This is a genomic window from Pseudomonas sp. Eqa60, assembly GCF_018326405.1.
Lineage (GTDB): Bacteria > Pseudomonadota > Gammaproteobacteria > Pseudomonadales > Pseudomonadaceae > Aquipseudomonas > Aquipseudomonas protegens.
This window is the reverse complement of record NZ_AP024342.1, coordinates 4,268,098-4,383,149: the sequence shown is the minus strand read 5'-3', so window position 1 is coordinate 4,383,149 and position 115,052 is coordinate 4,268,098. Positions and strand designations below refer to the sequence as shown.

The following is a 115,052-nucleotide window of genomic DNA, read 5'->3' as shown; positions in this document are numbered from 1 at the left end:
TCACCCAGGGCGCGGTCAGCCAACAGATCCGCCAGCTGGAAAGCCACCTCGGGGTGGCGCTGTTCAAGCGCCTGCCCCGCGGCCTGGACCTGACCGAGGAGGGCCGCTCCTACCTGCCGGTGGTGCAGGACGCGATCACCCGGTTGGCGGTGGGCACCAACGAAATTTTCGGCCAGCACAAGCGCCGGCCGATCAAGGTGCGCGGCAGCCTGGCGTTTTTCGTCCACTGGCTGGCGCCCAAGCTGGCGGATTTTCAGCACAGGCACCCGCTGGTGGATATCCGCTACATCAGCAATATCTGGGTCAAGGAGCTGGACGGCGAAGACGACCTGGAAATTCGTTGGGGCCACGGCCACTGGCCGGGGCTGGTGGCCCAGCGCCTGACTTGGGACACGCTGTTCCCGGTGTGCGCCCCGGCCTTGCTGGACAAGGCGCCGCTAGAGGTGCCGGCGGACCTGGCCCGGCACCCGCTGCTGCATGTGCTGGGCTACGAAGAGGGCTGGGGCTACTGGCTGCAGCGGGCCGGCGCCGAGCAAGTGGATTCGTCCCGGGGGATGCAGTTCGACACCCTGATTTCCACCTTGCGCATGGCCGAACTGGGCCTGGGCGTGGCTCTGGCCCGTTCCTCCATGGTCGACCAGATGCTCGCCGACGGGCGCTTGCTGGAGCCTTTCAGTCAGCGCATCGAGGCCAGCGAATCCTTTTACCTGGTGCGTGGCGCCGGGGCCGATCCACACCCCGATGCGCTGGAATTTTCCACCTGGCTGGTGGAGCAGGCCCATCGCCATAAATGACTGGCCGGAGCCAAACATGCGTTATGTGAGTACCCGCAGTACCGCCGAGCAGGTGGATTTCGAAAGCGTGGTGTTATCCGGCGTGGCCGCCGATGGCGGGCTGTACGTGCCTGCCGAGCTGCCACGCTTCAGCCCCCAGGAAATCGCCAATTGGTCGACCCTGGATTACCCCGAACTGGCCTTCCGGGTGCTCAGCCCCTTTGTCGGCGACTGCCTGCCCGAGGCGGACTTCAAGGCCTTGCTCAGCCGCGCCTACAGTGGCTTTGGCCACCGCGCGGTGGCGCCCCTGCGACAGATCGACCGCAATGAATGGGTGCTGGAACTGTTCCATGGGCCCACAGGCTCGGCCAAGGATTTTGCCGCGCGGTTGCAGGCGCAACTGGTGGGCTATTTCCTCCAGCGCCGGCAGCGCCACGGGGTGCTGGTGGGGGCCAGCAACGGCGATACCGCGCTGGCGGCCATCGACGCCTTCAAGGACTGCCCGCAGACCCAGGTGCTGGTGTTCTATCCGCAGCACGGCGTGCCCGAGCAGCAAGGGCAGCAGTTGCAGGCGGCACACAACCCCGGGCTGTGGCGCTTTGCCGTGCAGGGCAGCTTCGACGACTGCCAGACCCTGGTGGCCCGCCTGCTGCGCCAATGGCCCCTGGCCGAGCGCGAGGTGATCGGCTTCAACTCCAGCAATTGGGTCGGGGTCATGGCCCAGCTGGTGCTGTATTTCCATGCCGTGCTGCAACTGGGGGGCGGCCAGCGGCCCATCGGTTTCAGCGTGCCGGCGGCCAGCTTCGCCGAGGTCTATGCCGGCTATATCGTGCAGAAGATGGGCCTGCCCATCACCCAGATGATTGTCGCCACCAACCGCAACGACGCCCTGCACCAGCTGTTCCTGAAGAACCGCTATTGTCGCGCCGAGGCCAGCCAGAGCCTGTCGCCGGCCATGGACCTGTCGCTGTTCGCCAACCTGGAGCGCTTTGTCTGGGAGCTCTATGGCCAGGACCCGCATGCGGTGGCGGGCCTGATGCAGCGCTTTGAAGGCAGTGGCGAGATGACCCTGGGCAACGAGTTCTGGCTGCAGGCGCGGATGATCATCGACTCCTACTCGGTGAGCGATGAAGAGACCGGCAAGGAGATCAGCAGCCTCTATCGGGACACCGGCTACATCATCGACCCCCATGCTGCCATCGGTGTCCTGGCGGCGCGCCTGTACCGCCGCAGCCTGGTGGCGCCCATGGTCACCCTGGGGGAGATCGCGCCGGCCAAGTCGGCTCGGTTGCTGGGCTCGCTGGGTATTCCCGGGCTGGCACCGCAGCCACTCGCGGCGCCTTCCACGGCGCAGTGGCAGGCACTGGCGGCGGATGATTTTGCCGCCGTACTGCACTGCCTGAAGGCACTGTGATGGGCACCGCGAAGGAGGCTTCATGAAGCGGATCCTGGATCCACTGGACGAATGCATCATCGCCGAGCTGACCCGCAATGCCCGGGCGGCTCATGCCGAGCTGGCGGCCAAGGTCAACCTGTCGCGCAACGCGGTGCGCCAGCGCATCGAACGCCTGGAGCGCGACGGAGCGATCCAGGGCTACACCATTCGCCTGGGCGAAGGGCGTGGGGCGGATACCCGGATCAACGCGCTGATCTTCGTCTACCGCTACGACCGCATGCGCGGGGCCGATGTATTGCAGGCGCTGCGCGCGATGCCGGAGATCATCCAGTGCGAAGTGCTCAGCGGCGAGTTCGATGTGCTGGTGCGGGTCAGCGCAGCCAGCGTAGAGCGGGTGCACCGGGTGTGGAATGACATCGCCGCCTTGCCCGGGGTGGAAAACACCGTGACGTCCTTTGTCTTGTCCTCTGTGGCCTGAGCGCAGAGCCGGATCTTCTGGCCTTCTGTAGCCGCTGCCGAGCCTTTGGCGAGGCTGCGAAAAGGGCCGAAGGACCTTCCTGCGCGGTCAATCAGCATGTTGCGATGAATGGAACCCTGTGTGGTGTCCTGTTGGACCGCACCGCCAGGGTTAGCGTCTCCTGCGGAGCCGGGTGCAGCCTTCGGCAGCGGCTACAGGGGCAGTCTTGGTTGCGGGTTTTGCGTAGCCAGCGCCTGTGAGCGCAGCCTTCGGCAGTGGTCACCGGCGCTGGGCAAAATGCTCAGCAAATACAGCAAAACGGCATATTTCACTGCCCGGTCCCGACCCCTAACCTTGTGTCCATCAGCTTCTCAACCCGGATGGAACACAACAAAAATGACTGAATACAACATCGCCCTGGTGGGCTTCGGCGGGGTCAACCGGGCCCTGGCGCAACTGATTGCCGAGCGCAATCAGACGTGGAAAAAACAACTGGGTTTCAGCTTGAAGATCGTTGGCATCAGCGATCTGTTCCTGGGCTCCATCGTCGCTCCCCAGGGGCTGGATGCCGGTCTGCTGAGCAAGCTGCCGGCAACCAAGGGCGCCTTGGCGCAACTGCCGGGCGGCCAGGTGGAGGCGCTCAACGAACAGGTGATCAAGGACTCCGGCGCCGACATCATTGCCGAGGCCACTTTCACCAACCCGGTGGACGGCGAGCCAGCGAGTACCTTCTGCCGTTGGGCCCTGGAGCAGGGCAAGCACGTGGTGACCACCAACAAGGGCCCCATTGCCCTGCACAGCGCCGAGCTCAAGGCCCTGGCCCAGCGCAATCTGGCGGCCTTCGAATACGAAGGCGCGGTGATGAGCGGCACCCCGGTGATCCGCATGGCCAAGCAGTCCCTGGCCGGCAGTGGGCTACTGGGGTTCGAGGGCATTCTCAATGGCACCTCCAACTTTGTGCTGACCCGCATGGAGGCCGGCCTGGGCTTTGCCGAAGCGGTGGCCGAGGCCCAGGCCCTGGGGTATGCCGAGGCCGATCCGAGCGCGGATGTCGAAGGCTTTGACGTGCGTTTGAAGGTGGTGATCCTGGCCAACGAATTGCTCGACGCGCAGTTGACCGTCAGTGATGTCAGTTGCCGGGGTATCTCCGGCCTGACGGCCAAGGACCTGGAGCAGGCCCGTGCCGAGGGCGCGCGCTGGAAGCTGATCGGTTCGGCCCAACGCCTGGCCGATGGCTCGCTGCAAGCCAGTGTCGAGCCGCGCCTGTTGCCCCTGGCCCATCCGCTGGCGGGCATTGGCGGGGCGATCAACGCGGTGTCGTTCAACACCGAACTGCTGGGCGCGGTGACGGTGTCCGGGCCGGGCGCTGGGCGCATCGAGACCGCCTTTGCCTTGCTCTCGGACATCATTCACATCCACCAGTCGCGCTTGGCCCGCTAGGAGCATGCCCATGAACCTGTCACGTCTGGCGCTGGCCGCCGATTCGATTGATGTCTGCAGCCCCTTCGATGGTCGGCTGATCGGGACAGTGCCACGCCTTGAGGCCTGTGCCGTGCCCTACCTGTTGCAGCAAGCCCGCCAGGGTGTCAGCGACTGCGCGGCGCTGCCGCGCTATCAGCGGGCACGGATTCTGGAGCGGGCGGCCCTGAACATCGAGCGCGACGCCGAACATTTCGCCCGGTTGATCGTCGATGAAGCGGGCAAGACCCTGAAACAGGCGCAGAAAGAGGTCAAGCGCTGCATCAACACCCTCAAGCTGTCGGCCGAAGAGGCCAAGCGCAATGCCGGCGAGGTGCTGCCGTTTGATGCCTATGAAGGTTCGGAAAACCGCCAGGGCTGGTTTTCGCGCGAGCCCTTGGGGCTGATCCTGGCGATCACGCCTTACAACGATCCGTTGAACCTGGTGGCGCACAAGCTGGGCCCGGCCATCGCCGGGGGCAACGGGGTGATTCTCAAGCCCTCGGAGCTGGCGCCGCTGTCGGCGATCAAGCTGGTGGACTACTTGCGCGATGCCGGCCTGCCGACCTCGGTGGTGACCCTGGCCACCGGTGGTGCGGACCTGGGCAAGGCCCTGGTGGAAGCCCGTGAGGTGCGCATGGTGTCGTTCACCGGCGGCTTTGTCACCGGCGAGCAGATCGCCCGCAGCGCCGGGTTGAAAAAGCTGGCCATGGACCTGGGAGGCAATGCGCCGGTGATCGTGATGACCGACTGCGACCTGGCGGCGACGGTGGAAAGCTGCGTGTCCGGGGCCTTCTGGGCGGCGGGGCAGAACTGCATCGGCACCCAGCGCCTGCTGGTCCAGGCCTCGATCTATGAGGCGTTTCGAGAGGCTTTTGTGCGCCTGGCTCGGGAGCAGGTCAGTGGCGACCCGCTGGCCAGCAGCACGGACATCGGGCCGATGATCAGCCTGCAGGCGGCGCAGAACGCGCAGAAGGTCGTGGATGAAGCGCTGCAACAGGGCGCGCGTTTGCTCTGTGGGCATCAGCGCCGGGGTTCCTGTTACGCCGCCACGGTGCTGGAGAATGTCGACCACGGCAGTCGCCTGTGGCAGGACGAGGTCTTTGCGCCAGTGGTGGTCTTGCAACCGTTCGACGATCTGGATCAGGCCATCGCTTTGGCCAATCAGCCCGAATACAGCCTGCATGCAGGGATCTTCACCAATGACCTGCGTATCGCTATGGACGCTGCGCGGCGGATCGAGGCGGGTGGGGTGATGATCAACGACTCTTCCGATTACCGTTTCGATGCCATGCCCTTTGGCGGCTTCAAGTACGGCAGCCTGGGCCGAGAAGGGGTGCGTTTCGCCTATGAGGAAATGACCCAGCCCAAGGTGGTGTGCCTCAACCGCCTGGGCTGAGGCTGATTGCAGCAACACGACAGGTCGCCGGGCACCGGGCAGGTTTGGTCACCTGCCCGGTGTTTTTTTGCTGGCGGTGAGGTGCGGTGAATCGGTCGCGGTACGGGCAGTGGTAAAGTTCGCCGCTTCAGGATGAACGATGCGGGAAGCGGGCCGATGATCAAGGTGTGGTTGCAACAAGGGCGTGGCCTGTGGCTGGCGCTGTTTCTCGGGCTGCTGTCGCCGGCCCTGGTGCACGCCGAGGAGGCGCCGCCGGGGCTGGTGAAGGTGCCCCTGGACCGGCGGGTGATCGACCTGACCGCGACCCTGGATAGCGCCACCCAGGAGCGGATGGTGCACAAGCTGGAGGCGCTGGAGCAGCGCCGCGGCGCGCAGATCGCGGTGATGCTGGTGCCCAACCTGGGCCAGCAGAGCATCGAGGCCCTGAGCAACCAGTTGTTTCGCGCCTGGAAGCTGGGGCGCAAGGGGGTAGACGACGGCATCCTGCTGCTGGTGGCGAAGAACGACCACAAGGTGCGGATCGAGGTCGGTTATGGCCTGGAACCGGTGGTCACCGACCTGCTGGCCGGGCAGATCATCGCCCAGGACCTGACCCCGGCCTTTCGTCAGGGCGACTTTGCCGGCGGTATCGACCGTGCCCTGGATGACTTGATCCTGCTGGTGGACGGGGGCTCGTTGCCCGAGCCTGCGGGGCAGGCGGTGCCGCTCGAAGCCTATGCCTTGCTGCTGGCGTTCGTTTTCGGCTCGGTGGCGGGGGTGATGCTGGCCGCCGGCTGGAACTGGCGCCGGGTGCTGGGGGCGCAGTGGTGCTGATGGCGGTGCTGGTGGGAGCCGTGGGCGGCCATGAGTGGCTGGCGCAGTTGTTCCTGGTGCCGCTGTGCATGTTGATCGGCGGTGCGACCTTCGCCGGGCTGTGGCAGGCGCGGCGGGTGTTCTACGGGGTGCTGGGGCTGCTGCTGTACATCGGCCTGCTGACCCTGGTCAGCCAGTATCTGGGCCGTTTGACTTTCCTTTACGGCCTGGCCTGGCCGGCGGGGGTGCTGCTGGTGCTGGGCGGCCATTGGCTGCTGTACTGGATGATGCGCAACAGCTGGCGCAAGAGCCCCCGGGGCTTTTTATGGCGCTTTGCCGTGTTGCTGACGCTGGTTCTACTGATGGGCCTGGGTGTGGATGCCTGGCAGGCGGCTCAGCGTTGGCTGAGGGTCGTGCCGTTCGCCTATTTCCTGAGTTTCATACTGTTTGCCGGCGGCAGTGGCTTTCGCTGGAGCAGTGGCGGTGGCAGCAGCAGTGGCGGCCGCTCAAGCTCGGGTGGCGGTTTCTCCGGGGGCGGCGGTTCCAGTGGCGGCGGCGGGGCGTCGGGCAGTTGGTGAGGCTGGGCGCGGTAATGATCACGCAGCCGTCCTGCTCTCCCAAGCCTGCGGGGCCGGGCAACGGGCCGATGGCGGCGCAGAGAATCGTTGAGCGGTCAGGGTGGCGGAAATTGATGGTTGATAATAATTCTCATTGGTGAATATGATATGTTATTACATTAATTTCAGTCCCAAGGAAGCGTTGCCATGAAAGTCCTGTCGTCCCTCAAAGAAGCCAAGAATCGTCACCGCGACTGCCAGATCGTCAAGCGTCGCGGTCGCATCTATGTGATTTGCAAATCCAATCCGCGCTTCAAGGCTCGCCAGGGCGGGGCGAAGAACCGGAACAAGGGGTGAGAGCGGGGGCGGTCGGGAGTGACAAGGCGCTGCTGGAGCGAGCCACTCTCGACAGCACCCAGGCATGGGGGGCAGGTTTTTCAGTCGTGCAGCAGGGTCGAGCCGTACTCGTTGAAGCTGTTGCCCAATGCGCTGTTGCCGTTGAGATTCAGATTGCTCACGCCACCGCCAAGCCGGCACTTGTCCGAATAGCAGGGGTGGGTGGTCGCACTGGAGCAGGCGCCCAGTAGAAGGGTGGCGCCGATCAGCAACACCTTGAGGCAGTTCAACTTCATTTTCAGCATCTCCAGAGCAGGGTCAGGGATAGAGCGAACCGGAGCCTCATCCTACGCCGTTACATGTCGATACACATTGCCAATCAGGCGGGCCCGGAAAAAATATCTGCCGTGCTTGCAGGATGCCGCCTTGGCACGGGGCTGCTCAGCGCCGCGGGGGCAATTGTGTCCTCGGGCCAGACCCGGTAGAAAGGCGCAACGCATTCAGAAAACAGATACCAGCATGAGCGACATTGAGAAACCCAATAGCCGCCTGTTCGACCTCGACTTGCTGCGGGCCATTGTCACGGTGGCCGACTGCGGCAGTTTCACCACGGCCGCCACCCGCCTGCATTCCACCCAATCCACCATCAGCCAGAAGATCCGCCGCCTGGAGGAGATGGTCGGGCAGCGCCTGCTTGAGCGCGGCAATCGCGATGTGTTGCCCACCGATGCCGGCGAGACCCTGCTGGGATATGCCCGGCGCCTGCTGGCACTGAACGATGAAATGTTCGAGGCGCTGTCCGGGGCCACGGTGGTGCTGACGGTGCGTATCGGCGTGCCGGACGACTTCGCTGCCGGCCGCACCACCGAGCAACTGGCTGCGTTCAACCGGCGCTATCCCCAGGTCAAGCTGGAGGTCACCAGCGGCATGAGTCGCGACCTCAACGCCAGTTATGACCGTGGCGAACTGGACCTGGTGGTGCTCAAGCAACTGCGCAACAGCCGCGAGGCACTGGCCTGCTGGCCGGAGAAGACCCGATGGGTGGATAGCGCGAAAAACCCCTGCATCGATCTCGACCCGCTGCCTATCGTTACCTTCCCGCCGCGCGGGGTGTACCGCGATGCCATGATCAATGCCCTGGAGGCGGTGGGCCGGCGCTGGCATATCAGCTTCACCAGCTCCAGCCTCAGCGGCCTGCAGTCGGCCATTGCCGATGGCATGGGCATAGGCCTGCTGCCATTGCGTGCGGTCACGGCGGGCCACCAGGTCCTGTCCAAAGGCACCGGGCTGCCCTCGGTGGACGTGTTCGAGGTGGCGTTGCTGCACCGCCCGGCGGCAGATCCCATGGTCAAGGAGCTGGCGCGAGTCTTGTCGCGGGTGCTGGCCCAGGACACTCAGGGCTGAAGTCGCGAGGCATTCGATAAATGAATACGGCGGATTCCAGTATTTAATTTGTGCATGTGCGTAACGCTGGATATCGTGGTGGCCAGCAGCGGTCCGCGCCGCTTCCCTGGCGCGTCGACCCGCAGGTTTGTTCACCCTGGCGGCGTTGCCGCGCGGGGCAGCAAAACAACAATGAGGAGAGTCTCCATGTCCAAAACCACCTATTACGCGCCTCACGGCGGGCACCCGGCACAGACCGAACTGCTCACCGACCGCGCAATGTTTACCGAAGCCTACGCCGTGATCCCCAAGGGCGTGATGCGCGACATCGTCACCAGCCACCTGCCGCACTGGGACAACATGCGCATGTGGGTCATCGCTCGTCCACTGTCGGGTTTCGCCGAAACCTTTTCCCAGTACATCGTTGAAGTCGGCGCCAATGGCGGTAGCGACAAGCCCGAGCAGGACCCCAACGCCGAAGCGGTACTGTTCGTCGTCGAAGGCGAGGTCAACCTGACCCTGCAAGGCCAGGTGCATGTCCTCAAACCCGGCGGCTATGCCTTTATCCCACCGGCTGCCGACTGGAAGCTGCGCAACACCAGCGGCACCGAGGCGCGTTTCCACTGGATCCGCAAGCACTACCAGAAAGTCGATGGCGTGCCATACCCGGACGCTTTCGTCACCAACGAGCAGGACATCGAGCCGCGGGTCATGCCCGATACCGAAGGCCGCTGGAGCACCACGCGTTTTGTCGACATGAGCGACATGCGCCATGACATGCACGTCAACATCGTCAACTTCGAGCCGGGCGGCGTGATTCCGTTCGCCGAGACCCACGTCATGGAGCACGGCCTGTACGTCCTGGAAGGCAAGGCGGTGTATCGCCTGAACCAGGATTGGGTCGAGGTCGAGGCCGGTGACTTCATGTGGCTGCGCGCCTTCTGCCCACAGGCCTGCTACTCCGGCGGCCCGGGTCGTTTCCGCTACCTGCTGTACAAGGATGTGAACCGCCAGATGCGCCTGACCCTCAACGCAGCGCATTGATCCGACGGCAGTGCAGAGGCCGTTCTGGCCTCCGCACTGCTGAACGGCGAGTGACAGGAGCCGGCGATCATTCGCCGGTTTTCTTTTGTCTGAGGGGCAGGGTTGCTGCCTATGCCTAGGACTCTCGCTGACCGAGCCGCGCGATCAAACCTTCAAGGGCCGGACGCTTGTCCTGCCACTCCTGGCGAGTAATGCCTAGCAGCACTACGTCGATTCGCTCGCCGTCTTTCAGAATGTTCTGGCGCCGCAGGCCTTCCTGTACGAATCCAAATTTCAGGTGCAGCCTGATCACCGCTGTGTTGCTTGCGAGCACCTCGCAGTTGAGTTTGTCCAGAGCGGCTTGATTGAAGGCATAGTCGAGCAACCAGAACTCCATGAGACTGCCCAGGCCTTTGCCTTGAAGCTCGGCGTCCAGGTAGAACGCCCAGTCGGCAGTTTTCTGCAGGGCATTGATGGCGTTCAGGGACACGACCCCCAAGGCTTGCCCGGCATCGACCGCGACAAACACCTCCTGACGCGGGTTGCCTTGAAGGCTGCTCAGCCAGTTTGCATGCTCCTGTTCGCTGATTTCATGGGAGGTGTACATGTATTTGCGCACCTCCTGCTGGTTGCGCAGCGCGCGCACTTGGGCTTGAACGGTGGGGCTGCTAGCAAGCAAAGGAATGAGCTGCATGGGAGGGTCCTGGATTGGAGGCGAGCCTGAGGTGCGATCTTCAGGCGCGAAGATTCTTTCAGACTAGAGATTATTCGGCCAGCAAGCTTGCTGCAGGTGTCGGGAGATGCTGGAGGTTCGCTTCAAGCGAGGTGGGATCGGCCTGGGCGGCCAGTGCCGGTTTATGTGAGGGCTGGGTGTAATCAGGGAGGGAGCGCTGTTGCGCTGCCCTCACATCTCGATGGTTGGAATGGTGGTCTTGCCGCAGCTTATAAGTTGCCCTGCGGTTACCTGGAGCCCATTGCTGGGCTTGATGCTGTAGCCGATAAGGACGCCTGCCATTACCAAGGCCATGTATAGAGCCGTTTTTCTCAAGATCATGCCGGTGCCCACTGAATGATTGATCGGAAAGCGTGCAGCACTGATTGCCATTCTGGAAAAAGGTTCCTGCTACAGGTGAGCAACGGATACAGCGTGTGGCATTGGCCAGGGTTGTCTATTGGCTCGCCTTATCGGTAAAGTCCCAGCGCGTCGTCAGCGTGCTTGTCAGTCGTCCTAATCCACCTGCGGACACAGTCCATGGTTCATTCAGACCACCTTGCCAGCTACGTCAGTGCAAGCCTGGGAGTTGCATCGCCTCGCACCGCGCTACTTGACAACGCGAGTCAGGAAAGCCGGCTCGATCAGGGGGACACCGTCACCGCCGACGATGACAGGGCACTCATCAAGCGGCTAGCAGAGCAGGGCGGTTTCCCAGCGATGCAGCCTGCGTCGAAGGCTGGATCTGCCATGAAGGGGTTCGCCAACCTCTCGACAAAATCATCCGCCCTGCTCACATCAGCTTCACCAATGAATGCCGGGATGCTTATTGGCTCAAGTACTTCTCTGCTTAGCCGCCGATTCTCTATAGCGCCGAGATATCTGCTCGAGTCGTTTCGCCGACGCTGCAGGATCAGTACTTCCATGGAGCCACGAAATGCTTGAAGAGCCGTTTTTTCCTTACCAGAGCCTGGCGTCCGACTTGCTCGCTTTCCTGCCTGAGGACAGCACGGACGGCTCTCACGATCTTTCTCATATTCATCGGGTCTGGATGAATGTTCGGCGCCTGCAGGACAAGGAAGGTGGGGACCTGGAGGCGTTGCTTGCCGCAACCCTCTTGCACGATTGCGTGGCCGTCGAGAAAAACTCGCCATTGCGGTCGCAGGCATCCACTCTTTCGGCCAATAAAGCAGCGTCTATTCTGCAGCGCATGGGCTGGCCTGCCCCGCGTATTGAGCTTGTTGCCCACGCGGTCCAGGCTCATAGCTTCTCCGCGGGCGTCGAACCCCTCACCCTGGAAGCCAGGATCCTTCAGGACAGCGACCGCCTGGACGCCATCGGCATGATCGGAGTCGCCCGTTGTTTCTACATCGCTGGGCGAATGGGCTCCGCGCTGTACGACATCACAAACCCCACCGCCATCGGCAGGCCCTATCAAGACAAGCGTTTTACCATTGAGCACTTCCACACCAAGCTACTCTCCCTTGCCTCCGGATTTCAGACGGTCGAAGGGGCGCGGTTGGCGGCAGTCAGGCATGCGCGCCTGAAGGATTTCCTGGACGGATTCATGGAGGAGATCGGAGCTCCCGATTAATCGTCAGGCCGTAGGCCTGACGCGGAAGGCCAGGAACACCGGGCCGAATGGGAAAGTACTGACTTCCAGCTCATCCAGGGGATTGAGCGTGCGCGTGCGGCCCCCTGCGTTGCTGTAGATCATGTGGCTGCTCGATACCGCGATGTTGATCTTGCCTGCCGCAGCCTGGATCAGAGTGGCCTTGAACCCTTCAGTCACATCGTCACCTATCGTGAGCGTGACGTCGGTGTCGCTAATGACCAGGATCGACTTGCCTGAATCCGCCATGGTCAGGGGCCTGCTGCCGGTGATCGAGACATTGGGGTGCACATGGCCCCCAGCGTGGTAGCTGACCATCCTGGGGTCGGCGAAGACGCGGGCGAAGGAGCCGACATAATTGACACTGGCGCGCATGTCATCGAATTGTTCGACCACATAGGTACCGATGCTGCCCGAGACTTCGCCGTTGGGGTCCATGACCCATTTGCGTCCGACCATCAGCCCGATCTGGGTGTTGGCTCGTACACCGGCACGCATCTCCTCGAGAAACAGCTGGCTGATCTGGCCGCCGCCTTTGCCCTGGACATAGGTAAAGCGTGCTATGGAGTGGCTGTCCCCGGTAGGGCTGCCTTGGGCTGTATCGACTCGGTAGTCGACAAAGTCCGCTGATACGGTGGTGGTCGTGGTGTTGGCGTTAGGTGCCCAGGTGAAATCCAAGACCCTTCCGGTTTTCACCTGCTCCAGCGATGTGGTGGTCTGCGAGGTCGTAGTAGAGCCTGACTGCTTCAAATCATCGTTCATGCTGCTCATCCTTAAGTGAAGTGCGTGCTTGAGTGCGGGCCGAAATGGCCCGAGGCATATGACCGCCGCCATATCGCCACTTTTCCTGAAAAGCCGTGCTGTCTCGCTTGATACGTATGGAGTTCCTGCCGCGCTCCAGGGGCGTGAGGGGAAGCAGACAATCGGCTGTTGCGGTGCCTCCAGTGTGTGCGGTGCTGACTCGAGTTGGCTGCTGTATATATATACAGTATTCGAAACTTGAGCACGGCGCGATTTGCGCCGACGAACTGTAGGGGGGGCTGGGTCGGCAGAACGCCGGAGGCGGGTTACAGCAGTACCCGTTCAATCCACAGCTGTAACTGAAGCGTCCGAATGCGCCCGCCCTGAGCGGGTTTTTTATTGCCTGGAGAAAATTAAATGCCGATCACCGAGCAGCAGTTGCTGCAGATCCTCCCGAACGCCCGCCCTGTTGCGGGCTTTTTTGTGCCTGGAGTTTGACAATGACCATTCAGAACGCCCTCGGTGTCCGCAACCGCAACCCTGGAAACATAGACTGCAACCCACGCAACCAGTGGGAGGGCCAACTCGGCAAGGAGCCGAACGGCCGCTTCGCCATCTTCGATACCGCCGAGAACGGCATCCGTGCCCTGGGCAAGCTGCTGCTCAACTATCGCGGCAAGGACGGCATGCCCGGCGTGGGCAAGCCCGGTATCGACACGCCCCTGGAGTTCATCAGCCGATGGGCGCCCAGCAACGAGAACAACACCCAGGCATACGCTGCAGCGATTGCCAAGCGCCTGGGCGTCGGCGTACGCGATTCGATCAACATGGCCGACCTCAAGACGCTGCGCGAGACCGTGCTGGGCATCATCGTGCACGAAAACGGTGGCAACCCTTACCCGGCTGCTGTGGTTGAGGAAGGCCTGCGCAGGGCCCTGAAGTGAGCGCCGGCGCCTGGCGGGTGGCTGGCGTCCTACTGACCGCTGTCCTGGTGCTGTTCGCCGGCGCTGCTCTGGGGGCATGGATGGCCTCCAAGCATTACCGGCCGCTGCTCGACACTGCCCTGGGCGACTTGGCCACGGCAAAGGCCGGTCGCGACAACCTGGAAGCCCTGGCGGGTGAGCAGGGCCGGAAACTGGGTGACCTGGTGCTGGCAGGTCAGGAGCGTGAGCGCCACGCTGCCCAGGCCCAGGCTGACGCCCGGGAGCTGGCCAAACATGACTACTCCGCGGCGAATCGTCTCCTGCAGGAACGTACCGGCGGTGACCCGGCGCCGGCGGCGGAATCGATCATTGATCAGGAGCTGGGGTTATGAGCGTGCAGGACCAGCAAAAAGGCGCAGGTAGTGCAGGACCTGCGAAAAAGTGCAGGTGGTACCCCGGCGGCCACCTGGGCCTAAACCCGGGTGAAATTGGGGTTTTTAAAGTCCACAGGCCGCTATTTACAAGGCTTACAGCCTGGGTTGGCCGTGGGCCTGGCCTGGCGGGCATTTGCGCTTTTGCGTTGGTGCTGACGGGGTGCGCAGCCCGGGAGCCCGAGGTGCGCACGGTGCGGGTGGAGGTGCCAGTGCAGGTGCCGTGCAGGGCGCCTGTGGTGCCTGTGCCAGCCTGGGCCACGGGCAGCCTCAAGAAGACCGATAGCTTGGAACTGAAGGTGCGGGCGCTGCTGGCGGAGCGCCGGCAGCGGGTCGGATATGAGCGAGTTCTGGTTGCCGCGGTGGAGGCTTGCCAGTGATCAGCCGTTGTTTACCGCATCGCCGCCGGCGGGCTTGGTAGTGGGCTCGATCAGTTCCGGGCCGTGATTCCTGACGTTGCCGACTGCGGTGCTTACCCTGAACCATTCGAAGGCGCTGGCGGGCTCACCCTGGTGCAGGGCCATCTGCTCGGCGCGTTCCTTCGGCGTTGCCGGATCGAGCCATTCCCGGGCCAGGTCTGGTGCAAGGACCACAGGCCGGCGGTCGTGGATGTCGACCATTCCCCCTTCGCTATCCGCTGTGATGATCACAAAGCCTTCGTGCTCGCTTCGGTCCTGGCCAGGCAACTGTCCGATTGAGGCGCAGAGGATGGGGGAGCCGTTGCGGTGCTTGATCAAGTAGGGCTGTTTCTTAGGTCCGCCTTCGTCCACCCATTCAAACCAGTTGTCGATCGGGCAGATAGCGCGGTGTGGCCAGATTTGCCGGAAGAACGGGCCGTGGGCCACGTTCTCGGCCCTGGCATTGATCGGTGGGGCTCGATCCTTGGCCCAGTGCGGCTTCCAGCCCCAGCGCACCGGGTCGGCGTAAAGCCTGCCAGCGGTGACATGGAACAGGGCCAGTTGCATGCTCGGTGCGCCGTTGTAGTGTCCCAGAGGCTGCTCGCCCAGGTTGTCGACCAGGGCCCCGGGCATGCTCAAGGCCGCCACGAAATCATGAATGCCACGGTACTGGGAAAGGCGCCCGCACATGGTCATGTCCTCAATGCCTGCTTCAACTGTAGATCAGGCACCGGACGCTTTCCTTGGCGGGGCAGCTCTACTGGGGTGTGTCTCCCAACAGCGCCGCTACGAAACGGTTGTGGAACACACCCTGTGGATCGCAGCTTCTGCGGTAGGAATCGAAGGCCTTGATTCTGGCACCGCGCCGCGTCGCCAGATCCTTGAGGAACGCCGGGTTGAACGGTGGCGAAAATGTTCCAGCGGGGCGACTCGGGTCGTAGAAACCGAACATCTTGCCGGTGTGCGGCATTCCTCCCAGGGCCACCCAGGCGCGCTCGATGTCGGCGAAGAAGTGCAGCAGGAGCTGGGGGTATTCAGCCCCCGCGACGGCCGGTACGTAACCGATCAGGTCCAGATTGACGAAGGTCGCGTTGGGGGTTTCGGTGTAGGTTCCGGCCAGTACGCTGTCGCCGCCACGGACGAAGCGGAACTCCATGGGGGCAACCAGCAGGAAGTCGCTGGAACGCTTGAGGCGCTCCATGACCGCGTCAAGACCCTGCCAGGCCTTGCCCAGCCCTGAGTCATCGAGTGCCGGGAGTTCGATGAAATAAGACATGAAGATCACCCGCGACGCCCGGGTCAGCCACAAGTCGGAGTAGACAGCCGCAGCCTGATCGAAGAGCGTTTCGATGGTGAGGTAGCCCGCATCGATGATCGCGTTGGCCGCCGTTTTGTTTCCAAGATACTGCGCCGCAATCAGGGGCGGTTCGAGGATCGGCTCCATCGGTATCAAATAGGGCGCGCCGAAGATGTTTTCTTGCGCCAGGGCGCAGGCATCGGGAACGCTTGCCTTCAGGTTCGGAATCTTCGTCGTTGGGGACGAAACCAGGTCCCACCACAGGATGAGGAAGTTGTGGGTGTACGGATTGACGAAGGACTCAACGCGGTCATGGCTCGCGAGCAGGGTCTTGAATTGGGCAATGAACGCCTGCTGATCGTTACAGGTGATGTTGCCCTCCTTGCCCGATTTCAAGGTCGTGGCCCAGGGGCGTGGCATCAACTCAACGGTGACCGAGGTGACGATTCCCAGGGCCCCCAGAGAGACGCGGGCGAACTGCAGGGGCGACCAGCCATCCACCGCTGGGGTCTGTGTGTCGAGGGTCCTTACCTGGCCATCCGGGCCCATGATGCTGAACGCCGAGACCGTTTCCGCGAAGATCGGCGCGTTGATGGTGGCACCGTGCACGTCCACCGCGGTCATCCCGCCAAGGCTGAAAAAACCGCCGGCGGTCACGGTCTTGAGCATCATGTCGTGGCCCGTCAGAAACGCATCCAGTGCATCCTCGCGTACACCCGTGTTCACCGTGACCTTGGTTTCGGAGGGGTGCAGCACGATGGACTGATTGCCCTCGGGCCCCAGGTCCTTGTAGCAGGAGAGGTCGATCAGCCAGCGCGCCGGGTTCGGCGCGAGGCGATTGTCTTCGGCCACCAGGGCCGGCTGCGCGTGCCGCTGGCCGGAAACGCGGACAGTCGCGCCAGCCAGTACGGCTTGACTGACGATGGCCTGGAGTTCAACCAGGTTCGTCGGCGAGAAGTAATATTCCCCATCGATCGACATTGTATGAACGATGTTCTGAGCCCAGTTCCTCCACGGCAGAGGCTGGACCTTGAAGTCCAGGGTCGTTCCTGTCACTTCGTAAGCTGCCAGCCGGCCGTTATCTGCCGACTGCACCAGGGGCGTCCCTCGACTACTTGTTCCAAGCACTGCACAAACATAAGGGGCCACCCCGATCGCATCGGCTGGAACTCCGAGCGACGAAAGTGCCGGGCTTACCTTGTACAGGCCGTTGTTGAAGTTGCCGCTGTTCCAGGCTGAGGTATGCCAGCTTCCCTTCGAATCAAACCACTGAATCGAAAAGTTCATGATGAAGATGCCATTGTTAAGGCAGCCAATGCGCTCGACTTTTCTCATGGTGATGTCCAGTTGGGTGGTGGCGGCATGAAACATGCGGTCGATTAAATGCGCTGGCGCCAACCCTCCATGGAGCATTGGCGCCAGGCATCATCGGGACAAGGGTTGCGGTCTACTCGATCAAGTTGATTGCAAAGCCAATGAACGTGGTACCGACAGCGTCATAGGTGGCGATCTGACCGTTAGCCGCGAACGCGACAAACGGCGTTCCCTGACCGGAAGTCCCGGCTACTGCGTGTCCATAGACCGTGACCGCCAGCGCATTGGCCGGAACCCCAATGGTGTTCAGATCGGGAGTTGTCCGCGAGGTCGCCACGGGATAGTTGCCGCTATTCCATTCGGAAGTCACCCACCTGCCGTCGCTGCCCAGCCATTGGACCGAGAAGTTGAATACGTAGCCGCCTTTGTTGTTAACGGTGATTTTCTGGACCGGTCTCATAGTAATCTCCTGTTAGGGGAAAAGTTTTCAATCAAGATAATTCGATATCCACCATTGGCGGGTGGATGCCTTGTTTCTTGTTCGACAAGTGTTGAACTAGGGATGTATAAAGCAATTATTCTTGTCTGCTTTCCTTAGTGCTGTTGAATGGCATGTGGGTTGTGTGGCATACCAATCGATGCTGCTTGATGCTGGTTCTGCTTTGGTGGGTTGGGGTGAAGCTTGTTGAAACAATTGCAACAGCTGTCGCGGGCCAAATATCACAGCAGGAACGAGCGTTGTTGCCGATAGGGTGATTCAATTTTATGTAAAGGTTTAATGGCGGTTGCTGCGCTTTGGCTACTTACACTGTAGCAAGCATATTTTTAATGTGGGTGTAGTTTTGAGTTGGGTTTAATAGTTGTCCCTATTAAACGGGGCATTCGGGAATACGATAAAAACAGGATGTTTTTAGCAATCAAGCTGTTGATGGTTATAGAGGGTGGGCCTCTCTACTGCTAGACGTCTTGCGGGGCGTAACTACCTGGCGGTGATCAATTCGGCATGCACTATCCCCGAGCAGAAGGATGGCTGGCGGGGCAGAGCGCGAACCTGCACCTGAAGCAGCGGGCGCGACAGGCTTGCAGCGCGTCAGTGCGCCGTTGCACGGCTGATGCAGATGCACCACCTGCAGGATAGGGACCGCAAGCACGGCATCGAGGGTGGATGCGGGCGCGAGATCCGGGGTGCTGATTGGCGGCACAAAAGGGTAAAGCCGGGCTCACTGCTGAACCGGGGCCTGGTTCGTGCCGCAGGGGATTGGCCGAGGAGAATCGGCCCGTTATTGCGGAGGTGCAGAGCCGCCAATGAATTTTTCAGTACCAGGCTGGTGGGCACCGTATTCGACGACGTACCACCCACCAAGACGTCTAGCCTGCGCTTCGGCGGTAGGTTTATCTGCGTAGATATCGATGAATTGCCATGATCCGGGAACGTCCCTCATCACTGCCCAGCCGAGTACCCAGCCGTTGTTGTCTGGGTCAGCGGGAAGGTTTTTCCTGAGGCTTCTGATTGACATCACCGCTCCTTGTCTATGAGAGGGGCAACACGTTACTGCTGATGCCGGGCAAGGTGGTAGTGGCATTGGTCTTGATATTGCCAATATCGATGCCGAGCTCCAGGGGGGGATACGGCAGAAGCCGGTGGGACACCTGCCTTCAGCGCTCGCTCAGCGTGCTCTCTCAATTCCTTCTGGTAAGAAGGGATAACTGAAGAGAGTTAGTTGCCCCTGGAAATGCTGGCGGGCAGTGAAATAGGTTCAGGTTGCAGGTGTCCGGTTTTATTAGGCCACTACAGTGGACGCTGCGATTGCTACCTTGCTAATTTCTCTGACCGGTCTAAGGTCTATCTCAGTTCTTACTTCAGCGTGCCAGGAGGCATTCAGTGCAGGGTAGGAATCGGCCACTTTTCACAGTTATATCTAGCAAATTCCCATTGGGAGGGATACCAATGAAAAAACTACCAGCCTGTTTGATTCCACTTGTCTCGGCGCTGAGTCTATCTGTTCTTTCTAGTTGTGCTCTAGCGGATGTATACCTTTGTACATCCGATCCTTGTAATACTTGGGAGCCGACTCCACTCACAGAAGATCAACGTAATATAAAGTCTCCAGATATTAATAAAACCACTATTAAGGCGACCCTGGAGAATTCAGTAAGGACAGAAATTTCCAGTGCTTACAAGACTAAGGATCCGAAAGGTAAAAATCTCTACCTCAAGAAAGACCTATGGCATAAAGGGGGTTCAGTTCCTTTTTCGGAGGATGTGCATGTGACTGTTTATATTTATGATAAACCCACCAGCGCGAGGCCCTCTAAGTCATGCCACGCTTTCTCATATAAGAAGCAGGGCAACAAGAACTACTTCGGTACCTGTCAATAGACGTAGTTATCTCGAAGCCGGAGCGCTCAGCAGATTCCGGTCCTGGGGAAGTGTTGTCGCCCGCAACGCTTGCTTGGCGCCTATGGCTGATCTTGGCAGTGTTGCTAGTGGCAACCGTGGAGCGTTAATCGAATTCATCCACTACCTCTACTACCTCGGCTGCTCAGTAGTTGCTGTAGGCTGCTCAGCGCCGATCCGCTCGAGCAACGCCCTCTCCTTGGCGCGTTTCTGCTGTTGCAATTCCGCGTTGGTCTTGGCCATGGCCTAGCTCTTCGATGCCGCTGGCCGGTATCGTCGACCAGGTTTGTCGGTGACTCGGATGTGAGTTCGACGCCGGCGTTGAGTGAAGGCTCAACCGGCGCGCGACAGATCGCTATGCAGTAGGTCTGACACGGAAGGCCAGGTACACCGGGCCGAATGGGAAGGTGCTGACTTCCAATTCATCCAGGGGGTTGAGCGTGCGCGTGCGGCCCCCTGCGTTGGGGTGCACATGGCCCCCAGCGTGGTAGCTGACCATCCTGGGGTCGTCGAAGACGCGGGCGAAGGAGCCGACATAATTGACACTGGCGCGCATGTCATCGAATTGTTCGACCACATAGGTGCCGATGCTGCCCGAGACCTCGCCGTTGGGGTCCAGAACCCACTTGCGTCCGACCATCAGCCCAATCTGGGTGTTGGCTCGTACACCGGCACGCATCTCCTCGAGAAACAGCTGGCTGATCTGGCCGCCGCCTTTGCCCTGGACATAGGTAAAGCGTGCTATGGAGTGGCTGTTCCCCGTAGGGCTGCCTTGGGCTGTATCGACCCGGTAGTCGACAAAGTCCGCTGATACGGTGGTGGTCGTGGTGTTGGCGTTAGGTACCCAGGTGAAATCCAAGACCCTTCCGGTTTTCACCTGCTCCAGCGAGGTGGTGGTCTGAGAGGTTGTAGTAGAGCCTGACTGCTTCAAATCATCGTTCATGATGCTCATCCTTAAGTGAAGTGCGTGCTTGAGTGCGGGCTGAACTGGCCCGACGCCTAAGCTTGTAGAGCATGACTCATGCGGTGCTCGTCAGTAATGGGTTTCCATTGCATCGAAATATGCTCAACCTCCTTTGTGTCATTGCGCAAGTACGCCATCGTCACCCGGCTGCGTATCGCGGCGTTTATCGCCCAGATCGGCCACGAGTCAGGCCAGTTGCAGTGGGTTCGCGAGCTGGGCAGCGACCAGTACTTGAGCAAGTACGACACCGGGACCTTGGCCAAGCACCTGGGCAACACTCCCGAAGCGGATGGCGACGGCCAGAAGTATCGGGGCAGGGGGCTAATTCAGGTCACCGGCCGGGCCAACTATGCGGCTTGCAGCGAGGCTCTGTTTGGTGATGCGCGATTGCTCAACACCCCGGAGTTGCTTGAGCACCCGGTGTGTGCCTCGATGTCGGCCGGTTGGTATTGGCAGCGGGCAGGCCTCAATACCCTGGCCGACCAGGGTGACTTTCTCACTATCACTCGCCGTATCAACGGCGGCACCAATGGCTTGTCCGACCGCGAGGCGCTGTATAAGCGTGTGCTGAAGGTGCTGCCGTGAGCGCGCTGGGTGCACGTGGACTGATTGGCGCCCTGGTACTGGGGCTTGCCCTCGGCGCCTGGGCTGCTTGGGCCTGGCAAGCCAACCGCTACGGCGAGCAACTGGCCGCCCAGGCCGAGGCGAATCAGCGCTCTCGCGAGCAGGCGGCGGTGGCGGTGATCGATTGGCAGGAACGCCAGCAGGTTGAGCGCCGAGCGCTGGAGGATCGGCTGCAGGTGAATGACGAAACCCACTACAAGGAACTGCGAAATGCTCAAACCGAGCAGGCTCGCCTGCGTGACCGGCTGGCTACTGCTGATGTGCGGCTGTCAGTCCTACTCGCCGCCCCGGGTGGTGGCGGTGGGCTGCCAGCCGACACCGGCGGCGCCGGCGTGGATCATGGAGAAGCGCGAGCCGAACTTGACCCAGCGCATGCTCAACGAATTATCGCCATCGCCGGAGACGGTGACCAGGGACTGATCGCGTTGGCTGCGTGTCAGGAGTATGTGCGGGGGCTGCAAGCGAGCAAAGAGTAGTCAGAATGAAGAGGCCCGGCGATAGTCCGGGCTTATTATTGTTTACGTCTAAAATTAACCTAGGCAACGAGTTTGGAGGATCCTGGATTTTTCTTGAGTGCCTTCATCAGCAGCATTTGTTCATTCAACTCTTCAGCCCAAGGAGCAAAGCAAGGGAGGCATGAGTCGTTGACCCAACGTCAATAAACTGAAAATGTTGCAGTTGTCGGGTCTTGGTGTTTTCGTTTCAAAACTGGGCAAAACTTTGGAGCGTCCCTTCAGACCATTATTAGGATTAGGAAAAAATCCGAGGGTGTAATACTAGGCGGTCTGAGGGACTGTTTCGAAAAAATAACTGCCGTGAATCCCCTAATCAGTTATCCCTTCAGTACTTATAGAAGATGCTAAAAGCCTGGGGGAATATAACCGGGAACATAAGGAATATTTTGGCACTTGCCATGAAATACTTCTCCATTCTGAATTTTGAAAAGCACTATTTTTTTTGCTTTGTTCACCGTTGCTTCAATCTTGCAGTCGGAGCTATGACCGACGTTCTCGTAATACTCGGTATGGGTCAAACCATTACTGCCTTGTGTCATGGATGTTCCGGCTGCCTCAGTTGTCGACCACTGAGAGGATTTGTACCACGTCATTACGACAAGTGTACCTGCATCAGGATCTTGAGTTGCTTTCATCGTATCGGGCCTGCCAAACAGATTCAGCGCCTCTTGGGCATCGCGACCTTCCCAACGACTTTGAGCAATTAAGGAACAGCCGCTGCTTACCATTATGCCTGACACTGCTAGCATTAAAGAAAACGTTTTCATCCATTGATATATCATGGAGTTTACCTTACCTGGACTTTTCAGGGTTTTTGTTGTTTAACATTTCATCCAGCTCTTCCATTGGGCTCTTCGGCGGTGCTTGTACCTCCGTGATGATCCCGAGCATTTTCATCTGATCAAATTTACCCAGTGACAACATGCCGTTGAAGACTCGATCTTGGGGATTACATACAAAGGCAAATGTATATAAAAGCGCCTTGTCATCCAACGTATGCCACTCATTGGAGACTTTCAAATCCCGGCGTGCGTAGCTCGTTCGTTCTATTGATGTTCCTTTAAGAAAGCGGGCTCTGTGCTTGGAGCACTGGACTTCAACTGAATAGACATCCGCCAATGGCTTGGATGGGTCAGCGAAGACTTGGTTTACGTCTACTGACTGAAGCCCACCCGCCGCTTGACTCCGTGGCGTCATGGACGTGAGATCAGCGACAAACACTATGTTGTTTTTGCCCGTGCCTATGCTATAGACACGCCACCAATCGCCAATGGGGTTCGCTTTGTCAGCTATCGCTGAAGTGGAGGCAGCAAGTAGTAAAGTAATTGGTATGACGTATTTATTTAATTTCAAAAACTCTGGCATGCTGTGTCGTGCCTCCTTGAATATGAATTTGTTATCCATTTACATTAAATTAATCAAGCCAAACAAGCACGCTAAAAAATAGAATTTCTCAACTGAGTATCTCGAGTCAGTGATATTTGCTGGCCAGCACACGCTGCCATGCTCGTAGCGTCTGGCGACTAAATTAAGAAGCAAATTAGCTTCGTTGCAATCAAAAAGTAAATAACACATTTCATCGATTATCATCAACTTCGAGCGTTAAACTACCCAGCCAAACGTCCCTTGTGATACTGCGCGACTAGTCGAAATGTCCGATTGACTGAAATCTCAGAATGGCAGCACTAGTCGGGACTATGATCCCCGTAGGAGGGGGGAGTCAACTAGCACAAATGTACTAGTTCGAGCGCTTGAAGAAACCCTGGAAAGGACTTCAAGGTTTGGTGAAACACCCACCACGCACAAACGGAGCAGATGAGTTCCGTTGGAAGAGATGTCCCTGTTGATCAACCTTGGCAAAGAGGGTTATTGCGAACAAGGGTTGATTAGGCGAAGGCCAGCCGAGGTGGGACTGGCCTGCTCGTCTAGGGGATGTTGGTTTCGACGGTTCAAAAAAAGGCCCCTCACCTGGCAGGGATGTGGGCCTTTTTAGTGGTCGTGGTAACCATGCCCCCTACATTTGGCTACTGGTATCGGTCGTGCTGGTAAGCGTATAAGTAGCGCTTAATTTGGGGGATTGGGGCATGCCAGGCATCAGCGTATTAACGATTAGCGATCAGCCCGGTTTGCCGAGCGCAGAGTCCAAACAGCCTGGCTTTTGCGGTTGAACTCAGTACATAAATCGAGCGACTGGGCTTCTGGTGTTCGCGCCTACCATAATGCAATCGGCTACACGCAGGCCCTGCGAGACGCTGAACTTATTACGAATGATACAGAGTTGGCCATGACAGCCTCTCGGGCCGAAGTATGGCAGACGGCTTCGGACCGCTTGAGTGGAAATATGGTGGCGAAAGGCGCATGGGTGACGCGTTCCCACAAAACGGGATCAGCCTGCCGGATTTGATCCACACCGAGTGGCTGATCACTTGGCACACCTCGGACGCGTTATCCTCGCTACCCTGGTTTGCAGATGCCGAACAGGTTGTTGGCTCGAAGCGCAGATGATCTTAGGGCATTTTTAGGGCATAGCGGATACCGCTTTAGGCCTATATAGGCCTTAACTCAGGTGCTACATACTCTAATTTCGTGGCCTTGAGCGGACTGCGGTTGATTATGGTCGAGTTCGAATCCCTATCCTTATGGCTGTTTATGTCGGAGGAAAACTTGAGAGCATTGTGTAAGCGGAAATTGCTCTTTCAAGGAGATCGTCGAATGTGAGGAACTCATCGATGTTGTATTGGTCTATCATCAGTCCCATGTATTCGCGTGCATCTGACACGTTCTTAAAATTTTGCTGAGTAAATCGACTCATGATTACGGACGTTTTGCATTTCGATTGAATACCTGGATAGCGTGAAGCGACTAACGAATAGTGGGTTTTTATATAGTGCTTCCATTCAGCTGTTTGGAATACGGCTTGACTGACTTCTGCTCGTGGTTGTCCCTGCGTTGTGGCTAGTTTTTTTGCGGGGCGTTCGATTTCAATTAATTTGTAAGATTGGTCGGGGTATTTAATGATGAAGTCTGGCTGAAGTTTTGTTTTACCGATGGGTGAAGTCTGACCATTTGGATAGATTAGTTCGGGCTTGCTTTCGCATGAGCCGTAAACATCTAGCAGTACTGGATGTTTCTCTAAGATAGCGTGAAATATAGACTCAATGCCGTCTGGCTGAAACCTTAAAGCCTCTCCTAAGGTAGAAATGGCAATCTTTAATGAGTCAAGGCGATTATTGTAAGAATCAAGCCATTCCGGTTCGCTACCGAACGATATAGAACCTCCTAGAGGCTCACGCCCGTATGTGGCTAAGGCTGAGCCGATATCTCGGCGGATATCTTGCTGGACGCGTAGGGTTATCAGTCGCTTGTCCCACGCTGCCTCATCGGCATGACTAACTACCTCGATATACTCAAAAAATCTTCTATTGTTTAGGTCTGCCGGGAAAAATCCTAAATTCTTAGTGATGTGAGACCTGCCAAAATCAGCGGCATCATCAAATTTTGGATCAAGCACCGAGCCATATGCACCAAATGTCAGTGTGTTGACTAGTTTTTTATATGGTAAATTTATTTGTTTTAGGGATAGTGTTAGTTCAAGTTCAGGGTCTGAGATTTGCAGCTCTCTCTCTATGCCCTGTACTCGGCTGCGCCATATACAGGAGGCTAGGGGAGTTTTCGATACTATTCTATAAATGCCGATGTCCTTCCCTTGTAGTTGGTTGTCGGCTAAGAATTGGGTGACATCTTTGGGAGTTCTGGTTGGCTCATAATCCACTTTAAGCGCAGGACCGCCAGCAATGTACCACTGGTGTGGTGGTTCGTTTTCAATGGAAATCACAACGCCGTCTTGAGCAACGTAGACCTGAAGTTTTTTGGCGTCTAGATAAGGGGACTGAACTAGATTCGGATATCCAGGACCATCTGGTAGAGGTGTGGTGGCTCTGCGGTACTCGTTACGATACCGCCGTGTGTAGGCGAACATGAATTCCGCAACCATCTCAACGGTGACTGACATGCACTGTGACCTCCCAAATGGCGTTCTCTTACCTATAAGACTCCTGCAACAGCTTTATAGAGTAGGTGGGTGGATTGTTGTAGTTTTTTGGCAGTGAAAGTGGAAGGTTCTACGCCGACTGATCGAATAGAGCTGCGCCTCAAGTGGCGAGGATGATCAAAAGGGTGTGGTACAAAATTGGTACCGAAACTTAGTCTGCCGTTTTGAAGCCTTGATGCTATAGGCTTTCAGGGAACGTCCCCCAATCCATCACGGATTTGGGGGCTAATTTCTGCATCCCTGGCAGCAGTCGAGCAAAGCAGACGCAGATCTGAGGGGGTAGACTCTTGGGTGACCCATTGGAATTGCGCGAGGCCCAAGTGTGGACGGAGTGGTAAAAATCCGCAGAGCATGTGTAGACGATGCTGAGGTGTTAGGAGTGATTGGTCCTGCTGCTTATGCAGCGTCCTATCATTACCTATGGAATGACTGCGTAGCTTTAGCCAATCAACTGGATACCTTTAGTACATCAGCATTTTTGATGCTGCTGCGACAAGCTGAATCAAGGCTTTGGGTAGCCGAGGTTGCTGGGGTTGCGGTTGGATTCTTAACCATGATGGTTGACTCTCGAAACCCGATCACGCACGAATGTGGGGGAGCGGAGATTTCTAGGATCTATCTTCTACCGGGCAGTCAGAAGTCGGGGTTAGGGTTTCGACTTGTGTCTGCAGCAATCGAGCACGCGAAAGAGTTAGGGCTGACGCACGTATGGCTGGATGTAATGGCGTCTGCAGTAAATGCAAGAAACGCCTATCTCAAGTGGGGCTTTTCAGAGATAGGAAGTAAGAATTTTTCTCGTCAAGTCAAAGCCGAGTATTCACAAATGGTTGTCCTGAGGATGGACCTCCGTACCACCGTCTCGTAGTGGCGCCTGTTCTCAAATTTTAGTCGCACCTTTCACTGTCGATCTCTGAACGAAAAGTGGCAGGTGACAGCTTAGAGCTACCAGGTGAAGTGGTAAAAAATTGGTACACAGTCTGATGTTGATCAACGGAGGTCTTTAAAATTAAGGCTTACAGCGTTTGTGTGTCCAATCCATCATCGGGGCGATGCAGCAATTACTCCCGTCCAGTAACTGCAGGCCATGGTGTGTGGCAAGAATCGGTCATCCTGAGGTTAGGAAAATACAGGACAGCATCCAGGTCGGGCCACAGGTTTTGGCATTCTGTCGGCAAGGTGCCGTAGGGGGGTAGTTGCGGAAACTAAAGAAATGATGCGGAAACGGTCAGATGGTGACGGTAAGCGCCCGTGAGCAGCAGAAACAAAAAAGCCCTGAAAAATCAGGGCTTTCTCGTTGAGATTTGGCGGAGGCGTAGAGATTCGAACTCTAGGACCTGTTACAGTCGGCGGTTTTCAAGACCGCTGCCTTAAACCACTCGGCCACACCTCCAGATCGCATTGCGGGCGCCATAATACCCGAATGAAACACACTGTCAAACTCTCTGCGTCGCGAGTTACAGAGCCTCTGTTATCATCCATGCCACTAAATGTTTCCCCCAACAGGAGTGTCGCCATGCGCGAACAGGATTACGCAGTTAACAACGGCGTGCAGGCCGAGCAGCTAGAGGTTAGCCGCGTCCTGCGCAACACTTACGGCCTGCTGGCCCTGACCCTCGCGTTCAGTGGGGTGATGGCCTATGTGGCACAGCAGATGCGTGTCGGTTATCCGAACATCTTCGTGGTGCTGATCGGCTTCTACGGTCTGTTCTTCCTCACCAACAAACTCCGTGACTCGGCCTGGGGCCTGGTGTCGGCTTTCGCCTTGACCGGTTTCATGGGCTTTCTGCTCGGCCCGATTCTCAACCGCTACCTGGGCATGCAGGGCGGCGCCGAAGTGGTCAGTTCGGCCTTTGCCATGACGGCACTGGTATTCGGCGGTCTGTCGGCCTATGTGCTGATCACCCGCAAGGACATGAGCTTCCTCGGCGGCTTCATCACCGCCGGTTTCTTCGTCCTGATGGGCGCCGTGCTGGCCAGCCTGCTCTTTCAGATCAGCGGCCTGCAACTGGCGATCAGCGCCGGCTTCGTGCTGTTCTCCTCGGTGTGCATCCTGTTCCAGACCAGCGCCATCATCCACGGCGGCGAACGTAACTACATCATGGCCACCATCAGCCTGTATGTATCGATCTACAACCTGTTCGTCAGCCTGCTGCAACTGTTCGGCATCATGGGTCGCGATGACTGATCACAGGTGCTGAGCCATTGAAAAAAGCCCGCTTCGGCGGGCTTTTTGTTGCCCAGGTTTTCTTTGGCTGTCCAGCTTTTCGACGCGCTCATACCTGTAGCTGTGCGGTGGTCAGCAGATGGGAGATAGCCAGTGCGCTGAACAGTGCTGGCCGCAGGGTTCGCTGTTCGCGTTCCGTCCGGCGCTGCCAAGGCGCCGGGGCGCAGAAGGGCGTTTTTTCGGACCTGGAAAGCGGTCCGGACCGCTGCCTATTCCAGAGGCGGCAGGCGCCGTTTGATCGGCGATTTCTTGACAATCGCGGTGTTGGTTTCGGCGTAGTGATTGAGGTGGTCCAGCAGGCTGTCCAGTTGTTCCATGGAGCGCACCTGGAGACGGGCAATGAAGCAGTCGTCGCCGGTGACCTTGTCGCATTCGGTGAACTCGGCAATCGCCAGGATCTGCCGTTCGACCTCCTGCAACTTGCCCGGCAAGGGGCGGATGCGGACGATGGCCTGCAACTGGTAACCGAGAAACCTGGGGTCGATCTCCAGGGTATAGGCGCTGATCACGCCGCGTTCTTCCAGCCGGCGCAAGCGCTCCGAGACGCTGGGAGCGGACAGCCCGCTGATCTGCGCCAGGGCTTTGAGGGAGCGTCGCGAGTCTTGCATCAGGGCGCTGATCAGGGTTTGGTCGATGGCATCCAGCATGGCGATCTCGTTAGGTGAATGGGCTCTTTGGCCTTGATAAAAAAGGTCTGAATCGATTCTAGCCCAGGTTTTGATCTGGCGATGGGCTCTGCTGGCTGGGCATAATTTGCCCACTTGCAAAGGAGCCTGATGATGGATGCACAAACCCGACGCGGATCATTGGAAATGACCGCTGCCATGCTGATTTCCGGAACCATTGGCTGGTTCGTCCTGGTGTCCGGGCAACCGGTGCTGGATGTGGTGTTCTGGAGGTGCCTGTTCGGCGCCGGGACCTTGCTGCTGATTTGTGGAGCTTTCGGCTTTTTGCGTAAGAACATTCTGAGCAAGCGCGCCTTGATCCTCGCGGTGCTCAGTGGCGTGGCCATTGTCGGCAACTGGGTGCTGCTGTTCGGTTCCTACTCCCGGGCTTCGATCGCCATCGGCACCGCGGTGTACAACGTTCAGCCGTTCATCCTGGTGGCCCTCGGGGCGTTGTTCCTGGGAGAAAAGATCACCCCGCAGAAGCTGTTCTGGCTGGGCCTGTCGTTCGCCGGAATGCTGGCCATCGTCAGTGCCCACGGCAGCCAGGGCGAGGAGGGTGGCGACTACCTGTTGGGCATTGCCCTGGCCCTGGGCGCGGCGGCGCTGTACGCCTTCGCCGCGCTGCTGATCAAGCGCCTGAGCAGCACGCCGCCGCACCTGATCGCCCTGATCCAGGTCTGCACCGGGGTGCTGTTGCTGGCGCCCTGGGCCAACCTCGGCGCGCCACCCCAGCAGGCCAGCGCCTGGGCCAGCCTGCTGACCCTGGGCATTCTCCATACCGGGGTGATGTACGTGCTGCTGTACGGGGCGATCCAGAAACTGCCGACGGCCCTGACCGGCGCCTTGTCGTTCATCTACCCGATTGCGGCGATCCTGGTCGACTGGGTGGCCTTCGGGCACCGCCTGGGGCTGCTGCAATGGGTGGGCGTGGGGGCGATCCTGCTGGCCGCGGCCGGCATGCAGCAGGGCTGGACCCTCAAGCGCCGGCGCAGCGTTTTGCAGTAGGCGCTACAGGTTCTGGCGGGGGCCTGCAATAGGCTCCCTCGGGCCTGGCCGGGGCCCTGGCATGGGCCCTGTACCGGTCGGCGCCTGGCCTTGACAGGCCAACCCGCAGGGCTAGATTTTACCCTGCGCTGAGGCTTTTCCAGCGCGCTTGCCCCTTGATCCAGGCCCCTGGGCATCCTGCCCTGGCGCGCCTCGGTCACCCGCAACCACCGGTTCGCGTCGTGCAGCGCCGGGCCGGCCCTGGAGCGCTCATGAGTACTCGACGCAAGGTTCCCGGAATCCGCAACTACGATGGTCCCGCCGGTGGCTGGGGCGCGCTCAAGGCCACTGCGACCGCGGTGCGCGAGCAGATGGACACCCTCAAGGCGCCGCTGACCCTGATGCGCACCAACCAGCCCGACGGCTTCGACTGCCCGGGCTGCGCCTGGCCGGACAAGGAGCACAAGTCGACCTTCCAGTTCTGTGAAAACGGCGCCAAGGCGGTGACCTGGGAGGCCACCAACAAGCGGGTAACCCCGGCGTTCTTCGCCCAGCATCCGGTGACCTCATTGCTGCAGCGTTCGGACTACGAACTCGAAGACCTCGGGCGCCTGACCGAGCCCCTGGTCTACGACCGCGCCAGCGACACCTTCAAGCCTGTGGCATGGCAGGACGCCTTTGCCCGCATCGGCGAGATCCTGCGCAGCCTGCAGCCCGAGCAGGTGGAGTTCTACACCTCCGGGCGCGCGTCCAACGAAGCGGCCTACCTGTACCAGCTGTTCGCCCGGGAATACGGCTGCAACAACTTTCCCGACTGCTCGAACATGTGCCACGAGCCCACCAGCGTCGGCCTGCCGCGGTCCATTGGCATCGGCAAGGGCACGGTGTCGCTGGAGGACTTCGACCTCTGCGAGCTGATCATCTCCATCGGCCACAACCCCGGCACCAACCACCCGCGGATGATGGGCACCCTGCATGAAGCTTCGCGGCGCAAGGTGCCGATCATGGTCTTCAACCCTTTGCGCGAGCGCGCCCTGGAGCGGTTCGCCGACCCGCAGAACATGGTGGAGATGGCCACCTACGGTTCCACCCGCATCGCCTCGTCGTACTTCCAGGTCAAGGCCGGCGGCGACGCGGCGGCGATCAAGGGCATCATGAAGGCGCTGCTGGCCCTGGAGGACAGCCTGGGGCAAGTCCTGGACCAGGCATTCATCGCCGAGCACACCCAGGGCTTCGAGGCCCTGGCGGCGGACCTGCATGCCACCGCCTGGGCAGACATCGAGCAGGCCAGCGGCCTGCACCAGGCGGACCTGGAAATGGTCGCCGCGGCCTATGCCAAGTCCAACGCCACCATCGTCACCTACGGCATGGGCATCACCCAGCACAACGAAGGCACGGCCAATGTCCGGCTGATCTGCGACCTGCTGATGCTGCGGGGCAACCTGGGCAAGCCGGGGGCGGGGATCTGCCCGTTGCGCGGCCACTCCAACGTGCAGGGCAACCGCACCGTGGGCATTACCGAGAAGCCTTCCCCGGCCTTTCTCGACAAGCTGCAGCAGACCTTCGGCTTCACCCCGCCGGCGCATCACGGTCACGATGCGGTGCAAGCCATGCAGGCGATGATCGCCGGCAGCGCCAAGGCCCTGCTGTGTCTGGGGGGCAACTTTGCCGTGGCCCTGCCGGACCCGGGCCAGTGCTTCCCGGCCATGGGCAAGCTGGACCTGAGCGTGCACATCGCCACCAAGCTCAACCGCAGCCACCTGCTGGTGGCCCGGGAAACCTTCCTCTTTCCCTGCCTGGGCCGTACCGAGCTGGATATGCAGGACGGCCTGCGTCAGGCGATCACCGTCGAAGACTCGATGTCCATGGTGCATGCCTCGGCCGGCAAGCTGGCGCCGGCCTCCGAGTTTTTGCTGTCGGAACCGGCGATCGTCGCCGGCATGGCCCGGGCCACCCTGCCGGGCAGCCGCGTGCCCTGGCTGGAGCTGGTGGCCGACTACGACAAGATCCGCGACCTGATCGAACAGACCGTGCCCGGCTTTGACGACTACAACGCCCGCATTCGCGTGCCGGGTGGTTTCCGCATGCCCCTGGCGGCAGCCGAGCGGCAGTGGCTGACGCCCTCGGGCAAGGCCGAATTCTTCGTCTTTCCCGGGCTGCATGAGGACAAGGAAGTGGACGGCGCCGATGTGCTGCGGCTGATCACCCTGCGCAGCCACGACCAGTACAACACCACCATCTACGCCCTGGACGACCGCTATCGCGGGGTGTTCGGCCGCCGCGACGTACTGTTCATCAGCCCGGCGGACCTGGCCGCCCGGGGCCTGGCCCATGGCGACCTGGTGGACATCGAAACGGTGATCGGCGGGCGCCGGCTGCGCTACGAGAAGATCACCGCCATCGAATACAAGATCGCCAATGGCACGGTGGGCGCCTACTACCCCGAAGCCAACCGCCTGGTGCCCCTGGACTACCTGGACGTGGACAGCGGCACGCCGTCCTACAAATCGGTGCCGGTGCGAGTGTTGCGCTCAAGCCCCGCTTGAGCGGAGCCACAGCGCCTCGCGACTCGTGCAGCCGCTGCCGCAGGCTGCGCACGGTCGCGTAGCGGCCGCGGCGATCCGGAAAACGCTGATGCCCGGCGGTAGATCGCCAAGCAAGGCCCTGCGGTCCTTTGCGCAGCCTCGCAGCCTGCGGCAGCGGCTACAGGGTCGTGCGCTGTGGGAGGCCAGAGATGCTTGATGGCCCGGGGATTCGGTGAATGGGAGGGCGGCACCTTCCAGGGGGAGCAATCTCCCTTGCCACGGTCACAATCTGCTATTTTCCTGTCGGTGATTTTTCCGACCGCAGCCTGTGGAACCCATAATGACCCAGCCGTCCTCCCTGGCCGAGCGCAAGCCCGAGCCCCAAGCCATCTGCAATCCCATCACCCGTAGCGCGATCTTCATCGTCGCCACCCTGGCGCCCGGCGCCGCTGCCGCGCAAACCGTGCGCGACTGGTGCGCCGATATCGCCGCCTTAACCCGTTCGGTGGGCAAGCGCGTCCCGGGGGGCAATCTGTCCTGTGTCTGCGGTTTTGGCTCCAGCGCCTGGGACCGTCTGTTCGGTGGCCCGCGCCCGGCGTCGCTGCACCCGTTCATCGAGGTGGGCGTGGAGGGGCGCCGCGCGCCATCGACTCCCGGCGACCTGCTGCTGCACATCCGTGCCGAACAGATGGACCTGTGCTTCGAGTTGGCCACGCAGTTGCTCAAGCCCCTGGGGGATTCGATCAAGGTGGTGGACGAGGTCCAGGGCTTCCGCTATTTCGACATGCGCAGCATGGTCGGCTTCGTCGACGGCACCGAGAACCCGGAAGGCCGCGAGGCGGTGGATTTCACCCTGGTGGGGGACGAGGACCCGCAGTTCTGCAATGGCAGCTACGTGCTGGTGCAGAAGTACCTGCACAACATGACCGCCTGGAACGAACTGACGGTGGAGGCCCAGGAGCGCATCATCGGCCGCACCAAACTGTCGGATATCGAACTCGACGATGCAGTGAAACCCAGCTGCTCACACAGCTCCCTGACCACCCTGGAAGAGAACGGCGAGGAGGTGAAGATCCTGCGCGACAACATGCCGTTCGGCCGCCCGGGCGCCGGGGAATTCGGCACCTATTTCATCGGCTACGCCCGCTCGCCACGGCCGGTGGAGCAGATGCTGGAGAACATGTTCGTCGGCCGCCCTGCAGGCAACTACGATCGCCTGCTGGACTTCAGCACCGCGGTCACCGGCGGGCTGTTCTTCGTGCCCTCCGCCGACCTGCTGGAAGACCTGGCCGAGCGCGCGCCCACCGGCCTGTAGGCGCAAAAAAAACCGGCCCGCTATTGCGGGCCGGGGTTGCAGGCGTTATCGCCCCTGCTCAGTGGCTGTGCATGCCGGCGGCTTGCATCAGCAGCCGCAACACGCCGGCCACCAGCCCCAGGCCCACCACACTGGCCAGCCAGATACCCCCCATCCACAGCAACCGCTGCCAGGTGGATGCCGGCCGCGTCGATAGCCTATCCATGCGCCAGCTCCAGCATCAGTGCGCCGCTGCAGGCGAGCATCAGCAGTGCGCCGATGAACAGCAGGCTCAGTTGCGCCACAGCCTTGTGCCAGGGCAGGGGTGTAGCTCGATCAATGGTAGCCATCGCCAATCCTCACTTTGCCGCGGAACACGTAGTAGCTCCAGCAGGTGTACATCAGGATGACCGGCAGGATGAACAGGGTGCCGATCAGGATGAACAGCTGGCTGGACAGCGGTGAAGCCGCCTCCCACAGGCTGATGGACGGCGGCACTATGTTCGGCCAGATGCTGAACGCCAGGCCGATGTAGCCGAGGAACACCAGCACCAGGGTGAACACGAACGGCCAGTGGGAATGGTGCTGGCGCAAAGTGCCCAGGAGCCCGCACAGTGCCGCCAGCCCCAGCACTAGCAGCGCACCGAAGATCACGATATGGGCATGGCTGAACCAGCGGTTGGCGATCTCCGGGTGCAGCAGCGCGGTCCACACGCAGAGCACCGCCACCACCGCGGTCAGCGCGAACGCCAGGGGCCGGGTGTAGTGGCGCATGCGCGCTTCGAGCATGCCTTCGGTCTTGACCAGTAGCCAGGTGCTGCCCAGCAGCGCATAGGCCACGATCAGCCCCAGGCCGCAGAACAGCGGGAAGGGCGCCAGCCAGTCCAGGGTGCCGCCGGCGAACTGCCGATCGACCACCGGGATGCCGCTGATATAGGTGCCGATCACGATGCCCTGGCACAGGGTCGCCAGCAGTGAGCCGCCGATGAACGCCCAATCCCAGATGTGCCGTTTCTCGGGGCTGGCCTTGAAGCGGAACTCGAAGGCCACGCCGCGGAAGATCAGCCCTGCGAGCATGAAGATCAGCGGCAGGTACAGGGCCTCCAGGATCACCGAATAGGCCAGGGGAAAGGCGCCGTACAGCGCCGCGCCACCGAGGATCAGCCAGGTCTCGTTACCGTCCCACACCGGGGCCACGGTGTTCATCATCACGTCCCGCTCCCGGGCATCGGGGATCAGCGGAAAGAGGATCCCCAGCCCCAGGTCGAAGCCGTCCATGATCACGTACATCATCACCCCGAAGGCGATGATCACGCCCCAGATCAATGACAGGTCTATGCCTTGAATCGTCATGTTGGTTGCCCTTGTTTCAGAGGTGGTGGTCGCCGGTGGCGAAGGTCTCGGGGATGGCCGACAGCGGCCGGCGCGGAGTCGGCTCCTGGCCGGGCGCAGTGCTGGGCGGATGCTCGTGGTGGGGCTGCGGGCCCTTGCGCACCAGCTTCATCATGTAGCCGATGCCCACGGCGAACACCGAGAAGTAGATCACCACGAACAGCGCCAGGGAGATGCTCAGTTGCGCCACGCTGTGGTTGGAGGCGGCGTCGCTGGTGCGCAGCAGGCCGTACACCACCCAGGGCTGGCGCCCGACTTCGGTGGTGATCCAGCCCGCCAGCATGGCGATCAGGCCGGTGGGGCCCATCCACAGCACCAGGCGCAGGAACAGGCGGTTGCGGTACAGCGCGCCGTTGCGTCGCAGCAGCAGGCCCAGCAACCCGGTGAGGATCATCAACATGCCCAGGCCGGCCATGATGCGGAAGCTGAAGAACACGATGGCCGAGTTGGGACGGTCTTCCTTGGGGAAGCTCTTGAGCGCCGGGATCTGCTTATCCAGGCTGTGGGTCAGGATCAGGCTGCCCAGGTAGGGCACTTCCACGGCGTAGTCGGTTTTCTCGCCGTCCATGTTGGGAATGCCGAACAGCACCAGGGGCGAGGGTTCGCTGCCGTGGTTTTCCCAGTGGCCTTCGATGGCAGCGATCTTCGCCGGCTGGTGCTCCAGGGTGTTCAGGCCATGGGCGTCACCGACCACCGCCTGGATCGGTGCCACGATCAGCGCCATCCACAGCGCCATCGACAGCATCTTGCGCACCGGCGGCGTGTCGTTGCCCCGCAGCAGGTGCCAGGCGGCGCTCGATCCGACGAAGAACGCCGTGGCGACGAATGCGGCAATCGCCATGTGCATCAGGCGGAAGGGGAAGGACGGGTTGAAGACGATCGCCAGCCAGTCCATGGGCATGATCCGCCCATCGACGATGGAGAAGCCCTGGGGCGTCTGCATCCAGCTGTTGGAGGCGAGGATCCAGAAGGTCGAGATCAGGGTGCCGATGGCCACCATCACCGTGGCGAAAAAGTGCAGCCCGCGACCCACCCGGTTCCAGCCGAACAGCATGACCCCGAGAAAGCCCGCTTCGAGGAAGAACGCGGTCAGCACTTCATAGGTCAGCAGAGGGCCGGTGATACTCCCGGCGAAGTCCGAGAAGCGGCTCCAGTTGGTGCCGAACTCGTAGGCCATGACCAGCCCGGAAACCACGCCCATGCCGAAGTTGACGGCGAAAATCTTCGACCAGAAGTGGTACAGGTCCTTGTAGGTGCTGTTGTGGGTCTTGAGCCACAAGCCTTCGAGCACCGCCAGGAAACTGGCCAGGCCGATGGTGATGGCGGGAAAGATGATGTGGAACGAGACCGTGAACGCGAACTGGATGCGCGCCAGGTCGAGTGCCTGTAGATGAAACATGACGAAACCCTCGTAATGGCTGGGGGCCCGCGCAGGCGCCTTCCGGCCGCCGTGAACCCGGGTTCGCGGCGTACGGCAAAAGGCTGCGCGGGGTAGGCTGGAGCGGCGCCTTGGCCGCTCCGGCCGGGTCAAACGCCGACGGACTGGATCAGGTTGCTGGCCGCCGCCGGCTCCAGGCGGATGGCGATGAACTTGGAGGTCGGCGTGTAGGTGCGGTCGCCGTAGCTTTCCAGGGGCACCAGGGGGTTGGTCTCCGGGTAGTAGGCGGCCGACTGGCCGGCGGGAATGTCGTAGGCGATCAGGGTGAAACCGCTGACCCGGCGTTCCCGGCCGTCATCCCACAGCGACACGATGTCGACCTTCTGCCCCGGCTCGTAGCCCAGCCGGCGGATGTCGTCCTCGTTGGCGAACAGCACCTCGCGCATGCCGTAGACCCCGCGATAGCGGTCGTCCAGGCCATACAGGGTGGTGTTGTACTGGTCGTGGGAACGCATGGTCTGCAGGATCAGGTCGGGCTTGACCTTGAGCTTGCGCACCCCGGCGCTGACCAGGTGTTCCGGCAGCTCGCTGGGGATGAACCGCGCCTTGCCGGTGGCGGTGTTCCAGCGCCGTTGGCTGGCGTCGTTGCCCAGGTGGAAGCCGCCGGGGTTGAGCAGCTTGAGGTTGAAGTCGGAAAAACCGGGGATGGTGTCGGCGATCAGGTCGCGGATGCGCCCGTAGTCTTCGATCGCCCACAGCCAGTCGATGGGGTGCTGGCCCAGGGTGGCGTTGGCGATGCCGGCGATGATCGCCGGTTCCGAACGCAGGTGCGGCGACTTGGGTTTGAGCTGGCCGTGGGAGATATGCACCATGCTGAAGGTGTCTTCCACGGTGATGCCTTGCGGGCCGTTGGCCTGGATGTCGATATCGGTGCGGCCCAGGCACGGCAGGATCAGCGCCTCGCGCCCGGTCACCAGGTGGCTGCGGTTGAGCTTGGTGGCGATGTGCACGGTGAGCTCGCAGTTGCGCAGGGCAGCGTGGGTGCGCGGGGTGTCCGGGGTGGCCTGGGCAAAGTTGCCCCCCAGGCCGATGAACACCTTGGCCCGGCCCTGTTCCATGGCCGAGATCGCCATCACCGTGTTGTGCCCGTGCTCCCGGGGCGGCTTGAAGCCGAAGCGCGCCTCAAGGGCATCCAGCAGCTCGGTGGGCGCCAGTTCGTTGATGCCCATGGTGCGATCGCCCTGCACGTTGCTGTGGCCGCGCACCGGCGACAGGCCGGCGCCGGGACGGCCGATATTGCCCCGCAGCAACAGCACGTTGATCACTTCCTGGATGGTTGGCACCGAGTGGGTGTGCTGGGTCAGGCCCATGGCCCAGCACATGATCGCGCGCTTGGCCTTGCGGTACATGCGCGCGGCCAGCTCGATGTCGGCCAGGCTCAGGCCGGACTGCTCGACGATGTGGTTCCAGGACGTGGCATCGACTTCGGCCAGGTAGCTGTCCAGGCCCGAGGTGTGTTCGGCGATGAAGGCCCGGTCGAACACCGCTTCGCCATTGTTGGCCAGGGCTTCGCGCTCCCAGCGCAGGAGGAACTTGGCTATGCCGCGAAAGGCCGCCATGTCGCCGCCCAGGGCCGGGCGGAAGTAGGCCGAGGAGGTGGGCTCGGAGCCGTTGGTGAGCATCTCCAGCGGGTGCTGCGGATGCTGGAAACGCTCCAGGCCACGTTCCTTGAGCGGGTTGAAGCAGATCACCTGGGCACCGCGTTTCACCGCCTCGCGCAGTGGCTCGAGCATCCGCGGGTGGTTGGTGCCGGGGTTCTGGCCGATGACGAAGATCGCGTCGGCCTGTTCCAGGTCATGGAACACCACCGTGCCCTTGCCCACGCCGACGCTTTCGAACATACCCACGGCACTGGCCTCGTGGCACATGTTGGAGCAGTCGGGGAAGTTGTTGGTGCCATAGGCGCGCACGAACAGTTGGTACAGGTAGGCCGCCTCGTTGCTGGCCCGGCCGGAGGTGTAGAACTCCGCCTGGTTGGGCGAGTCCAGGCCCTTGAGGTGGCTGGCAATCAGGTCGAAGGCTTCGTCCCAGGTGGTTTCCACATAGCGGTCCTGGGTGGCGTCATAGCGCATGGGGTGGGTCAGGCGGCCCTGGTACTCGAGCCAGTAGTCGCTCTGCGCGGCCAGGGCCGAGACCGTGTATTTGTTGAAAAAGGCCGGGTTCACCAGGCGCCCGGTGGCTTCCCAGTTGACCGCCTTGGCGCCGTTCTCGCAGAACTTGACCATGCCGTTTTCCGGCGACTCGCCCCAGGCGCAGCCGGGGCAGTCGAAGCCGCCGTTCTGGTTGGTCTTGAGCATGGCGCGGATGTTCTTGAAGGCATTCTCGCTGCCCAGCCAGTTCTTGGTCACTGCGATCAGCGCCCCCCAACCGGCAGCGGCGCCCTTGTAGGGTTTGTATCGATCAACTTCGCTCATGATATTTCTCCAATACAGCGCACGCAGGCAACCGGCCGACATTGAATCGATGTCAGTGATTGTTTGACTGCACAGGCTAAATGCGGTTGTTGTGAACTTGTTTGAGTTCGGTATTGCTTATTGGCGTGGAGTAACTTTCAGGGCTCGTTATATGGGCCACGAATAAAGCCTATTCGTCACCCGTGGCCGCTGTCTAATCGCAATTAATGACCGGCTGATCGAAAGCCTCTATCACCGTTAAAAACCTATATATATCAAATGGTTGATTGTTTGTTTCGGTCTTTGTGGGAAGCGATTTGAGGAGCGATAGATTGTATTGATCAGCCAGTTGTTAATAGCGATTGGACGGGGCTTTTAATGGCTTTTAATCTTGCCGCCAATAACACCTTCTGCATGTGCTTGTGTGGAAGAACTTCAACTAATCGCGATGGATTCCCACCGTCGAAAGAGGCTCGGATGTCAGATCAGGTATTGCTCGATGGCTTCGCTCGGCGGGTCGACTATCTGCGCATGTCGGTGACCGACCGCTGCGATTTCCGCTGTGTGTATTGCATGGCCGAGGACATGCAGTTCCTGCCGCGCCAACGCATTCTTACCCTGGAAGAGCTGTACCAGCTGGCCGAACGTTTCGTGGCCCTGGGCACCCGCAAGATCCGCCTCACTGGCGGCGAGCCGCTGATCCGCCCCGGGGTGGTCCAGCTGTGCCGGGACATTGCCCGGCTGCCCGGGCTGCGGGAGCTGTGCATGACCACCAACGGCTCGCAACTGGGCAAGCTGGCCGCGCCGCTGTTCGACGCCGGGGTCAAGCGCCTGAACATCAGCCTCGACAGCCTGGACCCGACCCTGTTTCGGCAGCTGACCCGCACCGGCGAGCTGGGCCAGGTGGTTGCCGGCATCGACGCGGCGATTGCCGCCGGCTTTGAGCGCACCAAGCTCAACTGTGTGGTGATGAAGGGGCGCAACGACCAGCAGATCAACGAACTGGTGGCCTTTGCCATCGACCGCGGCCTGGACATCTCCTTTATCGAGGAAATGCCCCTGGGCACCATCAGCGAACACAGCCGCAGCGATGCGTTCTTTTCCAGTGCCCGGGTTCGCGAGCGGATCGCCGAGCGCTACACCCTGATCGAGTCCGCCGAGTCGACCCAGGGCCCGTCGCGCTACTGGCGCCTGGCCGAGGCGCCGCACATTCGCCTGGGGTTCATCTCGCCCCACAGCCACAACTTCTGCGGCACCTGCAACCGCGTGCGCCTGACCGTCGAAGGCCGCTTGCTGCTGTGCCTGGGCAACGAGCACTCGGTGGACCTCAAGGCCGTGCTGCGCGCTCACCCCGGCGATACCGGGCGCCTGCAGCGGGCCATAGTCGAGGCGATGAAGCTCAAGCCCTACAGCCATCACTTCGAACTCAACGACGAGGTGCAGGTGGTGCGCTTCATGAACATGACCGGCGGCTGAACCGCTGCTCATCACGGCTTTTCATTGTGCAAAGGTTCTACCCCGATGATCGTCAGATCCAAACCCAACCTGATCAGCGTGCTGATTTCCCTCAAGGGGTCGATTGCCAAGCGCATCGCCCTGCGCAGCCTGCTGGTGACCCTGCTGGCCTCGGCCATCGTGCTGATCGAGACCTTGCACCCGGCGTATTTCTCCAAGGTCAATGCCACCCCGTTCACCTTGCTCGGCCTGTCGCTGTCGATCTTCATGAGCTTTCGCAACAACGCCTGCTACGACCGCTGGTACGAAGCGCGCAAGGCCCTGGGCACGGTGGTGACCGAGGTGCGCTCGATGATCCGCGAAACCCAGGTGCTTGAAGACACCCGGGCGCGCAGCGCGATCCTGCGTGACCTGTGCGGTTTCGCCCATGCCCTCAAGGCCCGGCTGCGCCGCGAAGATGAACTGAGCGCTGCCGAAACCTGGCTCAGCCAGTTGCCGCCGGCAAGCACCAGCAACCTGCCGGACAGCCTGCTGCGCCAGATCGCGCGCCAGTGTTCGGACCAGGCCCAGGCGGGGCGGCTCAGCGAATGGCGCTACCTGCTGCTGGCCAATCAACTGGCGGCCATCACCGGCGCGCAATCCACCTGCGAGCGGATCAAGGCCACGCCGCTGCCGTTTCCCTACACGTTGCTGCTGCACCGCACCAGCTACATGTTCTGCATTCTCCTGCCCTTTGCCATGGCCGAGCCCCTGGGCTGGCTGACGCCGATCTTCACCGCCATCGTCAGCTACACCTTCTTCGGCCTGGACGCCATTGGCGACGAGCTGGAAGACCCCTTCGGCCACGACGAGAACGACCTGCCGCTGAGCGCCATCGTGCGCAACATCGAGCGCGAGATTCTCGAAGCCCTGGGGCCACCGAACTGCCGCCGGCGCTGGAGCCGGTGGACTATGTCCTGAGCTGATCCACTGTTGTTATCCGAGGTTTTACATGAATGAACTCACTCACCTGGACGACCAGGGCCGGGCCAGCATGGTGGATGTCACCTGCAAGGCCGCTACCGAGCGCGAGGCCCAGGCTCGGGCCTGGGTGCGCATGCTCCCGGCCACCCTGCAACTGATCCAGGACCAGGGCCATCCCAAGGGCGATGTGTTCGCCGTGGCGCGCATCGCCGGGATCATGGCGGCAAAGAAGACCCACGAACTGATCCCCCTGTGCCACCCGTTGCTGCTCACCGGGATCCACATCGAACTACGGGCACTGCCGCCGGACCGGGTGCAGATCACCAGTTGCTGCCGGCTCAACGGCGCCACCGGGGTCGAGCTGGAAGCCATGACCGCCGCCAGCGTGGCGGCGCTGACGATCTATGACATGTGCAAGGCGGTGGACCGCGCCATGGTCATCGAAGGGCTGCACCTGCTGAAGAAGCAGGGCGGCAAGTCCGGCACCTTTATCGCAGGAGAGGCCCGATGATTCTGGTCAACTACTTTGCCCGCTACCGTGAGCAACTGGGCTGCGGTGGCGAGAAACTGCCCCTGGATGCCAGCCTGCGCACCGTCGAGGACCTGCGCCAGCGGCTGATGGCCCGGGGTGAAACCTGGGCGCAGGTGCTGGGGGAGAACAGCCTGATGTGCGCGCTGAACCAGGAGCTGTGCAAGCTTGATGCGGCCATCGAGGACTTCGATGAAATCGCCTTCTTTCCGCAAGTGACCGGAGGCTGAGCATGAGCATCCAGGTGCAGACCCAGGCGTTGAGCCTCGACCAGCTGAATGCCGGCTTGCAGGCCGGCGACGCCAGCGTCGGCGGCGTGGTGACATTTGTCGGTTATGTGCGCGATCTCAACCTGGGGGAGGCGGTGCACAGCCTGTTTCTTGAACACTACCCGGGCATGACCGAGCGCTCGCTGCAGCGCATCGTGGAGCAGGCCCAGGCGCGCTGGCCGCTGAACCGGGTGAGCCTGGTGCACCGGGTGGGGTTGCTGCAGGTGGGTGAGCCCATCGTCTTTGTCGGGGTGGCCAGCGCCCATCGCCAAGCGGCCTTCGAGGCTTGCGCCTTCATCATGGATTACCTCAAGACCCGCGCCCCGTTCTGGAAACGCGAAGTCACCCCGGCCGGCGAACGCTGGATCGACGGCCGCGAGAGCGACCGGCAGGCGGCCGAACGTTGGGGTGTAGAACGTTGAGCTTATGCCGCTGACAGAGGCTTGAGGGAAGGGGCTAACCACGCCGGATGCATGTCATCCGGCGTGGTGCATTTACACCGGGCTGTAGATCCGTGGGGCGTTGCGGTGGGGGACGTGGATCAGGTTCAGGCGATGCTTGTTGGCCCATTGCACGGTGAGTGCGGTCGGCGCCGATAGGCTGACCAGGGTGCCGAGGCGGGCGCGCACGGCCTTGTGGATCAGTTCCAGGCTGCAACGGCTGGTGACCACGGTAAAGCCCTGGCTGCCATCGATCCCGGCCTGCAGCAGCGCGCCAATCAGCTTGTCCAGGGCGTTGTGGCGGCCGATGTCTTCCTGGCACAGGCGCACCTCGCCCTGTTCGTCGAAGTACAGCGCCGCATGCAGGGCACCGCTGCTGCGGGCCATGTGCTGGGCCTGTTCGATGCGCTCGCGCAGGCCCTGCAGGTGTTCGGCAGGTGGCAGGGCCGCGGGTTCGAGGATCTGCAGTTGCGGCAGCGCCTGTTCCAGGGCCTCCACTCCGCACAGGCCACAGCCGCTGGTGCCGGCCATTTGCCGGCGATGGTCCTTGAGCGCCCAGAACGCCCGGCTGGAAATTTCCACGTCGGCCTGGCAGGCCTGGGGGAAGTGGCTGAGGCGGATGTCGTAGATTTCGCCGAGGTCATTGACGATGTCGTTGGTGATGCTGAAGCCGCGAATGAAGTCTTCCAGGTTGCCCGGAGACACCATCATCACCGCCTGGCTCAGGCCGTTGTAGGTGATCGCCAGGGCGATCTCGGCGGCCAGCGGCGCCTCGGCCATGGGGCCGTCGGCGCTGTACTCGCGATAGGACACCCGCTGCGGCGCCGGCGCCGGCGCATTGGCCTCGGGTTGTTGCTCCGTTTGTTCGATCCGGCAAACCATGACCACACCTCGTTGCATTCGATTTGCCCAGGGCCATGGGCGGCCCTGGGGCATTGATTCACTCTTTGATCGCAAACAGCTTCTTGGCTTCGGCGAAGCACTTTTCGGCAATCGCCGAGCGCGGCTCGGTCTTGCGCATCACCAGCCCCAGTGGCGCCAGCACGCTGGCATCCGGCAGTTGGATAAAGGCCAGGTTCTCGATGGGCGAATTCAGGCCGCTGTCCAGGGGCATGATCGAGCAGCAGAAGCCTTCGTGGATCGCCTGGAACAGCTGGTAGGTGGAGTCACTTTCCAGGATCGGCTGCGGGTTCAGGCCGCGGCTGCGAAAGCTCAAGTCGATGGACTTGCGATAGTGCATGCCGGTGCTGAGCATGCCCAGCGGCAGTTCGGCGGCGTCCTCCCAGCTCATCTCGGTGCCTTCGAAATGAAAGTGCCGGGTGTCGTAGAGCAGGCCGACCCGGGTCTCGCCGATCTCGAAGAAGTCCAGGTAGTTGGGGTTGACGTGGTCCAGGTAGCAGACCCCCAGGTCCAGCTGGTTGTTGCCGATGTCCTCGATGATCCGGTCGGAGCTCATGGACGACAGGCTGAACTGCAGTTCCGGGAAGCTCGACGATAGCTGTTGCACGTAGCTGATGGGGTTGAAGCCGCTCAGCGGTACCAGCCCCAGGCGCAGCTTGCCCACCAGTTGCCCGCGGCAGGCAGCGGCTTCGGCGAACAGCCCGTCATGGGCTGCCAGCAGGGTCTTGGCCCAGGCCAGCACCCGCTCGCCGGCTTCGGTGAAGCCTTCGAAGCGCTGGCCACGGGTGACCAGGATCAGGTCCAGTTCATCCTCAAGATTGCGCAGGCGCATGGACAGGGTCGGCTGGGTGATATGGCAGCGCGCGGAGGCCTGGCCAAAGTGCCGGGTCTGCTCCAGGGCGATCAGAAACTTGAGTTGCTTGATGTCCACGGTGGCACCTGTTGTGGGAAAAGTCGGGTTCAGTAATAACGCAGGTGTTGCGCCCATGAAAAGGCCTGGGGCCTTGCCCGGTCGCGCCCTTGGGCACCTCCGGCGGTGTTCAGGCCAGGGGCTTGGGGCCTGCTTCAGACAGTAGTTCAGGGGTATTGAAGTTGCTCAGCCGCGGATCGTCCGCGGCGCAGGGCAGGGGCCTCAGCCCATGGGCGGCCAGGGCCCGCAGCAGGCTGCGCTCGCCGTTGTCCCAGGCCTGGCGCAGGTCGCCCAGCAGCGCCGTGGGGATCAGGCTGAACATGGGTTGCCATTGCCCGGCCTGCTGCACCATCACCGGCCTGGCGTCGTTGCCGCGGGCATCCAGCAGGGCCTGGATCAGCGCCGCGTCGATCTGCGGCGCATCGCAGGCCAGCACCAGCAACCAGGGGTGGCGGGCCGTTGCGAGGCCGGCCAGGACTCCGGCCAGGGGCCCGGGGAAATCCTTCTGCCCGTCCTCCACCAAGCGGTCGGCATAGGCCCGGTAGCGCTCGGCGTTGCGGTTGCAGGAAATGATCAGGTCATCGCTCAAGGGCCGCACCACCGCCTGCACATGGGCAATCAGCGGCTGGCCGCGCCAGGCCACCAGGCCCTTGTCCTGGCCGCCCATGCGCGAGCCGCGGCCACCGGCCAGCAGCAGGATCGAGCAGGGCAGGGAACAGGCGGGGGCGGGCTGGGTCGGGGTCATGGCAGGACGCATATCAAGTAGGTGGCGCAAACGATGGCATTGTCCTTCGGGTACGTCCAATCGGAAGTGTTGAATGGCCGATTGACGGGCTTTATCGGCCCCCTGGCAGGGCCCGGCAGGATGATAGAGCGCATCGATAATCCGGTCAGCCAGAACGATTAGACAGCCGCGTCGGCGGGCCTTTAGCCTGGGTTCATGATTTTTAGCCTGCCGGTCGGAGAATGACATGAGCGTGAAGTCGGATGCGTTGTTTGTACCCTTGAACATGGCCGTGCTGACGGTCAGCGATACCCGGGAATATGCCACTGACACCTCCGGGCAACTGCTGGTCAGCCGCCTGCTGGAGGCCGGCCACAGCCTGGCCGAGCGCAACCTGCTCAAGGATGACCTGTACAAGATCCGCGCCCAGGTGGCGGCCTGGATCGCCGACGAGCGCATCCAGGTGGTGCTGATCACCGGTGGCACCGGCTTTACCGGCCGCGACAGCACCCCGGAAGCCGTGGGCTGCCTGCTGGACAAGCACATCGACGGTTTCGGCGAGCTGTTTCGCGCCATCTCGATTCTCGATATCGGCACCTCCACGGTGCAGAGCCGGGCCCTGGCCGGGCTGGCCAACGGCACCCTGGTGTGCTGCCTGCCGGGCTCCACCGGGGCCTGCCGCACCGCCTGGGAAGGCATCCTCGCCGAGCAGCTGGATGCCCGACACCGGCCATGCAACTTCGTGCCGCACCTCAAGCCGGTGCAGGCCTGCGAGAGCCGGGGATGAGCCAGAACCCACTGATGCCGGTGGAAGAGGCATTGGCCAGCCTGCTGGCCATGGCCGACGCCCAGCGCCTGCCGGAGAGCGAAACCCTGGCCGTGGATCAGGCTCGGCAACGGGTGCTGGCCACCGACCTGGTGGCGACCCTGGACCTGCCGCCCTGGCCCAACAGTGCCATGGACGGCTACGCCCTGAACCTGCAGCACTGGGACGGTGCACCGTTGCCGGTAGCGCAGACCGTGTTCGCCGGGCAGCCCGGTGCGCCCCTGCAACCGGGCAGCTGTGCGCGGATCTTCACCGGCGCCCCGGTGCCCGAAGGCGCCGACTGCGTCGAGATGCAAGAGAACGTCGAGCTGCTGGAAGACGGCCGGGTGCGTTTTACCCAGGCCCTGAAAACGGGACAGAACATTCGCCCCCAGGGCCAGGAGAACCGCGCCGGCGAGGTGTTGCTGCAGGCCGGCAAGCGCCTCGGCCCCTTCGAACTGGCGGTGGCCGCCGCCCAGGGCTGCACCGAGTTGCAGGTGGTGCGCCGCCCGCGCGTGGCGCTGCTGTCCACCGGCGATGAATTGCTGGAGCCGGGCACGCCCATGCGCCCCGGCTGCATCTACAACAGCAACCGTACCCTGCTCAGGCACTGGCTGGACGCCCTGGGCTGCGAGGTGATCGACGCCGGGATCCTGCCCGACCGGCCGCAGCACACCCGCCTCAGGCTGGAGCAGTTGCAGCATGGCGCGGACCTGATCCTGACCACCGGCGGCGTTTCCGCCGGGGATGCCGACTGCCTCGGGCAGGTGCTCAGGGACAGTGGCCGGCCGCTGTTCTGGAAACTCGCCATCAAGCCCGGCAAGCCCCTGACCGTGGGTTACTTCGGACAGGTGCCGGTGATCGGCCTGCCGGGCAACCCGGCCTCGGCACTGGTGACCTTCGGCCTGTTGGCCCGGGCCTACCTGCTGCGGCTGCAGGGGGTACAGGAGGTGGCGCCGCTGAGCGTCGAGGTGCCTGTGGCCTTCGCTTGGCCCAAGGCCGGCAAGCGCCGCGAGTACCTGCGAGCGCGCCTGGAGAACGGCCGCGCCGTGCTTTATCCGAACCAGAGTTCCGGGGTGTTGCTGGGGGCTTCCTGGGCCGATGGCCTGGTGGAAATCGTCGAGGGCCGGACCTTGCAGGCAGGGGATCGGGCGCCCTTCATTCCTTTCAGCGAGCTGTTCTAGATCTTCCAGTGCCGGGCGCTCTTGGCCAGGCGCTGGTGCATCTCGCCGAGGGTCGCGGCCAGTTGCCGGGTCAGCAGCCGGTAACCATCCAGGGCCGAATACACCGGGGCCTCCAGAGCGTTTTCGGGGTGGCCTTCCACGGATTTCTCCAGGCGCTGGGTGACCCCCGATTGCAGGGCCCGGGCCATGCCGATCAGTTGGACGCGGATCTGCCGGTGCTCTGCCTTGAGCGCCAGTTGCATCTGCGCCATGGCCTGCGGGTCGCTGGCATCGGGGCGGGTGTTGCCGAGGATCTCCAGGGTGCTGATGCACATGCGCAGGTTGCGCTGGATGGCGTCCAGCTCGGTCATGGAAATCCGTACTTCCTTGGACACCGAAGGCATCAGCGAACGCAGTTGCAGCATGGCGCTGTTGACCCGGCCCAGGAGCTTGAGGTGCTCGTCGTCGGTCACCGACTGGCCCTTGATGATCCGCCCGTACAACTGCGCGCAGTCGCGCAGGGCGCTGGCCAGGTTGTAGCGCCAGGAGTACACCGCATACAGCGGAATGGCGAAGGAAAACGCCAGGGCCAGGGCAATGCCGATGAGGATGTCCACCGCCCGCCACAGGCCGTCGCTGACCTGGTTGTCACCGTGGCCGGCGACGATGAACACGGTGATCGCCGCCAGCAGCGCGGTGTAGCCGCCCTTGCCGATGGCGTGATAGGAAAAGTAGCCGCACACCACCGACATGCCCAGGTAGGTCAGCCAGGGGTGGCCGAAGTAGGCCTGCTGCACCACCAGCACCAGCCCGACCCCGGCGCCCACCAGGGTGCCGATGGCCCGTTCCGCGGCCTTCTTGCCGATGTTGCCGTGGTGCTGCAGGCCACCGATCACCACCAGCATGGTCACCGAGGCCCACTCGCCATGGGGCAGGTTGAGGCCGGTGGTCAGGAGGATGGTGGCGATCAGGCCGAGGGCGACCCGCACCGCGTGGATCAGCCGGGCGTGACGGTAGCGCCGGTACGGGTCGAGCACGGGACGCAGCAGGCGGCGCAGCAAAGGTGGCAGGGTGATGCCCCGCAGGTGTTTTAACGGGCCCAGATCGGTTCCTCCGGTTGGCGGCAGGGGCCGGGCGTTCGCGCCAGGGCGAACGCTCGGGGCTCCCTCAGAAAATGTAGTCGGTGGTCAGGAAGCTCGACTCGCGATTACGGATGATGTCGCTGATCAATTGCTTGTTGCGCTCCTGGAACTTGGTCGCCACCAGGGTGCGGATCGAGAAGGTGCGCAGTGCGTCATGTACCGACAGCGTACCCTCGGCGGAGTTCTTGCGGCCGTTGAAGGGGAAGGTATCCGGGCCGCGCTGGCACTGGGCGTTGATATTGATCCGCCCGACCTGGTTGGCAAAGGCGTCCACCAGCCGGCCGATTTCGGCCGGGTCGCTGCCGAACAGGCTCAGTTGCTGGCCGAAGTCCGATTCCAGGACATAGTCGATCACGGTGTCCAGGTCGCGGTAGGGCACGATGGGCACCACCGGGCCGAACTGCTCCTCGTGGTAGACGCGCATCTGCGGGGTCACCGGGTACAGCACCGCCGGGTAGAAGAACGAAGCCCGGGCCTCGCCGCCGTGGGCGTTCACCACCTTGGCGCCGTGGGCCTGGGCGTCGGCCACCAGGGCGTGCAGGTAGTCGACCTTGGTGTTCTCCGGCAGCGGCGTCAGGGCCACCCCCGGTTCCCAGGGCATGCCCGGCTTGAGGCCTTGCAGCTTGGCGTTGAACTGCTCGATGAAGCGTTCCACCACGGCTTCGTGGACGAACAGGATCTTCAGCGCGGTGCAGCGCTGGCCGTTGAACGACAGGGAGCCGGTGAGGGCTTCGCTGACCGCGTTGTCCAGGTCGGCATCGGGCAGCACGATCCCCGGGTTCTTCGCGTCCAGGCCCAGGGCCGCGCGCAGGCGGTGGGGCTTGGGGTGGAGTTTCTTCAGGTCGCTGGCGGCCTTGTTGGTGCCGATGAAGGCAAAGATGTCGATCTTGCCGCTGGCCATCAGCGCGCTGACGGTCTCGCGGCCGCTGCCGTAGATGACGTTGATCACCCCGGCCGGGAAGCTGTCGCGGAAGGCTTCGAGCAGCGGGCGGATCAGCAGCACGCCGAGCTTGGCCGGCTTGAATACCACGGTGTTGCCCATGATCAGCGCCGGGATCAGGGTGGTGAAGGTCTCGTTCAGCGGGTAGTTGTAGGGGCCCATGCACAGGGCCACGCCCAGGGGCACGCGGCGGATCTGGCCGAGGGTGTCCTGTTCCAGTTCGAAGCGGCTGGAGCGCCGGTCCAGTTCCTTCAGCGCGCCGATGGTGTCGACGATGTAGTCGCAGGTGCGATCGAACTCTTTCTCCGAGTCCTTGAGGTTCTTGCCGATTTCCCACATCAGCAACTTGACCACCGCCGTGCGCTGCTCGCGCATGCGCGCCAGGAAGGCTTCCACGTGCTGGATGCGCTCGGCCACGCGCATCGTTGGCCAGGCGCCCTGGCCGCGATCGTAGGCGCGCACCGCGGCGTCCAGGGCGGTGAGGGCGGTGTCGGCGTCCAGCAGCGGGGTGCTGCCGAGAATCACCTGGGTATCGCCGTCGGCGCCGCTCAGGTAGATCGGGCTGCGGACCTGGGCCAGGGGGCCGTTCCAGGTGCGCAGTTCACCGTCCACCAGGTAGTCGCGCTGCTCCACCGGGTCGGGCAGGCGAAAGGCTTCGGGGATGTCGGCGGCGGCAGGAAACAGGTGGCTCAATAGATTGGCTGTGGTCATGACTCTACCCCGTGTTGGAAATGGCTCCGGCGCGGTGACAGCGACGGCATCGCTCCATGGTTTATACGCCTTAATGGCCCGGCGCTTTAGCGGTTTTTCCACCGGGCGCCCGAGCGCGACGGCCCGCGGCGCCCCTGTGCGGGCCCGCGGCGCGTCAGCGGTCGTGGTTCGAGATTAAACGTTTCAGCCGCTGCCCAGCAACTGCCGGATCAAGCTCGGGGTGCTGCCGGTCCAGCGCTTGAATGACCGGCGGAAGTTGGCCGGGTCATTGAAGTTCAGGTACTCGGCCACCGCCTCGTTGCTCCAGCCCTTGATCTGGTACAGGTACAGCGCCACGTGCTTGTGCACCCGGTCCACCTGTTGTTGGTAGCCGCTGTGGTGCTTGCTCAGCTTGCGCTTGAGGGTGGCCGGGCTCATGGCGAAATCCTGGGCCGCCTGCTCCAGGCTCGGGGTGTGGCGTACCTGGGTTTTCAGGTAGCGGTACAGGGTGTCGAGGAAACTGCTGGCAAACCCCAGTTGGCGCAGGTGCTCGCCGGCCTCCAGGCGCGCCACCTGGCCGGCGGTGGCCGAGGCCCCGGGCCAGGGCCGGGTCAGGTATTGCCGGGGGATGCGCATCAGGTCCAGGGGCCGCTGGAACTGGGTCTGTTCCCCCAGGTGCACCCAGTACTGCTCGACGTAGCGCGGCTCGCTGTGGCTGAAGCTGCATTCCCAGGGCAGGCGCTGGCCGGCCAGCCACTGACTCATGGCCACCAGCGAGGTCATGCTGGCTTCCAGGAGGAACCGCCAGTGCTCGCCGGCGCCGCAGCTGTCCAGCCAGTAGCAGTAGGCGTGGTGCTCGTCCAGCACCAGGCGCGGGCTGGCCAGGGGGCTGAGCAGCGCCTGCTGCTGCACCAGGGCGTCCAGGGCCTGGTGCAGGTTCTGCGCATGGCGCAGGGCATGGCTGGCGGCGCCGTAGTGCCCGGGCAGCAGGCGCTGGCCAAACAGGAAACTGCTGTCGTCGGCATCCAGCAGGCGCCGGCCGTTGCCGATCAGCGCCAGGAACTGCTGCGGGCTGAGGCGGGTCTGGCCGGCCAGGATGTCCTCGTGGAACAGCCCGGTGCCGCGCAGCAGGCGGTGGCTGTCGATGTCCCGGGACAGCGCCAGGTCGATCAGCGCCGCCGGTTGATAGTGCCCGGGGATAAACCGCGTATCGGCTTCGTACCAGCTGGTCTTCACGGTCATGACGGCGCCTCAGGCGGTTTTTGCCAGGGGCTGCTTGGCCCGGGCCAGGGCCAGGTTGAGGCGCTTGAGCAGCCCCTCCGGGGTTTCCTCCAGGGCCATCACCACCGCAGTGCTGGCCGCCAGGTGCAGGCGCTCGCCGTGTTGTCGGGTCTTGTGTGCCAGGCCCTGCACCGCCTGTTGCAGCTCCAGGGCCAGCAGCCGTGCCTGGCTTTCCCCGGTGTTGGGCAGCAGCACCACGAAGCGGTCGCCGGCCAGCCGGCACAGCAGGTCCTGGCGCCGCAGGTTGAGCAGCAGCACATGGCTCAGGGCCTGCAGCACCGCATCGCCTTCGGCATGGCCGTAGTCCTGGTTGATCGCCGCGAAGTGGTCCAGGTCCAGGGCCAGCAGCGACAGCGGCTGCTGCTGGCGGCGGCTGTCTTGCAGGCTGCTGGCCAGCTCGCGCTTGAGGTAGTCGGCGCCGGCCAGGGGGGTGAGCTTGTCGAACTGGCGATGCTCGCGAAACAGTCGCTCCTTCTTTTCCATCTGCGCGCTGATGGCCAGCTGTTCGCGGTGCCAGTGGTAGATGCCGATGGTCAGCAGGATCATGCCGATGGGCATCGGCCCGGACTCCAGCCAGTGGTCCCAGGTGATGCTGTCGGGCAGGCGGATGAACTCGTCGAGGCTGTCGATCCACCAGGAAAAGAAAATGCAGCTCAGGCCCAGGGCCAGGTAGTTGGTGACCCGCCCGGCGGGGCGGCTCTTGAGCACCAGCCCGAGCCAGACCAGGGCCAGGAGCGCCGAGCCGCCTTCGCCGATGATGTCCAGCCACTGCCACTCGCTGACCGATTTCAGGCTGCCGCAGGCCAGGTGCAGCAGCAGCCCGGCATTGGCCGCCAGCAACAGCGCGGCGAGTTTCCAGCGGTGGGGTTTGAGCACGGAGAACATGGCCGCGATCCTTTTTGCCAGGAGTGAGAGGGCGCCAGCACAGCAGATGTTTTTGACAGTGGGGTGACGCTGGGGAAACCCGGCGTGAGGTCGAATCAGCTCACGGCGAACGCGTTTTTTTTCGGCCCGCAGGAGCCGGCTTGCCGGCGAAGGGGCCCGCAAGACCTGCGCCCGACGGGGGATGGCTTTCGCGGGTAAGCCCGCTCCTACGGGGCGGCGGGTGCACCACGGATCTGTAGGAGCCGGCTTGCCGGCGAAGAGGCCCGCAAGACCTGCGCCCGACGGGGAATGGCGTTCGCGGGCAAGCCCGCTCCTACGGGGCGGCGGACGCACCACGGATCTGTAGGAGCCGGCTTGCCGGCGAAGAGGCCCGCAAGACCTGCGCCTGGCGGGGGATAGGGGTCAATTCAGCTCATTTGCCGGGGCGAAAGCCGGGCAATGGGGCGTTTTGGCCCGTTGCCGCCCAGGCCTGTCACAGAACCGTCATTCGCCGACCCTAGCGTGCCCTCCCAGTTGCCGGGCCTCTTGCCCGGCGTTAGCGGACTCTTGGGGGAGGACCAACATGTACAAGCGCAGCAGTCCCGGGCTTGTCAGCTTTACCTTGACCGCGCTGGCCATGGCCATCGCCAGTGAACGCTTGAGCGCTGCGGAACCTGCGGCCACCGAGCATGTGGAAGTGGTGGGCCAGGCCGCCAGCATCGACCAGGCGCTCAAGGAGCAGCGGCGCTCGGACAGCATCGAAAGCGTGGTGCACGCCGACGGCGTGGCCCAATTGCCGGACCAGAACGTCGCCGAGGCGGCGCAGCGCCTGCCGGGCATCAGCATCGAGCGCGACCAGGGCGAAGGGCGCTTTGTCAGCGTGCGCGGCCTGGGCCCGGACCTCAACAGCGTGACCATCAACGGCACCCTGGTGCCCTCGCCGGAAAGCGCCCGCCGAGCCGTGGCCCTGGATGTACTGCCCTCGGAACTGGTGCAGTCGCTGTCAGTGATCAAGACCCTGACCCCAGACATGGACGCCAACTCCCTGGGCGGCACCGTGGATGTGAAAAGCCTCTCGGCCTTCGACCACAAGGGCCTGTTCTACACCGGCAGCAGCGAGGCCAGCTACGACCAGAACACCCGCCAGACCAGCCCGAAATTCTCCGGAGCGGCGAGCAACCGCTTCAGCCTCGGCGACGGCGTCGACAACTTCGGCGTGGCCGCGGCCCTGAGCTGGCAGAAGCGCGATTTCGGCTCCGACAACGTCGAGACCGGTGGCGCCTGGGACTTCGAACAAGGCGCCAAGCTGCAGGAATTCGAGCAGCGCGACTACGCCATCAGCCGCGAGCGCGCCGGTGGCGGCCTGAACTTCGACTACAAGCCCGACGACAGCAGCAGCTACTACCTGCGCACCCTGTACAGCCGCTACAAGGACAGCGAGACCCGCAACTCCACCAGCATCGAGTTCGCCGATCCCCTGGCGGCCGGCGAGCGCGGCGACGCCGAAGCCTCGCGCAAGCTCAAGCAGCGCGAGGAAACCCAGGATATCCAGTCCTACGTGTTCGGCGGCGAGCGCCAGCTCGGCCTGTGGACCCTCAGCGGCCAGACCGGCTACAGCCGTTCCAGCGAAGACAGCCCGGCGCATATCGCCGGGGCCACCTTCAAGGGCAACAGCGATTTTTCCGACAGCGGCTTCTACGACAACGGCAAGCCGCGCCCGGTGATCGGCGCCGGTTTCTATGACCCGGCCAACTTCACCCTGGACAAGGTCGACTGGGAAAAGCAGAACACCACCGACACCGAGAAGAACCTGCGCCTGGACCTGGCCCGGGACTATGACCTGAGTGGCTACGCCGCGCAGTTCAAGTTCGGCGGCAAAGTCAGCCGGCGCAACAAGGACAACGACCTGGAAGCCTGGGTCTACAAGGACTTCGACACCCTGGGCTTTACCGACCAGCAGCTCAACCTCGGGCAGTTCCAGAAGGGCAACGTGGACTATTCCCTTGGCCGCTTCGGCCCGGGCATCAGTGGCGGCGCCATCAAGCAACTGATCGGCGGCCTGAATCAGGCGGCCTTCTACGACGAGGAAGAATCCCGGGTCAACGACTTCAAGATCCGCGAAGACATCAACGCCGGCTACTTCATGAACACCCTGGACATCGACGACTGGCGCTTCATCGCCGGCCTGCGCTACGAGGGTACCGAGTTCGAGGCCAAGGGCACCGGGGTCACCGACGGCGCCTTTACCGCCACCGACACCCAACGCCGCTACCAGCACTGGCTGCCGGGGCTGCATGCGCGCTACCAGCTGGACAAGAACACCCAGGTCCGCGCGGCCTGGACCAAGAGCGTGGTGCGCCCGACCTTCGGCCAACTGGCCCCGGGCTTTGTCATCGACGGCGACGAGGCGACCTTCGGCAACCCCGACCTCAAGCCCCTGGAGTCGAGCAACCTGGACCTGGGCATCGAGCACTACATGGGCCATGCCGGCACCGTCTCGGCCTTCGTTTTCTACAAGGACATCCAGAACTTCGTCTACAACACCGACCTGGCCGGCACCGGCGCCTGGAGCGGGTTCTCCGAGGCGCACACCTTCGCCAACGGCGACAGCGCCAAGCTGTACGGCCTGGAACTGGCCTATTCGCAGAAATTCGACTGGCTGCCGGCGCCGTGGAACGGCCTGCTGTTGGGCGCCAACAGCACCTTCAGCCGCTCCAGTGCGAGCATCGAGGGCTTCGACCAGAAGGCCGGGGTCAACCGCAAGCGCGACATCGACCTGCCCAACCAGTCGGACACCGTGGGCAACCTGATGCTCGGTTGGGAAGACGACAAGCTCAGCCTGCGCCTGTCGGCCAACTACAAATCGGCCTACCTGTTTGAGCTGGCCTCCATCAGCGACAAGGCCCACGACCTGCATGTGGATGCCCAGACCTTCGTCGATTTCAGCGCCAAGTACTCCCTGACCAAGAACCTGCAACTGAGCTTCGAGGCGCAGAACCTCACCGACCAGCCGTACTTCGTCTACACCGGCAACCGCTCTTACAACGCCCAGTACGAGGAATACGGCCCGACCTACAAGCTCGGCCTGACCTTCACCCATTTCTAAGTAGCGGGCCCTTGCCCGACCGCACACCCAAGGATTGTGATGAGCACTGTATCGACCGCAAGAAATGGCCTGCTGGCCCTGTGCATTGGCTTGACCTGTGGCGCCGCCCTGGCTGCCCCCAGCATGCCCGGCCTGAACCTCAAGCCCTGGGCCGAGCAGACCCCGGGCGTTACCGGCCTGGGTTTCGTGCCCGCCGGCACAGGCGCCGACCGGCTGCTGGCCAGCGAGCGCGAAGGCCTGTTGCTGGTGGACGAACAGGGCCGCCAGCTGGCCCGCTTCAAGGGCTCGTTCAACGGCCTGGACAGCCGCGCCGCCGGTGGGCAACTGCTGGTGGCCAGCCTCGACAACCAGCGCCAGCAGGCACTGCTGGTGAGCCTCGACCCGGCCAGCCGCACCTGGGGCCAGCCGTTGTACCTGCCCACTCGGGACTACCCGGTCAACGGCCTGTGCCTGTACCGCGACGAGGCCAGCAACCTGTTCCTGTTCCTGGTGGGCGAGGAGGGCAAGGGCGAGCAGTGGCTGGTGGGCCACGGCGCGCAACTGAGCGCCGAGCCGCAGCGGGTACGTGGCCTGCCCCTGCCGCCGGAGGCCAAGTTCTGCCAGGTGGACGACGCCGCCCAGCAACTGCTGGTCAATGAACAGAATGTCGGCTGGTGGGCCTACCCGGCCCATGCCGAAGCCGACACCGCGCGCCAGCCGGTGGCCCTGCGCGCGCCCTTTGGCGACATCAGGAAAAGCGCCGGGGCCATGGCCCTGGTGCCGGGCGGGGTGCTGGGCCTGGACCCGAAGGCCGCGCAACTGCATCTCTATCAGCAGCAGGAAAAAGGCTGGGTGGCCCAGGCCACGTTGCCCCTGGCCGGCCTCAAGGAACCGGAAAACATCGCCCTGCGCGCCAGCGACAAAGGCCTGCAGGTCTTGCTGCGCGATGACGAGGACGGGCGCCTGTACCAGGGCCAGTTGAACTGGCAGGCCACCCCGGTGGCCCTGCCGCCGGTATTGCCCACCGTACAGGCGGCGGCACAGAGCGAGCCGGTGGGGCGCCAGGGCGATGCCGCCGATGACCCGGCGATCTGGGTCCACCCGCAGCAGCCCTCCCTGAGCCGGGTGCTGGGCACCAACAAGAAGCAGGGCCTGCTGGCCTACGACCTGCAGGGCAAGCTGTTGCAGGAGCTGGCAGTGGGGCGCCTGAACAACGTCGACGTGCGGCCCAACTTCCAGCTCGGCGAGCGCCGTGTGGACCTGGCCGTGGCCAGTAACCGCGACCGCAACAGCCTCAGCCTGTTCGCCATCGACCGCGCCAGCGGCGAGCTGAGCGAGGCCGGGGAGGTGCCCACGCCGCTCAAGGAAATCTACGGCATCTGCCTGTTCCAGCCGGCCAGTGGCGAGATCTACGCCATTGCCAACGACAAGGACGGCACCTTCGTCCAGTACCGCCTGAGCGCCCCCGGCGGTACCGCCCAGGGCGAGCTGGTGCGCCGGTTCAAGGTGGCCAGCCAGCCCGAGGGCTGTGTCGCCGATGACCAGCGCCAGCGCCTGTTCCTCGGTGAAGAGGACGTTGGCGTGTGGGCGGTGGATGCCCGGCCCGAGCAGCCGGCGACCCTGCACAGCGTGATCAAGGTCGGCGGCCTGTTGCAGGCCGATGTCGAGGGCCTGGCCCTGTACCAGAGCAACGCCCGCGACTACCTGGTGATTTCCAGCCAGGGCAACGACAGCTACCTGGTGCTGGATGCCGAACCGCCGTTCGCTTCCCATGGTGCCTTCCGGGTCAGCCTCAACGCCCGCGCGGGGATCGACGGCGCCTCGGAAACCGATGGCCTGGAAGTCACCTCGGCCAACCTCGGCGGGCCCTGGAGCCAGGGCCTGCTGGTGGTCCAGGACGGGCGCAAGCGCATGCCCGAGCAGACCCAGAACTTCAAGTTCGTGCCCTGGGCCGAGGTCACCCAGGCCCTGAAGCTGCCCTGAGCCGGCGGTCATCACCTTGTCATTTGAATGTCATCGAATAGCCCCGCCAGCCCAGGCGGGCACCCGAGAAGGAGTTCCACCATGCAGGCCACACTCGAACACATGAGCATCTGGGGGCTGATCAGCGATGCCAGCCTGTTGGTCAAGGCGGTGATGCTGACCTTGCTCCTGGCGTCCTTGCTCAGCTGGTACCTGATCATCCAGCGTGGCGCCGTGCTGCGCGGTCGTGAGCTGCGCTTCCAGGCTTTCATCCAGCGTTTTCGCGCCGCCCCCGAGCTGCTGCCGCTGTACCGCGAAGTGGCCAAGGGCAGCGACGCCGAAGGCGGCGTGGAGCCGATCTTTGCCGCCGGCTACCAGGAGTTCAGCCACCTGCGCGGCCAGCCCGGCGGTGCCGGAGAAGGGGTGCTGGAGGGTGTGGAACGGGCCTTGTACGTGGCCATCAGCGAGCAGGAAACCCGCCTGGAAAAGGGCCTGCAGTTTCTCGCCACTGTGGGTTCGGTAAGCCCCTATATCGGCCTGTTCGGCACCGTGTGGGGGATCATGAATTCCTTCCTCGGCCTGTCCCAGGTGCAGCAGGCGACCCTTTCCACCGTGGCCCCGGGCATTGCCGAGGCGCTGATCGCCACCGCCATCGGCCTGTTCGCGGCCATTCCCGCGGTGATTGCCTACAACCGCTTTTCGGCCCGCAGCCAGACCCTGCTGACCCGCTACTACGCCTTTGGCAGTGAACTGCAAGTACGCCTGCATCGCACCTTGCAGGGCGCCCCGAGCCACCTGGCCGTGGCCGCCTGAGAGAAGGAGCAAGCCGATGTTGACCCGGCCGCAACGCAAGCACGGACCCAAGGCGGAAATGAACGTGGTGCCCTACATCGACGTGATGCTGGTGCTGCTGGTGATCTTCATGGTCACCGCGCCGATGCTCACCCAGGGGGTGAAGATCGAATTGCCCAAGGTCGCCAGCGAAGCCCTGGCCACCGACAGCCGCCAGCAGATCCTCACCCTGTCGGTGCAGGCCGGTGGCGGCTACTACTGGAACCTGGGCGGTGAACTGGACACCCGGAACCAGACCGACAGCGCTGTGGACCTTGAGCAGATGCGCGCCAAGGTGGCCCAGGTGATTGCCCGGCGCGGCGACACCCAGGTGTATATCCGCGCCGACCAGGACGCCGCCTATGCCAGCGTGGTGGCGGCCATGGCCGCGTTGCAGCAGGGCGGGGTACACAACCTGGGGCTGGTGACCGAGGCCCCGCAATGACGGCGATGATCATGCACAACCCCACCGCGATGCCCCTGCGGCCCGAGGCGTCCGGCTTCTGGCGCAACAGCCTGGCGGCCAGCCTGGCCCTGGCCCTGCACGCCGGAGTGCTGGTGGCGCTGGTGCTGGGCTGGTCGGTGGACAAGCCGCAGGTCGAGACGCCGCCGGTACTGACCACCCAACTGGTGATGCTGGCGCCGCCTGCCGCCCCCGCGGAACCGCTGCCGGCGGTGGCCGAGGTGGCGCCACAGCCACCGTCAACGCCACCGCCCGCGGCTGCGCCGGAGCCGGCCAGGCCCCGGGTTGACCCCCAGGTACAGGCGCAGAAGCTGGAGCAGGCGGCCCTGGCGCGCAAGCGTGTGGAAGACAAGAAACGTGAGCAGGTGCAGGAGCAGCAGCGCGAGCGCCTGGAGGCCGAGCAGCGCCAGCGCGATACCGAGCAACGTGTGGCCCAGGAACAAGCGCAGGCCCAGCGTGCCGAACAGTCGCGGCTGGCTGCCGAGCGCACGCGCCAGCAGGCGGCCCAGGCTGCGGCCGACAGTCGCCAGTACCAGCCCCTGAGCAAGGAGGCCCCGGACTACCCGCAACGGGCCCTGGACAAGAACCTGGAAGGCGACTGCACCGTGGAATACAGCGTCAACCCCCAGGGGCGGGTGGAGAACCCCAAGGTCATCGACGGTTGCCACCCCCTGTTCATGCGCCCGTCCCTGGCAGCGGTGGCGACCTTCCGTTACCAGCCGCGGCTGATCGATGGCCAGGCGGTAACGGTGCCGGCGGTGCGCAACACCTTCCACTACCGGATCAAGTAAGGCGCGGGGCAGGCATGGGCCCGTTGCCATGCAGGCAGCCTCTGGCTGACCGTGCGCGCCCTGGCTGGCCGAGCCTGTCCCCTTGGCTGGCCGCCAATGCCCTCAACCCCGGGGCGCGGGTGTCTTAGTGTGGCCGGGTGTGGTCCGCCGCTGTCGCCGGGGCGGGCCCCTTGCCCTGGCCGCACTGAGGACCGCCGATGCCCACTGTCCCCCCCGCCTGTTCGCGCCCGTTGCGGCGCCACTCTTGGCTACCGATTCGTAGCGCCCTGGGCCTGGCCCTGGGACTGCTGCTGAGCGCCTGCGGCGAGGCTGAACCGCCTGCTGCCGTGCGCCTCGACGCCGCCCGCCAGAGCCCGGCCGATCCGGCCCTGGCCCAGGTCTACGCCAGCAGCTGCCAGCTGTGCCATGCCAACCCGGCCTCCGGCGCGCCCCTGGCCGGCGATGCCAAGGCCTGGGCGCCGCGCCTGGCCCAGGGCGCCGACACCCTGCTGGACCACAGCATCAACGGCTACCAGGGCATGCCGCCCATGGGCCAGTGCATGCAGTGCAGCGAAGAGCAGTTCCTGGCCCTGATCAGCTTCATGTCCGGCCATTCATTCCAATAAAAAGCACAGGTTCCCCCTTCATGGTCATGCACCTTTCCCGACGCCGGCTGCTGCAAGGGGCCGGCGCCCTCGGCGCGTTCAGCGCGCTGTGCAGCAACCCGCTGCTGGCCGAACTGGCCCGCGCCCCGCGGCTGATTCCCTGGCGCAACTGGTCTGGCGCGCAAAGCTGCCTGCCCCAGGCGCGGCTGGCGCCCAAGGACCTGGATGAACTGCGCCAGGTGGTCCGCCAGGCCCCGGGCAAGATCCGCCCGGTGGGTGCCGGGCACTCCTTCAGCGCCCTGGTGCCCACCGACGGCACCTTGCTGTCCCTGGCCTATTTCAACGGCCTGCTGGACCACGACCCCAAGACCCTGCAAGCCGAATTCGCCGCCGGCACGCCCATGTCGCTGATGGGCCCGGCGCTCAAGGAGGTGGGGCAGGCGCTGTGGAACATGGCGGATATCGACTACCAGACCCTGGCCGGGGCGATTGCCACTTCCACCCACGGCACCGGGGTCGGCTTCGGTTCCTATTCGTCCCGGGTCTGCGGGCTGCAACTGGTGACCGCCAGCGGCGAAGTGCTGGACTGCGACCCCCGGCGCAACGCCGAGGTGTTCCACGTCGCCCGGGTGTCCCTCGGCGCGCTGGGGGTGGCGACCCGGGTGCGCCTGCAGAGCCGCGAGGCCTATCGCCTGCGGGAAAAACAGTGGATCGGCAAGACCGAGGAACTGCTGGAGGACATGGACAACCTGACCCGCGACAACCAGCACTGGGAAATGCTCGTGGTCACCCATTCCGACTACGCCCTGGCGGTGGCCCTGAATGAGACCGACGACCCGGCGACCCCGCCCAGGGACCCGGCCGAGGAGGGCGGCAACGAGTTCGTCAACCTGATCGAAAACCTCGACAAGTACGTCAGCGACTTCCCCGAGACCCGCCGCCACCTGCTCAATAGCCTGCGCTGGCTGGCGCGCTTCGATGAGCGGGTGGGGGATTCCTACCAGATCTACGCTAACGTGCGCAGCGTGCGCTTCAACGAAATGGAGTACTCGGTGCCGGCGCACCTGGGGCCGGCGTGCCTGCGCGAGATCCTCGCGCTGATCCGCGACAAGGACCTGCGCACCTGGTTTCCCATCGAGTACCGCTACGTCAAGGCCGACGACATTCCCCTGAGCATGTTCGAAGGTCGCGACAGCTGTTCGATCTCGGTGCACCAGCACTACAGCATGGACCACCACAACTTCTTCGCCGCCGTGGAGCCGATCTTCTGGAAGTACCAGGGGCGCCCGCACTGGGGCAAGCACCACAGCCTCAACGCCCGCACCCTGCAGGGGCTGTACCCGCAATGGGCAGCCTTCGCCAGGGTGCGCCAGGCACTGGACCCGCAAGGCAAATTCATCAACGCCCACCTGGCCTCTGTGCTGGGTGTGGCGTGAACAGGAGATGCGCACAATGAACCGTCGTCATTTCATGGCCGGCACCCTGGGGGCCGGAGTCTTGCTGGCCGGTGTCGGCGCCTGGCTGCGGCCCGGCGACCGGGGCCTGCCCTACAGCCCGTACTTCGCCGAGCTCAATCGCGAGCTCAAGGCCCACGGGCCGATGCAACCGGTGATGCTGATCGACCTGGATCGCCTGGACCACAACATCGATGTGGTCATGCAGTCGGTGCAGCGCGGTGGCAAGCACCTGCGCCTGGTGGAAAAATCCCTGCCATCGCCCGGGCTCCTGGCCTACATCGCCCAGCGCGCCGGTACCCGGCGCCTGATGTCCTTCCACCAGCCGTTTCTCAACCACGACGCCGAGGTATTTGCCGACGCCGATATCCTCCTCGGTAAACCCCTGCCGATCCGCGCCGTCGAGCTGTTCTACCAGCAGCTCAAGGGGCCGTTCGACCCGCGCCGGCAACTGCAATGGCTGCTCGATACCCCCGAACGCCTGCAGCAGTACCTAGCGCTGGCCCAGGGCCTGGGCACGCGGATGCGCATCAACATCGAACTGGATGTGGGACTGCACCGTGGCGGCGTGGCGGACCATGCCGTGCTCGGGCAGATGCTGGCGCTGATCAGCGCCCACCCCCGGCACCTGGAGTTTGCCGGGTTCATGGGCTACGACCCCTTTGTCGACATGGGCGTGCCGGGGATTCTGGGCTCGCCGCAAAGCCTGTTCGACCAGGTCATGGCGCTCTACAACGGTTTTGTCGACTTCACCCGCCAGCAGTACCCGGCGCTGTGGCACGCCGGCCTGACCCTCAATACCGCCGGCAGCCCCAGCTACCGTCGCCACGAGCAGGAATCCCTGAGCAGCGAAGTGTCGGTGGGCACCGCACTGCTCAAGCCCAGCCACTACGACCTGGCGTCCCTGGAGCAGCACGTGCCGGCCGCCTTTATCGCCACCCCGGTGCTCAAGAGTACCGGGCCGGTGCGGATCCCGGCCCTGGACGACAAGTCGCGGCTGTTCTCCTGGTGGGACCGCAACCAGCGCCAGACCTTCTTCATCTATGGCGGCCACTGGCTGGCGGATTTCGAATCGCCGGCGGGTCTGCAGAGCAACGAGCTGTTCGGTCGCAGCTCCAACCAGGAGATGGTCAACGGCTCCCGCGCCGTGGGCTTGCAAGTGGACGACCAGGTCTTCCTGCGCCCGCAGCAGAGCGAAGCGGTACTGCTGCAGTTTGGCGACCTGCTGGCCCTGCGCGGCGGGCGCATCGTCGAACGCTGGCCGGTGTACTGATCCCACGTATAGCCCTTGCCTGGCGATCCTCCGTCGGAGCGCTGTCGGCCTTAAGAACGCCGCGTCCCTACGGGCCGTTCGCAGCCTGCGGCAGCGGCTACACGAAACGCGTCCCGGCAACCGCCTGTAGCCGCTGCCGAGCTCCGGCGATGCTGCGCAAAGGCCCGCAGGGCCTTGCCTGGCGATCTCCCGCCGAGCCCGCAGCAGCTTCAAGGCTGCCGCGGGTTTCACAGGGCAAAGGGAATGGTCAGCTTGGCCCAGAGCATGTCGCCCTCGGGGCGGTTTTCCACATCGAACTCCTTGGCCCAGCGGATCTCGGCGCTGGCGTACTTGAGAAAACGCAGGTGCAGCGCCGGGCCGATGGCGAGCACTTGCCCGCGTACCCCGTCACTCACGTCCTCGCCCATGAAGGTCACGGTCTTGCCGTTCTGTTTGTCGTCGGTGGTCTGCTTCAGGTAGTAGCCGTTGAGCCCCAGGCTCAGGTCGTCGGTCAGGCGGTAGCTGGCCGAATAGTCGAAGTGCAAGATCTGCCCGGAACGGTAGTGGGTGGCGTGGTTTTCCTGGTTGAAGCTGTAGGTGCTCTTGAACGACAGCTCGGTACGCTCGCTGGGCAGCCAGGTCATGGAGAACAGCGGCTTGTAGGTGGTGAAGTTGTTGCTGGTGTTGGCCAGCCGGTCGGCATCGTACTGCCCGGTGGGCAGGGTCACTTCCAAGGCCGCGCCCAGGGTCAGGTCGGGGCCCATGTCCCACAGGATGATCGGCGCGAAGGTGGTATCGCCCATGCTTTCGCGGCGGTCGCTCTGGCCGTACAGCGACACCTGCTGGCGTAGGTAGGGCTGGGCCACGTAGCCCCCCAGGCGCCCGCCCAGGACCCGCAGCGGGCTCAGGTAGTCCAGGCGCGGGATGATCGCGTCGGAGGTGATCCTGACCTCCTGGACCTTGCCGCCAAAGGAGCTGATGTCGAGCTTCCTGGCCTGGTAATGGTTGTAGTAGAGGTTGAAGGCGAACATGTGCTCCGGGAGCTGGTCGGGGCTCAGGGGCAGCACGTAGAAGCCGTCCGTGCCGGGGCCGATATTGTCGACCCCGGATTCGGTGGCCTGGGCATTCAGGCTGGCGCAGGCGGCCAGGGCCACGCCCAGGTGCAGGGAGCGAGTGAGGCGGGTCGGGTGCATGGTTGGGCTCATTCTTATTGTTAGTGGGGGCGCGGCGGCAGGCACGCCGCCCGCCCCATAGAAATAAGCCCTGGGCCGGGCGCGGGGCAGGGTATTGGCGGACAGGGAGGGGGACTTTGTCGGACACTTTGCAATGCTTTGTTACATTCCCCCGTAAAACCCCAGGCAACGGGATATGCTTGAACCGCCGGTGAAGCCTTGGCGCCGGTGCCTGACCGACAATAAAAACAGCCGCTCAAGCGGCCCGGAAGCCCACTCCCATGCAGATCAAAGCCGCCGATGCCCACGACCAGCTGGCCCTGGTTTCACCCTTCCTGCTGCAGACCCTGGCGGATGTCGCCGAAGCCAAGGGCGTCAGCGCCGAGCGCCTGTGTCGCGGCCTGGGCTTTACCCTGGACGACCTGCAGGACCCGACCCTGCGCATCTCCTATCGCCAGGCGGTGGCGATGATCGAACGTGCCCTGGCGGCATTGCCGCAGCAGGGCCTGGGGCTCTGGGTCGGCAGCCGCAATGTGCTGGGCACCCTGGGCCTGCTGGGGCATGCGTTGTCGTTGTGCCGGACCCTGGGCGACGCCTTCGAGCTGGGCATCCGCCATCAGCACACCTCCGGCACCATCGTCAGCGCCGATGTCGGGCGCCAGGGCGAAGAGTTCTTTGTCGAGCTGCAATGCCGCCTGCCCTACGGCGAGGTGCAGATCTTTGCTGCGGAAGAGTTCTTCGCCAGCCTGCTGATCTATGGCCGGGCCCTGGTCAGCGCGGATTTCCAGGCCCTACGGGTGGAGTTCATGCACGCCGCGCCGGCCTATGCCGAGCTCTATACCCGGTTGCTGGGCCCCCACGTGCAGTTCGGCTGTCTGCAGGCGCGCATGGTGATCGAGGCCCGCTGGTTGCAGGCGCCGCTGCCCAACCATCATCCGGTGGCGCTGCGCCAGGCGCTCAAGCTGCTGGAACTGGAAAGCGCCCAGGTGCACCAGAAGATGGACCTGATCCAGGCGGTGGAGCGCGCCCTGAGCCGGGACCTGCGGGCCGGCAGCCACATCGAGCAGGTGGCGGGGGATTTGAACATGAGCGGGCGCACCCTGCGCCGGCGCCTGACCGAACACGGCCTGACCTTCGAGGCGCTGCTGGAACGGGTGCGCCAGGCGCGAACCCTGAACCTCTTGGGCAACCCGGAGCTGTCCATCGAACGCATCACCGAAGAGGTCGGCTACAGCGACGTGCGCAGCTTCCGCCGGGCCTTCAAGCGCTGGACCGGCCTGAGCCCCAGCGCCTTTCGCGAAGAGGCGGCGCTGCATTGAAGGCCGCCCTGTAGCCGCTGCCGAGCCCGCGAGGCTGCGCAAAGGCCCGCAGGGCCTTGCTTGGCGATCTCCCGTCGAACCTTGAGCGGCCTCAAGATCCCCGCGTCTGCTGCGTCGCAATGCCGCCCATGCCGTTCTCAGCCTGCGGCAGCGGCTACACAACCCCGGCCCGGCCTTTTCACCACGGCCTTGCAACGTCGCCGCGCAAGCGGTGACAAGCCTTGCCCCTTTCGACGCTGACGCCGGCAGCCCATGGCGGTAAACTCCTGCGCCTTTATTCAGGAGTTCCCATGAGTTACTACCAGCCCGGCATCCTCGCTGCACCCGTTCCGTCCCAGGCCCGCCACCTGTTCTTTGCCCTTGAGTCCATCGAGGCGTTGCCCCAGGCCCTCGACCAGTTGCTGGCACGGGTGGATGGCGCAACGGCGGTGGCAGGTTTTGGCGCGTCACTGGTCAAGGCCCTGGGCGCGCGAGTGCAGGGGCTCAAGGCGTTCCCGGCGCTGACCGGCGTGGGCGTGGACAACCCTTCGACCCAGCACGCGCTGTGGGTCTGGCTGCACGGTGATGATCGCGGCGAGCTGCTGCACCGCAGCAACGAGCTGGCGGCCGCCCTGGCCCCGGCCTTGCGCCTGGTCGGCATGAACGAGACCTTCCGCCACAAGACCGGCCACGACCTCACCGGTTATGAAGACGGCACCGAAAACCCTCAGGACGAAGCCGCCGTGGCCGCGGCACTGGCCGAGGGCGAAGACGGCCTGCGCGGTGGCAGTTTTGCCGCGATCCAGCAATGGCAGCACGACTTCCAGGGCTTTGCCGCGATGCAGCAGCAAGAGCGCGACCACATCATGGGCCGGCGGCTGAGCGACAACGAAGAACTGGACGACGCGCCGGTCTCGGCCCACGTCAAGCGCACCGCCCAGGAAAGCTTCGCCCCGGAAGCCTTTCTCGTGCGTCGCTCGATGCCGTGGATCGAAGGTGACAAGGGTGGCCTGATGTTCCTTGCCTTTGGCCGCACCCTGAACGCCTTCGAAGCCCAACTGCGGCGCATGAGCGGCCTGGAAGACGGCATCACCGACGGCCTGTACCGCATGAGCCGGCCGATCACCGGGGGCTACTACTGGTGCCCGCCGCTGCACAACGGCCAGCTCGACCTGCGCGCGCTGCAAGCGTCGAAATGAACACCGGGGCCGAGCCGCTGCAGACCGTGCGCTGGGGCATGATCGGTTGCGGCAGTGTCACCGAGCGCAAGAGTGGCCCGGCCTTCTACAAGGTTCCGGGGTCGGCGCTGGTGGCGGTGATGGGGCGCCGGGCCGAGGCGGTGCGCGACTATGCACAGCGCCACGGCATTGCCCGCTGGTACACCGATGCCCAGGCCCTGATCGACGACCCCGAGGTGGACGCGGTGTACATCGCCACGCCCCCCGACAGCCATTACGCCTACAGCCTGCAAGTGGCCGCCGCCGGCAAGCATTGCTGCGTGGAAAAACCCATGGCCCTGCATGCCGGGCAAAGCCTGGCCATGCAGCAGGCCTTCGAGCAGGCCGGGCTGCATCTGTTCGTCTCCTATTACCGGCGTTCCTTGCCGCGCTTTGCGCAGGTGCGGCAATGGCTGGCGGATGGGCGCATCGGGGAGGTCCGGCACCTGCACTGGAGCCTGAGCAAGGCTGCCTCCGAGGCCGACCGCAGCGGTGCGGCCAACTGGCGTACCGACCCGCAAGTGGCCGGCGGCGGCTATTTCGCCGATTTGGCCAGCCATGGCCTGGACCTGTTCCAGTACCTGCTGGGCGATATCGTCGAGGTGGCCGGCTTCAGCACCCGCCAGGCCGGGCTGTATGCCGCCGAGGATGCGGTCAGCGCCAGTTGGCGCTTCGCCTGTGGGGCGCTGGGCAGCGGCGCCTGGAACTTCGTCGCCGACCGCCGGGTAGACCGGGTGGAAATCATCGGCAGCCAGGGGCGCATCACTTTTTCCGTGTTCGACGAGCATCCGCTGCAACTTGAAGCCGAAGAGACCCTGAACCTGTTCATCGACAACCCCGCGCACATCCAGTGGCATCACGTGCAGGGCATGAACGCCCATATCCGCGGCCAGATCCGGCACCCGGCCCTGGCCAGCGAAGCCCTGAAGACCGACCGGGTGATGGACCGCATCCTGCAGCGCGGCTGATCCCAGGGCGCATGCCTGTCGGGCCTCTTCGCCGGCAAGCCGGCTTCTACGGGGTTTGTGGGGCGCATTGCCGGCCTGTTCCTGCGGGCTTTTGTAGGCGCTGGCTTGCCAGCGAAGGCGGCCTTGAGGCGGGTGCCAGTCGTTCGGGCCCCTTCGCCGGCAAGCCGGCTCCTACGGGGGCGGGCGGCTGGTCGCTCAGAAGGTCTTCTTGATGCTGGCCACCCAGGTCGCTCCGCACAGGTCGCTGAAGCCGTAGTTGCTGGTGCACTGGCTGCGGGACAGGTCGGTGTCGATGTAGCTCAGGCCCAGTTCCAGCCCGGCCATTTCCCGGGTCAGTTTGGCTTCCCATTCGTGGTAGCTGTCCTCGCCCTGGCCCGAGGCGCGGATCAGCCGCGGATCCTTGAAGTCCATCTGGCCGTAGCGCAGTTGCAGCCCCAGTTCCAGGGGTAGTCGGGTCTCGTAGCCAAGGTAGCGGTACAGGGTGCTCTGCTGGCTGTCGATGCCGGGGGCATCGTCGGAGTAATAGGCCCCCAGCTTGACCCCGTAGACGCTGAGGATGCCGTACACCTCGCTCTGGTTGAACTGGGCTTCCCGGGGGTAGCTGTACTTCAGGTAGCCTAGGTCCAGGCTGATGTCTGCGCTGGCCTGCCACAGCCAGCCACCGTAGTAGTCGACTTCCTGGCGGGTCTTCAGGCCACCGCCGAAATCGACGTTGGAGCTCCAGGTGCCCAGGTACAGGCCGCTGCTGTGCAGCAGGGTCACGGCCGCCTGGGCCGCGGGGTCGTTCTGGGTCTGGGAGATGCCGCGGGTGCGGTAGTCGCTGGCCAGGGTCAGCTCCAGCTCCACGGCCAGGTCGTCGGCCAGGGGCAGGGCGTGGCCGGCCTGCGGCAGCAGGCACACGGCGCCCAGGGTGAGCAGGGTGAGGGTCTTCATGGGTATCCCGTTGTTGTGATTGTTATGGGGGAGCGGGCAAGGCGGCGCCGTACCCCGGCGTCACCAGGGCGCGGGGCAGGCGGTGCAACGGTGGCGCGGGGTCAGAGTGGGCGGCTGTAGATCTCGCGGCCGGCGAACCAGGTCTGCAGCACCTGGGTTTCATGCAGGGCCTTTTCGTCCACGGTAAACACGTCGCGGTCGAGGACGATGAAGTCGGCCTGCTTGCCGGCCGTCAGCGAGCCGATCTGCTGTTCCAGGCCCAATGTGCGCGCGGCATTCTGGGTGTAGGCATAGAACAGGGTTTCGCGGTCCAGGCGTTCGTCGGCGTTGAGCACCCCCAGTGGCCCCTGGCGGGTGATGGCCTGGGCCATGGCGTTCCACGGGTTGGGCGACGACACCGGCCAGTCGCTGGCGCCGGCGAGGGTCGCGCCCTGCTTGAGCAGCGAGTGCGCCGGGTACTGGTAGCGGAACGCCAGGGCGCTGACGTAGGGCTTGATCATGTCCAGGGTGTAGTCGTCGGCCGAGGCCCAGAGCAGTTGCATCGAGGCAATCACGTTGAGCGGCTTGAAGCGGGCGAACTCCTTGGGGTTGACCATCTGCAGGTGGGTGATGGAGTGGCTGATGCCGCTCTGGCGATCCTTGCGCGCCTGCTCGATGCCGTTCAGCGACTCACGCACCGCACGGTCGCCGATGGCGTGGATGTGCACCAGCCAGCCGCGCTGGTCGATGGCGCTGACCAGTTCGCCAAAATGCGCCGGGTCGATCAGCAGTTCGCCGGGTTTGTGCGAGTTGCTGTAAGGCTCGAGCATCGCCGCGCTCTGCGCCGGGTATTCGATCACCCCGTCGGCGAAGATCTTGATGCCCGGCAGGGTCAGGTTGGGAATGCCCTGGAACTGTTGGCGCACTTTGTCCAGGGTGTCGAGGTCGGCCGGCCGGCTGCGGGGGTTGGCCACCAGCAGGGCGGCGACGTGGGCGGTCATCCCGCCGCTCTCGGCCAGGGCCTTGTAGGCCGGCAGCACGCCGACGGTGTGCTCGGTGGGCTTGAGGGCGAACACCGCTTCGCCGGGGGCGGCGTTGGCGGCCGGGTCCATCCAGGCGGTAATCCCCAGGCTGTTGTTGTAGTGCAGGGCCGACTGCGCGGCGCGTAGCATCTGCTCGGGCCCCGGCACCGGCATTTTCGCGGCCACCCGGTCCCAGCCGGCGTCCACCAGGAAACCGTTGGGGCGGCCGTCGGGCAGTTGGCCGATGGTGCCGCGCTCGGCCTCGGGCAGGCTCTTGAGCAGGGCGGCGTCGATGCCGGCGCGCTGGAGCATGAAGTCATTGGCCCAGGCGGTATGGTGATCGCTGCCGGTGAACACCACCGGTACCCTGGCCCATTCACCCTGGTTGAAGCGCTGGCCCAGGGCCTGGGCCTGGGCCCAGTAGGCCGAGCTCATGCCGGCGATGCTGAGCACGTCGGCATGCCGGGCGCTGCCGTCGTCACGCCAGGCGCGCAGGCGTTTTTCCAGTTCGTCGAGGCTGACCACCTCGTCCTGCAGGTTGGCGCTGGTCATTTCCAGGCCACCGAAGATCGCGTGGGAGTGGGTGTCGATCAGGCCCGGCATCAGGGTCTTGCCGCCCAGGTCGACGACCCGGGTGTGGCTGTCGATCAGTGCCTTGATCTGCGCATCGCTGCCGGCTTGCAGGACCTTGCCGTTCTCCACCGCCAGGGCCTGGACCTTGGGCTGGGCGCGGTCGGCGGTGAAGACCTGGCCGTTGAGCAGCACCAGGTCGGCGGCGGCCATGGCTTCCAACGAGGCAAAACTCATGGCGGCCAGTAACAGCGTCGGGGTCAATCTTTTCATTGAACATTTCCTTGTTATTGCGTCTGATCGCCAGCTTAGGGGCTGTCCATAACGGGCAGAACGGCTGCTTCACGAAAAACATTTTTGCCTGGGTGGAAAAACCATGGACAAGTTGAATGCCTTGAAGATGTTCGTGGTCACCGCCCAGCTGGGCAGTTTCAGCCGGGCGGCGGAGCAGTTGGGCAAGACCCCCTCGGCCCTGACCAAGGCGGTCAACCACCTGGAGGCCGAGCTGGGTTCGCGCTTGTTCGAGCGCAGTACCCGGCGCATCGTGCTCACCGAAATCGGCCGGCTCTACCTGGAGACCGCGCGCCAGGTGCTGCAGCGGCTGGAAGAGGTGGGCGAGGAGGTGGAGCAGCTGCAGCACGGTCTGCGCGGCAACCTCAAGGTCACTGCGCCGCTGGCCTACGGCCAGGCATTCCTGGATCAGGTGTGTGGTGGTTTTCTTGAGCAGTACCCGCAGATCAATCTGCAAGTGGACCTGTGCGACGAGTTCGTCAACCTGCTGGAAAGCGGCTACGACCTGGCCCTGCGCGAAGGCCATGACGACCTGCCGGGGCTGATTGCCCGGGTGGTCGGAAGCAACCGCCTGGCCCTGTGCGCCAGCCCGGCCTACCTGGCGCGCAAGGGCCGGCCGGTGACCCCGCAGACCCTCGAAGAACATGAATGGCTGCTGTATCGCCACCCCTTGCTCAGCCGGGAGTTCTGGTGGGCCGAGCGCGACGGCCAGCGCCTGAGCCTGCCCCAACCCCAGGCACCACGCCTGCGCAGTGACAATTACGACCTGCTGCTGGCCAATGCCCTGGCCGGGCGCGGCCTGCTGCACACGCCGCTATGGAGCGCCGCACCGTACCTGGCCGACGGGCGCCTGGTGCGGGTGATGGCCGACTACGCGATCGACCCGGACAGCTTCGGGCCGCACATCCTCGCGGTTTACCCCAGCCACCGGCGGGCGACCGCCAAGGTGCAGGCATTCATCGACTATGTCAGTGGCTTCCTGGCCAGCCGTGGCCTGGACTGATTGGCGGTTCTTGTCAGATAAATCCGAGAGGAGTACAAATGTACTCCATGACGACTTTATCTCCCCGCCGCACTGCCATCCTGACCTTTATCCGCGAGCGCATCGCCGATCACGGCCAGCCCCCGAGCCTTGCTGAAATCAGCCAGGCGTTCGGTTTCGCCTCGCGCAGCGTGGCGCGCAAGCATGTGCTGGCGCTGACCGAGGCCGGGTTCATCGAGGTCAACCCGCATCAGGCCCGGGGCATTCGCCTGCTCAACCAGCCACGGCGCCCCGAGCTGCTGGAAATTCCGGTGCTGGGGCGGGTGGCCGCCGGTGCGCCGATTGGCGTCGATGCCGACATACACGGCCAGTTGCTGCTGGACCCGGGGATGTTCTCCCGCACTCCGGATTACCTGCTGCGGGTCCAGGGCGATTCGATGATCGACGACGGCATCTTCGACGGTGATCTGGTGGCAGTGCGCCGCAGCAGTGAGGCGCGCAACGGCCAGACCGTGATCGCCCGCCTCGACGGTGAGGTGACCATCAAGCGTTTCGAGCGCAAGGGGCAGGGCATTCGCCTGTTGCCGCGCAACCCGGCCTACCAGCCGATCGAGGTCACGGCCGACCACGAACTGTTTATCGAAGGCGTGTTCTGCGGTCTGGTGAGGCAAGGCTGATGGGCGCCGTGGTCGCACTGGATTCGCTGTTCAATGCCGGGCGGGTGTGGAAAGGCCGCCCGGCCGCCGCGCCTGCCAGCCCGCAGCCCACCGGCCATGCCGCCCTGGATGCGGTGCTGCCCACGGGCGGCTGGCCGGAAGCGGCACTGACCGAAATCCTCATTGCCGCCCAGGGTCTGGGCGAGCTGCAACTGCTGTGGCCGAGCCTGGCGCGGCTGAGCGCGGCGGGGGAGCGCATCGTGCTGGTGGCGCCGCCGTTCGTGCCCTATCCCCAGGCCTGGCAGAACGCCGGGGTGGATGTGCGCCAGTTGTCGATCATCCAGGCCGGGGAGCGTGATGCCCTGTGGGCCGCCGAGCAGTGCCTGCGTTCCGGCAGTTGCGGCGCGGTGCTGTGCTGGCCGCAGCAAGCCGACGATCGCGCCCTGCGGCGCCTGCAGGTGGCGGCGGAAAGCGGCCAGACCCTGGCTTTTGCCTACCGCCCCCTGGAGACGGCGCGCAACCCCTCGCCGGCGGCCTTGCGGATTGCCGTGCAAGGCCGTCCCGGGCAGTTGCGGGTGCTCAAGTGCCGGGGCGGGCTGGCCCATCCGGCGCCTATCGCCTGGCCCGCCGGGCACTGAGGTTGGCATGCGTTGGGTGTGCATCCTGTTCCCGCAATTGGCGCTGGACGCAGTCTTGCGTCAGCGCGCCGAGCCCGAAGCGCCCCTGGCGCTGCTCAGCGGCACCCCGCAGCGCCGGGTGATCCAGGCGGTGAACGCCGCCGCTCGCGAACTGGGCCTGCGCCCCGGGCAATCGCTGACCGCCGCCCAGGCCCTGACCAAGGCCTTTGCCAGCGCCGAATACGACCCCCGGCAGATCGAGCACTGGCAGCAGTTTCTTGCGGCCTGGGCCTATGGCTTCAGCTCCCAGGTCAGCGTCGCCTACCCGCGCACCCTGGTGCTGGAGATCGAATCCAGCCTGGGCCTGTTCGGCCCCTGGCCGCAGTTGGAAGCGCGCCTGCGCCGTGAATTGCAGGCCCTGGGCTTTCGCCACCGGATCGTCGCCGCGCCCAATCCGGCGGCGGCCCGAGCCCTGGCCAATGCCTATGACGGCTTGGCGGTGGCCGACTGCGAGGCCCTGGCCCAGGCCCTGGGGGCCATGCCCATCGAGCGTCTGGGGCTGGCCCCGGAGCAGGCCACGGCCCTGTCGCGCATGGGGGTGCGCAGCTTCCAGCAACTGCGGGAGCTGCCCCGGCCCAGCCTGGCCCGGCGTTTTGACGGCAGCTTGCTCAAGCACCTGGATACCCTGCTCGGCGAGCGCCCGCTGGGGCTGGCCTTCTATCAGCCGCCGGACCGCTTCGACCTGCGCATCGAGCTGAATTTCGATGTGCAGTCCCATCAAGCGCTGCTGTTTCCCCTGCGCCGGCTCACCGCCGACCTGGCGGCCTTTCTCTGTGGTCGCGACAGTGGCGTGCAGCGCTTTGCCCTGCACCTGGAGCACGCCGAAGGCGCCGACACCCTGATTCCGGTGGGGCTGCTCAGCGCCGAGCGCGACCCGGCGATGCTGTTCGAACTGGCCCGTGGGCGCCTGGAACAGATCCAGGTGCCGGCGCCGGTGCGCAACCTGCGGCTGGTGGCCGAGGACCTGCCGCTGTTCGTGCCCCAGCACAGCGAGCTGTTCGACGAGCGCCCGCAGCAGAACCTGCCCTGGGAGCAGTTGCGCGAACGCCTGCGGGCGCGCCTGGGGGATGACGCGGTGCAGGGCCTGGGGCATCGCGCCGATCACCGCCCGGAGCGCAGTTGGCAGGCGCAGACCGATTCGCGCCCGTGCCCGGCCACCCCCGGGCTGCGCCGCCCCGGCTGGCTGTTCAGCGAGCCCCAGGTGCTGGGCGAGGGCTCGGTGCGCATCCTCATGGGCCCGGAGCGCATCGAGTCCGGCTGGTGGGACGGTGCCGATGTGCGCCGCGACTACTACCTGATCGAAACCGCCGCCGGCCAGCAAGGCTGGGCCTATCGTCAGGTGGGCGAGCCCGGGCCGCTACTGTTGCAGGGCTGGTTCGCATGAGCGCCTACGCCGAGCTGCACTGCCTGTCCAACTTCAGCTTCCAGCGCGGCGCCTCCAGTGCCGCCGAATTGTTCCAGCGTGCCAAGGCTCTGGGCTACCAGGCCCTGGCGATCACCGACGAGTGCACCCTGGCGGGGATTGTCCGCGCCTGGCAGGCCTCTCGCGATACGGGCCTCAAGCTGATCGTCGGCAGTGAAATGCAGATCGAGGACGGCCCGCGGCTGGTGCTGCTGGTGGAAGACCTGGCGGGTTACCAGGGCCTGTGCCGGTTGATCACCCGGGCCCGGCGCCGGGCCGAGAAGGGCAGCTATCGCCTGCTGCGCGAAGATTTCGCCGAACCCTTGCCGGGGCTGCTGGCTCTATGGCTGACGGGCGCCGGCGAGCCGCTGGCCCAGGGCCGCTGGTTGCAGCAGGTGTTCCCCCAGCGCCTGTGGCTGGCGCTGGAGCTGCATTGCGGCCAGGACGATGCCCGGCACCTGCAACAGCAACTGGCCCTGGCCCGGCAACTGGGGCTGCCAGCCGTGGCCTGTGGCGATGTGCACATGCACGTGCGCGGGCGCCGGGCGCTGCAGGACACCATGACCGCGATCCGCCATCACCTGCCGGTGGCCGAGGCCGGGCAACGCCTGTTCGCCAACGGCGAGCGCCACCTGCGGCCCGTCGAAGTGCTGCAAGGCCTGTACCCCCAGGCCCTGCTCGACGAGTCGCTGGCCATCGCCGGGCGCTGCGCTTTCGACCTCGGCCAACTGCGCTACCAATACCCCCGGGAGCTGGTGCCCGAGGGGCACGACGCTGGCTCCTGGCTGCGGGTGCTGACCCAGCGCGGCATCGTGCGCCGCTGGCCCGCTGGTGCCCGGGCCGAGGTACTGAAGCAGATCGACAAGGAGCTCACGCTGATCTGCGACCTGGGCTACGAGAGTTATTTCCTCACCGTGCACGACATCGTCGACTTCGCCCGGCGCCAGCACATCCTCTGCCAGGGCCGGGGCTCGGCGGCCAACTCGGTGGTGTGTTTCGCCCTCGGCATCACCGAGATCGACCCGGACCGCTCGACCCTGCTGTTCGAGCGTTTCCTGTCGCGTGAACGCAACGAGCCGCCGGACATCGACGTCGACTTCGAGCACGAGCGCCGCGAAGAGGTGCTGCAGTATGTGTTCCAGCGCTATGGCCGGCACCGCGCGGCGCTGACCGCGGTGGTCAGCACCTACCACGGCGCCGGGGCGGTGCGGGATGTGGCCAAGGCCCTGGGCCTGCCGCCGGATCAGGTCAATGCCCTGGCCGACTGCTGCGGCCACTGGAGTGATACGCCGCCCAGTGTCGAGCGCCTGCAGGAGGCCGGGTTCGACCCCCAGAGCCCGGTGCTGCGCCGGGTCCTGAGCCTGACCGGGCAGTTGATCGGCTTTCCCCGGCACCTGTCCCAGCACCCCGGCGGTTTCGTGATTTCCGAGCAGCCCCTGGACCACCTGGTGCCGGTGGAGAACGCGACGATGGCCGAGCGTACGGTGATCCAGTGGGACAAGGACGACCTGGACATGGTCGGCCTGCTCAAGGTGGATATCCTCGCCCTGGGCATGCTCAGCGCCATTCGCCGCTGTTTCGACCTGATCCACGGCTACCGCGGCCAGCGCTACAGCCTTGCCAGCATTCCGCCTGAAGATCCCGCCACCTATGAAATGATCGGCCGCGCTGACACCATCGGCGTGTTCCAGATCGAATCCCGGGCGCAGATGTCGATGCTGCCCCGGCTCAAGCCGCAGAACTTCTACGACCTGGTGATCGAGGTGGCCATCGTTCGCCCGGGGCCGATCCAGGGCGGCATGGTCCATCCCTACCTGCGCCGGCGTAACCGTCAGGAGCCGGAAACCTATCCGTCTCCGGAGCTGGAGGGCGTGCTCAAGCGCACCCTGGGAGTGCCGCTGTTTCAGGAGCAGGTGATGCAGATCGCCATTGTCGCCGCCGACTACACGCCGGGGGAGGCCGACCAGTTGCGCCGCTCCATGGCCGCCTGGAAGCGCCACGGTGGCCTGGAGCCGCACCGCGAACGGCTGCGCAAAGGCATGCGCAAGAACGGCTACAGCGACGAGTTCGCGGCGCAGATCTTCGAGCAGATCAAGGGCTTTGGCAGCTACGGCTTTCCCGAATCCCATGCCGCCAGTTTCGCCTTGCTGACCTACGCCAGTTGCTGGCTCAAGTGCCACGAACCGGCGGCCTTCTCCTGCGCCCTGATCAACAGCTGGCCCATGGGCTTCTACAGCCCCGACCAGATCCTCCAGGACGCCCGGCGCCATGGTTTGCAGGTTCTTGCGGTGGATGTGGGGGCCAGTGACTGGGACTGCAGCCTGGAGCCGATTCCTGTCCAGCCTGCACGCGCTGGAAATGGCCCCCCCGGGCAGCCGGCCCTGCGCCTGGGGCTGCGGATGATCAAGGGCTTTCGCGAGGACGATGCCCGGCGCATCGAACGTGCCCGCCGGCAACGGGCCTTTGTCGATATCGCCGACCTGGGCGAGCGGGCCCGCCTGGATGTCCGCGCCCAGGAATTGCTGGCCGATGCCGGCGCCTTGCAGGCGCTGGCCGGGGATCGCTATCGGGCCCGCTGGGAAGTGGCCGGGGTGGAAAGACAGCTGGGGCTGTTCGCCGGCCTGCCGAGCCAGGAGGAAGCGCCGGTAGCGTTGCCCCGGCCCAGTGTCGGCGAAGACCTGCAGGCGGATTACCACAGCCTGGGCACCACCCTCGGGCCGCACCCCCTGGCGCTGCTGCGCCCGCAGCTTGCGGCCCGGCGCTGCCGCAGCTCGCGCGACTTGCTGGCGGTGGAGCACGGGCGTTCGGTGAGCGTGGCCGGGCTGGTCACCGGGCGCCAGCGGCCGGGCACCGCCAGCGGGGTGACCTTCGTGACCCTGGAAGACGAGTTCGGCAACGTCAATGTGGTGGTCTGGCGCGACCTGGCCGAGCGCCAGCGCCGGGTGCTGGTGGGCGCGCAGTTGCTCAAGGTCGACGGCACCCTGGAAACCGAGGGCGAGGTGCGCCACCTGATTGCCGGGCGCCTGAGTGACCTGAGCCCGCTGCTGGATGGCATTCACGTACGCAGCCGCGACTTTCGCTGATGTAGCCGCTGCCGAGCCCGGGCGAGGCTGCGAAAAGGCCCGCAGGGCCTTGCTTGGCGGTCTCCCGCCGGAACCCCGGCGTCCTCAAGACCGCCGCGTCTGCTGCGTCGCAATGCCGTCCAAGCCGTTCGTCCGACCGCGGCCCGAGCCTGCGGCAGCGGCTACACGAAACGCGGATCGGCAGTGGCCTGCCGCTTTGCTATCCCCCGAGTCTGTGGCAATGGTTACAGAATGACGCCAAGGTTTTTTATTCCTTTTCGCACTGATGGCGCTTTGGCATAATCGCCGCCGATGATGCCCCCTGCATCAAGTTTCAGAACGCTCGGCCGACGACTTTCGAGCCTGCACAGACTGGGGCCGCAGACGTGCGGCAGGGCGCAAGTGCATCTAGACAGTGCACCCAAATGGATACTCAAGAAGGAACATAGAGTGAGAGTGATCTCGAAGTTGATGTTGTCCGCTGTAGCACTGGCGGTGCTGGCGGGCATGAGCGGTTGCGCCACGGAAAGCTCCCGGGCCTTGCCGGTGGAGAAGGTCCAGAGCGCCAGCCAGGTATGGACCGGAGCCCGGGTGCCGATGGCCGTGGGCAAGTTCGACAACCGCTCCAGCTACATGCGCGGAATCTTCTCCGATGGCGTCGACCGCCTCGGCGGCCAGGCCAAGACCATCCTCATCACCCACCTGCAGCAGACCAACCGCTTCAGCGTGCTGGACCGCGACAACATGGGCGAGATCCAGCAGGAAGCGGCCATCAAGGGCCAGGCGCAGAAGCTCAAGGGCGCGGACTTCGTGGTCACCGGCGATGTCACCGAGTTCGGTCGCAAGGAAACCGGCGACCACCAGCTGTTCGGCATCCTCGGCCGCGGCAAGACCCAGGTGGCCTACGCCAAGGTGGCGTTGAACATCGTCAACATCAGCACCTCCGAAGTGGTCTATTCGACCCAGGGCGCTGGCGAGTACGCCTTGTCCAACCGTGAAGTGATCGGCTTCGGCGGTACCGCTGCCTACGATTCGACCCTCAACGGCAAGGTCCTCGACCTGGCCATGCGCGAGGCGGTCAACCGCATGGTCGAGGCCATCGACGCCGGCGCCTGGAAACCGGGCCGCTGATCACACAGCTGACAGGGAGAAGTGCAAGCATGTCGAAGACGATGATGGCGCGGCCAATGATGGCCGGCGCCTTGCTGGGCTGTGTGCTGCTGGCCGGTTGCAGCGGGCCGAAGACGCTGTACCAGTGGGAAACCTACCAGGCCCAGACCTACGAGTACTTCAAGGGCGAGGAGGCCCGGGAGGCCCAGGTCGAGGCCCTGGAGCGCGACCTGCAGAAGATCAAGTCCACCGGCAAGGCCGTGCCGCCGGGCTACCACGCCCACCTGGGCATGCTCTACGCGAGCCTGGGCAAGGATGACCAGATGGTGCAGCAGTTCAATACCGAGAAGGCGCTGTTCCCCGAATCCGCCTCGTACATGGACTTCCTGCTCAAGAACGCCAAGAAGGGAGCCGCCCAATGAGCCTGATGACCCTGCGCAACCTGCTGGGCCTGTTGGCCGTGAGCCTGCTGGTGGGCTGCGCCGCGCCCAGAAGCGTGGACTACTCGGCCTACAAGCAGGCCCGGCCGAAGTCGATCCTGGTGCTGCCGCCGCTCAATGAATCGCCGGACATCAAGGCCACCTACAGCATGCTGTCCCAGGTGACCTTTCCCCTGGCCGAAGCCGGTTACTACGTGATGCCGATCGCGGTGGTGGATGAAACCTTCCGCCACAACGGCCTGACCAACCCGGCGGACATCCACGGCCTGGCGCCGGCCAAGCTCAACGAGATCTTCGGCGCCGATGCCGGCCTGTACATCACGGTCAAGGAATACGGCACCAGCTACATGCTGATCAGCAGTGCCACCGTGGTCACCGCCAGCGCCACCCTGGTGGACCTGAAGACCGGCACCACGTTGTGGACCGGCAGCGCCCGCGCCTCCAGTGAGGAAGGCAACAACGGCAACAACGGTGGCCTGGTGGGCATGTTGATCACCGCTGCGGTGAAGCAGATCATCAACACCAGCACCGACGCCGGCCATCCGATTGCCGGCATCACCAGCCAGCGCCTGCTGTCGGCCGGGCAACGCACCGGCTTGCTGTACGGTCCGCGTTCGCCGAAATACGGCACCGACTGAGGGGCAGGGAGCGGGCAATCCGCTCTTTTTCAGGCGGCGCCTGTCGGCGTCCGCCTGGAACCCGGGCCATCGCCTATTCTGTTTTTTCAGTCGCGCGAAGGGCGTTGCCCGGCGGCATGGCCGACCAGTGGCGAAGCCGATCCAGGCCCTGGTGAAACCATCCGCGTGCACCGTGCTCAAAGGCTCTGGAGGCTGCGTTGCTGCCTCTTGAAAACCCACGCTGTGCCACGTTTTTCGTAGAGTCCGTTCATGCCGTTCTTATCTGATCATCACGGGTGCCAGGGGTGGAAGGGCGAGATGGCCGAGCGCATCCGTGCCTTCGACTGGTCCGCCACCAGCCTCGGGGCGTTGCAGCACTGGAGCCACAGCCTGTGCAGCACAGTGCAGCTGATGCTCGGCTCGCCGCTGCCGATGGTGATGCTCTGGGGCCCCCTGGGCTACATGATCTACAACGATGCCTATGCCGAGTTCGCCGGCGGCCGCCATCCCTACCTGCTGGGCTGCGCCGTGGAGATGGGCTGGCCGGAGGTTGCCGAGTTCAACCGCGGGGTGGTGAACACCTGCCTCAGCGGCGGCACCCTTTCCTATCACAACAAGGAACTGGTGCTGCTGCGCAACGGGGTGCCGGAAGACGTCTGGATGGACCTCTACTACAGCCCGGTGGCGGGGGACGACCAGGCTCCGGCCGGGGTCATCGCCATTGTCGTGGAAACCACCGCCCATGTGATTTCCGAGCGCCGCCGCCAGGCCGCGGAGGCCGCCTACCGGGCGGAGAACGAGCGCGTGCAGCTGGCGCTGAATGCCGGTGCGTTGCTGGGCTCCTTCGTCTGGGACGTCCAGGCCGACGTGCTGTCTTGCGACGAGCGATTTGCCCGGACCTTTTCCTACCCGGCGGACCAGCCCCTGGACAACCTGCCGATCGATATCACCGAAAGCCGCATCCACCCCGATGACCTGCCGCGCATCAAGGAACTGGCCCGGTACAGCGTGACCCAGGGCGGGCCCTACAACGCCGAATACCGGGTGCGCCGCGAGGACGGCAGCTACACCTGGGTGCTGGCCTGTGGCCGTTGCGAGTTCGACGAGTCGGGCCAGGCCTTGCGTTTCCCCGGGGTGCTGATCGATATCCAGGAGCGCAAGATCGCCGAGGAAGCCCTGCGCCAACTGACCCGCAACCTGGAGCAGCGGGTGCTGGAGGAGGTCAACGCGCGGCTCAGCGCCGAGGAGCAACTGCGCCAGGTGCAGAAGCTCGAAGCCATTGGCGGCCTGACCGGCGGCGTGGCCCATGATTTCAACAACCTGCTGCAGGTGATCGCCGGCAACCTGCATCTGCTGTCCCGCCACGAAGCGGGCAACGCCAATGTGCAGCGGCGCACGGCCGCCGCGCTGACGGCGGTGGAGCGCGGCGCCAAGCTGTCGAACCAACTGCTGGCCTTTGCCCGGCGCCAGCCGCTGTCACCGGCCAGCTACAACCCGCGGCACCTGTACGAGGGCCTGGGGGAGTTGCTGCAGCGGGCCCTGGGCGAAACCATTTGCATCGATGTGCAATTGCCCGCCGAGCCCTGGTGCATCCATGTGGATCGCAACCAGTTGGAAAACGCCGTGCTCAACCTGGCGATCAATGCCCGGGATGCCCTGGGCGGCGAGGGGCGGATCCTCATCAGCGCCGAGAACCAGGTGCTGGATTCGCGCTTCTGCGCCGGCAAGGGCATCGCTGCCGGCGAGTACCTGTGCCTGAGTGTGGCTGACGATGGCCCGGGCATGCCCGCCGAGGTGCTCAAGCAGGCCTTCGAACCCTTCTTCACCACCAAGGCCGACGGTCATGGCACGGGCCTGGGCTTGAGCATGGTGTTCGGTTTCGTCAAGCAGAGCGGCGGCCATATCGAGATCTTCAGCAGCCCGGGGCAGGGCACCCGGGTGCAGATGTACTTTGCCCGCAGTGCCGAACCTTCGCTGCAGCAGGCGCCGCGCCCGGGTCAGCGGGCGGGCGGTGGCGAGGAAAGCATCCTGGTGGTGGAGGACAACGCCGAGGTGCGCAGCGCCGCGGTGGAAATGCTCGAACACGAGGGCTACCGGGTGCGCACCGCGAGCAATGGTGACGCTGCCATGCAACTGCTGCTGGACGGGCTCAAGGTCGATCTGATCTTCACCGACGTGGTGATGCCCGGTCTGATCAAGAGCACGGACCTGGCCACCTGGGCCAAGACCCAGGCACCGCCGATCGCGGTGCTGTTCACCTCGGGGCACACCCGCGACATGATTTCGCGCAACCACCAGCTCAGCCCCGACACCCACCTGCTGAGCAAGCCCTACGGGCCTGCAGACCTGAGCGCCATGGTGCGTTCGGTGCTGGAGGCCTGAGCGGCGCCTGGCGCCAAGTGTGAAGCAGCGCATAAAAATCCCCAGGGGGCGACGACAAACTGGCGTCAAACTTCTACGCTGCATGAAGTTGAATGAACTTGTACGTTTTTTCTGCTGACCAAGGACAGGGGCATCGACCGCCTGATCCCATAACAACAAACGTCGTCTTGCGCGGTTTTTCTTCTCAACCTTTTTTGGATGCTCCGCCGTGATCTCCACCCTTGAACTGCGCAGAATCGTTGAAACCAGCTTCCTGCCCCTGCATTGCCAGTGCACCGTCGGCCACGACGGGGCCATGACTGTGCGCATCTGCGACCCCGCCAGCGGGCGCGTCGACCTGTTGGTCACCGGCATCGCCACCCGCGGCCTGACCAGCTCCCGGGCGCTGTCGGAGCTGATTGCCGAGTTGCGCTACGACCTCCAGCACACCCGTCTGAGCACCGAGCAGCAAGCCCGCCGCCAGCACGGTCGCTGAAGCGCCAGGGAACATTGCGCCGGGGGCGAGGCTCGAACCCCGGGTACGCGCGTCGATCTTCCACGGGGCTTACCTCGGGCCTCGGACCTTGTGTGATGATCGCGCTTCGACTGTTCGCGGTTCTCGACATAAGGCTGGTTCATGACTGCTTCCCGTAGCCCCTCCGATGCTTCCCAGGCGAGCCCTTCGTCCTTTCCAGCCAGCGGTTTTGTCCGGGTGCGCGGCGCCCGCGAGCACAACCTGAAGAATGTCGACGTGGACATTCCCCGGGATGCGCTGGTGGTGTTCAGTGGGGTGTCGGGCTCGGGCAAGTCGTCCCTGGCGTTCTCCACCCTGTATGCCGAGGCCCAGCGTCGCTACTTCGAATCGGTGGCGCCCTATGCCCGGCGCCTGATCGACCAGGTGGGGGTGCCGGATGTCGACCGCATCGACGGCCTGCCGCCGGCGGTGGCCCTGCAACAGCAGCGCGGCACTCCCAGCACGCGCTCTTCGGTGGGCAGCGTGACCACCTTGTCGAGCCTGGTGCGCATGCTCTATTCCCGGGCCGGTAGCTACCCGCCGGGGCAGCCGATGCTGTATGCCGAGGACTTTTCGCCGAACACGCCCCAGGGCGCCTGCCCGGAATGCCATGGCCTGGGGCGGGTCTATGAGGTCGACGAAGCGAGCATGGTTCCCGACCCTTCGCTGACCATCCGCCAGCGCGCCGTGGCCTCCTGGCCCCTGGCCTGGCAGGGACAGAACCTGCGGGACATCCTGGTGACCCTGGGCTACGACGTCGACATCCCCTGGCAGCAACTGCCGAAAAAGCAGCGTGACTGGATCCTCTTCACCGAAGAAACCCCCACAGTACCGGTGTACGCCGGGCTGACCCCGGAACAGACCCGCGAAGCCCTCAAGCGCAAACAGGAACCCAGCTACATGGGCACCTTCAGCGGCGCCCGGCGCTATGTGCTGCACACCTTCACCCACACCCAGAGCGCGCTGATGAAAAAGCGTGTGTCGCAATTCATGCGCGGCAGCCCGTGCCCGCTGTGCGAGGGCAAGCGGCTCAAGCGCGAGGCCCTGGCGGTGACCTTTGCCGGGCTGGATATCGGCGAGCTGGCGCGCCTGCCGCTGCTGCAACTGGCCGAGGTGCTGCGGCCGGTGGCTGCGGCAGATTACCTGGAGCAGGCGCCCGCCGATGATCCGGTGCTGAGCCACGCCCAGACCCGTGCCGCGCGTCAGCAGCGCCATGCCCAGGGCGCCCCGGAGCATCGTGGCGCGCCGGATGTGCGGCATACGCCGAACCTGTCCCTGGAAAAGCGCCTGGCCGCCCAGCGCATCGCCCAGGACCTGCTGGAGCGGGTCAGCACCCTGACCGACCTGGGGCTGGGCTACCTGGCCCTGGAGCGCAGCACGCCGAGCCTGTCTTCCGGTGAGTTGCAGCGCCTGCGCCTGGCGACCCAGCTGGGCTCGCAGCTGTTCGGGGTGATCTATGTGCTGGACGAGCCCTCGGCAGGCCTGCACCCGGCGGATGCCGAGGCACTGTTCGAGGCCTTGCAGCGGCTCAAGGCCGCCGGCAACTCGCTGTTCGTGGTGGAGCACGATGTGCAGACCATGCGCCGTGCCGACTGGCTGGTGGACGTGGGCCCGGCGGCGGGAGAGCGTGGTGGCCAGGTGCTGTACAGCGGCCCGCCGGCCGGCTTGGCCGAGGTGGCGCAGTCCCAGACCCGGGCCTACCTGTTTCCCGAGCAGGCCCCGGCCCGGCGTACCCCGCGCCCGCCCCGGGGCTGGCTGCGGCTGGAAGGTATCAGCCGCAACAACCTCAAGGAGCTGGACGCCGAGTTTCCCCTGGGCTGCTTTACCGCGGTGACCGGGGTTTCCGGTTCCGGCAAGTCGAGCCTGGTGAGCCAGGCCCTGCTGGAACTGGTGGGCGCGCACCTGGGCAAGGCTTCGGCCAGCGATGAGGCGCCGGAGCTGGACCTGGCGGACGACGCACCGGTCAGCAGCGGCGGGCGGGTGGTGGCCGGCATGGAGCAGATCAAGCGCCTGGTGCAGGTGGACCAGAAACCCATCGGTCGTACCCCGCGTTCCAATCTCGCGACCTACACCGGGCTGTTCGATCAGGTGCGCAAGCTGTTCGCCGCCACCGACGAGGCCCGGGAGCGGGGCTTCGACGCCGGGCAGTTTTCCTTCAACGTGGCCAAGGGCCGTTGCCCGGCCTGTGAGGGCGAGGGCTTTGTCAGCGTCGAGCTGCTGTTCATGCCCAGCGTGTTCGCCCCGTGCCCGACCTGCCATGGCGCGCGCTACAACCCCCAGACCCTGGCCGTGACCTGGCAGGGCCTGAACATCGCCCAGGTGCTGCAATTGAGTGTCGAGCAGGCCTTGCCGGTGTTCGCCGAACAATCGGGCATCCGCCGCGCCCTGGAAGTGCTGCGCGACATCGGCCTGGATTACCTGCGCCTGGGCCAGCCGGCCACCGAGCTCTCCGGCGGTGAGGCGCAGCGCATCAAGCTGGCCACCGAGCTGCAGCGCACTGCCCGGGGCGCCACCCTGTACGTGCTGGACGAGCCCACCACCGGCCTGCACCCACGGGATGTGGACCGTCTGCTGGAGCAACTGGACAAACTGGTGGCGGCCGGGCACAGCCTGGTGGTGGTGGAGCACGAAATGCGCGTGGTGGCCCAGGCCGACTGGGTGATCGACATCGGCCCAGGTGCCGGCGACCAGGGCGGCACCCTGGTGGCCTGCGGCACCCCGCACCAGGTGGCAAAGCAGCGCACTAGCCGCACCGCGCCCTTTCTTGCCCAAGCGCTGGGCGGACGTTGATCCAGGGCAAAAGTGGCGACGAACGGTTACCGCTGGTCTGATTGGCGGTCGACAGACCCGGTCCGGCGAGGCCATTCTGATAACCGGCGGGGGCGTGATGACGCCCTTGCTGCCGATCAACCACGGAGGTGTTCCATGCCGGTGACCCACGACCTTTACCAGGACCTGAGCTGCAGTAAAGAAGACATTCAACAGCGTCGGGCCAGTGACCCCCACCTGAATGCGCTGTTCGACAAATACACCAGCATCGACGATCAGGTGCTCAAGGCCGAAGCTGCCGCTGCCGCAGACGACGAACTGAAGAAACTCAAGGAAAAACGCCTGCTGATCAAGGATGAGATCGCCGGGAAACTCACCGCCGGTTCCTGACCCCCCTGTAACAAAGACGCTCGCAGTAGCAAGGAGCTTGTTGTGGCAAGGGAGCTTGCTCCCGCTGGGCGGCATAGCCGCCCAGACGCCCGCCGGGCTGTCCCCACCCCAAGCTGCAACGCACCCAGCCTCAAGGCGCCAGCGCCTCCTTCAACGACAACCGGGCCATGTGCCTGGCCGTCAGCGACCCCAGGTACAAGGCATCGCCATATTCGCGCACCGTGGTGATCGGCGAGTAGTTGCCGCTGCTGCCATCCTGCAGGTTGGCGATCACCCGGCCCTGGGTATCCAGGCCCAGCACGAAGCCGCGTTTCTCCACCGGCTTGGGCAATACCGTCATCGCCCGCACCAGCATCTTGCGCACGAAGGGGTAGGGCGCGGTGGCGTCGAGCAACGGGTTGCGCGGTGCGTACAGGGCCACCCAGAAACGCCCGGCGCCATTGAAGCTCAGGTTGTCCGGCAGCCCCGGCAGGTTGTCGATGAACAGGTCGTGGCTGCCGGCCTTGTCACCCTTGAGCCAGTAGCGGCTGATGCGGTAGGCGCCGGTTTCATTGACCAGCACATAGGCCTCGTCCGGCCCCAGGGCAATGCCGTTGGCGAACTCCAGGCGGTCCAGCAGCACCTCGGTGGTGCCGCTCTGGAAGTCGTAGCGCAGCAGGCGGCCATCGGCGCCGTGCTCGATCACCGCTTCGCCGTCATGGCCATAGCCCCAGCGGCTGGTGGCGTCGCTGAAGTAGGCGTAGCGCCCCGCGGCATCGACCGCCACATCGTCGGTAAAGCCGAACTTCAGGCCCTTGGCCTCGGTGCTCAGGGTCTGCAACTGGCCCTGGCTGTCCAGGGCCAGCAGGCCCTTGATGGCATCGGCGATGATCAGGCGCCCGTCCGGGTGCCGGGCCAGGCCCAGGGGCCGGCCGCCGGTATTGACCAGCACTTTGAGCGCACTGCCGTCGAGGCTGCTCTGGATCACCCGGCCGTCATGCAGGCCGCTGAGCAGTTGTTCGTGTTCCAGCAGCAGGGCTTCGGGGCCGTCGATGTCCCGGGCGCCCACCGGCTGCACGGCCTTGAGCTTCTGGTTCTCGGCAAACGGCCCCTGGCTCAGGGACGGCGCCGGCGCCGGGTTCCAGGCCACCGGCTGGACCCTGGTCGGCATCAGCAGCAGGAAGGCCAGGACGGCCAGCAGCACCAGCAGGACAATCCGCAGGCCGCTGAAGCGGCGGGGGGCAATCTGATTCATGCAATGACTCCTGTCGGGGCGGCCTCAGGACGGGCGGCCGGGGGCCTCGGTGGCGGGCAGCGGGATAGCTTGCTGGGCCATCTCGCACAATGCCAGCAATGAGGCGGCGGATTCCCGTTCTATCCGTCGCTTGAATAACAGCTGATTGCCCAGGCGCATCAGCAGGTTGTCAAAGCCGTACTCCAGGGTCCGCACGAAGCGCGTGTGCTGCGCCCCCAGGGGCTGGCATTCGTAGGTCACCTGCAGGTGCAGGCCGTGATCGCCCCGGGCACTGGCACGCCAGCGGTGCCCCGGCAGGTACTCCTCGACCGTCCAGCTCAGGTGACCGCTGCGCCCGCCGGCATGGATGTCTTCCTCGAAGCCTTGCCCGGCGAACAGCGGGCCTTCGTCGCCCTCGACCCTGAGCGAGGAGGGGTGCCACTGTGGCCAGAGCCGCGAGCTGGCGGCATAGGCCAGGGTGCTGGCGGCGCTGCGGGGATGTCGACCTGGTGCTGCATGCGGGTCATGGGCGTGGCCTCGTCAGGGGTGGAAGTGACGGCTGGCGGCTCTTGCGGTTGCCAGTGCAGGGTACCGAACAGCCAGTCCATCAGCGGCAGGACAATATTGAAGTTGCGCTCCTGCATCAGCTCGCGGCGGTGATGCAGTTCGTGCAGGCGGCGCATCTGCCGCACCCAGGGCAGGCGCGCCAGGGGGTGATTGGCGGGCAGGTGCTCGCAGGCATGGAACACCTCGTAGGCCAGGTAGCCGAGCAGGGTGCAACTGGCGAACAGCGCCGCCACGTTGCCATTCCACAGGCGCAGCAGCGCCCACAGGGGCAGGGCGAAGAGCAGGCTGTGCACCACGATCAGCCAAGCTGGAAACAGAATCACCCGCCAGTCCCGGTAGCCTTCATAGGCCATCAGCCCGGGGGCGAAGAAGCTGTGGTGGTCGCCGGTATGGCGGGCATAGAACATCCGCGCGAAGCGCTGCTTGTGATGCCCCAGCCAGCGGTGCACCACGTAGATGCACAGGTTGAAGAACAGCAGCGCCACCGGCACCGCCAGCCATTCCAGGGGCTGCACCTGGCTCAGGGTGCGGCATAGCAGGCCGATGCACAGCAGGCCATAGGCCAGGACAAAGCCGCCATGCAGCCAGGGGTTGTAGCGCGGACTGACCGCTGCTCGGTATTGCTGACGAAAGTGCTGGGTGGTTTCTCGCACGGCCCGATTCCCGTTGTTGTTTTTATGGGCTGCAGCGTAGCCGGCGGGTAATTATCCAGCCAATGGATAGTGGGAATGAGGATTATTCATCAGGCTGAAAATGCCCGAGTAAAGTTCATCGAAACGACGGTGTGATGAATGAAAGATTGACGCCAGAATAGTGGCTATTTAGTATTTTGATATTGAATTGATATCATTTCTGCTCGCGCTCTGCTCTTTTGGGTTCCGTTTTGCCTGTCAGGCATCGAGGGGCTGCCAGTTCGACCCTGCTTGCCGAAATCAATTTTTCCTCGCCATGGGCCTTCAGGATGAAGGCTCCAGGGGCTTGTGCTCCTGCATTGCTAAGAGACTGACATGGACGTTCGCCACTTCACCTTCCTGGCCCAGCAACCCTCTGCTGTCCTGCAATCCCGTGATTCGTTCTGCGGCTTGTCCAAGCGCAGCCTGGCGTTCGTCCTGGCCAACATGATGTTCTGGCAGCCCGTGGTGGCGATGGCCGACGGCATCGTAGTCAACGGCAGCGGCACCAGCCTCGGCCAGGCGGGCAATGGCGTGCCCATCGTCAACATTGCCACGCCCAATGGCAGCGGCCTGTCGCACAACAAGTTCAGCGACTACAACGTCGGCCAGCAGGGCGTGATCCTCAACAACGCCACCGGCCGCACCCAGGAAACCCAACTGGGCGGAATCATTCTCGGCAACCCCAACCTGGGTGGCCGCGCGGCCAATATGATCCTCAACGAGGTCAACGGCGGCAGCCCCAGCCAGCTCAAGGGCTACACCGAAGTGGCCGGGCAAGCGGCCCATGTCATCGTCGCCAACCCCTATGGCGTGAGCTGCAACGGCTGCGGCTTCATCAACACCCCCAAGGCCACCCTGACCACCGGCAAGCCGGTGATCGAGAACGGCCAGGTCCAGCGTTACCAGGTGGACCAGGGCAGCGTCGCCATCGAGGGTGCGGGCCTCAACGCGAGCAATATCGACCAGTTCGAAATCATCACCCGCAGCGCCAAGATCAACGCCGAGATCCAGGCCCGGCACCTGGCGGTGATCGCCGGGGCCAACGACGTCGACGCCAAGACCTTGAACGCTACGGCCCGCACCGCCAACCCGGCGGATGCACCGCAACTGGCCATCGACTCATCAGCCCTGGGCGGCATGTACGCCGGGGCGATCAAGCTGGTGGGCACCGAGGCCGGAGTGGGGGTGAAGCTCGACGGCAAGCTGATCGCCAGTGGCGGTGATATCCAACTGGATGCCAACGGCCAGTTGCGCATGGCGGACGCCACTGCCGAGAAGGGCGCGGTGGCGATCAAGGCCGGCAGCCTGGAGGCCCAGGGCGCGGTCTACGCCGGCACCGATCTCAAGGTGCAAACCCGGGGCGACCTGAGCAGCCAGAAAACCCTCGCCGCCCGCGACAGCATCCAGCTGGACAGCGGTGGCCAACTGAGCAACCAGGGCATCATCGAAGCCGGGGTCAATGCCGACAACTCTCGCAACGCCAACGGCGATATCAGCCTCAACGCCCGGGATCTCGACAACCGCGGCAAGAGCATTGTCGCCAGCCGCGACCTGACCCTGAACATGGCCCAGACCCTGGACAACCGGGGCGGGACCCTCAGTGGCCAGCATCAGGTGAAGGTCAGCGCCGGCACTCTGGACAACCAGAACCAGGGCCGAGTCCTGAGCAGCGACAGCCTGGTGCTGCAGGCCACCCAGGTGCTGAACCACAACGCCCTGATCACCAGCGACGGCCAACTCAAGGCCGAGATCGGCCACCTGGGCAATCGCTACGGCGAGCTCAGCAGCCTGAGCCGGGTTCGCCTGCAACTGGCGGCGCTGGACAACGTCGCCGGGTTGGTGATGGCCGGTGAAACCCTGGATATCAACGCCAGCGGGGCCATCGACAACCGTGGCGGTGCCCTGGGGGCGGAGCGCTTGCTGAAGGTGCAGGCCGCATCCCTGGACAACAGCAAGGCCGGTAACCTGCGCAGCGAGGAGCGCCTGGAGGTCCAGGTCGCCGGGCGTCTCGACAACCAGGACAGGGGCTTGATTCAGGCTACCCAGGCCATGGAAGTACAGGCCGGGCAACTGGACAACCGCAAGGGCAGGATTTCCGGCAGCGACACCCTGGTGGTGCGCGGCGAGAGTGCGGACAACCGCGGTGGGGTGATACATGCCGATCAGGCCCTGGGCCTGCACAGTCGTGACGTGGATAACCGCGACAAGGGCCGCCTGGAAAGCCGGACTGCCGTCACCGTCGAAGGCAACCGCCTGGACAACAGCGGTGGCCTGCTCAGCGCCACTTCAACCCTGACGCTGAACAGCAGCGAGGTGCTCAACCACGCTGGCCGCATCGCCAGCAAAGGCGAACTCCATGCCCAGGTGGACAGCCTTGCCCAGCATGGCGGCGAGCTGGTGGCCGAAGGCGCTCTGCATCTGCAGGGCCAGTCCCTGGATAACCGGGACCAGGGCCTGGTGGCCTCCCTCAAGGCCCTGACCCTGGACGTCGTCGAGGTGGATAACCGTGGTGGTGCACTGTCGGGCCAGGGGGAAGTGCAGGTCAACGGCCAGGGTCTGAACAACAGTGATGGTGGCAAGGTCCTGGCGGACCAGCGCCTGCTGCTCCAGGTGGCCCGGGTCATCAACCAGAACCAGGGGCTGTTGTTCAGCAAGCAAGGGCTGACCCTGAGTGGCGACAGCCTGGACAACAGCGGCGGCCAGTTGGTGAGTCAGAAGCCGTTGCTGCTGACCCTGAGCGCAGCCCTGGACAACCAGCGTGGCCTGATCAGCGGCGAAGACCTGCTGACCCTCAAGGTCGGCAGCCTGGATAACCGCGGCGGCCGCCTGACCGGTGCCCGGGCCCTGAGCCTCGACAGCCGCGGGGCGCTGCTCAACCAGGGCGGCTCGATCGTCGCCGAGCAGGGGCTGACCCTGGACAGCACCAGCCTGAACAACAGCGACAAGGGCGTGATCAGCGCCAAGGCCGATGCCCGCCTGGGCACCGGCGCTTTCGACAACAGCCAGGGCGGCAGCCTGACCAGTGCCGGGCAGTTGACCCTGACCACTGCCCAACTGACCAACAACCAGGGCCGGATCGGCAGCGACCAGGCCCTCAATGCCAGCATCACTGGTCTGCAGCAGCAGGGCGGCGAGCTGTTCAGCAACGCCGACCTGACCTTGGACCTGAATCATGGCCTGCTGGACAACCAGGGCGGCAACCTGCACACCCCGGGGCAGTTGTTGTTGCGCAACCTCGACCGGGTGGACAACCGCAGCGGTGAAATCTCCGGGGCCAAGGCCTTCAGCCTCAACGCCCGGGAACTGGACAACGGTGCCGGCAAGCTCCTGAGCAATCAGGCCCTGACCCTGCGCATCGAGCAGGCCCTGGCCAACGTCAAGGGGCTGATCTCGGCTGCAGCCATCGACAGCCGCAGCGCCAGTCTGGACAACCGCGACGGCCAGTTGCACAGCCGTGGCGACAGCCAACTGCAGGTCAGCGGGCACGCCGACAACCAGGGCGCAATACTGCTGGCCGAAGGGCAGATGACCCTCAAGGCCGCCAGCCTGGACAACCGCCAGGAGGGGCTGGTGGGCGCCACCCGCGCCCTGGACCTGCAGGTCGGGCGACTGGATAACCGCGGCGGTGAAGTGTCGAGCCGGCAGATCGACCTGAGCGGCGAGCGCCTGGACAACAGCGACCAGGGCCGCCTGCTGGCCAGTGGTGACCTGACCCTGAAGGTGGCCCGGGTACTCAACCAGAACCTGGGCCTGATTTCCGCGGACCAGGGCCTGAGCCTCAGTGGCATCGGCCTGGACAACCGGGGCGGGCAACTGGTGGGGGCCCGGCGCCTGGACCTGGAACTGGGTGAAGACCTCGACAACCGCAAAGGCCGGATCAGCAGCGAAGGCCGCCTGGCGATCCAGGCCCGCAACCTGAACAACGACCGGGGCAGCCTGTCCAGTGGTGGTGCCTTGCAGGTCAGCGCCGGGCAGGCCCTGAGCAACCAGGGCGGCAAGTTGTTGAGCGACGCGGGCCTGACCCTGGCCAGTGCCCGGCTGGACAACCAGCAGCAGGGCATCATCAGCGCCAAGGGCCGGCTGTCACTCACTACCGGAGCGCTGGACAACAGCCAGGGCGGCAACCTCAACAGCGGTGATGAACTGAGCCTGAACGCTGCCCAGGTCAACAACGAGCAGGGCAGCATCGGCAGCGCCAAGGCCCTGACGGCCTCGGTCACCGGGTTGCAGCAGCAGGGCGGCAAGCTGTTCAGCAAGAGCCGCCTGAGCCTGGACCTGAACCACGGCACCCTGAACAACCAGGGCGGCCTGATCAATGCCCCCGGTGTGCTACTGCTGAGCAACCTCGGCGCGGTGGACAACCGTCAGGGGGAAATCTCCAGCCAGCAGGCTTTCGAACTGGCCGCCCGCAGCCTGGACAACAGCGCCGGGCAGTTGCTCAGCAACCAGGCCCTGACCTTGCGCATCGAGGGCGCGCTGACCGCGCTCAAGGGCAAGATCGCCGCCGCCGCGTTGCAGATCGATGCCGCTAGCCTGGACCACAGCGGCTCGCTGCTCAGCGACAGCGAACTGGACCTGCGGGTCACTGGCCCGTTGCGCAACCAGGGCCTGATCCAGGCCGCCGGGCCGCTGCAGATCAGCGCCAACGGCCTGGACAACCAGGGTGGGCGCCTGCTCGGCGGCACCCGTGTGGGCATCGACCTGGGGGCCCAAGGCTCGGACCTGGACAACCGCCAGGGCCTGATCAACACCCAGGGCGTGCTGAGCATTGCCGGGCTGCGGGACCTGCAGAACCAGGCCGGGGAAATCTCCAGCACCCAGGGCTTCAACCTGGCCGGGCGCAGCCTGGACAACAGTGGCGGCAAGCTGATCAGCCACCAGCAGCTTGGGGTCGAGGCCGTGAACCTGGGCAACCAGCAGGGCCTGATATCCGGCTGGCAGGGGCTCAAGGTTAGCGGCGGCAGCCTGGACAACCGCCAGCAAGGTACCTTGTCGAGCCTGCTGGGGGATCTGAATATCGACCTCAGCGGCGCCTTGCTCAACAGTGCGCAAGGCGGGCTGGCCAGCCAGGGTCAGCTGACCCTCAAGGCCGCGAGCCTGGACAACAGCGACAAGGGCATCGTCACCAGCAAGGGCGGGCAACAACTGGTCCTCGGCGGCGGTGGCTTGAACAATGCCCGGGGCGGGCTGATTGAAAGCAGCGCCAGCCTCGACATCGCGGCCGGCGACCTGGACAACCAGGGTGGCAGTCTCAACGCCGCGGGGGCGCTGAACTTCAGTGGCAACAATCTGGATAACCAGGGTGGCAATCTGCGCGGTGAAGGCGCGGTGACCCTCGATCTTCTGGGTGCCCTGGTCAACACCCAGGGCAAGCTGGCCGCCAGCGGCCCGCTGCTGCTCAAGCGTTCCAGCCGCATCGACAACCAGGACGGGCAGTTGGTCAGCCAGAACCTGATGACTCTGTTCAGCAATAGCCTGGACAACAGTAACCGCGGCACCCTGGCCGCCAACGGTGCGCTGCAGGTCAACGTCAGTGGCGAGGTGCGCAACCAGAATGACGGCCTGATCTACAGCCGCGACGCCGGCCTGAGCCTGAGCGCCGGCAGCCTGAACAATGCCAAGGGCGCGATCCAGAGCGCCAAGGCCCAGACCCTGGCAGCGACCGGGGGCATCGATAACCAGGGCGGCAAGCTGATTGCCGAGGATGGTGACCTGGACATTCAAGGCGCCAGCCTGGATAACCGCACGGGTGTGCTGTCCAGCCTCAAGGGCCTGTTCCAGGCCCGGATGTCGGGGCTGCTGAACAACCATGGCGGCCAGGCCGAGGCCCAGCGCCTGGATCTGCAAGCCCTGGCCGGTTTCGATAACGGCGCCGGGCGCATGGCGGCCAAGGGTGGCGACTTGCTGCTCAATGCCGGCAGCGCCGGGGTGGATAACAGCCACGGCGGCCTGTATGCCAGCGGGCGGGTCAAGGCCAGAGGCAATCAGCTCGACAACAGCACCGGGCAGATCAACGGCCAGCACATCGACCTGGATTTCAACGGTTCCCTGGTCAACCAGGGCGGCCTGATTGAAAGCCGCGAGAGCCTGGCGCTGCGCGGCGCCAGCCTGGACAACCAGGGCGGCAAACTGCGGGCCCTGGCCCCTGGCGGCAAGACCGACCTGCAGATCGGCGGGCTGTTCGACAACCGCAACGGCCTGCTGGAATCCGCCAACACCGACCTGACCCTGGCGGCGTCGGGTTTCCTCAATCAGGGTGGCAGCCTGCTGCACCTGGGCGAAGGCAACTTCGATATCGCCACCGGCAACGTGATCAATGCCGGCGGCAGCCTGGTCACCCGGGGCGGGCTGACGCTGACCGCCGACAGCTGGACCAACAGTAGCGTGATCCAGGCCGGGCGCCTGAACCTTGACGTCAACCACTTCAGCCAGACCGCCGCTGGCCAGTTGCTGGCCAGCCAGCACTTGCAGGCCCGGGGGGGCAACTGGAATAACGACGGGCTGCTGGCCAGCGATGGCAGCCTGGACCTGCAGATCGGCGGCACCTATTCCGGTAATGGCCGGGTATCCAGCCTGGGCACCCTTGGCTTTGGCGCGGCCCAGCTCAACCTTGGCGCCGCGGGCAGCATCGCCGGTGGCGGCGGTACCCAGGTCACGGTCGCCGGGCAACTGAACAACGCCGGGCGCCTGACCTCCAACGCCGGACTCTCGCTGAATGCCGGCGGCGTGCTCAACACCGGCACCCTGGGCGCCGCCCAGGGCCTGAATCTGGTCACCCCGACCCTGGTCAACGACCACGGTTTCGTATTCAGCGGCCAGAACGCCAGCCTCAACGTCAACACCCTGACCAACAGCTATGGCGAGTTCTACAGCCTTGGCGGCCTGACCGTGGCCGGCATGGCGGCAGGCACCTCGGCCCAAAACCTGAGAAACATCTCCGGCAACATCCAGAGCGGCGGCGATATCAATATCGCTGCACTGGATCTGGTCAACGACCGGGAAAAATACGAAGCCAGCCAGCAGATCACCGATGGCCGCATGACCATCCGCTGCGTCCAGCACTGCGGCGGTGGCGCCAGTTGGGTCCGGGGGCCGGTGTTTATCTACCGGACGGTGGAAGGCGTGGTGACCAGCGACTCGCCGCAGTCGACCCTGAACGCGGGGGGCAACCTGACGGTCAACAGCACCAGCTTCCTCAACCGCTACAGCACCGTGTCGGCAGGCAATGACCTGAGCATCACCAGCGGCACCATCACCAACCAGGCCTCCCTGGTGGCGTCCGGTTCTTCCGGCTATGAAGTCGGCGCCGGGGTCAAGATCAATCGCGGGCTGTTCTTCCAGCTGGCCCGTGACGTGCAGGCCTATGACCGGGCGCACCCGCAGGGCAGTGCCTTCAACCAGGAGGACTTCGCCGCCCTGGTGGCCAAGTTCAACCCGGGGATCTTCTATGGCATCGACCGGCCGGTAGAGACCTCGACCCTGAGCTCTTCGGCGGCGCCGGCCATCATCCAGGCCGGTGGCAAGGCCCGGCTCACGGCAGCCAACGACATCAGCAATATCAGCGTGGTCAAGAATGCCATCGCCGTGGGCGGTAGCACCCGCGACACGGCGGTGGGCGCCTCCAGCAAGCCGCTGATGGTAGTGCTCCACTCCCAGCTACCGCCGGATCTGGCGCAGCAGCAGGTCAACCCCCTGAGCCTGCCCAACTTCAGCCTGCCATCCGGGCAGAACGGCCTGTTCCGCCTGAGCGGCCAGGGCGGCGCAGCGCAGCCCTCGGCCCCGGCGCAGAGCTGGAGCATGGGCGGCGCCAGCCTGGAACTGAGCACTCGCCAGGCCGGTCCGGAGCCGGTCCAGCCCCGGGAACTGAGCAACCGGCCGCTGCCGCAAGTGGCCCTGGGCGCTCGCGACCTGAACCTGGTTGATCACCAGGCCACGGGCATCGATGGCCGCGCAGCGACGGTGCAGGTGAACGCCGTGGCCGGGGATTCGCCGGGGGGCGTGCTGCTGCCCACGGGCAGTGCTGGCAACCAGAGCGTCAACCGCGTCCAGGGCCTGCCGGACAGCAGTGTGCGCAGCAATCCGCACAAGTACCTGATCGAGACCAACCCGCTGCTCACCGACCTCAAGCAGTTCATGGGTTCGGACTATCTGCTGTCGAAACTGGGCTACGACCCGGACCAGAGCGCCAAGCGCCTGGGTGATGGTTTTTACGAGCAGCGCCTGATCCAGCAAGCGGTCACGGCCCGTACCGGCCAGCGTTTCCTCGATGGCCAGAATAGCGATGAGGGCATGTTCAAGTACCTGATGAACAACGCCATCGCCAGCAAGGATTCACTCAACCTGGCAGTGGGCGTGACCCTGACCTCCCAGCAGGTGGCGGCCCTGACCCACGACATCGTCTGGCTCGAAGAGCAGGAGGTGAACGGCGAGAAGGTGCTGGTGCCAGTGCTGTACCTGGCCAACGCCAACAACCGTCTGGCGCCCAATGGCGCGCTGGTCCAGGGCCGCGACGTGACCCTGATCGCCGGCAAGGACCTGGTCAACTCCGGGACCTTGCGCGCCAGTGAGAACCTCAGTGCCACGGCGGGGACTGACCTGATCAACGGTGGCCTGATCGAGGCGGGCAATCGCCTGAACCTGCTGGCCGGGGACAACGTGGTCAACCAGTCCGGCGGTATTATCGCCGGGCGTGACGTGACGGTCCGCGCCCTGGCCGGGGACGTGATCAACGAGCGCAGCATCACCACCTTCCAGAGCAACCCGGGCTCCACCACCCAGCGCCTGGACTACGCCGACAACGCCGGGCGGATCGAGGCCCGCAACGACCTGAATGTCGGTGCCGGTCGCGATATCAATAACATCGGCGGGGTGCTGAGCAGTGGCGGCGACACGACCCTGATCGCTGCGCGCGACGTCAACCTGGTATCGGCCCAGGAGCACGACAAGCTCACCCGTGACCGCTACCTCAACGAAAGCATCACCCAGCACGGTTCAAGCGTCAGCGTCGGAAGGGATCTGGCGGTCAGCGCCGGACGCGACCTGACGGCAGTCGCCAGCCAGATCGAGGCCAAGCGCAACATCGCCATGGATGCGGCGGGTGACCTGACCCTGGCCTCGGCGGCGGATGAGCAGCACAGCTACTCCAAGACCAAGAAGGTCACCCGCCAGGAAGACCATGTCAGCCAGGTCGGCACTTCGCTGACCGCCGGCGCCGATGTGGTCCTCAGTGCCGGCAAGGACCTGAGCCTGATCTCCAGCCGTATCAGCGCCGGCAACGAAGCCTACCTGGTGGCCGGTGACAACCTGGAGTTGCTGGCGGCCCAGGACAGCGACTACTCGCTGTACGACATGAAGAAGAAGGGCAGTTGGGGCCGCAAGAAGACCCGCCGTGACGAGGTGACCCAGGTCACCAACATCGGCAGCGAGATCACGACTGGCGGCGACCTGACCCTCAAGAGCGGCGGCGACCAGAAATACCAGGTGGCCAAGCTGGAAAGCGCCAAGGACCTGACCCTGGACAGTGGCGGCGCGATCACCTTCGAGGGGGTCAAGGACCTGCACGACGAAAGCCACACCAAGAGCAATAACAATGCCTTCTGGAATTCCTCCAAAGGCCGCGGCAACACCGATGAAACCCTGCGCCAGAGCAGCCTGGTGGCCGGCGGCAGCCTGACCATCAAGGCCGTGGAAGGCTTGAAGATCGACATCAAGCACATCGACCAGAAAAGCGTCAGCCAGGCCATCGACGCCATGGTCCAGGCCGACCCGCAACTGGCCTGGCTGAAACAGGCCGAGGCCCGGGGCGACGTCGACTGGCGCCAGGTCAAGGAGATCCACGAGTCCTTCAAGTACAACAACTCGGGCCTGGGCCCGGCAGCGCAGTTGATCATCGCCATCGCCCTGGCGGCGGTGATGGGGCCGATGATGGCCGGGATGAACACCATGCTCCAGGCAGTGGCGGTGAACGTCGCCACCAAGGCCACGGTCAGCACCATCGACAACCGCGGCAACCTGGGCAAGGTCCTCAAGGACGTGACCTCCAAGGAGAGCATCAAGGGCTACACAGTGGCCGCAGCCACCGCCGGAGTGGCCCAGGGGTTGAACTACAACCCGAGCGCCATGGGCCTGGATGCCAAGAGCCTGCAGACCGTGGCGGTCAAGGTCACGGCCGATGCCTTGATCAAGACCGCAGTCTATGGCGGCAGCTTCAAGGACAACCTGGCGGCTTCGGCAGCCGGAACTGCGGCCAGCATCGGCGGGGCGTATGGCGCCGGCAAGATCGGCGACCTGGGCCTGACCGAGGGCGGCCTGGCGAAAATCGCCCTGCATGCCGGGCTTGGCGGCCTGCTGTCTGAAGCCATGGGCGGTGATTTTCGCACCGGCGCCATCGCCGGTGGTGCCAACGAGTTGCTGGTGGGGGTGCTGGGGGACAAGCTGCTGCCGGACAACCTGATCCCCGGTTCGCCGGAGTACATCCAGGCCCAGGCCAACCTGATGGCCCTGTCGCAGATTGTCGGTGTACTCGGCGCGTCGGCGTCCGGTGGTGACATGAGCATCGCCTCGGCGGTGGCGGCCAATGGCACTCAGTACAACTACCTGACGCACCAGGCCTTCGATGAGGTGGGCAACTGCCTGTCGGGACGTACCTGCTCTACCGATGAGCAGAAGAAGGCTGCGGTGGCCAAGGCCGAGAAACTCAGCGAGTGGCTGGACTCGGAAATGCGCAGCCTCTGCGACAAGGCGCCGACCAGCGACAGTTGCCGCGCGGCGGTCAATGCCTCGATCAAGTACGTGGCCATGAAGGATGCCTGGAACATCATGAACAAGGATGTGACCCGTTCCTCGAAGAACACCTTCGACTATCTCTACAACACCGAAGGGGCTGCCGGGCGCCTGGTGACCTACTTGAACACCATCGACAACCGGGCCAATTTCTTTGGTGCCAGCCATGTCTACGAGCAGAACATGGGGATTGGTGCCAAGTGGTTCGGTGGGGCGGAAGAGGTGTCCAGGGCCGGTTGGACCGGCCTGGGAGCCGACGATAACCTCTCGTACATAACCTTTGGTGTCGGCCGGCTGATGGCGCCGGTCTATGACTGGCGCAAGGCAGCCGGGGATGCGCTGATCACCGGTGGCTTCGAGAACTTCAAGAACCTCTACAACAAGGCCACCAGCGATCCGGTCGCCTGGGACATCAAGCAGTTGAAAGGCGAACAGACTATCCTGCAGCCGATTCATGAGCAGTACATGGGCGACCGGAGTGCATTCACCTGGCTTTCCGGGCTGGTGACCGATACGTCGATCATGCCCGAGATAATGATCGGTGATCGAAAAGGAATGGATGGCGGCGTGGATATTCTGGATTACAAGTCCCGGGTGGAGTTTGGCTGCAAATTGCTGGGCTACTCCAAGAGCCAGGGCTGTGCGCCATGAGTGCGGCGGCTTACCCGCGATGCCGGGTGTTCATGGCGTTTTTCTTCTGCCCGCTGGTGTTGGGGCTGGTGTTCGGCGCCTTCAAGTTCGTCACGCTGCTGGCCCACCTGGCCAGCAACCCGCGATTGCTGGGGGAGGTGCGGGGGGGCGAGTTGCTGCTGATGCCGGTGCTTGCACCGCTGGTGGCCCAGGTGGCGTTTCTGCTGCCGTTCCTGGTCTTCGCCCTGGGGGTGACGCTGATGAAGGTCTACCACAGCCCGCGCGCCTGTGCGGTGCTGGCCCTGGTGGGCGCAAGCGTGGCCAGCCTATGGGCGCTGATCTTCATCGCCCTGGTGGTCCATGGCGTGAAGAAGGCACAGTTCGCCGACTACCAGGTGGAGATGCTGGTGCTATTCGTGGCTGCCTGCCTGACCTGCTGGCTGGCGGCGCGCCTTTTCCTGCCCGAGAGCAATGCTGGTCCAGGGGTTGCTGACTGACCCCTTGCTCCGGCTGCCGTTATTGACAGCCGGGGCTGGCGCCGCGAATTATCCAGCCCCTGGATAATTTCGATGGGCATTATTCATGAAGCTCAATGTGCAGCGCCTGGACCTCAACCTGTTGCGGGTGTTCGACGCCTTGATGCAGGAGCAGAACCTGTCCCGGGCCGCGGTACGCCTGAACCTCAGCCAACCGGCGGTGAGCAATGCCCTGGCGCGCCTGCGTCGGCACCTGGACGAGCCGCTGTTCATTCGCACCGCCCGCGGCATGCAACCCACCTCCCGGGCCCTGAGCCTGCATGTGGCCGTGCGCCAGGCCCTGCACCTGTTGCAGCAGGGCCTCGATCCTGCTGCGGCGTTCGAGCCGGCGGCGGCCCAGCAACTGTTCACCTTGTCGATGAACGATTACGCCCAGGCGCGCCTGCTGCCGGCTCTGTCCCGACGCCTGCAGCAGGTAGCGCCCGGGGTCCGGCTGGCGGTGCGCAGCGACAGCGCCGACGCCATCGCCGCCTGGCTCGGTGCCGGGATGCTCGACCTGGCGGTGGACTACCTGTATTTCGACAGCCCGGACCTGTGCTACCAGCCGCTGCTTGAGGAGCAACTGGTGGTGATCGGCCGTCACGACCATCCGGCCTTTGCCCCGGAACTGAGCCTGGAGGCCTACCAGGCTTGCCTGCACGTGGCGATTCCCGATCGGGGTGGGCGCGGCTCGCCCCTGGAAATCGTTCTCGGCTCGGCCAAGGTCCAGCGCCAGGTGCAGGTGTTCGTGCCCAACTACCTGAGCATTCCGCTGATCGTTGCCCAGTCCGACCTGCTGGGCACCGTGCCACGCTACCTGGCGGAGCATTTCTGCGCCTTGCTGCCGATCCGCATCGCCAGCCTGCCGCTGCTGGCGGCGCCGGTGCAGGTCAGCCTGATCTGGCATCGCCAGCAGCAACAGGCGCCGGGCCTGCAATGGTTGCGCAGGGAGATTGCGGCCATTGCCAGTGCTCCATAGTCGCCATGCACTCCGGGTAAACGGGGCGCTGCCCAGGAGGGGCCGGCCTCGGTCGACCAGCTCTGGCCCTGTAGTTTCTTGAGAAAATGCCAAGTCTCAGAAATTTCCTATTTCCATTGGCGAAGTGTCTTGAACTCAGTTGAGTTCAATTTGGCTAGCATGGTTTTTTATCCGGAGCCGCGGTGATGTCGACGCTGAGCGTACTGTTGTTGTGTTCGAACGCTTTTCGGGTTCGACATTTTTCAAGAATTCTCGCGTCTTGCGGTTTTGCTCGGGTACAAGTGATCAGCGATGACTGCGACGGCGCTCAGTTCCCGCCCGCCCTGGATGAACTGGACCTGGTGATCTGCGACTCGCTGCACTCCCTGAACGCCATCCCCTACCTGCGCAGGCTCTGCGAGCACCACGGCTTTTTCTCGATGATGGAATGCGAAGCGCTGCAAGCGCCGATCCGTTGGGGGCTGGCGAACTTTCGCGTGCGTTCCGGCAAGTACTGCGTCGGCAGTTACAGCGAGCTGGACACGCTGCAGATCAGCGCCTTGCTGCTCAAGGCGCTGGCCATCAAGCGTACGGTGAAAGGTCATGCACGTGACGATGCTCCAGGGGCGGCGGGAGCTGGTTGCGCCAACAACGACTGGGTGGCCGAACTGGATGTTTCCCAGGCCCTGGAACAGCGGCAGATCGTGGCTTTTTTCCAGCCCCAGGTCTGCATGAAGACCCGGCGCATCACCGGCGCCGAAGTCCTGGCCCGTTGGCAGCATCCTCACAAGGGGGTGCTGGGGCCGCAGTTCTTTCTCGACCTGTTCGACAGCCCGCAGGGCCATCGCCAATTGTTCGATTGCCTGTTGCAGCAGGGCCTGGCGTTGCAGCGGCAGTTGCAGGGCCACGCCAGCGGCGATGCCCTGATGTTCTCCTACAACATTGAGGCCAGCCAGCTGAGCGATCCGCAATTCGCCTTGCGGGTGTTGCAACAGATCGACGAGGCGCAGGTGCCCACACGCCAGGTGACCCTGGAGATCACCGAGCGCCAGGCTCTGGTCCTGAGCATGCAGTGCATCGAGAACATCAGTGTGCTGGTGCACAGTGGCGTGCGTCTGTCCCTGGATGATTTTGGCACCGGGCATTCCTCGATCATGCGCCTGGCGGACATTCCCTTTGGCCAGCTCAAGCTGGACTCCGGATTTGTCGCCAACGCTACGGGGGCCAAGGAAACCCGGATCATCGAGGCCATCGTGGGGATGGCCGGTGCGCTGAACCTGGAGCTGGTGGCCGAAGGCATCGAGACCGAAAAGCAACGTGCGCACCTGCAGCGCCTGGGTGTCGATGCGGCCCAGGGCTTTCTGTTTTACAAACCGATGAATGCGGCCGCCCTGATCCGGGTTCTGACGTTGAGCCGGCCGCCGCAGCGACAGCTCAGCCAGAGCTAGGATGCAGCGCGGTCACTGCGTCTTGAGCATCACATAGGCTTCACCGCCACGACGGTCGTGCATGAGGATGAAGGTCTGCCCGTTGAGGGTGATCTTGCTCGGTACGCTCTGGGCCACCGGGGTGCTGGAGAACTTGCCGGCCACGCTGAGAAATTGCTGGGTCAGCGAGCTGTCGTTCTGGGTCGGGGTGGTGATCGCGCATTCCTTGTTGGCCTGTATCTGCACGCCCAGGCTTTGGTCCTCGTTCATGCCCATCTTGGCGAAGCCGGCATCGGTCAGGTCACTGATGCCATGGTTGCGCGCGGCGGTCTCGGCGCCGGCGAAGGACGGCGCGGACTTCAGGCAGATATCGCGAAAGGCCAGGATGCCGGCGGAAGTGATGGTGGGCTCCGGGTTGATCTCCCGGGTCACGCTGGAGCAGGCGCCAAGCAGCGCCAGGGCGGTGAGGGTTGCGGCAAGTGGTGCGGTGCGGGGCAGAGTGCTCATGGAAATCCTTGGAAGCAGACGGCAAGGGGGCGGGGAGGGTTCTTGCCGAATGAGGCATCGGCGCCCTGGCAGGGTAGGCAGGGGCATCGTTCAGATCAATCTTTTGTGTGAAAACCGCGTGTTGAACGGTTCCGGGGCGCTGCGGCTGGCGCAGTAATTGCCTGCCTCATGGCTCAGTTCAACGATGGGGCCCGCGGCCATGCAATTACGAGCGTTGCGTTACTTCCACGAGGTGGCCCGGTGCGCCTCCCTGCGTCAGGCGGCGGAGCGCCTGTACGTGACCCCCACCGCAGTCAGCCGGCAGATCGAGCAACTGGAGCACTTCTTCGGCACCGCGCTGATCGAGCGCGGGCCCCGGGGCATTCGCCTGACCGTGGAGGGTGAATGCCTGGCCGAGCAGGTCACCTCCACCTTGCGCGGCTTCGACCAGGTGCGCGATGTGATCGCCAGCCGGCAGAGCCAGGTAGCGGGTAACGTCAGCATCCATGTGTCGGAAAGTATCGTTTCCAGCGTGCTGGCGCCGGTGCTGGCGGCGTTCAACCGGGCCCATCCGAAAGTCACCTTCAACATCGTCATCGCCAGTGCCGGCGCCACTCTGGATGCCCTGTGCAGCGGCGAGGCCGACCTGGGCCTGGCGTTCTACCTGCCGGAACGGGCCGAAGTGGAGGTGACCGCCCACTGCCAACTGTGGCACCGGGTACTGGTCAGCGCCGAGCACCCGTTTGCCCAGTGCCCGAGCATTCGCCTGCAGGATCTGGAGGGCCAGCCCCTGGCGATTCCCGACTCGGCCTACGGCGTGCGCCAGGCCCTGGAGGGCGCGGCGAAAAAGCGCGGAGTGAACATCCTTCCGGTATTCACCACCAGCTCCCTGGAGGTGCAGAAAAGCCTGGCCCGCCAACGTGCGGCAGTGCTGATCCTGCCCCAGGTGGATGCCGAGGCCCGGGACCTGGGGGATGGGCTGGTGGCCGTGCCGATCGACGACCAATACCTGGAGCGGATCCGGGTAGACCTGTGCGTGGTGCGCAACCGGCCCTTGTCGGTGGCGACCCTCAGGTGCCAGGAAATGCTTGTCCGGGCGATGCAACGCCATAGCCTGGCGTAGGAGCGGGCTTGCCCGCGAAAGCGTTTCCAAGAGCGCTGCACGGCTTACGGACCTCTTCGCCGGCAAGCCGGCTCCTACGGAGGAGGGGCGGTGGTCAGAACAGGTTGAACGGGAAATTCCCCACCAGGCGGAACTCGTCATAGCTGCCGTCGATCTGCCCGCCGCTGGCGCGGTGGTTGTAGACGATGGTGCGCAGCACCGCATCCTTGAGCCGCCCGGATTGCACCACATAGGCCAGCATCAGGCCGTTTTCGTTGTGCTTGGCGCCGTCCAGGCCGCGCACGTTGTAGCCGCGGTTGCGGCCATCGCGATCGCCGTCGTAGTGCGTGCCGTCGATGCCCCAGCCCTTGGCGTGCCACAGGCTGGCGCTCAGCCCCGGCACGCCGTAGGCGGCAAAATCCAGGTCATAGCGCAACTGCCAGGACTTTTCATTGGGGCCGTTGTAGTCCGAGTACAGGGAGTTGGCCATGTAGTTGCCGGTGGACTCCCAGATGTAGTCGAAGTACTCGTTGCCGAACACTTGCTGCCAGGCCAGGGTCAGGCTGTGGGCCTGATGGCTGCCAGTCAGCGCCAGACTGAAGGCGTCGTTATCGATGTAGCCCAGGCGCTGCTGGCCCTGGTCCCGGGTGTGGTAGTAGTTGAACGCGGTCTTCAGCGCCAGCCGGCTTTTGTCTCCGGCGCGGTGGGTCAGGCCCAGGTAGTACTGGTCCCACATGTTCTCGAAGCGCGAGGCATAAAGGCTGCCTTCCAGGCCCAGGCCGGGCTTGACCGTCGCCCCCAGGTAGCTGATGCGCTCGCCGCTGTAGGCGCGGTTGCCGAAGGTGGTGGTCAGGCGTTCGCTGCCGGTACCGGTGCGCGGGATGGCCCGGTCGAAGCTGCCGGCCTGCAGCGACAACCAGTCGGTTTCATGGCTGTACAGGCCCACGCCCTGGAAGCTGGAGGGCAGGGCGCGGTTGTCCTTGTAGCGCAGCACCGGGTTGTCGGTCATCAGGCGCCCGGCCTTGAGTTCGGTGTTGGACAGGCGCAGGCGGACATCGCCGATGCCCAGGCGGCTCCAGGTGGGCAGGGCATCGCCGTCACTGTCCACCAGCACTCGGTCGCCGCCGTTGGCCACCCGGCCGTGGCCGCGCTCCAGGTTCACTGCGCTGAACAGGCCGGCGTCCACCCCAATGCCGATCAGCCCTTGGGTATAGCCGGAGCTGTACTTGAGCATGCCGGTCTGTACCCAGGTTTCCCGCACCCGGGTGCGCTGGTTGCCGTCCGGTTTCTTGATCGTCAGGTAGGTGTCGCGTTGGGGGTGCTGGTTGGAGTAGTAATGGCGCAGGTTGAGGTCCAGGCTGCTGCCTTCGATAAAGCCCGGGGCCTGGGCCTGCTGGCTTGGGCGCGGGTTGTCCTGGGCCAGCAGGGGGCTGCTGGCGCTCATGGCCAGGAGGCAAAGTACGAGCTGTTTCATGTCGCTTCCCCACAAATCAAAGGCGTCGAACCTCCGCCCGACCGCGGTCATGCGCGGCCGGCAGGGTAGAGGAAGACGCGGTGCCGGAAAAGAGTTTTGGGCAGTGAGGCGAATGCTCAGCGGGCGCGGGCTTCTGCGAGCCGTTGGCCGGGGTTGCTGCGCCCGGGTGCTTGCGGGCGGGTTTCCTTGGCGAACCAGGCGGCGGTCAGGCACACCAGGTTGGCCACCAGCAGGTAGCCCACTGGCGACATCGGGTTGCCGGTGGTGCCGATCAGCCAGGTGATGATGATCTGCGCCGTACCGCCGAAAGCCGCCACGCCAAAGGCATAGACGATGGAGAAACCGGTGGAGCGCACCGCCTTGGGGAAGCTCTCCACCAGCAGCACGATCAGCGCCGCGCCGCTCATGCCGTGCAGCCCGGACAACACGGCCAGGGTCAGCAGGAAGGTCGTCGGGCTGGGGTGCTCGGTCATCAACTGCAACGCCGGGAACAGCACCAGCAACAGCACCACCCGCGGCGCCATGAGGATGGTGCGGCGGCCGAAGCGGTCGCAGAGCATGCCGCCGGCAATCGCACACACCGCCATGGCTGCGCCGGCCACCAGGGTCGAGAGCATGGAGATGCTGGTGGGCAGTTTCAGTTCGGTGAGGGCGAAGGTGGTCATGTAGTTGATGAAGTACTGGGTGATGGTGCTGCCCGACAGAATCAGCAGCCCCAGCACCAGCGCCCGGCGATGCTCGCCGAACACCTGGCGCACCAGGCTGCCGGTGCTGGCTGTCTCACCCTGGCCGTGGAAGGTTTCCGCCAGGTTGCGGCGGATGTAGATGCCGATTGGCAGCACCAAGAGGCCGAACACGAAGGGCACGCGCCAGCCCCAGCTGTTGAGGTCCTCGGGGGACAGCACCTGGGTCAGGGTGTAGCCCACGGTGCCGGCGGCCATGGCGGCCACGCCCTGGGCCACCACCTGCCAGCAGGCGTAGGTGCCGCGCTTGTGGGCTGGCGCGGCTTCGAGGATGTAGGTGGTGGCGGGGCCGGCCTCGCCACCCCAGGCCAGGCCCTGGATCAGCCGAGTGAGCACCAGCAGGATCGGTGCGGCGATGCCGATGCTTTCATAGCTGGGCAGGATGGCGATGCTGCCGGTGCCCACGGCCATCATCACCAGGGTCAGGAGCATCGCCGGCTTGCGCCCGACGCGGTCGGCGTAGGCGCCGATCAGCACCGCCCCCAGGGGCCGCACGATAAAACCGACACCGAAGGCGGTGACCGACAGCATCAGGCTGACAAAGGCGCTGTCGGAGGGAAAGAAGGTGTGGCCGATCATCACCGCAAAGGTGGCGTAGACCCCGAAATCGAAGAACTCCACGGCATTGCCGAGGATCACCGCGAATACGCTGCGCTTGCCTCCCGCCGCGTTGGGCGTTTCGGGCTCGGGTGTGGCGGATGGATTGGACGCTTGGCTGTGCATACTGGCCCCTCGAATTTTTATTCATAGGTTGCCCAGGCCCCGGGCGGCAAGGCCCGGGGCTGGGGTGAAGGTGGCAGTTTCGGTGTGTCAGTGGGACGGCGGATTTGGCCAGCTGTGGATCGCTCCGCGCCAGCTCTCATAGGTCTTGGCCACTTGCAGCAGCCATTGATCGGCAAAGCGCGGGGCGATCATCTGCAGGCCGATGGGCATGCCATCGGCGGCGAAACCGCAGTTGATCGACAGCGCCGGTTGTTCGCCCATGTTCCAGGGCAGGGTGAAGACGATGTGCTCGAACGGCTGCTGCGGGTCGTTGCTCGGTGACGGCCACTGGGCGGGAAAATGGTTGACCTGGTTGGTGGGCGACAACACCAGGTCGAACTCGCTGAATACCTGGGCGGCACGCCGACGCATCTCGAAGGTCTGGTTGAAGCCCAGCACCGCCTCGACCCCGGACAGGTCGGCCCCCGGCGCCGCCCAGTCGCGGATATAGGGCAGCACCTTGGCAAACTGCTCGGCGCCCAGGGCCGAGAGTTCCGCCCATTGCCGGGCGCGCCAGAAGCGGTCGAGGCCGTCCAGCTGCGCGCGGTCCATGATCGGCGCCAGGGTACGGACCTGGGCGCCGTGGCTCTCGAACAACCGCGCGGCCTGTTCCACCGCTGCGCAGACAAAACCTTCCGGCTGCAGCCCCGCGCCGGGTTCCAGCATCAGGCCGATCTTCAAACCGTTGACCGACACCGGCTCATCGCTCCAGTCGCCGGTCAAGGGCGGCAGGCTGGTGGCGTCCCGGGCATCGGGTCTGGCCAGGTGGCGCATCAGCAGCACCGTATCCTCGACGCTGCGGGTCATGGGCCCGGCGCAGCGTCCGGTGTAGTAGGGGTCGATGGGAATCCGCCCCAGGGTCGGCTTGAACCCCACCAGCCCGCACCAGGCGGCCGGCAGGCGCACCGAGCCGCCGATGTCGGTGCCGATGTGCAGCGGTCCATAACCGGCCGCGGCGGCCGCAGCGGCGCCGGAACTGGAGCCACCGGTATTGCAGGCGGTGTTCCAGGGGTTGCGGGTAATGCCGTGGAAGCTCGACAACCCCGAGGACAACATGCCGAAATCCGGCACCGTGGTCTTGGCCAGGATGATCGCCCCAGCCTCACGCATCCGCGCTGCGGGCGGTGCATCCTGCAACGCCGGCTTCAAGGTGGTGGCCGCGCTGCCCAGCGGGATTGGCGTGCCCTGGGTGGCGATCAGTTCCTTGATCGTCACTGGAATCCCGTCCAGCGGGCCGTTGGGCGCGCCCTTGTTCCAGCGCTCGGTGGCGGCCCGGGCCTGCAGGCGCACCTGTTCCGGATCGAAGGCGTAGAGCGCACGGATATGCGGCTCCCAGCGCCCGACATGGGCCAGCAGATGCTCGTAATAGTCCAGTGGCGAGAGGGTGCGGCTGGCGAATTGCGCCAGCAGCTGGGTGGTGGATAGATCGTGCAAATCAGTCATCGAACGCATCCTTGTGTCGGGCGTCAGTCGGGTTGCTGATGGCCCGACTGTATCGCTTCCACCCTAGCCCAACCATCACAAAGGACGCAGCCTGGTGTTGCGTTTTTGTGAGCACTGCAGCGGCGTATCCCTTGGCCCGATTGAATACGGCCCCACCCAATCGCGACGTTCTGTAGGAGCGGGCTTGCCCGCGAAGGCGGCCTCAGGGTTTGCACAAGGCCCGCGGGCCTCTTCGCCGGCAAGCCGGCTCCTACGGGATTCTGCACGATGCCGGAACCAGGTGTAGGAGCGAGCTTGCCCGCGAAGGCGGCCTCAGGGTTTGCCTAAGGCCCGCGGGCCTCTTCGCCGGCAAGCCGGCTCCTACGGGATTTTGTGCGGGTCAGTGTCGCAGGACGGGGGCTTGGGGGTGGGGGCTGGGGAACGCTTGTTCATAGGCCCGGCACAAGCGCAGCACTTGCTCATCGGCAAAGCGTGCGCCGACTACGTGCAGGCCCACGGGCAGGCCGTCGTCGGCAAAGCCGCAGGGCAGTGACGCCGCCGGTTGCTGGGTCAGGTTGAAGGGGTAGCTGAAGGGCGTCCACTCCATCCACTCCCCCAGGCCCGAGTCCGGTGGGACGTTATGTCCGGCGGCGAAGGCGGTCAGGGGCAGCATCGGCGAGAGCAGCAGGTGGTAGCGCTCATGGAAGGCGGCCATGTGGGCCACCAGGGCGGCGCGCGCCTCCAGGGCGGCGCTGTAGTCGCTGAGGCTGATGCCTTCGCCCTGTTCGGCGATGCGCAGCAGGCCCGGGTCCAGCAAGGCACGCTGGGCGGGGCTGAGGGCTGCGGTCAGGCGCGCCGCCCCGGAGAACCACAGGGTATTGAACATCTCCAGGGGATCACTGAAACCGGGATCGACCTGCTCGATCTGCGCCCCCAATTGCGCCAGGCGCTCCACGGCCCGAGCCACCACTCGCGCCACTTGCGGGTCGACCTTGACGTAGCCGAAGTCCGGGCTGTAGGCGATGCGCAGACCCTTGAGGCTGGCATTTTCCGGTAACCAGGGCGTGCTGCGCGGTGCGCCGAGCAGGCCGTCACGGGCATCCGGACGGGCCACGGTCTGCAGCATCAGCACGGCGTCATCGACGCTGCGGGTCATCGGCCCCAGGTGCGAGAGGATGTTCATCGCACTGGCCGGCCACTGCGGCACGTAGCCGAAGGTCGGCTTGATGCCGAAGGTGCCGGTGAAGGCGCAGGGAATGCGGATCGAGCCGCCGGCATCGCTGCCCTGGTGCAACACGCCGAGGTTCAGCGAGGCCGCCGCCGCTGCGCCGCCGGAGGAACCGCCGGCCGTCAGGCGAGTGTCCCAGGGGTTGCGGGTGATGCCGTACAACGGGTTGTCGGTCACGCCTTTCCAGCCGAATTCCGGGGTGGTGGTCTTACCCAGCAGCACCGCGCCGGCCGCGCGCATGAAGCCGGAGAAGGGCGCGTCGACTTCCCAGGGGCCGGCGGCCAAGGTAGTTTTCGAGCCCTTGCGGGTGGGCATGCCACGGGTCAGGGTCAGGTCCTTGATCGACGCCGGCAAGCCGTCCAGGGCGCCGCAGGGCTGGCCCTTGAGCCAGCGCTGTTCGGAGGCCCGTGCCGCGTCCAGGGCCCCTTGGTGGTCGATATGGCAATAGGCGTTGACCAGCGGATTGAAGCGCTCGATACGCGCCAGGGCGTCTTCGGTGACCTCCACCGGTGACAGGCGCTTGTCACGGTAATGGCGCAGCAGTTCGACGCCGCTCAAGGCGGCGATGTCAGTGGCTTGCTTCATAGCGATTGAGCTCCTTGAGCGGCATTGACCATGGCCCGCAGCAGGACCGCGCAGCCGTCGGCCAGGTCCTGGGGCGCGGCGTTTTCAATTTCGTTGTGGCTGATGCCGCCCTCGCAGGGCACGAAGATCATCCCTGCCGGGCCCAGCTCGGCGATGAAGATCGCGTCGTGCCCGGCGCCGCTGACGATGTCCATGTGGCTCAGCCCCAGGTGCTCGGCGCCCTGGCGCACGGCGGCCACGCAGGCGGGGTCGAAGTCCAGCGGCGGGAAGTCGGCGGTGGCGGTCAGCTCGAACGTTAGGCCGTGCTGGCGACAGCTGTCTTCGATCACTTGGCGCACTTCATCGACCATGGCTTGCAACCGATCGGCGTGCAGGTGGCGCAGGTCGAGGGTCATCTGCACCTGCCCGGGGATCACGTTGCGCGAGCCCGGGTGCAGGCTCAGGCAGCCCACGGTGCCGCAGGCATGGGGCTGATGGGCATGGGCGATGCGATTGACCGCGCTGACCACTTGCGCCGCGCCCACCAGGGCGTCCTTGCGCAGGTGCATCGGCGTCGGCCCGGCGTGGGCCTCGACCCCGCTCAGGGTCAGGTCGAACCACTTCTGGCCCAGGCAGCCCATGACCACGCCAATGGTGGTCTGGCGGTCTTCCAGCACCGGCCCTTGCTCGATATGCGCTTCGAAATAGGCGCCCACCGGGTGGCCGAGTACCGCACGCGGACCGGCATAGCCGATGCGCCGCAGCTCGGCGCCCACCGACAGGCCCTGTTCGTCCTGCTTGGCCAGGGTCTCGGCGAGGTCGAACTTGCCGGCGAACACCCCCGAACCCATCATGCACGGCGGGAAGCGCGAGCCTTCCTCGTTGGTCCAGACCACCACTTCGATCGGCGCCTGGGTTTCCAGGCCCAGGTCGTTCAGGGTGCGGATCACCTCCAGCCCGGCCATCACCCCGTAGCAACCGTCGAACTTGCCGCCGGTGGGCTGGGTGTCGATATGGCTGCCGGTCATCACCGGGGCGCGGTTCGGGTCACGCCCGGCGCGGCGGGCGAAGATATTGCCGATGCCGTCCACGCTGACGCTGCAGCCGGCCTCTTCGCACCAGCGCACGAACAGGTCCCGGGCCTGCCGGTCGAGGTCGGTGAGGGCCAGGCGGCATACGCCGCCCTTGGCGGTGGCGCCCAGTCGGGCCAGGTCCATCAAGGACTGCCAGAGGCGCTCGCGGTTGATCAGCGGGGCATTGCTTTGCAAGGACTGCAGTGGGTCCAGTCGACTGTTCATGGCATTTCTCCCGTCAGGCGCTCAGGGCCAGGTAGCGGTTCTTGATGGTCGGGTCGGCGCGAAACTCGGCGGCGCTGCCCTGGTAGACCACGCGGCCCTGTTCGAGCACGTAGTGACGGTCGGCGAGCTTGTCGCAGACCATCAGGTTCTGTTCCACCAGCAGCACCGGCAGGCCGTCTTCCTTGAGGGTGCGCAGGATTTTCACCAGCTCGTCGACGATCACCGGCGCCAGGCCCTCGGTGGGTTCGTCGAGGATCAGCAGCTTGGGGTCATTGAGCAGGGCGCGGGCGATGGCCAGCATCTGCTGTTCGCCGCCGGACAGGGCGTGGCCGGCGTTCTTGCGGCGTTCCTTGAGCCGAGGAAACATTCGGTAGATGTCGTCCAGCTGCCAGCGGCTGGCCTTGCGCTGGGCGATGCGCAGGTTTTCCTCGACGCTGAGCAGGCGAAAGATGCCCCGGTGTTCCGGCACCAGGGCCAGGCCCTGGCGGGCGATCTCGAAGATCTTCTGGCCCACCAGTTGCTGGCCGTTGAAGTGGATCTGGCCCTGGCGCGGGCAGATGATCCCCAGGATGCTGCGCAAGGTGGTGGTCTTGCCCGCGCCGTTGCGCCCCAGCAGGGTCACCAGTTCACCGGCCTCCACCTTGAGCGAGACGCCTTCGAGCACGTGGCTCTTGTCGTAGTAGGAATGGATGTTCTCGACGGTCAGCATCAGGCGGCTTCTCCCAGGTAGGCGACACGCACACGCTCATCGGCGCGCACCACATCCGGCGTGCCCTCGACCAGGATCTGGCCGTGGCTCATCACGGTGATGCGCTGGCTGATGGACATGACGATGCTCATGTTGTGTTCGATCAGCAGCACCGTGTGGTCGCGGCCCAGGTCGCTGATCAGTTGGGTCATGATCGGAATGTCGTCGATGCCCATGCCCGAGGTGGGCTCGTCGAGCATCAGCAATTGCGGTTTCGAACAGATCGACATGCCCACTTCCAGCACCCGTTGCTGGCCGTGGGACAGCTCGCCGGCCAGGGTCTGGGCCCGGGCCGTGAGTTGCAGGCGATCCAGCACTTGATCGGCCACCTCCAGGTGCTCGCGGCGGCTGTCCACGTGGCGCCAGAAGTTCAGCGCCCCCAGGCCGTCGCGGCCCTGGGCGGCCAGGCGCAGGTTCTCCCGCACGCTGAGGTTCTGGAACAGGCTGGTGAGCTGGAAGGAACGCGCCATGCCCAGGCCGACCCGGCCGTGGGCGGGTTTCTTGATGATGTTCTTGCCGTTGAAATGGATGGCTCCAGCGGTGGCCTGGCGTTCGCCGGTCAGGCAGTGGAACAGGCTGGTCTTGCCGGCGCCGTTGGGGCCGATGATGGTGTGGATGGTGCCGGCCTCGACCTTGAGGTTGACCCCGTTGACCGCGTGGAAGGCACCGTAGGCCAGCTCCAGGTTCTGGGTTTCCAGCAGGTACTGCGCAGGCTTGCTCATGAGCGTTTCTCCTCGGCCAGCAAGGCCGTCTTGCGTGAACCTTTGAGGCGTTCCGCCAGGCTCGACAAGCCGCCCCACAAACCGCCACGCATGAACACCACCACCAGGATCAGGATCACCCCCAGCAGAATCAGCCAGCGTGGCCACAGCTCGGAGAGGAACTCGCCCAGCAGCACGATGGCGCCGGCGCCGAGCAGGGAACCGAACAGCGAGCCGGTGCCGCCGACGATGGTCATGATCAGGATGTTTTCCGACATCGCCAGGTCGATGTTCGACAGCGGCACGAAGTGCAGGAGCATGGCGTACAGGGCCCCGGCAATCCCGGTGACCGCGCCGGAGAGCATGAACACCAGGATCTTGAAATGCCGGGTGTCGTAGCCGATGGCGGCGGCGCGGGTTTCGTTCTCGCGGATGGCCATCAGGGTGCTGCCGAATGGCGAGGCGATCACCCGCCGGGCACCGATGAAGATCAGCAGGAACAGCACCGCGACAAACCCGTAGAAATAGCGCGCGTCGGCCAGGGACAGCAGCACCGTGTCACCGATGCGGATCTCCGGGCGCGGCACGCTGAGCAGGCCGTTGTCGCCGCCGGTCCAGTCGCTGAGGGTGTAGGCGATGAAGTAGGCCATCTGGCTGAAGGCCAGGGTCAGCATGACGAAGTAGATGCCGGTGCGGCGGATCGCCAGGGCGCCCACCAGCAGTGCCAGCAAGGCTCCCACCAGCGCCGCGCCGAGCAGGGCACTGAACAGCCCCAGCTGCAGATGGATCATCAACAGGGCGGCGCAGTAGGCACCGGCGCCGAAGAAGATGCCCTGGCCGAACGACAGCAGCCCGGTGTAGCCCAGCAGCAGGTTACAGGCCAGTGCGGCTAGGGCGAAGATCAGGATCTCGCTGGCCAGGGTCGCCGACGGCAGCACCAGGGGCAGGCCGATCAGCACCGCGATCACCAGCCACAGCAGGCCGCGCGATTGAGTCTTGGCAAAGGGCAGGGGATTTTTCTCGCTCATGATCATGCTCTCCCGAACAGGCCGTAAGGACGCACCAGAATGACTGCCGCCATGGCGCCGTAGATCATCAGGCTGGCGCCCTGGGGCCAGAGGCTGGTCATCAGGCTTTGCACCACCCCACCAGCAGGCCGCCCACCAGGGCGCCGCCGAACGAGCCCATGCCACCGATCACCACCACCACGAAGGCCACCCCGAGAATCTCCGGGCCGACAAAGGGCTGGGCGCCGCGCAAGGGCGCGAACAGCACCCCGGCGATCCCGGCCAGGGCCACGCCGAGGGCGAAGGTCATGGAAAACAGGCGAAAGATATTGGTGCCCAGCAGCGACACGGTCTCGGTGCTTTCACTGCCGGCCCGCACCAGGGCACCGAAGCGCGTGCGCTCCAGCAGCAGCCACAGGCCCAGCCCCACCAGGGCCGAGAACAGGATCAGGAACAGGCGGTAGTAGGGGTAGACGAAGTCGCCGATCACCAGCACCCCGCGCAGCAGTTCCGGCACCGCCACGGCCTTGCCCACCGGGCCCCAGATCATCACGCTGGCTTCCTGGATGATCAGCGCGATGCCCAGGGTCACCAGGATCTGGAACATGTGCGGCAAGTGGTAGATGCGCTGGATCAACAGGCGCTCGATGATCCAGGCCAGGGCCGCCACCACCAGGGGCGCTAGCACCAGGGCCAGCCAGAAGTTGCCGGTCAGGCTGACGGCGGTGTAGCAGATGTAGGCGCCGAGCACGAAGAACGCGCCATGGGCGAAGTTGACGAAGTTCAGCAGGCCGAAAATGATCGTCAGGCCCACCGCGATCAGGAAGTAGATCATCCCCAGCCCGAGGCCGTTGAGGATCTGGAACAGGTACAAATTAAGCATGCAGGAACCCTCGGCAGGGAGCCCTTGGACGGAGCCCGCTGCCTGTAGCCAGCGATAGAAGTGTCGAGCGTCAGGCCAGGGCGCAGCCGGTGGTGCTGACATCCGGGAACGAGCGACCGGCGCTGAGCACTTCGGCCAGGTCGTCCTTGTCGCGCATCGTGGCGGCGGCCTTGCCCACCAGCAGGTAGTAATCCTTGATCACCTGATGGTCGCCGGCGCGGATGCTCTCCTCGCCGGTGGGGCCCTGGTAGGTCAGGCCCTGCATGGCCTTGGCCACGGTAGCGCCGTCAAAACTGCCGGTGGCGGCAATGGTGTCGAGGATGATCTTGCTGCCGATGTAGTCGGCGGCCAGCGGGTAGGTGGGGTTGATGCCGTATTTGGCCTGGGTCAGCTTCACCAGTTCGCGATTGAGCGGGGTGTCCACCTGATGCCAGTACTGCGCGCCGAGGTAGACGCCTTCCAAGACGTCGCTGCCCAGCTCCTGGAACTGGTCGAGCCCGGCGGACCATACCAGCAGCACCTTCATGCGTTCCTTGATGCCGAAGTTCACCGCCTGGCGCAGGGCGTTGGATGACTGGCTGCCGAAGTTCAACAGCACCAGCACATCAGGGCGGGCGGCGATGGCGTTGGTCAGGTAGCCGGAGAACTCCTGCTCCTGCAAGGAGTGGTAGCTGTTGCCGATGTGCTCGATGCCGTGTTCGGCACACACCTGCTTCGCCCCTTCCAGCAAGGCTTCGCCGAACACGTATTGCGGGGTGATGGTGTACCAGCGCTTGGCCTCGGGCAGCAACTTGATCAGCGGCACCATGGTTTCGCGGATGGCGCCGTAGGTTGGCACCGACCAGCGAAAGGTCGAGGCATTGCAGTCCTTGCCAGTGACCTCATCGGCGCCCACCGGGGTCATGAACACCCCGCCGACCTTACCCACCTCCTTGGCCACTGCCAGCGCCGAAGACGACAGGGTGCAGCCCTGGAAGAACCGCGCGCCGTCCTGGGCAATCGCCTCCTGGACCCGGCGCACCGCCTTGCCGGCGTTGCCCTCGGTGTCGATCACCTTGTAGTGCAGCGGTCGCCCCAGCAGGGTCGGGTACTGCTCCACTGCGAGGCGCGAGCCCATGTCGGCGAACTTGCCGTAGCTGGCAAAGGCGCCGGACATCGACTTCAAACCGTAAAAGGTAAAGGGTTCGGCGGCAAAGGCGTTGCGCACCCCCAGCCCGAGGCTGAGGGCACCGCTAACGGCCAGACCGGCTTTCAACAACGTACGACGCTGCATGGGGTAACTCCCTGGTTTAGTTATTGGCAGGAGTGGCAATGGCGAATCGACGTAGCAGCCTGTGTTCAGGCTTGTTATTGGCAAAGCGGTGGACGGCGGGCGCTATCGGTGGTGGTCGAACTCCAGCAGGAAGTGCTGGGTGACTTCGCCTTCCAGGGCGGTCATGTGGTGCTCGGCGTCGCACATGTGCTCGTGC

At 64.4% G+C, this 115,052-nt stretch carries 93 protein-coding genes, 1 tRNA gene and 5 pseudogenes (2 of these 99 only partly in view); 56 read left to right on the top strand and 43 right to left on the bottom strand.

Annotated features, from left to right (window positions below; genetic code table 11):
* From KI242_RS19680 to ykgO, 7 genes and pseudogenes are all read left to right on the top strand, one after another.
* Positions 1-794 carry the 3' portion of a LysR substrate-binding domain-containing protein gene (locus KI242_RS19680; protein ID WP_011062101.1) on the top strand. The gene continues 97 nt to the left of window position 1, outside the view, so the window shows 794 of its 891 coding nt (coding positions 98-891); its start codon lies beyond the left edge, outside the window; its stop codon occupies positions 792-794.
* A gap of 16 nt (positions 795-810) precedes the next feature.
* Positions 811-2,187, top strand: coding sequence for a threonine synthase (thrC, locus tag KI242_RS19675; protein WP_011062100.1), 1,377 nt, complete (start codon positions 811-813; stop codon positions 2,185-2,187).
* 22 nt (positions 2,188-2,209) lie between these two features.
* A complete protein-coding gene (locus tag KI242_RS19670) occupies positions 2,210-2,647 on the top strand; it encodes an Lrp/AsnC family transcriptional regulator (RefSeq protein WP_011062099.1) in 438 nt (145 codons plus the stop codon).
* 375 nt (positions 2,648-3,022) lie between these two features.
* Entirely contained in the window at positions 3,023-4,066 is a 1,044-nt protein-coding gene (locus KI242_RS19665; RefSeq protein WP_041752396.1) for a homoserine dehydrogenase, read from the top strand.
* A gap of 10 nt (positions 4,067-4,076) precedes the next feature.
* Positions 4,077-5,483, top strand: coding sequence for an aldehyde dehydrogenase family protein (locus KI242_RS19660; protein ID WP_019094216.1), 1,407 nt, complete (start codon positions 4,077-4,079; stop codon positions 5,481-5,483).
* A gap of 156 nt (positions 5,484-5,639) precedes the next feature.
* Positions 5,640-6,853: pseudogene (locus KI242_RS19655) on the top strand (TPM domain-containing protein).
* A gap of 186 nt (positions 6,854-7,039) precedes the next feature.
* Positions 7,040-7,189, top strand: a complete 150-nt coding sequence (gene ykgO, locus KI242_RS19650; protein ID WP_011062095.1) for a type B 50S ribosomal protein L36 — start codon at positions 7,040-7,042, stop codon at positions 7,187-7,189.
* Positions 7,190-7,269: 80 nt separating this feature from the next.
* Here ykgO and KI242_RS19645 read toward each other — a convergent pair whose 3' ends face one another.
* Positions 7,270-7,464, bottom strand: coding sequence for a hypothetical protein (locus tag KI242_RS19645; protein ID WP_011062094.1), 195 nt, complete (start codon positions 7,462-7,464; stop codon positions 7,270-7,272).
* Positions 7,465-7,687: 223 nt separating this feature from the next.
* Here KI242_RS19645 and KI242_RS19640 point away from each other — a divergent pair, with 223 nt between their 5' ends.
* Both KI242_RS19640 and KI242_RS19635 read left to right on the top strand, forming a co-directional pair.
* Positions 7,688-8,572: a LysR family transcriptional regulator gene (locus KI242_RS19640; RefSeq protein ID WP_015636218.1), complete on the top strand. Its 885-nt coding sequence runs from the start codon at positions 7,688-7,690 to the stop codon at positions 8,570-8,572.
* A 186-nt stretch (positions 8,573-8,758) separates the two neighbouring features.
* Positions 8,759-9,595 (top strand): bifunctional allantoicase/(S)-ureidoglycine aminohydrolase, encoded by an 837-nt coding sequence (locus KI242_RS19635; protein WP_011062092.1) that lies wholly within the window; start codon positions 8,759-8,761, stop codon positions 9,593-9,595.
* A 115-nt stretch (positions 9,596-9,710) separates the two neighbouring features.
* Here the strand turns inward: KI242_RS19635 and pseH are convergent, their stop codons facing one another.
* Both pseH and KI242_RS19625 read right to left on the bottom strand, forming a co-directional pair.
* Entirely contained in the window at positions 9,711-10,268 is a 558-nt protein-coding gene (pseH, locus tag KI242_RS19630; RefSeq protein WP_011062091.1) for a UDP-4-amino-4,6-dideoxy-N-acetyl-beta-L-altrosamine N-acetyltransferase, read from the bottom strand.
* A gap of 210 nt (positions 10,269-10,478) precedes the next feature.
* Positions 10,479-10,679 carry a hypothetical protein gene (locus KI242_RS19625; RefSeq protein ID WP_019094218.1) on the bottom strand — a complete coding sequence of 67 codons (201 nt, stop codon included), beginning with the start codon at positions 10,677-10,679 and terminating at the stop codon, positions 10,479-10,481.
* Positions 10,680-11,223: 544 nt separating this feature from the next.
* Here KI242_RS19625 and KI242_RS19620 point away from each other — a divergent pair.
* Positions 11,224-11,880, top strand: coding sequence for an HD domain-containing protein (locus KI242_RS19620; RefSeq protein ID WP_011062090.1), 657 nt, complete (start codon positions 11,224-11,226; stop codon positions 11,878-11,880).
* 3 nt (positions 11,881-11,883) lie between these two features.
* Here the strand turns inward: KI242_RS19620 and KI242_RS19615 are convergent, their stop codons facing one another.
* The gene (locus tag KI242_RS19615; RefSeq protein ID WP_232643403.1) at positions 11,884-12,660 is read right to left on the bottom strand and encodes a hypothetical protein; all 777 of its coding nucleotides are present in this window, start codon (positions 12,658-12,660) and stop codon (positions 11,884-11,886) included.
* Between the two features lie 396 nt (positions 12,661-13,056).
* Here KI242_RS19615 and KI242_RS31860 point away from each other — a divergent pair.
* The 4 genes and pseudogenes from KI242_RS31860 to KI242_RS31855 all read left to right on the top strand — a co-directional run.
* A pseudogene (locus KI242_RS31860) lies at positions 13,057-13,128 on the top strand (glycoside hydrolase family 19 protein); the annotation flags it as partial.
* An 11-nt stretch (positions 13,129-13,139) separates the two neighbouring features.
* Positions 13,140-13,583, top strand: coding sequence for a structural protein P5 (locus KI242_RS19610; protein WP_015636216.1), 444 nt, complete (start codon positions 13,140-13,142; stop codon positions 13,581-13,583).
* A gap of 17 nt (positions 13,584-13,600) precedes the next feature.
* Positions 13,601-13,954, top strand: a complete 354-nt coding sequence (locus tag KI242_RS19605) for a hypothetical protein (protein WP_230493569.1) — start codon at positions 13,601-13,603, stop codon at positions 13,952-13,954.
* Positions 13,955-14,118: 164 nt separating this feature from the next.
* Entirely contained in the window at positions 14,119-14,373 is a 255-nt protein-coding gene (locus tag KI242_RS31855) for a hypothetical protein (RefSeq protein ID WP_041120661.1), read from the top strand.
* On the opposite strand, the gene KI242_RS19600 is transcribed toward KI242_RS31855, so the two are convergent.
* From KI242_RS19600 to KI242_RS19580, 5 genes are all read right to left on the bottom strand, one after another.
* On the bottom strand, positions 14,374-15,081 hold the full coding sequence (locus KI242_RS19600; protein ID WP_015636213.1) for an SOS response-associated peptidase family protein: 708 nt from the start codon (positions 15,079-15,081) through the stop codon (positions 14,374-14,376). It abuts the gene before it with no gap.
* Between the two features lie 67 nt (positions 15,082-15,148).
* Positions 15,149-17,023 (bottom strand): D-arabinono-1,4-lactone oxidase, encoded by a 1,875-nt coding sequence (locus KI242_RS19595; protein ID WP_041752771.1) that lies wholly within the window; start codon positions 17,021-17,023, stop codon positions 15,149-15,151.
* A gap of 112 nt (positions 17,024-17,135) precedes the next feature.
* Positions 17,136-17,462, bottom strand: a complete 327-nt coding sequence (locus KI242_RS19590; RefSeq protein ID WP_015636211.1) for a hypothetical protein — start codon at positions 17,460-17,462, stop codon at positions 17,136-17,138.
* Between the two features lie 820 nt (positions 17,463-18,282).
* Positions 18,283-18,519: a hypothetical protein gene (locus tag KI242_RS19585; RefSeq protein WP_041752391.1), complete on the bottom strand. Its 237-nt coding sequence runs from the start codon at positions 18,517-18,519 to the stop codon at positions 18,283-18,285.
* Between the two features lie 1,236 nt (positions 18,520-19,755).
* Complete coding sequence (locus tag KI242_RS19580; protein ID WP_169893146.1) at positions 19,756-20,343, bottom strand: hypothetical protein; 588 nt, start codon at positions 20,341-20,343, stop codon at positions 19,756-19,758.
* A gap of 135 nt (positions 20,344-20,478) precedes the next feature.
* On the opposite strand from KI242_RS19580, the gene KI242_RS19575 reads away from it, so the two are divergent.
* A complete protein-coding gene (locus KI242_RS19575) occupies positions 20,479-20,949 on the top strand; it encodes a glycoside hydrolase family 19 protein (protein ID WP_227454122.1) in 471 nt (156 codons plus the stop codon).
* Positions 20,946-21,464 (top strand): lysis system i-spanin subunit Rz, encoded by a 519-nt coding sequence (locus KI242_RS19570; protein WP_015636208.1) that lies wholly within the window; start codon positions 20,946-20,948, stop codon positions 21,462-21,464. The genes KI242_RS19575 and KI242_RS19570 overlap by 4 nt, the downstream gene beginning before the upstream one ends.
* A 383-nt stretch (positions 21,465-21,847) precedes the next feature.
* Here the strand turns inward: KI242_RS19570 and KI242_RS19565 are convergent, their stop codons facing one another.
* From KI242_RS19565 to KI242_RS19550, 3 genes are all read right to left on the bottom strand, one after another.
* Positions 21,848-22,285: a hypothetical protein gene (locus KI242_RS19565; RefSeq protein ID WP_227454121.1), complete on the bottom strand. Its 438-nt coding sequence runs from the start codon at positions 22,283-22,285 to the stop codon at positions 21,848-21,850.
* 10 nt (positions 22,286-22,295) lie between these two features.
* Positions 22,296-22,868, bottom strand: a complete 573-nt coding sequence (locus KI242_RS19560) for a hypothetical protein (protein WP_041118967.1) — start codon at positions 22,866-22,868, stop codon at positions 22,296-22,298.
* Between the two features lie 1,282 nt (positions 22,869-24,150).
* Positions 24,151-25,515: a Shedu anti-phage system protein SduA domain-containing protein gene (locus KI242_RS19550; protein WP_169893140.1), complete on the bottom strand. Its 1,365-nt coding sequence runs from the start codon at positions 25,513-25,515 to the stop codon at positions 24,151-24,153.
* Between the two features lie 418 nt (positions 25,516-25,933).
* On the opposite strand from KI242_RS19550, the gene KI242_RS19545 reads away from it, so the two are divergent.
* Positions 25,934-26,419, top strand: a complete 486-nt coding sequence (locus KI242_RS19545; RefSeq protein WP_134532620.1) for a GNAT family N-acetyltransferase — start codon at positions 25,934-25,936, stop codon at positions 26,417-26,419.
* A 437-nt stretch (positions 26,420-26,856) separates the two neighbouring features.
* Here the strand turns inward: KI242_RS19545 and KI242_RS19540 are convergent.
* A tRNA-Ser gene (locus KI242_RS19540) sits at positions 26,857-26,944 on the bottom strand.
* 123 nt (positions 26,945-27,067) lie between these two features.
* Here KI242_RS19540 and KI242_RS19535 point away from each other — a divergent pair.
* Positions 27,068-27,739, top strand: coding sequence for a Bax inhibitor-1/YccA family protein (locus KI242_RS19535; protein WP_212805464.1), 672 nt, complete (start codon positions 27,068-27,070; stop codon positions 27,737-27,739).
* Positions 27,740-27,987: 248 nt separating this feature from the next.
* Here the strand turns inward: KI242_RS19535 and KI242_RS19530 are convergent, their stop codons facing one another.
* Complete coding sequence (locus KI242_RS19530; protein ID WP_011062012.1) at positions 27,988-28,425, bottom strand: Lrp/AsnC family transcriptional regulator; 438 nt, start codon at positions 28,423-28,425, stop codon at positions 27,988-27,990.
* Positions 28,426-28,557: 132 nt separating this feature from the next.
* Between KI242_RS19530 and KI242_RS19525 the strand changes: the two genes are divergently transcribed.
* From KI242_RS19525 to KI242_RS19515, 3 genes are all read left to right on the top strand, one after another.
* Positions 28,558-29,451, top strand: coding sequence for a DMT family transporter (locus KI242_RS19525; protein WP_123430514.1), 894 nt, complete (start codon positions 28,558-28,560; stop codon positions 29,449-29,451).
* 251 nt (positions 29,452-29,702) lie between these two features.
* Positions 29,703-31,976, top strand: coding sequence for an FdhF/YdeP family oxidoreductase (locus KI242_RS19520; RefSeq protein WP_011062010.1), 2,274 nt, complete (start codon positions 29,703-29,705; stop codon positions 31,974-31,976).
* Between the two features lie 319 nt (positions 31,977-32,295).
* Entirely contained in the window at positions 32,296-33,270 is a 975-nt protein-coding gene (locus KI242_RS19515) for a Dyp-type peroxidase (protein ID WP_015636148.1), read from the top strand.
* A 58-nt stretch (positions 33,271-33,328) separates the two neighbouring features.
* Here KI242_RS19515 and KI242_RS19510 read toward each other — a convergent pair whose 3' ends face one another.
* The 5 genes from KI242_RS19510 to KI242_RS19495 form a co-directional block, all read right to left on the bottom strand.
* Positions 33,329-33,475, bottom strand: a complete 147-nt coding sequence (locus KI242_RS19510) for a DUF2474 domain-containing protein (protein WP_011062008.1) — start codon at positions 33,473-33,475, stop codon at positions 33,329-33,331.
* Entirely contained in the window at positions 33,468-33,599 is a 132-nt protein-coding gene (locus KI242_RS32000; RefSeq protein WP_015636146.1) for a hypothetical protein, read from the bottom strand. The genes KI242_RS19510 and KI242_RS32000 overlap by 8 nt, the downstream gene beginning before the upstream one ends.
* Complete coding sequence (cydB, locus tag KI242_RS19505; RefSeq protein WP_015636145.1) at positions 33,586-34,602, bottom strand: cytochrome d ubiquinol oxidase subunit II; 1,017 nt, start codon at positions 34,600-34,602, stop codon at positions 33,586-33,588. Before cydB ends, KI242_RS32000 begins: the two co-directional genes overlap by 14 nt.
* 16 nt (positions 34,603-34,618) lie before the next feature.
* The gene (locus tag KI242_RS19500) at positions 34,619-36,040 is read right to left on the bottom strand and encodes a cytochrome ubiquinol oxidase subunit I (protein ID WP_053159353.1); all 1,422 of its coding nucleotides are present in this window, start codon (positions 36,038-36,040) and stop codon (positions 34,619-34,621) included.
* Positions 36,041-36,168: 128 nt separating this feature from the next.
* Complete coding sequence (locus tag KI242_RS19495) at positions 36,169-38,493, bottom strand: FdhF/YdeP family oxidoreductase (protein WP_053152590.1); 2,325 nt, start codon at positions 38,491-38,493, stop codon at positions 36,169-36,171.
* A 456-nt stretch (positions 38,494-38,949) separates the two neighbouring features.
* On the opposite strand from KI242_RS19495, the gene moaA reads away from it, so the two are divergent.
* From moaA to moaE, 5 genes and pseudogenes are all read left to right on the top strand, one after another.
* Entirely contained in the window at positions 38,950-39,948 is a 999-nt protein-coding gene (gene moaA, locus KI242_RS19490) for a GTP 3',8-cyclase MoaA (protein ID WP_041752364.1), read from the top strand.
* Positions 39,949-39,993: 45 nt separating this feature from the next.
* Positions 39,994-40,892, top strand: a pseudogene (locus KI242_RS19485) (bestrophin family protein).
* Positions 40,893-40,918: 26 nt separating this feature from the next.
* Positions 40,919-41,401, top strand: coding sequence for a cyclic pyranopterin monophosphate synthase MoaC (gene moaC / locus KI242_RS19480; RefSeq protein WP_015636140.1), 483 nt, complete (start codon positions 40,919-40,921; stop codon positions 41,399-41,401).
* Positions 41,398-41,649, top strand: coding sequence for a molybdopterin converting factor subunit 1 (gene moaD, locus KI242_RS19475; RefSeq protein WP_011062001.1), 252 nt, complete (start codon positions 41,398-41,400; stop codon positions 41,647-41,649). The genes moaC and moaD overlap by 4 nt, the downstream gene beginning before the upstream one ends.
* A 2-nt stretch (positions 41,650-41,651) precedes the next feature.
* Positions 41,652-42,110, top strand: coding sequence for a molybdopterin synthase catalytic subunit MoaE (gene moaE / locus KI242_RS19470; RefSeq protein ID WP_015636138.1), 459 nt, complete (start codon positions 41,652-41,654; stop codon positions 42,108-42,110).
* 72 nt (positions 42,111-42,182) lie between these two features.
* On the opposite strand, the gene fdhD is transcribed toward moaE, so the two are convergent.
* The 3 genes from fdhD to mobA all read right to left on the bottom strand — a co-directional run bounded on the left by fdhD (position 42,183) and on the right by mobA (position 44,683).
* Entirely contained in the window at positions 42,183-43,010 is an 828-nt protein-coding gene (fdhD, locus tag KI242_RS19465) for a formate dehydrogenase accessory sulfurtransferase FdhD (protein ID WP_212805463.1), read from the bottom strand.
* 58 nt (positions 43,011-43,068) lie between these two features.
* Positions 43,069-43,959 carry a LysR family transcriptional regulator gene (locus KI242_RS19460; RefSeq protein ID WP_212805462.1) on the bottom strand — a complete coding sequence of 297 codons (891 nt, stop codon included), beginning with the start codon at positions 43,957-43,959 and terminating at the stop codon, positions 43,069-43,071.
* 109 nt (positions 43,960-44,068) lie between these two features.
* Positions 44,069-44,683: a molybdenum cofactor guanylyltransferase MobA gene (gene mobA, locus KI242_RS19455; RefSeq protein WP_176707089.1), complete on the bottom strand. Its 615-nt coding sequence runs from the start codon at positions 44,681-44,683 to the stop codon at positions 44,069-44,071.
* A gap of 226 nt (positions 44,684-44,909) precedes the next feature.
* Here mobA and moaB point away from each other — a divergent pair, with 226 nt between their 5' ends.
* Both moaB and glp read left to right on the top strand, forming a co-directional pair.
* On the top strand, positions 44,910-45,449 hold the full coding sequence (gene moaB, locus KI242_RS19450; protein ID WP_015636134.1) for a molybdenum cofactor biosynthesis protein B: 540 nt from the start codon (positions 44,910-44,912) through the stop codon (positions 45,447-45,449).
* Positions 45,446-46,651 (top strand): gephyrin-like molybdotransferase Glp, encoded by a 1,206-nt coding sequence (glp, locus tag KI242_RS19445; RefSeq protein WP_011061995.1) that lies wholly within the window; start codon positions 45,446-45,448, stop codon positions 46,649-46,651. Before moaB ends, glp begins: the two co-directional genes overlap by 4 nt.
* On the opposite strand, the gene KI242_RS19440 is transcribed toward glp, so the two are convergent.
* From KI242_RS19440 to KI242_RS19425, 4 genes are all read right to left on the bottom strand, one after another.
* Complete coding sequence (locus KI242_RS19440; protein ID WP_011061994.1) at positions 46,648-47,691, bottom strand: FUSC family protein; 1,044 nt, start codon at positions 47,689-47,691, stop codon at positions 46,648-46,650. The two genes, glp and KI242_RS19440, sit on opposite strands and share 4 nt — an antisense overlap.
* A gap of 106 nt (positions 47,692-47,797) precedes the next feature.
* Entirely contained in the window at positions 47,798-49,423 is a 1,626-nt protein-coding gene (locus KI242_RS19435) for an NADP-dependent glyceraldehyde-3-phosphate dehydrogenase (protein WP_011061993.1), read from the bottom strand.
* Positions 49,424-49,606: 183 nt separating this feature from the next.
* On the bottom strand, positions 49,607-50,644 hold the full coding sequence (locus tag KI242_RS19430) for an AraC family transcriptional regulator (RefSeq protein WP_011061992.1): 1,038 nt from the start codon (positions 50,642-50,644) through the stop codon (positions 49,607-49,609).
* 9 nt (positions 50,645-50,653) lie between these two features.
* Complete coding sequence (locus KI242_RS19425; protein ID WP_011061991.1) at positions 50,654-51,568, bottom strand: GGDEF domain-containing protein; 915 nt, start codon at positions 51,566-51,568, stop codon at positions 50,654-50,656.
* A gap of 562 nt (positions 51,569-52,130) precedes the next feature.
* Here KI242_RS19425 and KI242_RS19420 point away from each other — a divergent pair.
* The 8 genes from KI242_RS19420 (at position 52,131) to KI242_RS19385 (ending at position 61,990) form a co-directional block, all read left to right on the top strand.
* The gene (locus tag KI242_RS19420) at positions 52,131-54,653 is read left to right on the top strand and encodes a TonB-dependent receptor (protein WP_123430516.1); all 2,523 of its coding nucleotides are present in this window, start codon (positions 52,131-52,133) and stop codon (positions 54,651-54,653) included.
* 39 nt (positions 54,654-54,692) lie between these two features.
* Complete coding sequence (locus KI242_RS19415) at positions 54,693-56,615, top strand: phytase (RefSeq protein ID WP_212805461.1); 1,923 nt, start codon at positions 54,693-54,695, stop codon at positions 56,613-56,615.
* 81 nt (positions 56,616-56,696) lie between these two features.
* Positions 56,697-57,407, top strand: a complete 711-nt coding sequence (gene tolQ, locus KI242_RS19410) for a protein TolQ (RefSeq protein ID WP_210458421.1) — start codon at positions 56,697-56,699, stop codon at positions 57,405-57,407.
* A 16-nt stretch (positions 57,408-57,423) separates the two neighbouring features.
* Positions 57,424-57,870, top strand: a complete 447-nt coding sequence (gene tolR, locus KI242_RS19405) for a protein TolR (RefSeq protein WP_053159334.1) — start codon at positions 57,424-57,426, stop codon at positions 57,868-57,870.
* Positions 57,867-58,679: an energy transducer TonB gene (locus KI242_RS19400; RefSeq protein ID WP_015636127.1), complete on the top strand. Its 813-nt coding sequence runs from the start codon at positions 57,867-57,869 to the stop codon at positions 58,677-58,679. The genes tolR and KI242_RS19400 overlap by 4 nt, the downstream gene beginning before the upstream one ends.
* Before the next feature lie 197 nt (positions 58,680-58,876).
* A complete protein-coding gene (locus tag KI242_RS19395; protein ID WP_053159332.1) occupies positions 58,877-59,284 on the top strand; it encodes a c-type cytochrome in 408 nt (135 codons plus the stop codon).
* Between the two features lie 86 nt (positions 59,285-59,370).
* Entirely contained in the window at positions 59,371-60,699 is a 1,329-nt protein-coding gene (locus tag KI242_RS19390) for a D-arabinono-1,4-lactone oxidase (protein WP_212806390.1), read from the top strand.
* 85 nt (positions 60,700-60,784) lie between these two features.
* Positions 60,785-61,990, top strand: a complete 1,206-nt coding sequence (locus KI242_RS19385) for a DSD1 family PLP-dependent enzyme (RefSeq protein WP_161467416.1) — start codon at positions 60,785-60,787, stop codon at positions 61,988-61,990.
* 227 nt (positions 61,991-62,217) lie between these two features.
* Here KI242_RS19385 and KI242_RS19380 read toward each other — a convergent pair whose 3' ends face one another.
* Positions 62,218-63,162: a transporter gene (locus KI242_RS19380; RefSeq protein ID WP_123430520.1), complete on the bottom strand. Its 945-nt coding sequence runs from the start codon at positions 63,160-63,162 to the stop codon at positions 62,218-62,220.
* Between the two features lie 260 nt (positions 63,163-63,422).
* Between KI242_RS19380 and KI242_RS19375 the strand changes: the two genes are divergently transcribed.
* The 3 genes from KI242_RS19375 to KI242_RS19365 all read left to right on the top strand — a co-directional run bounded on the left by KI242_RS19375 (position 63,423) and on the right by KI242_RS19365 (position 66,624).
* Positions 63,423-64,460 carry an AraC family transcriptional regulator gene (locus KI242_RS19375; protein WP_011061981.1) on the top strand — a complete coding sequence of 346 codons (1,038 nt, stop codon included), beginning with the start codon at positions 63,423-63,425 and terminating at the stop codon, positions 64,458-64,460.
* Between the two features lie 290 nt (positions 64,461-64,750).
* A complete protein-coding gene (locus tag KI242_RS19370; protein ID WP_077934444.1) occupies positions 64,751-65,638 on the top strand; it encodes a Dyp-type peroxidase in 888 nt (295 codons plus the stop codon).
* Positions 65,639-65,655: 17 nt separating this feature from the next.
* Entirely contained in the window at positions 65,656-66,624 is a 969-nt protein-coding gene (locus KI242_RS19365) for a Gfo/Idh/MocA family oxidoreductase (protein ID WP_174395685.1), read from the top strand.
* Positions 66,625-66,819: 195 nt separating this feature from the next.
* On the opposite strand, the gene KI242_RS19360 is transcribed toward KI242_RS19365, so the two are convergent.
* Both KI242_RS19360 and KI242_RS19355 read right to left on the bottom strand, forming a co-directional pair.
* Positions 66,820-67,557 (bottom strand): TorF family putative porin, encoded by a 738-nt coding sequence (locus KI242_RS19360; protein WP_212805460.1) that lies wholly within the window; start codon positions 67,555-67,557, stop codon positions 66,820-66,822.
* A gap of 101 nt (positions 67,558-67,658) precedes the next feature.
* Positions 67,659-69,401 carry an amidohydrolase gene (locus KI242_RS19355; protein WP_053152559.1) on the bottom strand — a complete coding sequence of 581 codons (1,743 nt, stop codon included), beginning with the start codon at positions 69,399-69,401 and terminating at the stop codon, positions 67,659-67,661.
* Positions 69,402-69,504: 103 nt separating this feature from the next.
* Between KI242_RS19355 and KI242_RS19350 the strand changes: the two genes are divergently transcribed.
* From KI242_RS19350 to KI242_RS19295, 12 genes are all read left to right on the top strand, one after another.
* The gene (locus KI242_RS19350; protein WP_123430524.1) at positions 69,505-70,422 is read left to right on the top strand and encodes a LysR family transcriptional regulator; all 918 of its coding nucleotides are present in this window, start codon (positions 69,505-69,507) and stop codon (positions 70,420-70,422) included.
* Positions 70,423-70,460: 38 nt separating this feature from the next.
* Positions 70,461-71,078, top strand: coding sequence for a transcriptional repressor LexA (lexA, locus tag KI242_RS19345; RefSeq protein WP_015636117.1), 618 nt, complete (start codon positions 70,461-70,463; stop codon positions 71,076-71,078).
* Positions 71,078-71,695, top strand: coding sequence for a translesion DNA synthesis-associated protein ImuA (imuA, locus tag KI242_RS19340; protein ID WP_011061974.1), 618 nt, complete (start codon positions 71,078-71,080; stop codon positions 71,693-71,695). The genes lexA and imuA overlap by 1 nt, the downstream gene beginning before the upstream one ends.
* Before the next feature lie 7 nt (positions 71,696-71,702).
* Positions 71,703-73,118 (top strand): DNA polymerase Y family protein, encoded by a 1,416-nt coding sequence (locus tag KI242_RS19335; protein ID WP_041752360.1) that lies wholly within the window; start codon positions 71,703-71,705, stop codon positions 73,116-73,118.
* Positions 73,115-76,219, top strand: coding sequence for an error-prone DNA polymerase (locus KI242_RS19330; RefSeq protein WP_212805459.1), 3,105 nt, complete (start codon positions 73,115-73,117; stop codon positions 76,217-76,219). Before KI242_RS19335 ends, KI242_RS19330 begins: the two co-directional genes overlap by 4 nt.
* Before the next feature lie 450 nt (positions 76,220-76,669).
* Positions 76,670-77,329: a CsgG/HfaB family protein gene (locus tag KI242_RS19325; RefSeq protein ID WP_015636114.1), complete on the top strand. Its 660-nt coding sequence runs from the start codon at positions 76,670-76,672 to the stop codon at positions 77,327-77,329.
* A gap of 29 nt (positions 77,330-77,358) precedes the next feature.
* Entirely contained in the window at positions 77,359-77,730 is a 372-nt protein-coding gene (locus KI242_RS19320; RefSeq protein WP_011061970.1) for a DUF4810 domain-containing protein, read from the top strand.
* Complete coding sequence (locus KI242_RS19315; RefSeq protein ID WP_015636113.1) at positions 77,727-78,386, top strand: DUF799 domain-containing protein; 660 nt, start codon at positions 77,727-77,729, stop codon at positions 78,384-78,386. Before KI242_RS19320 ends, KI242_RS19315 begins: the two co-directional genes overlap by 4 nt.
* Positions 78,387-78,635: 249 nt before the next feature.
* Positions 78,636-80,747, top strand: a complete 2,112-nt coding sequence (locus KI242_RS19310) for a PAS domain-containing hybrid sensor histidine kinase/response regulator (RefSeq protein WP_053152552.1) — start codon at positions 78,636-78,638, stop codon at positions 80,745-80,747.
* Positions 80,748-80,955: 208 nt separating this feature from the next.
* Positions 80,956-81,222: a DUF1652 domain-containing protein gene (locus KI242_RS19305; protein ID WP_011061967.1), complete on the top strand. Its 267-nt coding sequence runs from the start codon at positions 80,956-80,958 to the stop codon at positions 81,220-81,222.
* A 141-nt stretch (positions 81,223-81,363) separates the two neighbouring features.
* Positions 81,364-84,030: an excinuclease ABC subunit UvrA gene (locus KI242_RS19300; RefSeq protein ID WP_077934437.1), complete on the top strand. Its 2,667-nt coding sequence runs from the start codon at positions 81,364-81,366 to the stop codon at positions 84,028-84,030.
* A gap of 135 nt (positions 84,031-84,165) precedes the next feature.
* Positions 84,166-84,399, top strand: coding sequence for a DUF465 domain-containing protein (locus KI242_RS19295; protein ID WP_015636110.1), 234 nt, complete (start codon positions 84,166-84,168; stop codon positions 84,397-84,399).
* Between the two features lie 130 nt (positions 84,400-84,529).
* Here KI242_RS19295 and KI242_RS19290 read toward each other — a convergent pair whose 3' ends face one another.
* Positions 84,530-85,633, bottom strand: coding sequence for an SMP-30/gluconolactonase/LRE family protein (locus KI242_RS19290; RefSeq protein ID WP_041118927.1), 1,104 nt, complete (start codon positions 85,631-85,633; stop codon positions 84,530-84,532).
* A 24-nt stretch (positions 85,634-85,657) separates the two neighbouring features.
* Positions 85,658-86,832: pseudogene (locus tag KI242_RS19285) on the bottom strand (SRPBCC family protein).
* Positions 86,833-87,186: 354 nt separating this feature from the next.
* Here KI242_RS19285 and KI242_RS19280 point away from each other — a divergent pair.
* The 4 genes from KI242_RS19280 (at position 87,187) to KI242_RS19265 (ending at position 101,186) form a co-directional block, all read left to right on the top strand.
* A complete protein-coding gene (locus tag KI242_RS19280; RefSeq protein WP_212805458.1) occupies positions 87,187-98,286 on the top strand; it encodes a filamentous hemagglutinin N-terminal domain-containing protein in 11,100 nt (3,699 codons plus the stop codon).
* Entirely contained in the window at positions 98,283-98,762 is a 480-nt protein-coding gene (locus KI242_RS19275) for a hypothetical protein (RefSeq protein WP_244868141.1), read from the top strand. Before KI242_RS19280 ends, KI242_RS19275 begins: the two co-directional genes overlap by 4 nt.
* A gap of 85 nt (positions 98,763-98,847) precedes the next feature.
* Complete coding sequence (locus KI242_RS19270) at positions 98,848-99,759, top strand: LysR family transcriptional regulator (RefSeq protein WP_212805457.1); 912 nt, start codon at positions 98,848-98,850, stop codon at positions 99,757-99,759.
* A 281-nt stretch (positions 99,760-100,040) separates the two neighbouring features.
* A complete protein-coding gene (locus KI242_RS19265; protein WP_212805456.1) occupies positions 100,041-101,186 on the top strand; it encodes an EAL domain-containing protein in 1,146 nt (381 codons plus the stop codon).
* 12 nt (positions 101,187-101,198) lie between these two features.
* On the opposite strand, the gene KI242_RS19260 is transcribed toward KI242_RS19265, so the two are convergent.
* Positions 101,199-101,672: a hypothetical protein gene (locus tag KI242_RS19260; RefSeq protein WP_015636104.1), complete on the bottom strand. Its 474-nt coding sequence runs from the start codon at positions 101,670-101,672 to the stop codon at positions 101,199-101,201.
* Between the two features lie 199 nt (positions 101,673-101,871).
* On the opposite strand from KI242_RS19260, the gene KI242_RS19255 reads away from it, so the two are divergent.
* Positions 101,872-102,774 carry a LysR family transcriptional regulator gene (locus KI242_RS19255; RefSeq protein ID WP_015636103.1) on the top strand — a complete coding sequence of 301 codons (903 nt, stop codon included), beginning with the start codon at positions 101,872-101,874 and terminating at the stop codon, positions 102,772-102,774.
* Between the two features lie 94 nt (positions 102,775-102,868).
* Here the strand turns inward: KI242_RS19255 and KI242_RS19250 are convergent, their stop codons facing one another.
* From KI242_RS19250 to KI242_RS19200, 11 genes and pseudogenes are all read right to left on the bottom strand, one after another.
* Positions 102,869-104,227, bottom strand: a complete 1,359-nt coding sequence (locus tag KI242_RS19250) for an OprD family outer membrane porin (RefSeq protein ID WP_212805455.1) — start codon at positions 104,225-104,227, stop codon at positions 102,869-102,871.
* 116 nt (positions 104,228-104,343) lie between these two features.
* The gene (locus KI242_RS19245; RefSeq protein WP_011061958.1) at positions 104,344-105,693 is read right to left on the bottom strand and encodes a citrate-proton symporter; all 1,350 of its coding nucleotides are present in this window, start codon (positions 105,691-105,693) and stop codon (positions 104,344-104,346) included.
* An 87-nt stretch (positions 105,694-105,780) separates the two neighbouring features.
* Positions 105,781-107,175, bottom strand: coding sequence for an amidase (locus KI242_RS19240; RefSeq protein WP_053152513.1), 1,395 nt, complete (start codon positions 107,173-107,175; stop codon positions 105,781-105,783).
* A 379-nt stretch (positions 107,176-107,554) separates the two neighbouring features.
* Positions 107,555-108,967: an amidase gene (locus KI242_RS19235; protein WP_123472715.1), complete on the bottom strand. Its 1,413-nt coding sequence runs from the start codon at positions 108,965-108,967 to the stop codon at positions 107,555-107,557.
* The gene (locus KI242_RS19230) at positions 108,964-110,244 is read right to left on the bottom strand and encodes a Zn-dependent hydrolase (protein WP_053159302.1); all 1,281 of its coding nucleotides are present in this window, start codon (positions 110,242-110,244) and stop codon (positions 108,964-108,966) included. The genes KI242_RS19235 and KI242_RS19230 overlap by 4 nt, the downstream gene beginning before the upstream one ends.
* A gap of 13 nt (positions 110,245-110,257) precedes the next feature.
* Positions 110,258-110,953 (bottom strand): ABC transporter ATP-binding protein, encoded by a 696-nt coding sequence (locus tag KI242_RS19225; protein ID WP_053152508.1) that lies wholly within the window; start codon positions 110,951-110,953, stop codon positions 110,258-110,260.
* Positions 110,953-111,714: an ABC transporter ATP-binding protein gene (locus KI242_RS19220; protein ID WP_053159300.1), complete on the bottom strand. Its 762-nt coding sequence runs from the start codon at positions 111,712-111,714 to the stop codon at positions 110,953-110,955. Before KI242_RS19220 ends, KI242_RS19225 begins: the two co-directional genes overlap by 1 nt.
* Positions 111,711-112,721 carry a branched-chain amino acid ABC transporter permease gene (locus tag KI242_RS19215; RefSeq protein WP_011061952.1) on the bottom strand — a complete coding sequence of 337 codons (1,011 nt, stop codon included), beginning with the start codon at positions 112,719-112,721 and terminating at the stop codon, positions 111,711-111,713. The genes KI242_RS19220 and KI242_RS19215 overlap by 4 nt, the downstream gene beginning before the upstream one ends.
* A gap of 2 nt (positions 112,722-112,723) precedes the next feature.
* A pseudogene (locus tag KI242_RS19210) lies at positions 112,724-113,583 on the bottom strand (branched-chain amino acid ABC transporter permease).
* 70 nt (positions 113,584-113,653) lie between these two features.
* Complete coding sequence (locus tag KI242_RS19205; RefSeq protein WP_019094326.1) at positions 113,654-114,856, bottom strand: ABC transporter substrate-binding protein; 1,203 nt, start codon at positions 114,854-114,856, stop codon at positions 113,654-113,656.
* 102 nt (positions 114,857-114,958) lie between these two features.
* Positions 114,959-115,052, bottom strand: the final stretch of a protein-coding gene (locus KI242_RS19200; protein ID WP_011061949.1) for an FCD domain-containing protein. 677 nt of this gene lie beyond the right edge of the window; the window shows 94 of its 771 coding nt (coding positions 678-771); its start codon lies off the right edge, out of view — the gene reads right to left on this strand; it ends in the stop codon at positions 114,959-114,961.

Excerpts from the sequence above, each read along its gene's own strand:
- moaE (WP_015636138.1), top strand. The coding sequence starts at position 41,652 with ATGAGCATCCAGGTGCAGACCCAGGCGTTGAGCCTCGACCAGCTGAAT.
- KI242_RS19580 (WP_169893146.1), bottom strand. The coding sequence starts at position 20,343 with ATGAACGATGATTTGAAGCAGTCAGGCTCTACTACAACCTCTCAGACC.
- KI242_RS19240 (WP_053152513.1), bottom strand. The coding sequence starts at position 107,175 with ATGACTGATTTGCACGATCTATCCACCACCCAGCTGCTGGCGCAATTC.
- KI242_RS19640 (WP_015636218.1), top strand. The coding sequence starts at position 7,688 with ATGAGCGACATTGAGAAACCCAATAGCCGCCTGTTCGACCTCGACTTG.
- KI242_RS19250 (WP_212805455.1), bottom strand. The coding sequence starts at position 104,227 with ATGAAACAGCTCGTACTTTGCCTCCTGGCCATGAGCGCCAGCAGCCCC.
- KI242_RS19520 (WP_011062010.1), top strand. The coding sequence starts at position 29,703 with ATGAGTACTCGACGCAAGGTTCCCGGAATCCGCAACTACGATGGTCCC.
- KI242_RS19350 (WP_123430524.1), top strand. The coding sequence starts at position 69,505 with ATGGACAAGTTGAATGCCTTGAAGATGTTCGTGGTCACCGCCCAGCTG.
- moaB (WP_015636134.1), top strand. The coding sequence starts at position 44,910 with ATGAGCGTGAAGTCGGATGCGTTGTTTGTACCCTTGAACATGGCCGTG.
- ykgO (WP_011062095.1), top strand. The coding sequence starts at position 7,040 with ATGAAAGTCCTGTCGTCCCTCAAAGAAGCCAAGAATCGTCACCGCGAC.
- KI242_RS19395 (WP_053159332.1), top strand. The coding sequence starts at position 58,877 with ATGCCCACTGTCCCCCCCGCCTGTTCGCGCCCGTTGCGGCGCCACTCT.
- KI242_RS19495 (WP_053152590.1), bottom strand. The coding sequence starts at position 38,493 with ATGAGCGAAGTTGATCGATACAAACCCTACAAGGGCGCCGCTGCCGGT.
- KI242_RS19275 (WP_244868141.1), top strand. The coding sequence starts at position 98,283 with ATGAGTGCGGCGGCTTACCCGCGATGCCGGGTGTTCATGGCGTTTTTC.
- KI242_RS19325 (WP_015636114.1), top strand. The coding sequence starts at position 76,670 with ATGTTGTCCGCTGTAGCACTGGCGGTGCTGGCGGGCATGAGCGGTTGC.
- KI242_RS19645 (WP_011062094.1), bottom strand. The coding sequence starts at position 7,464 with ATGAAGTTGAACTGCCTCAAGGTGTTGCTGATCGGCGCCACCCTTCTA.
- KI242_RS19565 (WP_227454121.1), bottom strand. The coding sequence starts at position 22,285 with ATGATATATCAATGGATGAAAACGTTTTCTTTAATGCTAGCAGTGTCA.
- moaD (WP_011062001.1), top strand. The coding sequence starts at position 41,398 with ATGATTCTGGTCAACTACTTTGCCCGCTACCGTGAGCAACTGGGCTGC.
- KI242_RS19585 (WP_041752391.1), bottom strand. The coding sequence starts at position 18,519 with ATGTCAATCAGAAGCCTCAGGAAAAACCTTCCCGCTGACCCAGACAAC.
- KI242_RS19560 (WP_041118967.1), bottom strand. The coding sequence starts at position 22,868 with ATGCCAGAGTTTTTGAAATTAAATAAATACGTCATACCAATTACTTTA.
- KI242_RS19290 (WP_041118927.1), bottom strand. The coding sequence starts at position 85,633 with ATGAATCAGATTGCCCCCCGCCGCTTCAGCGGCCTGCGGATTGTCCTG.
- KI242_RS19590 (WP_015636211.1), bottom strand. The coding sequence starts at position 17,462 with ATGAGACCGGTCCAGAAAATCACCGTTAACAACAAAGGCGGCTACGTA.
- KI242_RS19375 (WP_011061981.1), top strand. The coding sequence starts at position 63,423 with ATGCAGATCAAAGCCGCCGATGCCCACGACCAGCTGGCCCTGGTTTCA.
- KI242_RS19525 (WP_123430514.1), top strand. The coding sequence starts at position 28,558 with ATGGATGCACAAACCCGACGCGGATCATTGGAAATGACCGCTGCCATG.
- KI242_RS19245 (WP_011061958.1), bottom strand. The coding sequence starts at position 105,693 with ATGCACAGCCAAGCGTCCAATCCATCCGCCACACCCGAGCCCGAAACG.
- KI242_RS19615 (WP_232643403.1), bottom strand. The coding sequence starts at position 12,660 with ATGAACGATGATTTGAAGCAGTCAGGCTCTACTACGACCTCGCAGACC.
- KI242_RS19295 (WP_015636110.1), top strand. The coding sequence starts at position 84,166 with ATGCCGGTGACCCACGACCTTTACCAGGACCTGAGCTGCAGTAAAGAA.
- thrC (WP_011062100.1), top strand. The coding sequence starts at position 811 with ATGCGTTATGTGAGTACCCGCAGTACCGCCGAGCAGGTGGATTTCGAA.
- mobA (WP_176707089.1), bottom strand. The coding sequence starts at position 44,683 with ATGACCCCGACCCAGCCCGCCCCCGCCTGTTCCCTGCCCTGCTCGATC.
- pseH (WP_011062091.1), bottom strand. The coding sequence starts at position 10,268 with ATGCAGCTCATTCCTTTGCTTGCTAGCAGCCCCACCGTTCAAGCCCAA.
- KI242_RS19500 (WP_053159353.1), bottom strand. The coding sequence starts at position 36,040 with ATGTTTCATCTACAGGCACTCGACCTGGCGCGCATCCAGTTCGCGTTC.
- KI242_RS19320 (WP_011061970.1), top strand. The coding sequence starts at position 77,359 with ATGTCGAAGACGATGATGGCGCGGCCAATGATGGCCGGCGCCTTGCTG.
- KI242_RS19360 (WP_212805460.1), bottom strand. The coding sequence starts at position 67,557 with ATGAAGACCCTCACCCTGCTCACCCTGGGCGCCGTGTGCCTGCTGCCG.
- KI242_RS19530 (WP_011062012.1), bottom strand. The coding sequence starts at position 28,425 with ATGCTGGATGCCATCGACCAAACCCTGATCAGCGCCCTGATGCAAGAC.
- KI242_RS19670 (WP_011062099.1), top strand. The coding sequence starts at position 2,210 with ATGAAGCGGATCCTGGATCCACTGGACGAATGCATCATCGCCGAGCTG.
- KI242_RS19430 (WP_011061992.1), bottom strand. The coding sequence starts at position 50,644 with ATGACCGTGAAGACCAGCTGGTACGAAGCCGATACGCGGTTTATCCCC.
- glp (WP_011061995.1), top strand. The coding sequence starts at position 45,446 with ATGAGCCAGAACCCACTGATGCCGGTGGAAGAGGCATTGGCCAGCCTG.
- KI242_RS19370 (WP_077934444.1), top strand. The coding sequence starts at position 64,751 with ATGAGTTACTACCAGCCCGGCATCCTCGCTGCACCCGTTCCGTCCCAG.
- tolR (WP_053159334.1), top strand. The coding sequence starts at position 57,424 with ATGTTGACCCGGCCGCAACGCAAGCACGGACCCAAGGCGGAAATGAAC.
- KI242_RS19330 (WP_212805459.1), top strand. The coding sequence starts at position 73,115 with ATGAGCGCCTACGCCGAGCTGCACTGCCTGTCCAACTTCAGCTTCCAG.
- fdhD (WP_212805463.1), bottom strand. The coding sequence starts at position 43,010 with ATGGTTTGCCGGATCGAACAAACGGAGCAACAACCCGAGGCCAATGCG.
- KI242_RS19280 (WP_212805458.1), top strand. The coding sequence starts at position 87,187 with ATGGACGTTCGCCACTTCACCTTCCTGGCCCAGCAACCCTCTGCTGTC.
- KI242_RS32000 (WP_015636146.1), bottom strand. The coding sequence starts at position 33,599 with ATGGCTACCATTGATCGAGCTACACCCCTGCCCTGGCACAAGGCTGTG.
- tolQ (WP_210458421.1), top strand. The coding sequence starts at position 56,697 with ATGCAGGCCACACTCGAACACATGAGCATCTGGGGGCTGATCAGCGAT.
- KI242_RS19435 (WP_011061993.1), bottom strand. The coding sequence starts at position 49,423 with ATGACCACAGCCAATCTATTGAGCCACCTGTTTCCTGCCGCCGCCGAC.
- KI242_RS19255 (WP_015636103.1), top strand. The coding sequence starts at position 101,872 with ATGCAATTACGAGCGTTGCGTTACTTCCACGAGGTGGCCCGGTGCGCC.
- KI242_RS19635 (WP_011062092.1), top strand. The coding sequence starts at position 8,759 with ATGTCCAAAACCACCTATTACGCGCCTCACGGCGGGCACCCGGCACAG.
- KI242_RS19510 (WP_011062008.1), bottom strand. The coding sequence starts at position 33,475 with ATGGATAGGCTATCGACGCGGCCGGCATCCACCTGGCAGCGGTTGCTG.
- KI242_RS19355 (WP_053152559.1), bottom strand. The coding sequence starts at position 69,401 with ATGAAAAGATTGACCCCGACGCTGTTACTGGCCGCCATGAGTTTTGCC.
- KI242_RS19660 (WP_019094216.1), top strand. The coding sequence starts at position 4,077 with ATGAACCTGTCACGTCTGGCGCTGGCCGCCGATTCGATTGATGTCTGC.
- KI242_RS19425 (WP_011061991.1), bottom strand. The coding sequence starts at position 51,568 with ATGTTCTCCGTGCTCAAACCCCACCGCTGGAAACTCGCCGCGCTGTTG.
- KI242_RS19235 (WP_123472715.1), bottom strand. The coding sequence starts at position 108,967 with ATGAAGCAAGCCACTGACATCGCCGCCTTGAGCGGCGTCGAACTGCTG.
- lexA (WP_015636117.1), top strand. The coding sequence starts at position 70,461 with ATGTACTCCATGACGACTTTATCTCCCCGCCGCACTGCCATCCTGACC.
- KI242_RS19335 (WP_041752360.1), top strand. The coding sequence starts at position 71,703 with ATGCGTTGGGTGTGCATCCTGTTCCCGCAATTGGCGCTGGACGCAGTC.
- cydB (WP_015636145.1), bottom strand. The coding sequence starts at position 34,602 with ATGACGATTCAAGGCATAGACCTGTCATTGATCTGGGGCGTGATCATC.
- KI242_RS19595 (WP_041752771.1), bottom strand. The coding sequence starts at position 17,023 with ATGAGAAAAGTCGAGCGCATTGGCTGCCTTAACAATGGCATCTTCATC.
- KI242_RS19625 (WP_019094218.1), bottom strand. The coding sequence starts at position 10,679 with ATGGCAATCAGTGCTGCACGCTTTCCGATCAATCATTCAGTGGGCACC.
- KI242_RS19315 (WP_015636113.1), top strand. The coding sequence starts at position 77,727 with ATGAGCCTGATGACCCTGCGCAACCTGCTGGGCCTGTTGGCCGTGAGC.
- KI242_RS19600 (WP_015636213.1), bottom strand. The coding sequence starts at position 15,081 with ATGTGCGGGCGCCTTTCCCAGTACCGTGGCATTCATGATTTCGTGGCG.
- KI242_RS19270 (WP_212805457.1), top strand. The coding sequence starts at position 98,848 with ATGAAGCTCAATGTGCAGCGCCTGGACCTCAACCTGTTGCGGGTGTTC.
- KI242_RS19535 (WP_212805464.1), top strand. The coding sequence starts at position 27,068 with ATGCGCGAACAGGATTACGCAGTTAACAACGGCGTGCAGGCCGAGCAG.
- KI242_RS19260 (WP_015636104.1), bottom strand. The coding sequence starts at position 101,672 with ATGAGCACTCTGCCCCGCACCGCACCACTTGCCGCAACCCTCACCGCC.
- KI242_RS19230 (WP_053159302.1), bottom strand. The coding sequence starts at position 110,244 with ATGAACAGTCGACTGGACCCACTGCAGTCCTTGCAAAGCAATGCCCCG.
- KI242_RS19415 (WP_212805461.1), top strand. The coding sequence starts at position 54,693 with ATGAGCACTGTATCGACCGCAAGAAATGGCCTGCTGGCCCTGTGCATT.
- KI242_RS19620 (WP_011062090.1), top strand. The coding sequence starts at position 11,224 with ATGCTTGAAGAGCCGTTTTTTCCTTACCAGAGCCTGGCGTCCGACTTG.
- moaA (WP_041752364.1), top strand. The coding sequence starts at position 38,950 with ATGTCAGATCAGGTATTGCTCGATGGCTTCGCTCGGCGGGTCGACTAT.
- KI242_RS19610 (WP_015636216.1), top strand. The coding sequence starts at position 13,140 with ATGACCATTCAGAACGCCCTCGGTGTCCGCAACCGCAACCCTGGAAAC.
- KI242_RS19310 (WP_053152552.1), top strand. The coding sequence starts at position 78,636 with ATGCCGTTCTTATCTGATCATCACGGGTGCCAGGGGTGGAAGGGCGAG.
- moaC (WP_015636140.1), top strand. The coding sequence starts at position 40,919 with ATGAATGAACTCACTCACCTGGACGACCAGGGCCGGGCCAGCATGGTG.
- KI242_RS19550 (WP_169893140.1), bottom strand. The coding sequence starts at position 25,515 with ATGTCAGTCACCGTTGAGATGGTTGCGGAATTCATGTTCGCCTACACA.
- KI242_RS19515 (WP_015636148.1), top strand. The coding sequence starts at position 32,296 with ATGACCCAGCCGTCCTCCCTGGCCGAGCGCAAGCCCGAGCCCCAAGCC.
- KI242_RS19215 (WP_011061952.1), bottom strand. The coding sequence starts at position 112,721 with ATGAGCGAGAAAAATCCCCTGCCCTTTGCCAAGACTCAATCGCGCGGC.
- KI242_RS19300 (WP_077934437.1), top strand. The coding sequence starts at position 81,364 with ATGACTGCTTCCCGTAGCCCCTCCGATGCTTCCCAGGCGAGCCCTTCG.
- KI242_RS19400 (WP_015636127.1), top strand. The coding sequence starts at position 57,867 with ATGACGGCGATGATCATGCACAACCCCACCGCGATGCCCCTGCGGCCC.
- KI242_RS19380 (WP_123430520.1), bottom strand. The coding sequence starts at position 63,162 with ATGCACCCGACCCGCCTCACTCGCTCCCTGCACCTGGGCGTGGCCCTG.
- KI242_RS19420 (WP_123430516.1), top strand. The coding sequence starts at position 52,131 with ATGTACAAGCGCAGCAGTCCCGGGCTTGTCAGCTTTACCTTGACCGCG.
- KI242_RS19205 (WP_019094326.1), bottom strand. The coding sequence starts at position 114,856 with ATGCAGCGTCGTACGTTGTTGAAAGCCGGTCTGGCCGTTAGCGGTGCC.
- KI242_RS19220 (WP_053159300.1), bottom strand. The coding sequence starts at position 111,714 with ATGAGCAAGCCTGCGCAGTACCTGCTGGAAACCCAGAACCTGGAGCTG.
- imuA (WP_011061974.1), top strand. The coding sequence starts at position 71,078 with ATGGGCGCCGTGGTCGCACTGGATTCGCTGTTCAATGCCGGGCGGGTG.
- KI242_RS19225 (WP_053152508.1), bottom strand. The coding sequence starts at position 110,953 with ATGCTGACCGTCGAGAACATCCATTCCTACTACGACAAGAGCCACGTG.
- KI242_RS19665 (WP_041752396.1), top strand. The coding sequence starts at position 3,023 with ATGACTGAATACAACATCGCCCTGGTGGGCTTCGGCGGGGTCAACCGG.